This window comes from Anaerococcus provencensis (assembly GCF_000312365.2).
Classification (GTDB): domain Bacteria; phylum Bacillota; class Clostridia; order Tissierellales; family Peptoniphilaceae; genus Anaerococcus; species Anaerococcus provencensis.
Genome location: NZ_HG003690.1, coordinates 44,966 through 160,308 on the forward strand (window position 1 = coordinate 44,966; position 115,343 = coordinate 160,308).

109 protein-coding genes, 5 pseudogenes and 1 other annotated feature (1 of these 115 cut by a window edge) are annotated in these 115,343 nt (G+C 32.0%); of the genes and pseudogenes, 100 read left to right on the plus strand and 14 right to left on the minus strand.

Going from position 1 to position 115,343, the window contains the following annotated elements; genetic code table 11:
* Positions 1–295 precede the first annotated feature (295 nt).
* The 4 genes from BN38_RS08995 to BN38_RS09010 all read left to right on the plus strand — a co-directional run bounded on the left by BN38_RS08995 (position 296) and on the right by BN38_RS09010 (position 2,146).
* Positions 296–499 carry a helix-turn-helix transcriptional regulator gene (locus tag BN38_RS08995; RefSeq protein ID WP_044567095.1) on the plus strand — a complete coding sequence of 68 codons (204 nt, stop codon included), beginning with the start codon at positions 296–298 and terminating at the stop codon, positions 497–499.
* Positions 500–508: 9 nt separating this feature from the next.
* The gene (locus BN38_RS09000; protein ID WP_044567097.1) at positions 509–925 is read left to right on the plus strand and encodes a hypothetical protein; all 417 of its coding nucleotides are present in this window, start codon (positions 509–511) and stop codon (positions 923–925) included.
* A 95-nt stretch (positions 926–1,020) separates the two neighbouring features.
* A complete protein-coding gene (locus BN38_RS09005; protein ID WP_044567099.1) occupies positions 1,021–1,785 on the plus strand; it encodes an AIM24 family protein in 765 nt (254 codons plus the stop codon).
* Positions 1,786–1,885: 100 nt separating this feature from the next.
* The gene (locus tag BN38_RS09010; RefSeq protein ID WP_044567100.1) at positions 1,886–2,146 is read left to right on the plus strand and encodes a glutaredoxin family protein; all 261 of its coding nucleotides are present in this window, start codon (positions 1,886–1,888) and stop codon (positions 2,144–2,146) included.
* A gap of 323 nt (positions 2,147–2,469) precedes the next feature.
* Here the strand turns inward: BN38_RS09010 and BN38_RS09015 are convergent, their stop codons facing one another.
* Complete coding sequence (locus BN38_RS09015; protein WP_044567102.1) at positions 2,470–2,751, minus strand: YkvA family protein; 282 nt, start codon at positions 2,749–2,751, stop codon at positions 2,470–2,472.
* A 140-nt stretch (positions 2,752–2,891) separates the two neighbouring features.
* On the opposite strand from BN38_RS09015, the gene BN38_RS09020 reads away from it, so the two are divergent.
* From BN38_RS09020 to BN38_RS09055, 9 genes and pseudogenes are all read left to right on the plus strand, one after another.
* On the plus strand, positions 2,892–3,890 hold the full coding sequence (locus BN38_RS09020; RefSeq protein ID WP_044567104.1) for a DUF4236 domain-containing protein: 999 nt from the start codon (positions 2,892–2,894) through the stop codon (positions 3,888–3,890).
* 3 nt (positions 3,891–3,893) lie between these two features.
* Complete coding sequence (locus BN38_RS09025) at positions 3,894–4,694, plus strand: class I SAM-dependent methyltransferase (RefSeq protein WP_044567106.1); 801 nt, start codon at positions 3,894–3,896, stop codon at positions 4,692–4,694.
* A 229-nt stretch (positions 4,695–4,923) separates the two neighbouring features.
* On the plus strand, positions 4,924–5,619 hold the full coding sequence (locus tag BN38_RS09030; RefSeq protein WP_044567109.1) for an N-acetylmannosamine-6-phosphate 2-epimerase: 696 nt from the start codon (positions 4,924–4,926) through the stop codon (positions 5,617–5,619).
* Positions 5,620–5,645: 26 nt separating this feature from the next.
* A complete protein-coding gene (locus tag BN38_RS09035) occupies positions 5,646–6,569 on the plus strand; it encodes a dihydrodipicolinate synthase family protein (protein ID WP_044567111.1) in 924 nt (307 codons plus the stop codon).
* A 14-nt stretch (positions 6,570–6,583) separates the two neighbouring features.
* Entirely contained in the window at positions 6,584–8,098 is a 1,515-nt protein-coding gene (locus BN38_RS09040) for a sodium:solute symporter (protein WP_044567113.1), read from the plus strand.
* A 9-nt stretch (positions 8,099–8,107) separates the two neighbouring features.
* A complete protein-coding gene (locus BN38_RS09045) occupies positions 8,108–8,551 on the plus strand; it encodes a YhcH/YjgK/YiaL family protein (protein WP_044567115.1) in 444 nt (147 codons plus the stop codon).
* 52 nt (positions 8,552–8,603) lie between these two features.
* Positions 8,604–9,482: an ROK family protein gene (locus BN38_RS09050; protein ID WP_044567117.1), complete on the plus strand. Its 879-nt coding sequence runs from the start codon at positions 8,604–8,606 to the stop codon at positions 9,480–9,482.
* Between the two features lie 44 nt (positions 9,483–9,526).
* Positions 9,527–9,709 (plus strand): annotated as a pseudogene (locus BN38_RS11535) (MurR/RpiR family transcriptional regulator); the annotation flags it as partial.
* A 48-nt stretch (positions 9,710–9,757) separates the two neighbouring features.
* A complete protein-coding gene (locus BN38_RS09055; protein ID WP_230197770.1) occupies positions 9,758–10,327 on the plus strand; it encodes a MurR/RpiR family transcriptional regulator in 570 nt (189 codons plus the stop codon).
* Positions 10,328–10,364: 37 nt separating this feature from the next.
* Here BN38_RS09055 and panB read toward each other — a convergent pair whose 3' ends face one another.
* Together panB and BN38_RS09065 are read right to left on the minus strand one after the other, a co-directional pair.
* Positions 10,365–11,192 carry a 3-methyl-2-oxobutanoate hydroxymethyltransferase gene (gene panB, locus BN38_RS09060; protein ID WP_044567122.1) on the minus strand — a complete coding sequence of 276 codons (828 nt, stop codon included), beginning with the start codon at positions 11,190–11,192 and terminating at the stop codon, positions 10,365–10,367.
* A complete protein-coding gene (locus BN38_RS09065; RefSeq protein WP_044567124.1) occupies positions 11,189–12,100 on the minus strand; it encodes a ketopantoate reductase family protein in 912 nt (303 codons plus the stop codon). The genes panB and BN38_RS09065 overlap by 4 nt, the downstream gene beginning before the upstream one ends.
* A 649-nt stretch (positions 12,101–12,749) precedes the next feature.
* Here BN38_RS09065 and BN38_RS11440 point away from each other — a divergent pair.
* The 38 genes and pseudogenes from BN38_RS11440 to BN38_RS09250 all read left to right on the plus strand — a co-directional run bounded on the left by BN38_RS11440 (position 12,750) and on the right by BN38_RS09250 (position 56,188).
* A complete protein-coding gene (locus BN38_RS11440) occupies positions 12,750–13,328 on the plus strand; it encodes a cation diffusion facilitator family transporter (RefSeq protein WP_230197771.1) in 579 nt (192 codons plus the stop codon).
* On the plus strand, positions 13,329–13,901 hold the full coding sequence (locus tag BN38_RS11445) for a cation diffusion facilitator family transporter (protein ID WP_230197772.1): 573 nt from the start codon (positions 13,329–13,331) through the stop codon (positions 13,899–13,901). It begins immediately after the preceding gene.
* 31 nt (positions 13,902–13,932) lie between these two features.
* Entirely contained in the window at positions 13,933–14,928 is a 996-nt protein-coding gene (locus BN38_RS09075) for an NADH:flavin oxidoreductase (RefSeq protein ID WP_044567126.1), read from the plus strand.
* Positions 14,929–15,247: 319 nt separating this feature from the next.
* The gene (locus tag BN38_RS09080) at positions 15,248–16,513 is read left to right on the plus strand and encodes an ATP-binding protein (RefSeq protein ID WP_044567128.1); all 1,266 of its coding nucleotides are present in this window, start codon (positions 15,248–15,250) and stop codon (positions 16,511–16,513) included.
* A gap of 656 nt (positions 16,514–17,169) precedes the next feature.
* Entirely contained in the window at positions 17,170–17,352 is a 183-nt protein-coding gene (locus BN38_RS11450; protein ID WP_230197773.1) for a hypothetical protein, read from the plus strand.
* A gap of 108 nt (positions 17,353–17,460) precedes the next feature.
* Positions 17,461–19,059, plus strand: coding sequence for a hypothetical protein (locus BN38_RS09090; protein ID WP_044567130.1), 1,599 nt, complete (start codon positions 17,461–17,463; stop codon positions 19,057–19,059).
* A gap of 44 nt (positions 19,060–19,103) precedes the next feature.
* The gene (locus tag BN38_RS09095) at positions 19,104–19,889 is read left to right on the plus strand and encodes a type I restriction-modification system subunit M N-terminal domain-containing protein (RefSeq protein WP_049944489.1); all 786 of its coding nucleotides are present in this window, start codon (positions 19,104–19,106) and stop codon (positions 19,887–19,889) included.
* Between the two features lie 159 nt (positions 19,890–20,048).
* Positions 20,049–20,822, plus strand: coding sequence for a replication initiator protein A (locus BN38_RS09100; protein ID WP_044567132.1), 774 nt, complete (start codon positions 20,049–20,051; stop codon positions 20,820–20,822).
* Positions 20,819–21,646 carry an ATP-binding protein gene (locus tag BN38_RS09105; RefSeq protein WP_044567134.1) on the plus strand — a complete coding sequence of 276 codons (828 nt, stop codon included), beginning with the start codon at positions 20,819–20,821 and terminating at the stop codon, positions 21,644–21,646. The genes BN38_RS09100 and BN38_RS09105 overlap by 4 nt, the downstream gene beginning before the upstream one ends.
* Positions 21,639–22,124, plus strand: a complete 486-nt coding sequence (locus tag BN38_RS09110) for a PcfB family protein (RefSeq protein ID WP_044567137.1) — start codon at positions 21,639–21,641, stop codon at positions 22,122–22,124. Before BN38_RS09105 ends, BN38_RS09110 begins: the two co-directional genes overlap by 8 nt.
* On the plus strand, positions 22,121–22,855 hold the full coding sequence (locus BN38_RS09115; RefSeq protein WP_044567139.1) for a BRO family protein: 735 nt from the start codon (positions 22,121–22,123) through the stop codon (positions 22,853–22,855). The genes BN38_RS09110 and BN38_RS09115 overlap by 4 nt, the downstream gene beginning before the upstream one ends.
* Entirely contained in the window at positions 22,848–24,644 is a 1,797-nt protein-coding gene (locus BN38_RS09120) for a VirD4-like conjugal transfer protein, CD1115 family (protein ID WP_044567141.1), read from the plus strand. Before BN38_RS09115 ends, BN38_RS09120 begins: the two co-directional genes overlap by 8 nt.
* An 18-nt stretch (positions 24,645–24,662) precedes the next feature.
* Entirely contained in the window at positions 24,663–24,938 is a 276-nt protein-coding gene (locus tag BN38_RS09125) for a hypothetical protein (RefSeq protein WP_044567143.1), read from the plus strand.
* Between the two features lie 190 nt (positions 24,939–25,128).
* Entirely contained in the window at positions 25,129–25,440 is a 312-nt protein-coding gene (locus BN38_RS09130; protein WP_044567145.1) for a single-stranded DNA-binding protein, read from the plus strand.
* 1 nt (position 25,441) lies between these two features.
* Positions 25,442–25,657: a Maff2 family mobile element protein gene (locus tag BN38_RS09135; protein WP_044567147.1), complete on the plus strand. Its 216-nt coding sequence runs from the start codon at positions 25,442–25,444 to the stop codon at positions 25,655–25,657.
* A gap of 10 nt (positions 25,658–25,667) precedes the next feature.
* The gene (locus BN38_RS09140) at positions 25,668–26,531 is read left to right on the plus strand and encodes a VirB6/TrbL-like conjugal transfer protein, CD1112 family (protein ID WP_019138740.1); all 864 of its coding nucleotides are present in this window, start codon (positions 25,668–25,670) and stop codon (positions 26,529–26,531) included.
* 9 nt (positions 26,532–26,540) lie between these two features.
* On the plus strand, positions 26,541–26,831 hold the full coding sequence (locus tag BN38_RS09145; protein ID WP_044567157.1) for a hypothetical protein: 291 nt from the start codon (positions 26,541–26,543) through the stop codon (positions 26,829–26,831).
* A 1-nt stretch (position 26,832) separates the two neighbouring features.
* Positions 26,833–27,243, plus strand: a complete 411-nt coding sequence (locus BN38_RS09150) for a PrgI family protein (protein ID WP_044567160.1) — start codon at positions 26,833–26,835, stop codon at positions 27,241–27,243.
* Positions 27,134–29,557: a VirB4-like conjugal transfer ATPase, CD1110 family gene (locus BN38_RS09155; protein ID WP_084593783.1), complete on the plus strand. Its 2,424-nt coding sequence runs from the start codon at positions 27,134–27,136 to the stop codon at positions 29,555–29,557. The genes BN38_RS09150 and BN38_RS09155 overlap by 110 nt, the downstream gene beginning before the upstream one ends.
* A gap of 7 nt (positions 29,558–29,564) precedes the next feature.
* Positions 29,565–32,144 (plus strand): CD1108 family mobile element protein, encoded by a 2,580-nt coding sequence (locus BN38_RS09160; RefSeq protein WP_019117163.1) that lies wholly within the window; start codon positions 29,565–29,567, stop codon positions 32,142–32,144.
* A gap of 14 nt (positions 32,145–32,158) precedes the next feature.
* Complete coding sequence (locus BN38_RS09165) at positions 32,159–32,398, plus strand: hypothetical protein (RefSeq protein WP_001080402.1); 240 nt, start codon at positions 32,159–32,161, stop codon at positions 32,396–32,398.
* Positions 32,385–34,736 (plus strand): leucine-rich repeat protein, encoded by a 2,352-nt coding sequence (locus tag BN38_RS09170; RefSeq protein ID WP_044567164.1) that lies wholly within the window; start codon positions 32,385–32,387, stop codon positions 34,734–34,736. The genes BN38_RS09165 and BN38_RS09170 overlap by 14 nt, the downstream gene beginning before the upstream one ends.
* Before the next feature lie 14 nt (positions 34,737–34,750).
* Positions 34,751–35,614, plus strand: coding sequence for a CD1107 family mobile element protein (locus BN38_RS09175; RefSeq protein WP_044567166.1), 864 nt, complete (start codon positions 34,751–34,753; stop codon positions 35,612–35,614).
* 73 nt (positions 35,615–35,687) lie between these two features.
* The gene (locus BN38_RS09180) at positions 35,688–36,299 is read left to right on the plus strand and encodes a DUF6088 family protein (protein WP_044567168.1); all 612 of its coding nucleotides are present in this window, start codon (positions 35,688–35,690) and stop codon (positions 36,297–36,299) included.
* Positions 36,292–37,275: a nucleotidyl transferase AbiEii/AbiGii toxin family protein gene (locus BN38_RS09185; RefSeq protein ID WP_044567170.1), complete on the plus strand. Its 984-nt coding sequence runs from the start codon at positions 36,292–36,294 to the stop codon at positions 37,273–37,275. Before BN38_RS09180 ends, BN38_RS09185 begins: the two co-directional genes overlap by 8 nt.
* A 92-nt stretch (positions 37,276–37,367) precedes the next feature.
* The gene (locus tag BN38_RS09190; RefSeq protein ID WP_044567173.1) at positions 37,368–39,089 is read left to right on the plus strand and encodes a DNA topoisomerase 3; all 1,722 of its coding nucleotides are present in this window, start codon (positions 37,368–37,370) and stop codon (positions 39,087–39,089) included.
* On the plus strand, positions 39,082–40,032 hold the full coding sequence (locus tag BN38_RS09195; protein WP_044567175.1) for a DNA cytosine methyltransferase: 951 nt from the start codon (positions 39,082–39,084) through the stop codon (positions 40,030–40,032). Before BN38_RS09190 ends, BN38_RS09195 begins: the two co-directional genes overlap by 8 nt.
* A 1,807-nt stretch (positions 40,033–41,839) precedes the next feature.
* Positions 41,840–46,309 (plus strand): annotated as a pseudogene (locus tag BN38_RS09200) (helicase-related protein); the annotation flags it as partial.
* A gap of 576 nt (positions 46,310–46,885) precedes the next feature.
* The gene (gene ltrA / locus BN38_RS09205; protein ID WP_002839235.1) at positions 46,886–48,556 is read left to right on the plus strand and encodes a group II intron reverse transcriptase/maturase; all 1,671 of its coding nucleotides are present in this window, start codon (positions 46,886–46,888) and stop codon (positions 48,554–48,556) included.
* Positions 48,557–48,644: 88 nt separating this feature from the next.
* Positions 48,645–50,018 (plus strand): annotated as a pseudogene (locus BN38_RS09210) (DNA helicase); the annotation flags it as partial.
* A gap of 43 nt (positions 50,019–50,061) precedes the next feature.
* Positions 50,062–50,721, plus strand: a complete 660-nt coding sequence (locus BN38_RS09215) for a hypothetical protein (RefSeq protein ID WP_016648534.1) — start codon at positions 50,062–50,064, stop codon at positions 50,719–50,721.
* A gap of 321 nt (positions 50,722–51,042) precedes the next feature.
* On the plus strand, positions 51,043–51,255 hold the full coding sequence (locus BN38_RS09220) for a helix-turn-helix domain-containing protein (protein ID WP_004838415.1): 213 nt from the start codon (positions 51,043–51,045) through the stop codon (positions 51,253–51,255).
* Between the two features lie 20 nt (positions 51,256–51,275).
* Positions 51,276–51,974: a response regulator transcription factor gene (locus tag BN38_RS09225; RefSeq protein ID WP_004835594.1), complete on the plus strand. Its 699-nt coding sequence runs from the start codon at positions 51,276–51,278 to the stop codon at positions 51,972–51,974.
* Between the two features lie 3 nt (positions 51,975–51,977).
* Positions 51,978–52,886 carry a sensor histidine kinase gene (locus BN38_RS09230; protein ID WP_004835597.1) on the plus strand — a complete coding sequence of 303 codons (909 nt, stop codon included), beginning with the start codon at positions 51,978–51,980 and terminating at the stop codon, positions 52,884–52,886.
* Positions 52,887–53,005: 119 nt separating this feature from the next.
* Entirely contained in the window at positions 53,006–53,773 is a 768-nt protein-coding gene (locus tag BN38_RS09235; RefSeq protein ID WP_004835628.1) for an ABC transporter permease, read from the plus strand.
* A 14-nt stretch (positions 53,774–53,787) separates the two neighbouring features.
* Positions 53,788–54,711: an ABC transporter ATP-binding protein gene (locus BN38_RS09240; protein ID WP_016648533.1), complete on the plus strand. Its 924-nt coding sequence runs from the start codon at positions 53,788–53,790 to the stop codon at positions 54,709–54,711.
* Positions 54,704–55,435 carry an ABC transporter permease gene (locus BN38_RS09245; RefSeq protein ID WP_044567192.1) on the plus strand — a complete coding sequence of 244 codons (732 nt, stop codon included), beginning with the start codon at positions 54,704–54,706 and terminating at the stop codon, positions 55,433–55,435. The genes BN38_RS09240 and BN38_RS09245 overlap by 8 nt, the downstream gene beginning before the upstream one ends.
* Complete coding sequence (locus BN38_RS09250) at positions 55,436–56,188, plus strand: ABC transporter permease (RefSeq protein ID WP_016648532.1); 753 nt, start codon at positions 55,436–55,438, stop codon at positions 56,186–56,188.
* A gap of 44 nt (positions 56,189–56,232) precedes the next feature.
* Here BN38_RS09250 and BN38_RS09255 read toward each other — a convergent pair.
* Positions 56,233–57,036: pseudogene (locus tag BN38_RS09255) on the minus strand (relaxase/mobilization nuclease domain-containing protein); the annotation flags it as partial.
* Between the two features lie 26 nt (positions 57,037–57,062).
* Here BN38_RS09255 and BN38_RS09260 point away from each other — a divergent pair.
* Positions 57,063–57,719, plus strand: a complete 657-nt coding sequence (locus BN38_RS09260; RefSeq protein WP_044567195.1) for a hypothetical protein — start codon at positions 57,063–57,065, stop codon at positions 57,717–57,719.
* Between the two features lie 116 nt (positions 57,720–57,835).
* On the opposite strand, the gene BN38_RS09265 is transcribed toward BN38_RS09260, so the two are convergent.
* Positions 57,836–58,828, minus strand: a complete 993-nt coding sequence (locus BN38_RS09265; protein ID WP_044567196.1) for a helix-turn-helix domain-containing protein — start codon at positions 58,826–58,828, stop codon at positions 57,836–57,838.
* Positions 58,829–58,980: 152 nt separating this feature from the next.
* Here BN38_RS09265 and BN38_RS09270 point away from each other — a divergent pair, with 152 nt between their 5' ends.
* Genes BN38_RS09270 through BN38_RS11550 form a run of 8 tightly spaced genes read left to right on the plus strand, consistent with a single transcriptional unit; the run spans position 58,981 to position 66,488 of the window.
* Entirely contained in the window at positions 58,981–60,735 is a 1,755-nt protein-coding gene (locus BN38_RS09270) for an ABC transporter ATP-binding protein (protein ID WP_044567198.1), read from the plus strand.
* A complete protein-coding gene (locus BN38_RS09275; protein ID WP_217269817.1) occupies positions 60,719–62,437 on the plus strand; it encodes an ABC transporter ATP-binding protein in 1,719 nt (572 codons plus the stop codon). The genes BN38_RS09270 and BN38_RS09275 overlap by 17 nt, the downstream gene beginning before the upstream one ends.
* An 11-nt stretch (positions 62,438–62,448) precedes the next feature.
* The gene (locus BN38_RS09280; RefSeq protein ID WP_044567202.1) at positions 62,449–63,792 is read left to right on the plus strand and encodes an MATE family efflux transporter; all 1,344 of its coding nucleotides are present in this window, start codon (positions 62,449–62,451) and stop codon (positions 63,790–63,792) included.
* A gap of 53 nt (positions 63,793–63,845) precedes the next feature.
* The gene (locus BN38_RS09285) at positions 63,846–64,433 is read left to right on the plus strand and encodes an MptD family putative ECF transporter S component (RefSeq protein ID WP_044567207.1); all 588 of its coding nucleotides are present in this window, start codon (positions 63,846–63,848) and stop codon (positions 64,431–64,433) included.
* Position 64,434: 1 nt separating this feature from the next.
* On the plus strand, positions 64,435–65,091 hold the full coding sequence (locus BN38_RS09290) for an energy-coupling factor transporter transmembrane component T (RefSeq protein WP_044567210.1): 657 nt from the start codon (positions 64,435–64,437) through the stop codon (positions 65,089–65,091).
* Between the two features lie 10 nt (positions 65,092–65,101).
* The gene (locus BN38_RS11540; RefSeq protein ID WP_044567212.1) at positions 65,102–65,494 is read left to right on the plus strand and encodes an ATP-binding cassette domain-containing protein; all 393 of its coding nucleotides are present in this window, start codon (positions 65,102–65,104) and stop codon (positions 65,492–65,494) included.
* A gap of 2 nt (positions 65,495–65,496) precedes the next feature.
* Positions 65,497–66,117: an ATP-binding cassette domain-containing protein gene (locus tag BN38_RS11545; RefSeq protein WP_268257898.1), complete on the plus strand. Its 621-nt coding sequence runs from the start codon at positions 65,497–65,499 to the stop codon at positions 66,115–66,117.
* 8 nt (positions 66,118–66,125) lie between these two features.
* On the plus strand, positions 66,126–66,488 hold the full coding sequence (locus BN38_RS11550) for an ATP-binding cassette domain-containing protein (RefSeq protein ID WP_268257899.1): 363 nt from the start codon (positions 66,126–66,128) through the stop codon (positions 66,486–66,488).
* Between the two features lie 55 nt (positions 66,489–66,543).
* Here BN38_RS11550 and BN38_RS09310 read toward each other — a convergent pair whose 3' ends face one another.
* Entirely contained in the window at positions 66,544–67,875 is a 1,332-nt protein-coding gene (locus BN38_RS09310; protein WP_044567221.1) for a relaxase/mobilization nuclease domain-containing protein, read from the minus strand.
* 1 nt (position 67,876) lies between these two features.
* Complete coding sequence (locus BN38_RS09315; RefSeq protein ID WP_044567223.1) at positions 67,877–68,233, minus strand: plasmid mobilization protein; 357 nt, start codon at positions 68,231–68,233, stop codon at positions 67,877–67,879.
* A 354-nt stretch (positions 68,234–68,587) separates the two neighbouring features.
* Here BN38_RS09315 and BN38_RS09320 point away from each other — a divergent pair, with 354 nt between their 5' ends.
* The 8 genes and pseudogenes from BN38_RS09320 to BN38_RS11035 form a co-directional block, all read left to right on the plus strand.
* Entirely contained in the window at positions 68,588–69,559 is a 972-nt protein-coding gene (locus BN38_RS09320; protein ID WP_044567226.1) for a helix-turn-helix domain-containing protein, read from the plus strand.
* A gap of 141 nt (positions 69,560–69,700) precedes the next feature.
* Positions 69,701–70,303, plus strand: coding sequence for an MptD family putative ECF transporter S component (locus tag BN38_RS09325; protein WP_001060382.1), 603 nt, complete (start codon positions 69,701–69,703; stop codon positions 70,301–70,303).
* A 17-nt stretch (positions 70,304–70,320) separates the two neighbouring features.
* Positions 70,321–70,995 (plus strand): energy-coupling factor transporter transmembrane component T family protein, encoded by a 675-nt coding sequence (locus BN38_RS09330; protein ID WP_000687642.1) that lies wholly within the window; start codon positions 70,321–70,323, stop codon positions 70,993–70,995.
* Complete coding sequence (locus BN38_RS09335) at positions 70,983–72,491, plus strand: ABC transporter ATP-binding protein (RefSeq protein WP_044567229.1); 1,509 nt, start codon at positions 70,983–70,985, stop codon at positions 72,489–72,491. Before BN38_RS09330 ends, BN38_RS09335 begins: the two co-directional genes overlap by 13 nt.
* Before the next feature lie 15 nt (positions 72,492–72,506).
* Positions 72,507–74,219, plus strand: coding sequence for an ABC transporter ATP-binding protein (locus BN38_RS09340; protein ID WP_007891092.1), 1,713 nt, complete (start codon positions 72,507–72,509; stop codon positions 74,217–74,219).
* Positions 74,220–75,965 (plus strand): ABC transporter ATP-binding protein, encoded by a 1,746-nt coding sequence (locus BN38_RS09345; protein ID WP_044567243.1) that lies wholly within the window; start codon positions 74,220–74,222, stop codon positions 75,963–75,965.
* A 21-nt stretch (positions 75,966–75,986) separates the two neighbouring features.
* Positions 75,987–77,351 (plus strand): MATE family efflux transporter, encoded by a 1,365-nt coding sequence (locus BN38_RS09350; RefSeq protein WP_034546266.1) that lies wholly within the window; start codon positions 75,987–75,989, stop codon positions 77,349–77,351.
* Positions 77,352–77,485: 134 nt separating this feature from the next.
* Positions 77,486–77,609 (plus strand): annotated as a pseudogene (locus tag BN38_RS11035) (sigma-70 family RNA polymerase sigma factor); the annotation flags it as partial.
* Between the two features lie 130 nt (positions 77,610–77,739).
* Here BN38_RS11035 and BN38_RS09355 read toward each other — a convergent pair.
* The 4 genes from BN38_RS09355 to BN38_RS09370 are packed head-to-tail and all read right to left on the minus strand — an operon-like array spanning position 77,740 to position 80,264.
* Positions 77,740–78,822, minus strand: a complete 1,083-nt coding sequence (locus BN38_RS09355) for a virulence RhuM family protein (protein WP_044567247.1) — start codon at positions 78,820–78,822, stop codon at positions 77,740–77,742.
* On the minus strand, positions 78,815–79,297 hold the full coding sequence (locus BN38_RS09360; protein ID WP_044567249.1) for a hypothetical protein: 483 nt from the start codon (positions 79,295–79,297) through the stop codon (positions 78,815–78,817). The genes BN38_RS09355 and BN38_RS09360 overlap by 8 nt, the downstream gene beginning before the upstream one ends.
* A gap of 8 nt (positions 79,298–79,305) precedes the next feature.
* Positions 79,306–79,854 (minus strand): ImmA/IrrE family metallo-endopeptidase, encoded by a 549-nt coding sequence (locus tag BN38_RS09365; protein ID WP_044567251.1) that lies wholly within the window; start codon positions 79,852–79,854, stop codon positions 79,306–79,308.
* Positions 79,855–79,862: 8 nt separating this feature from the next.
* Complete coding sequence (locus BN38_RS09370; RefSeq protein ID WP_000852880.1) at positions 79,863–80,264, minus strand: helix-turn-helix domain-containing protein; 402 nt, start codon at positions 80,262–80,264, stop codon at positions 79,863–79,865.
* Between the two features lie 188 nt (positions 80,265–80,452).
* On the opposite strand from BN38_RS09370, the gene BN38_RS09375 reads away from it, so the two are divergent.
* The 19 genes from BN38_RS09375 (at position 80,453) to arsB (ending at position 100,183) form a co-directional block, all read left to right on the plus strand.
* The gene (locus BN38_RS09375; RefSeq protein WP_326544538.1) at positions 80,453–80,974 is read left to right on the plus strand and encodes a hypothetical protein; all 522 of its coding nucleotides are present in this window, start codon (positions 80,453–80,455) and stop codon (positions 80,972–80,974) included.
* 269 nt (positions 80,975–81,243) lie between these two features.
* On the plus strand, positions 81,244–81,654 hold the full coding sequence (locus BN38_RS09380; protein ID WP_044567254.1) for an RNA polymerase sigma factor: 411 nt from the start codon (positions 81,244–81,246) through the stop codon (positions 81,652–81,654).
* Between the two features lie 477 nt (positions 81,655–82,131).
* Positions 82,132–82,353, plus strand: a complete 222-nt coding sequence (locus BN38_RS11185) for a hypothetical protein (RefSeq protein ID WP_000924586.1) — start codon at positions 82,132–82,134, stop codon at positions 82,351–82,353.
* Positions 82,354–82,453: 100 nt separating this feature from the next.
* Entirely contained in the window at positions 82,454–84,124 is a 1,671-nt protein-coding gene (locus tag BN38_RS09390) for a recombinase family protein (protein ID WP_044567256.1), read from the plus strand.
* Positions 84,124–85,794, plus strand: coding sequence for a recombinase family protein (locus BN38_RS09395; protein WP_044567258.1), 1,671 nt, complete (start codon positions 84,124–84,126; stop codon positions 85,792–85,794). The genes BN38_RS09390 and BN38_RS09395 overlap by 1 nt, the downstream gene beginning before the upstream one ends.
* Positions 85,787–87,280, plus strand: coding sequence for a recombinase family protein (locus BN38_RS09400; RefSeq protein ID WP_044567260.1), 1,494 nt, complete (start codon positions 85,787–85,789; stop codon positions 87,278–87,280). Before BN38_RS09395 ends, BN38_RS09400 begins: the two co-directional genes overlap by 8 nt.
* An 88-nt stretch (positions 87,281–87,368) precedes the next feature.
* Positions 87,369–88,274, plus strand: a complete 906-nt coding sequence (locus tag BN38_RS09405) for an N-6 DNA methylase (RefSeq protein ID WP_084593785.1) — start codon at positions 87,369–87,371, stop codon at positions 88,272–88,274.
* Complete coding sequence (locus BN38_RS11040; RefSeq protein WP_044567264.1) at positions 88,271–89,497, plus strand: restriction endonuclease subunit S; 1,227 nt, start codon at positions 88,271–88,273, stop codon at positions 89,495–89,497. The genes BN38_RS09405 and BN38_RS11040 overlap by 4 nt, the downstream gene beginning before the upstream one ends.
* 8 nt (positions 89,498–89,505) lie before the next feature.
* Complete coding sequence (locus BN38_RS09415; RefSeq protein ID WP_044567266.1) at positions 89,506–92,535, plus strand: type I restriction endonuclease subunit R; 3,030 nt, start codon at positions 89,506–89,508, stop codon at positions 92,533–92,535.
* Positions 92,536–92,591: 56 nt separating this feature from the next.
* On the plus strand, positions 92,592–93,614 hold the full coding sequence (locus BN38_RS09420; protein WP_044567269.1) for a hypothetical protein: 1,023 nt from the start codon (positions 92,592–92,594) through the stop codon (positions 93,612–93,614).
* Between the two features lie 147 nt (positions 93,615–93,761).
* Positions 93,762–93,905 (plus strand): type I restriction enzyme endonuclease domain-containing protein, encoded by a 144-nt coding sequence (locus tag BN38_RS10980; protein ID WP_084593786.1) that lies wholly within the window; start codon positions 93,762–93,764, stop codon positions 93,903–93,905.
* An 85-nt stretch (positions 93,906–93,990) separates the two neighbouring features.
* Positions 93,991–95,046 (plus strand): hypothetical protein, encoded by a 1,056-nt coding sequence (locus tag BN38_RS09425; protein WP_044567273.1) that lies wholly within the window; start codon positions 93,991–93,993, stop codon positions 95,044–95,046.
* A gap of 78 nt (positions 95,047–95,124) precedes the next feature.
* Complete coding sequence (locus BN38_RS09430) at positions 95,125–95,613, plus strand: hypothetical protein (protein WP_044567275.1); 489 nt, start codon at positions 95,125–95,127, stop codon at positions 95,611–95,613.
* Positions 95,614–95,636: 23 nt separating this feature from the next.
* Complete coding sequence (locus tag BN38_RS09435) at positions 95,637–96,068, plus strand: hypothetical protein (protein ID WP_044567278.1); 432 nt, start codon at positions 95,637–95,639, stop codon at positions 96,066–96,068.
* 110 nt (positions 96,069–96,178) lie between these two features.
* Positions 96,179–96,481 (plus strand): ArsR/SmtB family transcription factor, encoded by a 303-nt coding sequence (locus tag BN38_RS09440; protein WP_044567280.1) that lies wholly within the window; start codon positions 96,179–96,181, stop codon positions 96,479–96,481.
* Between the two features lie 101 nt (positions 96,482–96,582).
* The gene (arsD, locus tag BN38_RS09445; RefSeq protein WP_044567282.1) at positions 96,583–96,951 is read left to right on the plus strand and encodes an arsenite efflux transporter metallochaperone ArsD; all 369 of its coding nucleotides are present in this window, start codon (positions 96,583–96,585) and stop codon (positions 96,949–96,951) included.
* 29 nt (positions 96,952–96,980) lie between these two features.
* Entirely contained in the window at positions 96,981–98,723 is a 1,743-nt protein-coding gene (gene arsA, locus BN38_RS09450) for an arsenical pump-driving ATPase (protein WP_044567284.1), read from the plus strand.
* A gap of 6 nt (positions 98,724–98,729) precedes the next feature.
* Positions 98,730–99,146: an arsenate reductase ArsC gene (locus BN38_RS09455; protein ID WP_044567287.1), complete on the plus strand. Its 417-nt coding sequence runs from the start codon at positions 98,730–98,732 to the stop codon at positions 99,144–99,146.
* Positions 99,143–100,183: an ACR3 family arsenite efflux transporter gene (gene arsB / locus BN38_RS09460; RefSeq protein ID WP_044567289.1), complete on the plus strand. Its 1,041-nt coding sequence runs from the start codon at positions 99,143–99,145 to the stop codon at positions 100,181–100,183. Before BN38_RS09455 ends, arsB begins: the two co-directional genes overlap by 4 nt.
* Positions 100,184–100,702: 519 nt before the next feature.
* On the opposite strand, the gene BN38_RS09465 is transcribed toward arsB, so the two are convergent.
* Positions 100,703–101,851, minus strand: a complete 1,149-nt coding sequence (locus BN38_RS09465; RefSeq protein WP_044567291.1) for a cobalamin-independent methionine synthase II family protein — start codon at positions 101,849–101,851, stop codon at positions 100,703–100,705.
* Between the two features lie 69 nt (positions 101,852–101,920).
* Positions 101,921–102,155: a binding site (T-box leader), on the minus strand.
* Positions 102,156–102,291: 136 nt separating this feature from the next.
* On the opposite strand from BN38_RS09465, the gene BN38_RS09470 reads away from it, so the two are divergent.
* Entirely contained in the window at positions 102,292–102,648 is a 357-nt protein-coding gene (locus BN38_RS09470; RefSeq protein ID WP_044567293.1) for an arsenic metallochaperone ArsD family protein, read from the plus strand.
* A 146-nt stretch (positions 102,649–102,794) separates the two neighbouring features.
* On the plus strand, positions 102,795–104,279 hold the full coding sequence (locus BN38_RS09475) for an IS1182 family transposase (RefSeq protein ID WP_094777103.1): 1,485 nt from the start codon (positions 102,795–102,797) through the stop codon (positions 104,277–104,279).
* On the opposite strand, the gene BN38_RS09480 is transcribed toward BN38_RS09475, so the two are convergent.
* Positions 104,276–104,524: an SDR family oxidoreductase gene (locus BN38_RS09480; RefSeq protein ID WP_326544539.1), complete on the minus strand. Its 249-nt coding sequence runs from the start codon at positions 104,522–104,524 to the stop codon at positions 104,276–104,278. The two genes, BN38_RS09475 and BN38_RS09480, sit on opposite strands and share 4 nt — an antisense overlap.
* 17 nt (positions 104,525–104,541) lie before the next feature.
* Entirely contained in the window at positions 104,542–105,555 is a 1,014-nt protein-coding gene (locus tag BN38_RS09485) for a LacI family DNA-binding transcriptional regulator (RefSeq protein ID WP_268257897.1), read from the minus strand.
* A 152-nt stretch (positions 105,556–105,707) separates the two neighbouring features.
* Here BN38_RS09485 and BN38_RS09490 point away from each other — a divergent pair, with 152 nt between their 5' ends.
* The 11 genes from BN38_RS09490 to BN38_RS09540 all read left to right on the plus strand — a co-directional run.
* Complete coding sequence (locus BN38_RS09490) at positions 105,708–106,361, plus strand: ribulose-phosphate 3-epimerase (RefSeq protein ID WP_044567299.1); 654 nt, start codon at positions 105,708–105,710, stop codon at positions 106,359–106,361.
* 4 nt (positions 106,362–106,365) lie between these two features.
* Positions 106,366–106,824 carry a ribose 5-phosphate isomerase B gene (gene rpiB / locus BN38_RS09495; protein WP_044567301.1) on the plus strand — a complete coding sequence of 153 codons (459 nt, stop codon included), beginning with the start codon at positions 106,366–106,368 and terminating at the stop codon, positions 106,822–106,824.
* Positions 106,808–108,187 (plus strand): PTS transporter subunit EIIC, encoded by a 1,380-nt coding sequence (locus BN38_RS09500; protein ID WP_044567303.1) that lies wholly within the window; start codon positions 106,808–106,810, stop codon positions 108,185–108,187. Before rpiB ends, BN38_RS09500 begins: the two co-directional genes overlap by 17 nt.
* Positions 108,188–108,937: 750 nt before the next feature.
* Entirely contained in the window at positions 108,938–110,065 is a 1,128-nt protein-coding gene (locus tag BN38_RS09505) for a THUMP domain-containing class I SAM-dependent RNA methyltransferase (protein WP_044567305.1), read from the plus strand.
* Between the two features lie 12 nt (positions 110,066–110,077).
* Positions 110,078–111,493, plus strand: coding sequence for a L,D-transpeptidase family protein (locus BN38_RS09510; RefSeq protein WP_326544536.1), 1,416 nt, complete (start codon positions 110,078–110,080; stop codon positions 111,491–111,493).
* Positions 111,494–111,501: 8 nt separating this feature from the next.
* Complete coding sequence (locus tag BN38_RS09515) at positions 111,502–112,323, plus strand: energy-coupling factor transporter ATPase (protein ID WP_044567309.1); 822 nt, start codon at positions 111,502–111,504, stop codon at positions 112,321–112,323.
* Positions 112,320–113,177, plus strand: a complete 858-nt coding sequence (locus BN38_RS09520; protein WP_044567310.1) for an energy-coupling factor transporter ATPase — start codon at positions 112,320–112,322, stop codon at positions 113,175–113,177. The genes BN38_RS09515 and BN38_RS09520 overlap by 4 nt, the downstream gene beginning before the upstream one ends.
* Entirely contained in the window at positions 113,170–113,964 is a 795-nt protein-coding gene (locus BN38_RS09525) for an energy-coupling factor transporter transmembrane component T family protein (RefSeq protein WP_044567311.1), read from the plus strand. The genes BN38_RS09520 and BN38_RS09525 overlap by 8 nt, the downstream gene beginning before the upstream one ends.
* A complete protein-coding gene (truA, locus tag BN38_RS09530; RefSeq protein WP_044567312.1) occupies positions 113,961–114,698 on the plus strand; it encodes a tRNA pseudouridine(38-40) synthase TruA in 738 nt (245 codons plus the stop codon). The genes BN38_RS09525 and truA overlap by 4 nt, the downstream gene beginning before the upstream one ends.
* Positions 114,691–115,101, plus strand: coding sequence for a hypothetical protein (locus tag BN38_RS09535; RefSeq protein WP_044567313.1), 411 nt, complete (start codon positions 114,691–114,693; stop codon positions 115,099–115,101). The genes truA and BN38_RS09535 overlap by 8 nt, the downstream gene beginning before the upstream one ends.
* Positions 115,091–115,343, plus strand: the 5' end (the start) of a protein-coding gene (locus BN38_RS09540; protein WP_049944491.1) for a DUF4097 family beta strand repeat-containing protein. Its footprint extends 932 nt past the window's final position; 253 of the gene's 1,185 nt are visible here — the first part of the coding sequence; its start codon is at positions 115,091–115,093; its stop codon lies off the right edge, out of view. Before BN38_RS09535 ends, BN38_RS09540 begins: the two co-directional genes overlap by 11 nt.

Consider the following 115,343-nt stretch of genomic DNA (forward strand, 5'->3'; position numbering starts at 1 on the left):
ATGGCAAAACAGTCAGTAGGATTTGGAGACCACTATCAAGCGGTTGCCAAAACCACAGGACTACATCATATAAACAAAGAAATCCTCGCAAAGCGAGGACTTCAAAGTTGTTTGGATTATTATTTGAATTAAACCGCTGTATGCCGAACGGCACGTACAGTGGTGTGAGAGGGGCTACATGTTAGCTCCTACTCGATTGTGGAAAAAATTTTTGACATTTAAAAACAACTTTGGTACTATAAATGTAACATATTTAGTACTATAAATGTAACATTTTCTATGAAAGGATAAGCACGTGGAAGTTCAAATAGAAAATAGAATTGCAGAATTTAGAAAGGAAAAAGGCCTATCTCAGCATAAGCTAGCAATAGCTGTTGGTCTAAAGAGGAGATCGATCATGGCCTATGAAAACAACACCATAAGCCCAACACTTGAAACAGCCTACAAAATCTGCAAGGTCTTGGACAAGGATATCAAAGAAGTATTTATTTTTAAATAGGAGAAGATAATGGGACTATTATTTAACGATACAAATGAAATAAAAACAAAGGTTAAAGAAAACTTTGGCGATAATAAAAATTTCCTAGTAGCAATGAAATATAATGATACAAAAACAGGACTAGGAAAACTTGTAATTAGTAATCTGCTATATACAATGGATTCGGCAAGAACATTTATCCTATACTTCAGCCCAAAAGGCATATATGAAAAAGAAATAAGCAATTCAAGTAAGGGAAATTTTACTCTCTTGTCAGCAAATGAAATAGAAGACTTTGAAATAGAAGAAAAATCTAACAAAACAATTATAAACTTACTACACTTAGGTAAAAAGATAAGCTATGAAATTCCTTATAAGGGCAAGATTTTCATGGATAACGAGAAAAATTTACAAATCTTAAAGGCAAATAATTGGAATATGATTTAACATTCAAAATTTAAAATAATATTATCATTAATAGATAGATTTAATATGTTTAATAATAATTTGATATAATAAATTCAAAAGTATAAGGAGAACTTATGTATAAGATTGAAAATTTTCTAAACAATGATGATATTGACGTAACTTACCAGATGGGTGCCTTTAGAGTTGCTGAGTACAAGAGAGACCTATCAGTTACCAAAGAAACTGCCCAAAGAGAATACTTTGCCTCACAAATGGGTGTTAGATTAAAACAACTAGTATGTGACCTAAAACAAAGCCCAGTTACTGTACAAGCGGGTGCTATGCAATGGATGATAGGAAATGTAAATGCTAGTTCTGGCATCAAAGGAGTTGGTGATTTTATAGGCAAAAGTTTAAGAAGTACAGTTACCAAGGAAACTGCTGTAAAACCAGAATACCATGGAACAGGCATGATAGTCCTAGAACCTACTTATAAATATATAATTCTTATAGATGTTGGAGCTTGGAATGGATCAATCGTCCTAGAAGATGGATATTATTTGGCCAGTGAAGCAAGTCTCCAACATAAAATAGCAACAAGAAGTTCATTTTCATCTGCTGTTGCCGGTGGAGAAGGACTATTCAACCTAAGCCTTAGGGGAAATGGCGTAGTTGCCCTTGAGTCACCAGTAGCTAGGAATGAATTAATCGAAATCGACCTAGTTGATGATGAACTAAAAATAGATGGGTCATTTGCCATAGCTTGGTCGGGATCATTGAAATTTACAGTAGAGCGCTCAACAAGTTCGCTAGTGGGATCGGCAGTAAGTGGAGAAGGCTTGGTGAATGTATACAGAGGAACAGGCAAAGTTTTGATGGCACCTGTTGACTTTAATTAAAAATATTTTTTAAAAAAGTGTTTAGGAAATCATTTGCTGGGTATAATATAAATAAGAAAAATATATTTTTCATAAACTGATGGAATAGGAGGACAGTCCAATGAAAAGTGAAGACTCACAGTTTGAGCTATATTTTAAGCCAGATTGTCCATATTGCTTGAAGGTGTTAAATTTCTTTAGAGAAAATGACATTGAAAAATTCCCATCATATAACATAGAAGATGCGACTTGCGGAGATGAAAATAAGAAAAAGTTAGAAGAAGTCGGAGGAAAGGTCCAGGTACCATGTCTTGTTATAGATGGTAAGGCAATGTATGAATCTGACGATATAATTGAATACGCAAAAGAAAATCTTCTTTAAGATAAAATATGTAGTAAATGATTGCTATTAAGCCTCGGTTGAAACTTAGAGAATAAAAGAAAGTGGATAAGTCCAATGTACACACTTCAGTTTTGATATGGCGATATGAGTAATTAAAGAAATTTGCTTTGAAGAATACAACTAAACCCAAGCTTTTAAGATTATTATAAAAACAGGAGTCAACAATACCAGTTGATGCTAGGATAAATCGCAAAGTAAGAAAATAGTCAAGACGACTTATCTAGCCCTTGTTTGGAGAATGATTTTAATAGATGCTTGGGTTTTTTAGTGCAATAAAAAAATCCAGGCATAGCCTGGAAATTTTAATCCATTTCTTGATAATTAATATCTTCTATTTCATCCTTTTTTTCATCCATAACAGTATCTGGGATCATTTTTCCTGCAATTGTAAACAAAATAGCCATTACAATTGCGTCGTCAAACCATCCTAAGAATGGAACAACGTCAGCTACCAAATCTGCTGGCATTACTGCGTAAAGTATTGCTGCTAGTACGGCGATTTTTGCGCTGGCAGGTGTGTTTTTGTTAAATAGAGCTTTCATAAAAGCAGGAATGGATGTTCTGATTGTATTTAATTTATTCATAAAAACCCCTTTCTTAAAATGAGTTTAAATAATATTAACTTGTAAGATTATTATACTTGAATATTTTAAAAGTCAAGTTAATTATATTTAATGTTTATAAAAAATCTTTTCTTTGGTATAATATTACAAAGGAGAATAGTATGGGATTTAGATATAGAAAAAGTATAAATCTAGGCAAGGGCTTTAGAGTAAACATGAGCAAATCTGGGCCAGGATTTTCCTGGGGCGGCAAGGGCTTTAGGCTTACAAGAACTGCCAAGGGCAACATACGTGGAACTGCCTACATACCAGGCACGGGCGTTTCCTACCAAAAGGAATTCAAAAACCCTTTTAATAATACCAAGGCCCAAAAGGCCACAACTAGCAAGAAAAGAGAGGATGTAAGCAATAATTCCAAGAATTTTACTAATGATATAGGCAATATCAAATCAGGAGATATGGGAGAGCTAGTAGCAGCCAAAAATCAAAACAAGACCAATAAAATTATTGCTGGAATATTGGTTCTCGCAGGAATAGGACTTGCAATAATAAACCCACTATTTTTGATCATATCAGCCCTAGGACTAGTCTTTGGCCTATATAGCAAAAATAATGATACCATAAAAATAGACTACGACTTCACCGATGAAGCAGCCAAAGAACTAAGCCAAACCAACAAACTCCTAGAAGGAATTATGGAATCAGATGAGGTCTGGCTAGTCACAGAAGCAGAAGAACTAAGCGATGAAACGGGCGCAGATATGAAAATCCTATCTCGCATGCCAATAAGCTACTACAAGGGCAACGAAGAGATAGAAACAAATGCAGAGACCTTTACCCTAGACGCAACATCTAGCAAATTTATATTTTTGCCAGATTCTATAGTAATAAAAGAGGGAAACAAGGTAAATGCCTTAAACTTCAAAGACATAGACATCAACCTAGGCAAAATGACCTTCCTAGAAGACCAGACTCCAGCAAAAGATGGCACAGTACTTGGCAAAACCTATGAGCATACCAACAAAGACGGCAGCCCAGATAGGAGATATAAAGAAAATAGAGAAGTTTATCTAGTAGAATACGGATTCTTGTCCCTATATAACTCAACTGGCTTAGATACTCTGATAGTATTTTCTGATACGGTTTTGGATGGGGAGTAAGAAATGGACATAAATGATATTTTGAAAATCACAGATGATCTTAAAAGAAATGACGAACTATATAAAATATTTGATGAAGAAAAAAGACTAGAAAGTAAAGCTGGATCAGTAGAAAAAATAACAACAATTAATGAAATTGATAAACTTATAAACAGCAAAACAAAAGTCCTAGATATTGGGGCAGCAACAGGTGTATATAGTCTTTATCTAGCAGAAAAAGTAGATGAAGTCGTATCATATGAGCCATCTAGTGCTAATTTTTCAAAATTAGATGAGAAGATTTCTCAAGGAAATATTAAAAATATCAAAGCTTACAAAAAGTCATCCATGGATATGGGTGATCTACCTAGCAATTACTTTGACTTAGTATTACTTTTTGGTCCAATGTATCACCTGTCAAATGAAGAAGATAGGCAATTTACCCTAAAGCAGGCCAAAAGAGTATGTAAGAAGGGTGGTCATATCTTAATAGCATTTATAAATCACGATATGATTCCAATGACAGAAACTAAGTACAATCCAAATTTCATGTCAACAGATCTTTTTGACCAAGGAAAATTGAGGGTTAAAAACACTCCATTCATATATTTCACTCTAGATGAATGCACAAAAATGCTAGAAAAAGAAAACTTAAAAATAAAAGAGAGGATAGCAAGCGACGGATTTTCTGAAATTTTAGCAGATAAAATTAATCAAATGTCAGAAGAAAGTTTCTCCACATACTTAGCTTGGCACCAAAGCCACTCAAAAAATGAAAATCTATTATCAGCAAGCAACCACTTTTTGTTTGTGTGTGAAAATTAATAGAATAAAGCTGGTGAGCAGTTCATCCTGTATTATCAGCTTTTTTGTTTGCAAAAATAATGGTCATATCATTTTCCTGTTTTCCTGAATTCACTTTCACCAAAAACTTAAGGAAAACGGGAAAATGTTATCTTTTTTTGCTTGTTACTGAAAGTAATTTCTGAATGTAGCAAGTAAATTGAAATTATATTCAAGACGGTATATAATTTCCTTAAATGAGGAGGAAGGAATGAGTGATAGTAAAAAAATTGAATCTTTGAAGGGTAAGCTCATTGTTTCTTGCCAAGCCTTGGCTGATGAACCTTTGCATTCTTCATTTATTATGGGAAGGATGGCAAGGGCTGCCAAAGTAGGTGGGGCAAGTGGCATCAGAGCGAATACTAGCGAAGATATTAGAGAAATCCAAAAAGAAGTGGATCTTCCAATTATAGGCATAGTTAAAAGAGACTATGACGATTCGAAAGTATACATAACACCAACTATGGCTGAAGTTGAGGAACTTATACCAACTAATGTAGATATAATAGCCCTTGATGCTACAGGAGACCTTAGACCAAATGGACTTATCCTTGATGATTTTTATAAGGAAATCAGAGATAAATATCCTGACCAATTGTTGATGGCCGATTGTTCTACTGTCGAAGAAGCCATCCACGCAGATGAACTTGGCTTTGATTTTGTTGGCACAACCTTGGTTGGATACACAGACCAATCTAGGGAAGATAAGATCGAGGCAGATGACTTTGCTATACTTAAGAAGATTATCAAAAATGTAGGTGCAAGGGTCATTGCCGAGGGCAATATCAATACGCCAGAAAAGGCAAAGAGGGTTATAGACCTAGGTGCTTATAGTGTAGTTGTTGGTTCAATAATAACTAGACCACAAGTTATTACAAAGAATTTCGTTGATAAATTAGCAGAATAATTAATATTTTTAAAGGAAAGGACATTATGAGAAATTTAGATAAATACAAGGGAGTTATTCCAGCATTTTATGCTTGTTATGATGATGAGGGCAACATTAGTCCAGAAAGAGTGAGAAATCTTACAAAATATTTTATAGAAAAAGGCGTTAAGGGTCTTTATGTCAATGGTTCTTCTGGAGAATGTATCTACCAAAGTGTTGAGGATAAGAAAATCGTTTTAGAAAATGTCATGGAAGAAGCAAAAGGCAAATTAACAGTTATTGCCCACGTAGCTTGCAACAACACAAAAGATTCTATGGAACTTGCAGCTCATGCAGAAAGCCTTGGAGTAGATGCCATAGCTGCTATACCACCTATATATTTTAGACTACCAGAATATGCTATAGCAGAATATTGGAACGACATATCATTAGCTGCTCCAAATACAGACTTTGTAATCTACAACATCCCACAACTAGCAGGTGTTGCACTTACACCAAGCCTATTTGCAGAAATGAGAAAAAATCCTAGAGTAATAGGCGTTAAAAACTCATCTATGCCAGTTCAAGACATACAAATGTTCAAGCAAGATGCTGGCGAAGATTACATCATCTTCAACGGTCCAGATGAACAATTTATCTCAGGCCGTCTAATCGGTGCTGAAGGAGCAATCGGTGGAACATATGGTGCTATGCCAGACTTATTCTTAAAGATGAACGAACACCTAGTAAATGGCAACTTAGAAGAAGCTAGAAAGATGCAATATGACATCAATGCTATCATCTACAAGATGGTATCAGGCCATGGCAATATGTATGCAGTTATAAAAGCTATACTTAAAGAAAATGAAGGCCTAGAACTTGGCTCTGTAAGAAAACCTTTAGCAGGACTTATAGATTCTGATCAAGCTATAGTAAAAGAAGCAGCTGCCATGATCGATAAGGCTCGTGAAAAATACATCACAAACTAAATCAGGAGAAACTTATGCAAGGATTTACAAATATTGATTTAGCAATACTAATAGTCTACTTAGCGGCTGTTCTATTTGCTGGTCTTCACTTCTCAAAAAAAGAGATGAAGGGCAAGGAATATTTTAAGGGAGATGGATCCATACCTTGGTGGGTAACATCAGTATCCATCTTTGCAACCCTACTTAGTCCTATATCTTTCTTATCCCTTCCAGGAAACTCATATGCAGGCACTTGGCTTATGTGGTTTGCCCAATTGGGTATGATCATAGCTATTCCATTTACAATCAAGTTCTTCTTGCCTATCTATAGCAGACTTGATATTGATACAGCCTACCACTATCTTGAACTAAGATTTAAGAGCAAGGGCCTAAGAGTTCTTGGAGCTATAATGTTTATCATCTATCAAGTAGGACGTATGTCTATCATCATGTATCTACCATGTATGGTACTTTCTAAGCTTATGGGCATTAGCGTAGATCTATTGATAATTATTATGGGAGTTATTGCTATCATATATTCCTACACAGGTGGACTAAAATCAGTACTATGGACTGACTTTATCCAAGGATCTGTCCTATTAATTGGTGTAACTTTCGGATTAATATACCTAATTTCTCATATAGATGGGGGACTTGGTGCAATAAACTTAGAACTGTTCACCAACCACAAATTTTTAGCCGTAGATCAACCAATGTTCGACCCAAATATATTTAGAGATAGTGTATTTTTATTAATAGTTGGTGCAGGATTAAATACAATTGGTTCATATGTATCAAGTCAAGATATTGTACAAAGATTTACAACGACAACTGATACTAAGAAACTTAACAAAATGATGAAAACTAATGGACTCCTTTCCATATTTATATCAACAGTATTTTACCTAATAGGTACTGGATTATTTGTTTTCTATAATGTCCAAGGCAACCCTTTGCCACCAGCAGCTCAACAAGACCAAATATTTGCATCTTGGATAGCTTTTGAACTACCTGTAGGTGTTACTGGATTATTACTTGCAGCCATATACGCAGCCAGCCAATCAACCCTATCAACTGGCCTAAACTCAGTAGCATCAAGCTGGACCCTAGATATTCAATCAAGATTAAACAAAAAAGAGCTATCATTTGAGCAACAAACCAAAATCGGTCAAAGAGTATCATTAATAGTTGGTATATTTGCTATAATCGTATCAATAATACTAGCTCACGGTTCCATCAAGTCAGCCTATGAATGGTTCAACGGCTTCATGGGTCTAGTACTAGGCATATTAGTAGGTATATTCATACTAGGAGCATTTACAAAAGTAGCAAATAAGTTCGGAGCAAGCCTAGCCTTTGTTGTATCATCTTTACTAATGGTATACATCAAATACTTTGTAGATCCAGCAAAAGTATCATTTTGGTCATATTCCATTATTTCAATAGTAGTTTCCCTAGTGGTTGGAGTAATTGGGTCTATAATCTACAACAAAGTTAAGGGAGTAGAAGACCTAGCACCAGCTGGCACAACAATTTATAAGGCAAAATAGGAGAAAAATATGATATTTGGAAATATAGCAAACTTAGAAAGCTACCTATCAGATGAGATCATAGCTGCCATTGACTACTACAAGGCAAATGACCTATTAGCCTATAATCCAGGCAGCCATCCAATCGATGGAGACAAGCTTTTTGTAAATATAGCAGAATATGAGACGACAAGTCCAGAAAATAGGTTCTGGGAAGCCCACAAGGACTACCTAGACTTGCACATAATCTTAAAAGGAAGAGAAAGAATCGACCTAAACTTCCTAGAAAATATGAAGCCAGGAGCTTATGTAAAGGAAGACGACTTCTTGCCTATAGAAGGAGAAAGCAAGACTTCCCTTATCCTAGAAGAGGGTGATTTTCTCATATGCTATCCAGACGATGGACATATGACAGGCCTTAAAGCTTGCGGGCCAGAGAAGATTAAAAAGGCCATATTTAAAATAAAAATTTGACAGGGGCAGATTTATCTGCCTTTTTGTCGATTATAAAAACAAGGAGAGAGACTTGAAAAAATATATCAGCATTGACATAGGTGGGACCTACATAAAATACGGGCTAATAGATGATGAGGGCAATATTATCGAAAAACACGAGACGGCAACCCAGGCCCAAAAAGGTGGAGAAGAAATCCTAAAAAAGGTCCTAAATATCATTAAAGATTATATGAAAGCCCAGCAAATCGAAGCAGTAGCCATATCCACAGCTGGCATGGTCGATAGGGAAAATGGGTCCATTCGCTATGCCTCAAAGCTCATACCTGACTACACAGGCATCAACTTCAAAAAACCAATTAAGGAAAAATTTGGCCTTAACTCTTCAGTAGAAAACGACGTCAACTGTGCAGGCCTTGCCGAATACATATCAGGAGCAGGCAAGGATAGCAAGATTGCTCTTATCCTAACCATAGGAACTGGCATAGGAGGTTGTGCCGTAATAAATGGTGAGGTATACCAAGGAGTATCAGGCTCTGCCCTAGAAGTAGGTTATATGAAAATAAATAATGGCACATTCCAGTCCCTAGGCTCAGCAAAAAGCCTAGTAGAAAAAGTGGCAAGAGAAAAAAACGAGAGTGTAGAAGATTGGGATGGTAAAAAGATCTTTGACCTAGCCAAGAAATCTGACCCCATATGTACAAAGGCCATAGATGAAATGTGCCAAGCCCTAGCCATAGGCATAGCCAATATCTCCTATGTACTAAACCCAGATACAGTAATACTAGGAGGGGGCATTATGGCCCAAGAAGACTACCTATATGACATAATAGATGGCAAACTTAGAGAAAACTTAGCAGAGCCAATCTATGAGCAAATCAGCCTCAAATTTGCTAAACACAGAAACTCAGCAGGTATGCTGGGGGCTTTCTATAATTACAAAAACAAGTAAGGAGGCCAGCCATAGACTACCGCAGAAAATCAGTTATTGAAAATATAGAATCAAACTATGAAAACTTCACACCAGTAGAAAAAAACATTGCTGATTTTTTCATTCACAATAATAAAAAGGGAGACTTTGCAGCCAAAAAATTAGCAGAAAAACTATTTGTATCCGAAGCCTCTCTATCAAGATTTGCCCAAAAATGTGGATTTAGAGGCTATAGGGAATTTATCTACGAGTATAAGCAAAATTTTGTAGTAAAACAAGAAGTTATCACCCAAAATGTGAGCAAAGTACTGACAACCTACCAAGAACTATTGAACAAAACATATTCGCTAATAGACGAAAATCAAATCAAAAGAGTCATAGACTATTTTAATAGTAGCAATAAGGTCTTCGTATGTGGTAAGGGATCATCAGGTCTTGCAGCAAGCGAGATGAAAATGAGGTTTATGAGGATAGGAGTAAACATAGACTCCATCACAGACACAGATCAGATGAAGATGCGAGCTGTCTTTCACACAGCAAATAGTCTAATCATAGGTCTTAGCATAAGTGGGGAAACAGAAGAAGTCCTATACTTTTTAAAAGAAGCTCACAAGAAAAAGGCCAAAACTGTTCTAATCAGCTCACAAAATAGGACTGAACTAAAAGACTACTGCGACGAAATAGTCCTAGTCCCATCACTCAAACACCTAAACTACGGCAATGTAATCAGTCCCCAATTCCCCCTATCAGTAATGGTAGACCTTCTCTACTCCTTTTTCGTAGACGAAGATAAAAACATCAAAGAAAAAATGCACGGGGATACTCTAGAAGCACTAAATGTAGGCTACAAAAGAGAAAACAAATAGGGGCTGTAAGCACAACCCCTTGTTTTTCTAAAATTTATTATAAATCGCTTAAGTCCACATCCCTATTAAAAGAATATTCTTCACTTGGGAATTGGCCGCTAACAGACTCATCGTGGTAAGCATTGAGGCCCTTTAACATCGCTTCTCTAACATTGGCAAATATCTTTACAAATTTTGGTTTAAAATCTGGATACATACCAAGCATATCTTGTAAAACTATAACTTGGCAATCCACATCTTTTCCAGCGCCAATTCCTAATATTGGCACAGAAACACTTTCAGCAATCTTCTTGCCAACAACACTTGGAACACATTCCAAAACTATAGAAAAACAACCAGCTTCTTCCAAGGCCTTGGCATCATCAATAAGTTTTTTGGCAGAATCCCTGGTAGTTCCCTGAACCTTAAAACCACCAAGCATGGTTGAAGATTGAGGAGTAAGACCAATATGGCCCATGACAGGAACACCTGCATTAATTATCGCCTTGATAGTATCAACGTATTCCACTCCACCTTCAAGTTTTACACAATCACAGCCAGTTTCCTTAAAAATCCTCACAGCATTTTCAACAGCCTTTTCCTTGGAAATTTCATATGAACCAAAAGGCATATCAACAGTAATAAAAGTATTTTTTGCTCCCCTAACAACAGCACTTCCATGGTGGATCATATCATCAACAGTAACAGGAACTGTAGAATCATAACCAAGCATAGTCATGCCCAAAGAGTCCCCAACCAAAATAATTTCCACATCACTCTCATCAACTATAGATGCCATAGTATAATCGTAGGCAGTAACATAAGCAAACTTTCTCTTCTCTTCCTTGTATTTTTTAAAGTCCAGTATAGACATTTTCTTTTTCATATATTTCCCTCCTTAGCCTTAATCAACAATGTTATAGCTTCGTTATAAGGACAAGTCATACCCTTTGACATAGCCTTATCGACAATGACCTTGTTGATTTTATCAATCTCGCTCTCGTTCTTCTTCAAGAGATCAGCCCTCATTGAAGAAGTATTTTTCCCGGTTTTCTTTGCGGTTTCAATAACCCTATCAAAAATTTCTTCCTTATCAAAATCATATCCATACAAGTTGAAAATATGGCAAGCCTCACTAACCAGAAGCTTAGACATCTCTCTGGCATAAGAATTTTTGTATATACAAGAATTTTCCTTATCAGCAAGAGCTGTAATAGCGTTAATGCCAATATTTATGAACAACTTTTCAATCATCAATTTTTCAATATTTTGACTAATTTCAAGGTCAAAACCAGAATCGATGAGGACTTTTTTTACAATATTTAGACTGTCTTTGTTAAAATCATTCTCACCCAAGAAACTTTTCCCACTACCAGCATGAAAAACTTTCCCATAAGAAAGAATAGTTGAACCATGGGTAGTAGAGCCAATCACAACATGACTTTTATCTTGAAACATTTCCAAATCCTTGTCATTACCATAACCATTTTGTAGGCTTACAAGAATAGTATCATCAGAAATCAGATGAGAAATATTTTCTAAAGCCTCCATATTTTTGATGGATTTTACAAAAGAAAAAATAATATCGGGCTTAGGCAAATTTTCATCATACATATATGCAGGAATATTATAAAAATGACTAGAATTGTCATTTTCAATAAGCTCTATGCCGTCTTTATTAATCTTATCGATCTTTTCTATCTTGTGATCAATAAGAAAAACTTCGTAAATTTTTGACAAATAGCAAGCAAACAAAGATCCCATAGCACCTGCACCAAGTATAGCAATTTTCAAAATTACCTCCAAAATTTATCGAAAAAATCCGACAAAATAAATTGAGATAGCACTTAACACCATACAATCTAGTATTATCTTTAAAATTATTAAACAATTTGATGCCTTCTATAATAAAAAGTAAAGCTCAAATCAATCTTTATCCAAATATCATCTCCTAACAAAAAAAGCACGCCATAATTGTCTATAATTTAACAAAAAACAAAAATAGCATGCTTAATAAACACTGTATTTTGAGTCTCATTAAATATATAAGCTCAATTTTTTCAAATAAAAATGGTGTAAGAGTATAGTTTTGCATTCAAATACTATCTCTTATCTAATTATAACAAGAATTTAATATTTTACAAAAGTAAAGTGCCTTTCATAGGGAATAAACCTTCATAAAAGCAGAAAATATCCATATTAGCTATAGTTTAAGATTTATATTAAGAAACATTTTTTAAAGATAAGAGAATATTTATCAATTGCTGGAGGATATCTATCCAAAAATGCTAGCTGTGACATAGTTAAATTTATTTAGAATTATTAATTTTGTAATCACTTGATTTATGACAAGTAAAAAGCGCACATGTTTATTATTAGAGCAAAACAGTATAGTATTTATAAACAAAAATGATAATTATACAGGAAGTAGAAAGTTAATAAATTGAAAAGATTTGAAGATTTTAAGAAACTAGATCAACTAGAAAAAGAACGAGAAAATAAAATTATAAAAACTAGCATATTTGGCATCATTGGCAATGCAGTCCTTGCAATATTTAAAATATTTATAGGAATGAAATCAAATTCCATAGCTATACTAGTAGATGCAATCAATAACTTATCAGATGCAGGAAGCTCTGTTATAACCATTGTCGGAACCAAACTTGCCGGCAAAGAAGCTAGCAACAAGCACCCTTTTGGCTATGGTAGGATAGAATACCTATCTGCTATGGTGATATCAGTCATCATCCTATACGTAGGTATAACATCCCTAGTAGAAGCAGTAAAGAAAATATTTAACCCCATAGAGCCATCATATAGCCTTTTGAGTATTATAATAGTTATCCTATCTGTTATAGTAAAACTAGTTATAGCCCACTATTTCCTAAAGGTAGGCGATGAGGTCAAGTCCGACTCTCTCATAAACTCAGGTGAAGATTCCAAACTTGACTCTATAGTATCATTGTCAATTCTCCTAGCCGCAGGCATTTTTGTAATGTTTAATATTTCCCTAGAAGCCTAATTGGGAGCTATCATATCTATTATCATTATAAAATCTGCCGTAGATATGCTAAGCAAAACTATATCACAACTTTTAGGAGAGAAAATCGACCCAGAATTTGCCCAAGAAGTAATCAAAACAGTAGAAAACTTCCCAGGGGTAGAGGGAGCAAGCGCTCTTGTCCTTAACAATTACGGGCCAAACGACTGGAATGGGTCTATCGATATAGGAGTGCCAGAGACCTACACAGCGGAAGAACTTGATGAGATCATTAGAGATATTCAGCTAGAAGTCTACTACAAGCATCAAATAATGCTCACAGCAGTAGGAGTATATCCTATCAACGCCATAAATCGCCACATTACAAGCATCAAAGACCAAATCAAAGAAATAATCTTCTCCCACCAATACATCAACGGCATCCATGGCCTATATGTTGATGAGAAAGATAAGGAAATCAGATTTGATGTCATAATAAGCCTAGATGCAGCAGACAGGCTAAAAGTCTTAGAAGAACTTGTAAGCGATGTGAAAAATCACTTCCCAAACTACAACATAGAAGTCTTCCCGAATGTGGACTACACTGACAGGTAAAATTTATATAAAGGTGAAAGTAGAGGTATATATGCAAATATTTGAAGAGATAAAAGCTAAAAATATAGATTTTAAAAATAGGATTATCATGCCACCAATGGCTACAGCTAAAGCAGATGAAAATGGTCATATCTCAAAAGAAATACTCGATTACTACGAAGAAAAAACATCCCATGGATTATTTTCACTAGTGATAGTCGAACACAACTTCATAGCTCCCCTTGGCAGGGCAAGCGGGAGGCAAGTATCCATATCAGACGATTCATCTATAGAGGGACTAAAAAAACTTGCCAAAGTCATCAAAGACAATGGTTCAAAAGCAGTCGTGCAAATTAACCATGCAGGTAGCGCTGCTAGAGAAAAAATAATAGGTCAAAGGCCAGTTGGTCCATCAGAGATCAAAAACCCTTCCCAAAAAGATACAGAACTACCAAGAGAGCTTACAATAGATGAGATTAAACAAATAGAGGATAAATTTGCTGATGCAGCACTTAGGGTCAAAAAAGCAGGCTTTGATGGCGTAGAAATCCACTCAGCCCACGGATACCTACTAAACCAATTCCTATCCCCACTTACTAACAAAAGAGAAGACGAATATGGTGGGGACATCGAGGGAAGAATCAAAATCCACCTAGAAATCATCAAAAAAGTCAGAGAAAAAGTAGGAGAAGATTATCCAATATTTCTAAGACTAGGAGCAGGAGATGGTAAAGAAGCTGGCCTATCACAAAAAGATGCAGTCTACGCAGCAAAAGCTTTTGAAAAAGCAGGAGTAGATGCCCTTGACATATCAGGAGGCATGTGCCTATATTTCACCGATTATGACTACCCAGGATTCTTCGACTACCTATCAAAGCCTATCTACGAAGAAGTCAATATTCCAGTAATTCTCACAGGCGGGGTCAAAAAAGGAAAAGATATCGAAGAAATACTTCAAAGAGATGTATGTGACCTAGTTGGAGTAGGAAGAGCAGTATTTAAAGACTCTAACTGGATGGAAAATGAAGTGAAGCCACTTATAAAGTGATGCTATATAAAAAATCTTTATAAACTAAGGCTCTAAGGAGGAAGCAGAAAACTGCTTCTTTTTTTCACGAATATTTCACGTGAAACACCTTTACCACAAGTTTAATAAGAATAAATCTGTGAGATTAAATTATTCTAACAAATCTATTTGTGAGAATATATTATTTAAAAAGGGCTAGTTATAGAGCTTTATCTTATAAAGAAAATATTTGAACTAGATAAATCCGTGAGAATAATTATTCTAACACCTATTCGCACGGAATATGTGAGAATATTTCCTAATCTAACGCAGGTGTTATATAATATAGAAGAGGTGAGATATGAAAGAAACATCTAAGCTAGAGCTAAAAGAGAGAGTGACCAATTCATTTTTAAAAACTGTTAGTGCATTTTCCAATTACTATGGAGGTCAGATTATTTTTGGAGTTTCTGATAATGGAAAAATTTTAGGCCTTGATAATCCAGTAGATCAAAAATTAAATATTGAAAACAAGATAAACGATTCTATAAACCCAAATCCAGACTATAGCTTATCTATTGATCAAGATAACAATACAGTAGTCCTAACTATCAATCCTGGCAAGTACAGACCTTATTATTATGAATCTAAGGCATATGCTAGAAATGATACAGCTACTGTTGAAATGGATAAGAGAGAGCTTCAATCCATGATATTAGAAAGTTCTAATATTAGTTATGACTCCCTTGAAAGTAACAATAAAGAACTAAAGTTTGACTATCTAGAAGATTATCTAATAAGACAACTTGGTATAAGCAAGCTTAATCTAGATATACTAAAAACTCTGGAGCTTTATAGTCAGGACTACCAATACTATACGATAGCTGGAGAGCTTTTTTCTGATAATAATTTGATATCTGGCATAGATATAGCTAGATTTGGCGAAAGCATAAATATAATATTAGAAAGAAAAAAAGCAAATAATGACAGTATCTTAAAGCAACTTGAAGATAGCATGAATATTTATAGAAGTAATTATAAATATGAGAAGATAGAGGGAACGATCAGAAATAAATATGAAATGATTCCCGAAACTGCTCTAAGAGAAGCTATAGCCAATGCCCTTGTCCACAGACAATGGGATATAGATGCTAATATAAGAATATCTATGTATGGGGATAGGATTGAAATTGTATCACCAGGAGGCTTGCCAAGAGGTATAAGCCAAGAAGAATATCTAAACGGAGATTTATCAGTAATCAGAAATCCTATAATAGCTAATCTATTCTATAGATTAGACATTATAGAAAAGTTTGGAACAGGTATTAGAAGAATTAAGGAATCATACCAAGATTCATTTGTTAAGCCGGAATTTAAATTTACAGAAAATACTATAAAAGTAATTTTACCAGTGATTAAAAATATTGAATTAAGCAAAGACCAATCTTTGGTACTAGATTTAATAACGCACGGTATTAATAGTAGTAAGGAAATATCTGAGAGAAGTAAATTTAGTAGAACAAAAGTATTAGGAATTATAGAAGATCTCATTGACTTAAACATAATAGAAAAAACTGGGGGAGGCAGAAGCACTCGCTATGTTCCCTTGTTAACACATTTAAGATAAGAATATTAAAGTATACGTCTTCTTCCTATAAAATAAGTTCTTCTATATTATTAATAAGTCAACTCGATTGTAAGAAGAATAGCTATATCTAAAGATTCAAATAAAATAGAAAATCAAATAAAAAAATTATTAAAAAATAAATAATATAAGAACTTGAGCTTAGTGAAATGCCTATCTCTTTGATTGAGAGTTTAATATTTTATAACGCACACCTCATTAATTAATAGGCTGCCATATAAGATAGGAGGTAAAAGTACTCGAAGATAATTATTGTCCTACTATTCCATAGGTTGACAAATATCTAAAAAGGTGGGATTCTCTTGAGAGCTATGTTATGCAAGAAAAAGCCCTAGACAAACTATTCCTTGAAACATATCCATACAATATCGATATTAGTGAAATCCTTGTTAAAGCTTCTACATTGAATGATTTTTTATAGCACAAATATTTACTCAATATTTCAAGTAACTAAACACATTCATAACCTAAACATTGATAAAAAATTATACGATAAAGATACTACTATAGTTGATGAGATTGCGTTAGTAAATATGTATGGAAAATACAAAAACTTCTTTTCCTTGGCTACTAAGCACTGTAGTCATCACAATCTAGTAAATAATCCTATATATGATATATATGTTGAAAAGGTGTTAATGGAACTTAATAAGAGAGATGGGTTCTCTGAATCTAAAAGGAAAGATTTAAAAGACTTTCAAAAATTTAAATGCATAGTTATTGATTTCAGAGAACATTATAAATTAGAAGAATTTAACTTAAAAGATATTGACAGATATATATGTCAACTAGGGAAAGAGTTTTATACAAGAAAATACTAATATCTCTACGAGAATGCAAGTTTTATTTTTATGAAATAAAACTATTGAATATTTAAAAATAATAAAAAATAAGATTAACCAGATATAAAAATATACAAAGGATGATATATGCCAAAAAATACAACAATTTACGACTTATTAATTTCGTGCCCTGGAGATGTTTTAGAGTATGTTAGTGTAATAGAAGAGTGTGTAGAAAACTTTAATAAATCTATCGGCAACTTAAATAATATTAGATTAGAGACTAAGCATTGGTCTAAGGATAGCTATCCTCAGTCTGGAGGCAAAGCTCAGGAACTGCTAAACAATCAATTTGTAAGGAATTGCGATGCGGCCATTGCAATTTTTTGGACTAGGTTTGGTACGCCGACAGAAAAATATGGTTCTGGTACTGAAGAGGAAATAGAAGAGATGTTATCAATGGATAAGCAAGTTTTCATGTATTTTTTGGAAGCTCCAATTATCCCTTCTGAACATAATCCAGATCAATATCAAAAAGTTCAAAATTTTAAAGAAAAATATCAGAATATAGGATTATATACATTAGTAAATGATAAGGATGATTTTCATAAACAACTTACAAACCATTTATCATTATATTTCTTACAACTAATCACAAAAAAAGATACAACAGATGATAAAATGAGACCCATTTTAACAATAAGGGATTTAGATGCATCATCAGAAGATAAGGTTTCACTTGTCAAGACTAATTTACTAAAATCAAGATTTATTAAAAGAAAAAAAGACAAGATTATAGAAAATATTAATACATTAAATGATAATGTTTTACCTGTAACAAAGGATGAAAAATTAAATGTACAAGAAGGTGATATTGAAGAAAGAAATATTACCTATAAGTTTCATAGTTCCCAAAAAACTGAAAATGTTATCGATAATGTTTCTATTTTTGGTAGTGAATATGTAAAAGTTAATGATAATTGGAAAAATACTGTAAATTCATTTGCTTATAATAACGATATTAAATTACATGAAGATTTTTGGAATATAGGAAACTTAAAGATACGTAATTCTACCTATCAATCTATTTTTTCAAGTAATGGTTCATCACTTGTGGGAACTGATGAGGAAAAGAACTATTACTTTTCATTACGAGATCTATACAGGTCAATAGAAGGTTATAATCAATATGTTGATTATTTAGGATACATTGATAATGTAGACTTTTTAAAACTAAGGGTTTCTAATTTAGGAACTAAGTATGATGAAGATATTGATGTTAAATTATTGATACCAAAAGGATGTTTGCTAAAACATGATGAACTACCTTATCCAGGCATTGATATTATTGATGAAGTATTAAGTAATGGTTTTATTAACTACGCTTTCTCTTTTAAAGATAGTGATAGTTATAACAAATATGAATTTACTAAACCAAATTCCCCAAGTTTTAATAATATGAATAGATCTTTATCGTTATCTTTTTTAGAAAAGAGTAGGGATGAGCAATATGAAGATAATAAAGAAGATTATAGAGATTCGTTGGATACAATATTTCAGTATAAGATAGTAGAGAAATCAGATTCCGACGTGTTAATGTTCAATATAGACTATTTAAAGCATAATACATCAATAGCTTTTCCTTCAGCTCTTATGTTTAAAGATGTTCCTGAGTTAATTGAATATGAAATAAATTCAAAAAATATACCAGAAGTTATTAAAGGAAAACTAATCCTAAAAAATTGATACAATTGACTTTTAAAAAATTTATATACAAAAGGAGTGTGTATATGGAAACTAGTGTTAATCTTTACCAAAAATTATGGGCGGCTTCTGATGATTTGCGTTCTCAGATGGATGCCAATGAGTATAAGAACTACCTTTTAGGTATCATTTTTTATAAGTACTTATCAGACAAGATGCTAGATGAGGTTGGCAAATTACTTGAAGTTGAAAGCTCTGATCTAGTGGAGATTCAGGAAATCTATGCAGAAGAGATGCAGGGGGATGATGCTGACCTTATTACTGAGGAGCTAAGGAACAAATTTTCCTTTATCATAGGGCCAGACCATACCTTTACTCATTTTATAAAACAAATCGAGGAGGGGACTTTTCAGCTAGATGACTTGGGACAGGCTTTCAATGAAATCGAACGTTCTGATGAAGACTATATAGGACTTTTCGAGGATATTGACCTCTATTCCAACAAGCTAGGTAAGGCTCCACAAGAGAAAAACAAACGCATATCAAATGTTATGAAGCAATTTGCAGAAGTCAACTTCGCCAACTATTCTGGCGATGTCCTTGGTGATGTTTACGAATATATGCTAGCAAATTTCGCCTCAGAATCGGGAAAAAAGGCAGGGGAATTCTACACTCCACAGCCAGTATCTAGGCTTATGGCAATGATAGCTATGGATGGCAATGAGGACAAACAAGGCCTTACAGTATATGACCCAACTCTTGGGTTTCGTGTCATAATAGTGATAGAGGCAAATAGTTATGTAAATATAAGGAGTTCAAGACTTCTACCAAAGTTTAAAACTCAAAAAATAAATAGTTGGTGTGCTGCTTAGAGTATCCATTTTAACAATGGGTATTGTAAATAGCATACCAATAAAACTAAGGATTCTTTAAAGAGTCTTATTTTGTTATGAAAATTTAATATGCAAATCTCAGACGATAGAAAGTAATAATTCTGTCGTCTTTTTTTATTTCAAAGAAAGGAGGTAAGGATGAATTTTGATTATTTTTATAATAGGCAATCTGAGATGTATAACTTCATTAGGTTACCTATGGTATTAATGGAAGATGAAATTTTTGAGAGCATTTCTATTGAAGCTAAAGTTTTGTATTCATATATGCTTAATCGAATGGGTCTTTCATATAAAAATGGCTGGATAGATGAAGATGGAAAAGTCTTTATTTATTACACAATTGAAAGCATAAAAGATCAATTTAATTGTGCAAGTGAAAAAGCAAATAAATTAATAGCTGAACTTGATATTAAATCAGGGATAGGACTGATTGAAAAGAAAAGACAAGGACTTGGAAAGCCTAATAGAATTTATGTTAAAGACTTTATGAGCATATTTAATAATATGGAATTAAAAAATCAAGAAGTTCGAAAAACAAAATTCCAGAAGTTCGATAATCGAAATTCAAGAGATTCGAATATCGAAAGTCAAGATTTTCGAAAATCGGAAGGTAACTATAACAATATTAGTAATAATGAGTTAAGAAAGAATGATTTTAGTAAGGGACAAAAGCCTTATGGAATATATAAAAATATATTTTTGACTGATGAAGAATATAAGGACTTAACAAATGAGTTAGGAAGTAGAATTAATGAATACATTGATAGGTTGTCGTCATATATGAAAGCAAATAACAGAGCGTATCAAGATCATAAGGCAACGATAATCAATTGGTATCTTAATGATCAGGCAAAAAACGTTAATGACAAGTCAACAAGAAAAATGAATTACGATATAGGAGAGAGTTTATGAAGAACTTAAAAGATTTTGTATTAAGAGAAAATGATATTGAAAGAAATGGACATATTTATTGCAAGGTATGTGGTAAAAGAGTCGATGGAGAATTACTTGACCTTGGATTTACAAAGTTTATTCCCAGAATTAAATGTGAATGTGAAATAAAAAGAGATAAGGAAAATGAAGAAAGAGAAAGACTGATGAAAATATCTTCATTGAAAAGAGATTGCTTCTCATCGCATATCCAGCACCAATATACTTTTGAGAGATTCTTAAATGAAAAAGGTCAAGCTTACAAGGTTGCTTACAATTACGCCAAAAATTTTGAACAAATGAAGGAAGACAATGTTGGACTTTTATTTTATGGAGATGTTGGCAGTGGAAAGACTTATCTTGCTTGTTCTATTGCAAATGAATTAATTGAAAGAGAACAAGTTAAAGTTAAGATTATGAATTTATCTCAAGTTATAAACCAAATACAAAAATCAGCATTTAAACTAGATTCAAATGAAATAATAAGTAACCTCTCTAATATTCCCTTGTTAATTTTAGATGACCTTGGAATTGAAAGGGATACATCTTATGCAAGAGAACAAGTATATAACATTATAAACTCAAGATACTTAAAGGGTAGGCCTACAATTTTTACTACAAACTTATCATTGGAAATTATTCAAAATCCTAATATTGACCTTGAGTATCAGAGGATATATTCAAGAATACTTGAAATGACAATACCAGTTAAAGTTACGGGAGAAGATTTTAGAAGAAAAATCCATCAAGAGAAGTTAAGAAAATACAAAGAGTTACTTTTATATGGAGGTGGAATAGATGATTAATGAAGAAGTATCTAGGTCGAGTCTTAATCTTGAAGTAAGACTTGCAAAAGCAACAAGTAAAGCAATTCTTGATGCCTTAAAGAAAGTACACAAGCAAATAGAAGAACAAGGAGGCTTGAAAAATGTAATAAAAAACAATGGAGAAGAAGTAAAGCTAAAAGATATGGTTAAAAAGGGACAGTTAGAAGAAATTAATCTAAAGGATCCTGAGTTAAAAGAATTAAAGAAAATTTTAAATAAACACGGAGTGAAGTTTTCTGTTATGAAAGATAAGGAAACTGGAAACCACTCTGTGTTTTTTCAATCCAAGGATATAAAAGTAATGGAACACGCCTTTAAAAAAGCAGTTAGAGCTTCTGAAAGAAAGTCAGATAGAAAAGATTCAATAACGAAGACAATAAATAAGTTTAAAGATATGGCTAAGGATACCATTAGTAAAGATAAAGTTAAAAATAAACATAAGGAGCAAAGCTTATGATAAGTAATTTAAAAACATTTGAAAATAAGAATTTTGGGAAACTCACTGTTATAGAAAAAGACGGTGAGTTTTTCTTTATAGCAAATGAAGTAGCAACTATGTTAGGATATGTTAATCCAAGAAAAGCTGTTTATGACCATGTAGATGAAGAAGATAAGGGTGTAACGAAATGGAACACCCCTGGAGGAATACAGAATATTTCAATAATTAATGAGTCAGGATTGTATTCACTTATCCTCTCATCAAAACTGCCAAAAGCAAAAATATTCAAAGCTTGGGTAACTAGAGAAGTCTTACCAAGTATTAGAAAAAACGGAGGATATATAGTAGGGCAAGAAAAGAAAACTAACGAAGAGCTACTTGCAGATGCAATTCTAGTAGCCAATAGAATTATTGCCGAAAGAGAAGAAGAGATTGAAGAATTAAGACCAAAGGCAGATTATTATGACAAATTAGTAGATTATAATCTACTTACAAACTTTAGAAATACTGCCAAGGAGTTAGGAATACCACAAAATCAATTTATAAGTTTTTTAATGGATAAGGGATTAATTTATAGAGATAAGAAAAAGAAACTCTTACCTTATGCAGATAAGAACAAGGGATATTTTGAAGTAAAAGAATGGGTTGATCCACTAGGTACACTTGTAGGCATACAAACATTTATAACACCAAAAGGAAGACACTACCTACTAATTTTATTAGATAGCGAAGGTTTCTACGATGAATAAGGTATTAGAAGCCATTCTTTCTGATATTAAAAACTTAATTAAAATAGACAACCCAAAGAAATTTATATTATCAAACATTCCCTATTTATCCTTTTTCTACATTGGAAATATTTTTTCTAAGCACATCAATTCTTATGTAGGAGGAGATATTATTGACAGAATAATGGTGGGAATTTCTGATATAGGAACTTTATCTTATATACCAAGTATTAATCCGAGGGACTTGTTAGTAGGTATTTCAGCTGCTGCTCTTGTTAAGTTAATTGTTTATAGCAAAGGTAAAAACAAAAAGAAATATAGGCAAGGTAAAGAATACGGATCTGCAAGATGGGGAGAAAGCAAGGATATTGCTCCATACATTGACCCTAAGTTTGAAAACAATGTTCTTATAACTAATACCGAAAGGCTAACAATGAACTCAAGACCTAAGAATCCTAAATATGCGAGAAATAAAAATGTATTAGTAATAGGTGGTTCTGGATCTGGTAAAACAAGATTTTATGTAAAGCCAAATTTAATGCAAATGCATTCTTCTTATGTAGTAACAGACCCTAAAGGTACACTTGTGTTAGAGTGCGGAAAAATGCTTTATGAAAATGGATATGACATAAAGATTTTAAATACAATAAACTTTAAAAAATCTATGAAATACAATCCCTTTGCTTATCTTCGATCAGAAAAAGATATTTTAAAACTTGTGCAAACAATTATTGCTAACACCAAGGGAGATGGAGAAAAGGCAGGAGAAGATTTCTGGGTAAAGGCTGAGAAATTATATTACACTGCCCTTATCGGTTATATCTATTATGAAGCACCAGAAGAAGAAAAGAACTTTAAGACGCTTTTGGATATGATTGATGCAAGTGAAGTTAGAGAAGATGACGAAACCTATATGAACCCAATTGATAGGCTCTTTGAAGCTCTTGAAAAGAAAGACCCAAGTCATTTTGCAGTTAAACAATATAAGAAATATAAACTGGCAGCAGGGAAAACTGCAAAGTCAATTTTAATATCTTGTGGAGCAAGACTTGCACCTTTTGATATAAGAGAGCTTAGAGAACTAATGAGCGAAGATGAATTAGAACTCGATAAAATTGGAGATAGAAAAACTGCCTTGTTTGTAATAATATCAGATACTGATGATACCTTTAACTTTGTAGTATCAATAATGTATTCACAATTATTTAATCTACTATGTGATAAGGCTGATGATGTGTATGGCGGAAGACTTCCTGTTCATGTTAGGTGTTTGCTTGATGAGTTTGCAAATATTGGCTTAATTCCTAAATTTGAAAAACTGATTGCAACAATTCGTTCAAGAGAAATATCAGCAAGTATCATTCTGCAAGCACAATCTCAATTAAAGGCAATCTATAAAGATCATGCAGATACAATAGTTGGTAACTGTGACTCAACACTCTTTCTAGGAGGAAAAGAAAAAACAACAGTAAAAGAACTATCAGAAACCCTAGGAAAAGAAACCATAGACTTATATAACACATCAGAAACAAGATCCAACCAGAAATCTTTTGGTCTAAATTATCAAAAAACTGGCAAGGAACTTATGAGCCAAGATGAAATAACTGTAATGGATGGTGGGAAGTGTATTTATCAGTTAAGAGGAGTAAGACCTTTCTTGTCTGATAAGTTTGATATTACAAAACATAAGAATTACAAGTTGTTGGAAGATTACGATAAGAAAAACTTGTTTGATGTGGAAGAGTATTTAACAAATAGAAATAAGGTAAAGTTAAAATCAAGTTATAGAATAAATAGGTTAAACATTTGAGTTTATGGAGTAAGCGAAATGTGTGAAAATAGAAAATCATCTTTAATTATATTAAATATAAACGGTGAGCAGTTTATTTTGGAAAGTGATACAGAACTCACTATGGATAAGAAAAATTATATTGGAGCAATATGCGAGACAATGTACGATGAAAGTAATGAATGGTATGATGATATATACGATATGTCCCCATATGATATTGCTAAGCTATTTGAAAAAACAGTAAAAGAAGAAGTAGGAATAACTGTTACATTTAAAGCGATAGACCTTGAAGTATCGATTTTAGAAGATTAGAAATAAGGTATTAATAGGCGATAGAAATTAAAAACTCTATCGTCTTTTTTTATACTCAAAATTAGGAGGTTAAGATGGTAAGGATAAGAAGTCCCACTTAAAACAATTTAATATATAAGAAATTTAGCGATTGAAATATAAGTTCAGTCGCTTTTTTAATTGAAATTTTTAGATTAAGGAGAAGAAATTAATGGATAGAGAAATGATAAATATTAATGCAAATTTAGTTAAGGAAGCTGATTTTTCAGAATTTGAAAAAGATGGAGAAAGTGTTCAAGTAGCAAATTTTGCTCTTGTGAAAAAATATGGAAAGGGCAAAGAATATACAAATTGCTCAGTATATGGAGAAAAGGTAGAAATTGCAAAAGAATTTGAAAAAGGAGATCTAATCCATGTCTTTGGATATTTCAAAGAAAACAAAAAAGGAGATAAGGTCTACAAGAATTTTATAGTTAAATCACTAAACAAAATAGAAAATAAGAAAGAAAACGAGGAGGAATAATATGGAATTTTTTACAGCTGGAGTTGGAGTTTTAAAGACACTTGTAACTGCAATTGGTGCAGGTTTAGGAGCATGGGGAGTTATTAACTTAATGGAAGGTTATGGTAATGATAACCCTGGTGCTAAATCTCAAGGTATTAAGCAGCTTATGGCTGGTGGAGGAATTGTACTAATTGGTATTAAATTAATTCCACTACTTGCAAATACTTTAAATTAGGAGAAAGTCTATGTTTGGTATCTTTGACAAGCTAACTGAATTTTTTAAGGATATGCTACTCGGAGGTATCAAAGCAAATCTTGAGTCCATGTTCTTAGATATAAATGACAAGGTAGGAGTTATTGCGACTGATGTTGGTAAAACACCAATGGGTTGGAATGGAGAAGTATATAACTTCATAAAAAACATTAATGATAATGTGATTGTTCCAATAGCAGGTCTTATCATAACAGCAGTTTTATGTATTGAACTCATAAATATGGTTATGCAAAAGAATAATATGCACGATACAGATACTTTTGAGTTTTTCAAATACATTATAAAGATGTTTATAGCAGTCTACCTTGCAAGCCATGCCTTTGAGTTTTCAATGGCAGTCTTTGATGTGGCACAAAATCTTGTAAACAAAGCGGCAGGGGTAATCACTACTTCTGCCACTGTTTCAGGAGATCAAATAGTTGCAATGGTTGATACATTGAAAGAAAAAGATGTTGGTGCATTAATAATGATATTAGTTGAAACAAGCCTTGTAAGGATTGCAATTCAATGTATATCTTTAACTATTACCTTAATAGTATATGGGCGTATGTTTGAAATATATGTCTACTCATCAGTATCATCCATACCATTTGCGACAATGGGAAATAAAGAATGGGGTCAGATTGGAACAAATTATATCAAGGGACTTTTTGCCTTGGGACTACAAGGTTTGTTTTTGATGATATGTTTAGGTATCTACACCGTTTTAATAAGAACGGTACAGGTTACAGATATCCACGCAAGCTTGTTTAGTATATTAGGATATGCTCTATTACTTGGACTTATGATGTTTAAGAGTGGAACAGTTGCAAAAAGTATTATGAATACGCACTAGGAGGAATAAATGTTAAAAAAGAAAAATTGTGCTTTATTGGGACTTGGTATTTTATTGGGAGGAACTTATGAAATCTTAAAAGAGAAAAAAAGAAATGAAGAGATTAGAAACTTAAAGAAAAGAATAAACAGACTCGGAAGATGTCATAATGAATTTGTTATGTATCAAGGAGAATACAATGACAGAAATGAAGAAAAACAAGAAGAATTAGAAGAAAGAATTAGCTACCTGGAAGAGGAAACAACATCTAATTATGACTATATACTTGAACTTTCTAAAGAAGAAGTAGAGGGAGATTAAAATGGCATATGTACCAATACCAAAAGATTTGGACAAGATTAAAACAAAGGTTGCCTTTAACTTAACTAAAAGGCAACTAATAGGTTTTTCTGTGGCAGGACTAATTGGCATACCAACCTATCTATTTATGAAGAAATATCTACCTAATGATGTTTCAATTATTGCAATGCTAATAGTAACCCTGCCAATCTTTTTTATAACCTTATATGAAAAAGATACCTTAACTTTTGAAAAATATTTTAAATTTTTCTATCTTCATAAGTTTTATCAACCAACTAAGAGAATAAGAAAGGAGGCATACATTGAAGCAAAGAAAAAAGCAAATCAGCGACTTAAATCTAAGGGAAAAACAATTAAAAAAAGACCGAAAGGAAGTAAGAAGGCTAAAAACAAAGAAAGATCCAACAAATAGTCTTCTAAGTGTACTTTTAAAGAAAGAGAAAAAGAGATTTACTGTTGAAGATACAATTCCCTATATAAGAATGTTACCAGAGGGCATTTGCCAGTTAGATGAAAAAAATTATTCAAGGACAATTTCATTTCAAGATATAAATTACCAGTTGGCATTGGAAGAAGATAGAGATTTAATCTTTAACCAATTTGCCAACTTTTTAAATTCTTTTGATCCAAGTGTCCACATTGAACTTTCGTATGTAAATCAATTAGGAAGAAATAAAGACCTACAAGATGCAATTAAAATTGCTGATAAGGGAGACTTCTATGACGATGTAAGAAAAGAGTTTAGGGAGATGTTAAAGCTTCAACTTGCAAAGGGCAATAACGGACTTAAAAAGATGAAGTATATAACCTTTACAACAGAAGCCGATAACCTAGAGCAAGCAAGAGCAAAGTTAAATAGACTTGAAGTAGATATTTTATCTAACTTTAAATCTATGGGAGTAAGAGCAGAAAGCCTTGATGGTGAAGAAAGGCTAAGACTTGTTCACGATATGTTAAATCCAGACAAAAACTTTTATTTTTCATATAAAGATTTGAAGAAGAAAGAGTCTACAAAGTCACATATAACTCCCAATATCTTTAATTTTGCACCAGCAAATAATTTTAAATTTGGTAAATATATTGGAGCAGTAAGCCATTTTCAAATACTTGCAAGTGAGTTATCAGACAGAATGTTATCTGAGTTTTTAGATATTGATGACAATATTTATGTAGCTTTTCATATAGATGTAGTTGAACAAGCAGAAGCCATTAAACTCATTAAGAGAAAAAATACAGACCTGGATAGAATGAAAATTGAAGAACAAAAGAAAGCAGTTCGAGCAGGATATGATATGGATATTATTCCATCAGATATAAATACTTTTGGTGCGGATGTTAAGTCCATGTTATCTGACTTACAAAATAGAGATGAAAGGCTCTTTGTAGTTACCATAGTAATGATGAATTTTGCTAGGACTAATCAAAAATTAGAAAATACTATTGCTCAAATCTCATCAATTGCTAACAGACATAATTGTCAGGTGAAAAGATTATCTCATCAGCAAGAGCAAGGACTTGTTTCTGTCTTACCTCTAGGAGTTAACCAAGTCGAGATAAAAAGATTTTTAACTTCATCATCAACGGCAGTATTTATGCCTTTTACAACAGAAGAGCTATTTATTGATTCAGCAAATTCTTTGTACTATGGCTTAAATGCCCTTAGCCAAAACTTAATTATGGCAGATAGGAAGAAACTCAAGAACCCTAACGGATTAATATTAGGAACACCAGGTTCTGGTAAATCTTTCTCGGCAAAGAGAGAGATGGCAAATGCAATTCTTGTAACAGACGATGATGTAATTATTTGTGATCCTGAAGGCGAGTATTCAAACCTTGTAAAACAATTTAATGGAGAAGTTATTAAAGTTTCAGCAAAATCAAAGGACTACCTTAATCCACTAGATATTAATATGAACTATGGAGATGGGGACGCACCTTTAAAGGATAAGGCAAACTTCATAATGTCTATGCTTGAACTTGTAGTAGGAGGATCTGGTCTTACTGCTGCAGAAAAATCTGTTATAGATAGGTGCTTACCAAAGATATACCAAAAATATTTTGAAGACCCAAAACCAGAAAATATGCCAATATTAGGAGATTTATACGATATGCTCCTATCTCAAGAAGAGGGAGTCGGTAGAAAACTAGCAACAGAAATGGAAATTTATGTTAAGGGAAGTCTTAATGTATTTAATAATAGGTCAAATGTTGACTTAAATAGACAACTACTCTGTTTTGATATAAAAGAGCTAGGAACACAACTTAAAAAAATAGGTATGCTTGTAATTCAAGACCAGGTTTGGAACAAGGTTTCCCTAAATAGAGGAAGCAAGTCTACTAGATACTATATAGATGAGTTCCACCTTTTATTAAAAGACCCACAAACTGCTTCATATTCAGTAGAAATCTGGAAAAGATTTAGAAAATGGGGTGGTATTCCAACAGGTATAACACAAAACGTAAAAGACCTTTTAACAAGTCAGGAAATTGAAAATATCTTTGATAATACAGACTTTGTTCTAATGTTAAATCAAGCATCTGGAGATAGGGATATTCTTGCTAAGAAATTAAAAATATCGCCTTATCAGTTAAACTATATAACTAATTCAAATGCAGGTGAGGGACTCTTATTCTTTGGAAATACTATTGTTCCATTTATAGATAAATTCCCTAAAGACACCATGCTATATAAGCTAATGACAACAAAACCAGAAGAAGCTAAGTAGGTGTGATATGGATAAAAAACTAAAAAAAGATTTTCAAAAGAAAATTATACGAAATAGGGACGCTCCTGAAAAGAATATGGATAGTAAACTTGTTCATTCAGATGATTATACCAATAAGATTATTAAGAATAAGGATAGGTTCGGAGATAAAATTTCAGAAAAAGAATCTAAACTTATTCATGAGAATGTATTAGCTAAAGATCAAAAACAAGATAAACTAAAAGATTTTCAGAAGTCTAAAAACAAGGAAAGAATTAGAAAAGAATTTTTAGATAATAAGGATAAGGTTGAAGAAACAAAACAAACTAATCTTGAAATAAGGACAGATGAAAGCTTTAAACTTGATGAAGAGTTAGATGTAGACTTCAAAAAGGTAAATTTTGAAAGTGAAAATAGTAGAAATATTAATTCTAATAAATTAACAACAGATGATATTTCAGCTAACGCTCAACCAATAAGCAATAAGAAGGCATCAAGTAAAAGAAAAGTTCTTAAAAATTATGAGGATAAACTTATCCATAGTAAGGATAAATTCCAAGACAAAATCAACGAGAAAGAGTCTAAGCGAATCCAGACAAGTGAAGATAAACCTATCGAAGCAGAGAAAAGCAAGAGAATATATAGAAAAGATAAGCTTGTTAAAGATGAAGTGAGCAAGAACGACAGTAATGCTAATATCGATAAAAAGCGAAAACAGAAACTTTATCAAGAAAAGAAGTTTAGAGATAAGGAGAAAATTTCTAAAGAAAAAGATAAAGAAAATAAGCTAAACGAAGTTGATACAGATAAAACTTTTGATAATCCTGAGTTTAAAGACAATAATCAAGAATTTATAAAAGATGAAAAAGAAACAAGCCTTAAACCTTCAGAACAAAAGAAAGTTAATAAAAAGAAGACTTACTACAAGAGAAAAAATTATGAAAGTGATAAATTTACTCGAAAGAAAATCGATGACTTAAAAAATGAATCTAAGAAAGTTACACCGAAAGATTCTAAGAAGGCACAAGATGTTAAAGACTTTATATCAGATAAAAAGATTGGAGAGCTTGAAAAGTCTAAAAGCAAGCTAAAGGATAATATTTTAAAGAATAAAACTAAAGGAAGTCTATCTTCTGGGGTTTTATTATCTGGAGCTAAGTCATCAGAGTTAGTGAGAGATTATTTAAGTTCAGGATCTGATAATACTGGTGTAGAATCTGGAGAAAAGGCCGCTAATGTAAGCTCTAAACTTCAGCATGGAATAAGGAAGTATAAGTTAGACAAAAAGAAAAAGTCATTAAAAAAGCTATCTACACTTGATAAGAAAATAAGAAATAGAAAAAGCAAGTTGGAGTTTAAAAGTGGCTTGGAAGATTTAAAAAAGTCAGACTCCTATATAAAGAAAAATAGATTTAAGAAGTTTTACCAAAGAAAACAAATGAAAAGCATGATAGCTAAAAAGCACGAAACAAGACTGGTAGATAGAGTTAAAAAAGCTATTTTAAGTTTAGGTAAGGCTTCTAAAGAGCTAATCGTAAGAAAAAGTAAGATGGTTCTATTTCTAGTAATAGGACTAGGTCTTATGCTATCAATCATGATTGGTGGTGGAAGTGTTGGTATGAGTGGATTAAGTAACTCTGTTAACTCAGTAATGACAACAACATACCTATCACAAGATACAGTTCTAAGTGAAGTTAATCAAGAATTTTCATCAATGGAGTATGACCTACAATCACAAATCGAAAGTGTAAAAACAAGTCATCCTGGATATGACGAATATATTATAAATAAAGATGGAGAAATTGGTCATAATACCCATGAACTTTTATCCTATATAACTTCAAGATGTGGTGAAGTAAAATCAGCATCTGAAGTAAAAGGAATTTTAAAAGAGCTTTTCGATAAAATGTATAAGCTTGATTTTAAGGAAGAAATCGAAATTAGAACAAGAACAGTAGAAAGAACTAGATATGATAGTCGTGGTAATCCCTATACTAGCTATGAAAAAGAAGAGTACGAATATAAAAAGTTAATTGTAACTTTAAAGAAAAGAGAAATGGATGAAGTTGTTAGGGAAATATTTAAAGATTATCCAGACAATGTAGTTCATTATGAAGCTCTTCTTGAAGCTAAGGGAAATATGGGAGATGTTTTTGGATCAGGTAATGGGGACTTAGGAGAAATAGTAGATAATCCAAACTTTGGAAATCCTGGTCTTGCTTTTGATTCAGCTACTGCCAAAGCCTTATTTAATGAAGCAGAAAAACATATAGGCAAAAGATATGTGTTTGGAGCAAGTGGACCATCTAACTTTGACTGCTCAGGTTTTGTATGTTGGTCATTTACAAAGTCTGGTGTAAAGAGAATGCCAAGAACAACTGCATGGAGAATATACAAAGACTATTGTAACCCAGTCAGTCCAAGTGAAGCTCAACCTGGAGATATTATATTTTTCCATTCAACATATAACAGTGGAACACCAATATCTCACGTAGGAATATACGCAGGTAATGGAATGATGATTCACGCAGGAGATCCAATTCAATACACATCAATAAATTCAAAATATTGGAAATCACACTTTTATGGTTTTGGAAGACCTAGATAGAAGGGAGATATTATGTGAACAGGAAGCTTATAAGTATTAGAAACAAAAAGAAAAAAATAGAAGAGAAATTGAAAGATTTAAATGCAAAATACAAGGAAATTTGCGATGAAGAAATACAGGTTGAAAATGAAGAAATAATTGTAACTCTTAGGAGGAACAATATTAGCTTGGAAGAATTAATGGAGAAAATCAATGATAGAAAAAGAGAAGAGAAATTAAAAGAAAAGGAGAACATTCATAATGAAGAAATTTAATACGAACAGACTAAGAGCCTTTTTTATGGCTCTTTTATTAGTTTTAACATCAACTGTGCATACAAGTGCATTTGCAAAGTCTGATGTTACTTGGACGGAAGATGATTTTATGTATTCCTCTGAGGGAAATATAATCGCTTTTAGTGATAAGGGCTTAGAAAAGAAAGAAAAGACAAATATTCTAGTATTTCCTGAAGGAACGAAGTCTATAAATGGAAATTATTCTTTAAGTCATTCAAACGATGAACTTAGATATAAAAGAGAATTTGGGCGTGGCAAACATTGGGATAAAGTAATTATTCCTGATTCTGTTAAGCATTTAGGTTATGCTGCCTTTTACGAAGCAAGTATAGATGAAGTAAAACTATCAAATAGTCTAACTTATCTTGGTGGTTTAGCATTTTTCAATTGTGGACTTAGAGAAGTAACTTTACCTAATACTTTGGTAAATATTGAACATAATGCTTTTGAAAGAAATAACCTTCAAGAAATAACTATACCGAAGTCTGTGAAGACAATTGAACAGTATGCTTTTTCAAGAAATAAACTGCACACTGTAAAAGTTTTAGGCAATCCAAACATTAACAGTAAGGGAGTATTCCATAATCAAGAAGTTGAGTATAGACCAAAACAAAATCCATTTTACGAAAATCATTTTGGTTTCAACGGAAATCAAGGATTCAAATCTATTCCTAATGGATTAAAGTTTGAAAATGGAGAGTTTGTCTTTGATAAGAACGTAGATAGTGTAGAACTTGAATTTGATTATAACAATGATTTGTATCAAGGAAAGATGACTATATACAATCCAAATAAATATTCCATTGATACTCAAACAGATTTAACAGGGCAAGATATTGATGAAAAGGACAATAAGATTGATGATTTAACTAAAAATATTAAGGACTTGGAAAATCAGATCAAAGACTTAAATGATAAGAAACAAGAAGACCAAACAAAGATAGATGAATTAAAGGAAAAGTTAGAATCTTGCAAAGATAATGGAGAAAAACTAAAACAAGAAAAAACTAAGCTAGAAGAAGAAATTATAGATAAAGACAATAAGATTGCTCAATTGAATAAAGAAATTGAGAATCTTAAAAACTCTAATAATGATGAACTAATCGCAGAAATTACTCAGCTTAAAGATGAATTAAAAAGATTACAAGATGAAAATGCAAAACTAAAAGAAGATTATTCATCTACAAAATGGGAGTTAGAAGCTGAGAAAGAAAAGGCTGATAAAAACGAAAATAAAATCAAAGAAATGCAAGAAAAGCTCGAGTCTTTAGAAGAGGAACTTGCAAAGAAGACTAAAGAAATTGAGGATAAAGATAATAAAATTAAGGGTTTGGAAAAAGCTCTTGATGAAAAAGATAATAAGATAAAAGAATTAGAGAATAAAAAGAAAGAAACAGAAAAGACTAAGTCAGAATGCTTTAAGAAAATTGAAGAGCTTCAAAAGGCTATTGATAGTTTAAAAGAATCTTCTGAAAATATGAAAAAAGATTTAGAAGAGAAGATTAAAGGGTTAGAAGAAAAACAAAAAGCTTCTGAAGAAGAAATTAAAAAGCTAAAAGAAGAATTAGATAAGAAAATTGAAGAAGCAAAGAAGTTAATCGAGGAAGCAAATAAAAAAGCGAAAGAAGAACTTGAAAAACAATCTAAAGATGAAAAAGATAAAAATCTAAACCAAGACTTATCTAAGAAATTAGATGAACTTCTAAAACTCCAAAAAGAAAACAAAGAAAAGAAAGAAGATAAGAAATCTCAAGATAAGAAGTGGGATGAACTTTTGAAAGCTGATGACAAGAATATCCTAAATCAATTTGATCTTAACAAGATGAAAAAGCAAGAGGAACAACAAGGCAAAAAACAAGATAAAGATGAAAAAGAATTTGCAGTTTTTCAAGTAGACAAAAACTTTTATAACATTATCAATAAAGATGGTAAGACAACAGTCTATATGGATGTAAAAACTTATGTAGATCAAGGAAGAACTATGATTCCAGTAAGATATATCGCTTATACTCTAGGTTTTAATGTTGAGTATGACAATTCTACTCGTGAAGCTATTTTCTCAAATAAAGAGAATAATATCCTAGCTAAAAAGACATTAAGACTAAATATTGATACTGGTGTTATGAAAGATTCAGATGGAAAGGTCTACAATTCAGATGTTAAGCCAGTGATTATAAATGGAAGAATTCATGCTTCAATTTCAAATATTGCTAAAGCTTTTGGAGCAAGTCATGGAGATATTAAAGATGGCAAAAACCAAACAATAGAATGGGACAATGCTAGAAAAGCAGTCTATGTATTTAAAAATGTAAAATAAGAAAGGATAGAAAAATGAATAAGAGTATTAAACGAGGAGTAGCCATAGCGTTACTCCTTTTTACATTTACAGTACCAAAAGCTACATTTGCGATGACAAATGAAGGGCAAATAGAAAGTCAAAATGAATCAATCTATGAACCACAAAAAGAAGAATTTGAAAAAATGTTGAAAGATGATGTTTTTACACCATCAAAAGAAGAAATTCCTTATCAAGATGTTCCAAGAATACCAGGAAATACAAGTGAAGCAAACAAGCCTTCAAATAATCCTCCAAAGAAAACCCCACTTGTAAAAGGTGGTAATACAAAGGCAGTAAATAATCTTGCGACACAAGAAAATAAGGCAAGAGGTTCAGTAATTGAAAATGTAGATAGGAATGGAAAAGATATAACACCAAGTGGAGATACAGAAAAAGATAAAGAAAATCCAGTAGATGTGAGACAATTTTTAACATTTCAAACTAAAAGTGGAAAAACTATGCACCTAATAGTGGATCACTCATCAAATCAAGATAATGTAAGGCTATTGACAGAAGTAGGAGAGAAAGACCTACTTAATATGATTGAATCAGAAGACAAAAATACTATAAAGGTTGAAGAGCCTAAGAAAGAAGAAGTAAAAAAAGAAGAACCTAAGACTGTTCCAGTAAAAGAAGAAAAGAAAAGTGGAATAGGTTCATTTCTAATTATTGCACTTGTAATTGGAGGAGTTATAGGAGCAGGATACTATTTTAAGGTAGTCAAAGCTAAGGAAGATAAAATGTTGGAAGACTTTGAAGAAGATGATAAGGATTATATTAGTGAGTCGGAAGATGAATCTGACAATGATGAAAGTCATGAAGAATCACTAGATGATGATGGCGATGAACTATTATAAGAATATTAAATTTAAGTACAATTGAACTTTTGTCCCAGATATGATATGATATTTGGGACAAAGGAGGATTGTAATGAGTTCATATATAGAAAAAATATCAGATAAAATAAATGATTTTGACTCACATAAAGTATTTTTTGCTAATGACTTTTTAGATATTGCTTCTTATGAAACTTCTAGAAAGACATTGAATAGGATGGTAAATGAAGATAAAATTAAGCGTGTCATTGATGGCTTTTATTACAATCCAAGATATAGTGAATTAATTGGAGAGTACGAAGCAGTATCAATTCACGAATTAGCACTTGCCATAGCAAGAAAATACAATTGGAATATTGCACCATATAATAGCACAGCCTTAAACTTATTAGGACTTTCAACACAAGTTCCAACTCACTATAAATATATATCTAGTGGAAGATATAAAGAATATAAAATTGGGGATACAGTTTTAGAATTTAAAAAAGTAAATCCAGGAGAAATTGCCAATATGTCTTTGAAGACAGCGACAGTTATTCAAGCAATTAAGTCTTTGGGAAAAGAAAATATAACTAATGAAGTTATAAAAAAGATAAGAGAAAATTTAAGTGAAAAAGAAAGAACAGACTTAATGAACGAATCAAAATCAGTGCCAGCATGGATATATGAAGTAATAAGGGAAATTTGTGAGGGCAAAAATGAGTAAGTTTTATATAGAAAACAAAGAAGATTTAAGAATTTTAATAGTAAATACAGCAAGAAAGAAAAATATATCTGAAGCAGTCATTGAAAAAGACTATTGGGTTACTTTTATCTTAGACTATCTATTCAATGAAAATAAATGGAAAGATTATTTTACCTTTAAAGGTGGCACATCACTTTCAAAGTGTTTTGGACTTATAGAAAGATTTTCTGAAGATATAGATCTAATCTTAGATTGGCGAGTATTAGGATATGAAGAAAAAGAACCATGGTTAGAAAGGTCAAATACCAAACAAGATAAATTTAACAAAGAAGTTAATGAAAAGACAGAAGTATTTTTAAGAGATGAATTTTTAAAAGTTTTAGAACAAGATTTAAAGGATTTTGATTTTGAATTTTCTATAGATAGTATAGATTCACAAACAATTCTATGTAAATATCCTAAAATTTTTGAATCTAATTATTTAACACAAAATATAAGGCTTGAAATAGGAAGCATTGCAGCATGGACACCTGCAATTGATGTTGAAGTTTTGCCGATAATTGGCGAAGCATATTCAAATGTATTCCAAGAAAAAACTAATATAAGAACAGTATCAGCAGAGAGAACATTTTGGGAAAAGGCAACTATTTTACACCACGAAGCAAATAGACCAGAATCTTCTCCTATGCCACACAGATACGCAAGACACTTTTATGACTTATATAAAATAGCAAATTCAGATTTTAAAAACAAAGCTTTAGAGGATAAAGATTTATTAAAAAAAGTGACTGAATTTAAGATGAAATTCTACCCTAGAAAGTGGGCAAGGTATGAAGATGCATTAAATGGTAGATTGAAGTTAGTTCCAAGAGAGTTTCGATTTTCTGAAATAGAAAAAGATTATAAAGCTATGTCAGAAATGATATATGGAGAATATCCAAACTTTGAAGAGATTATAAAAGTTCTTCAAGAACTAGAAAAAGAAATTAATAAGTAAATCGAATTCTCCCAAAAATAATATAATATTCGGGAGAAAAACTTTGAGCGAGAGAGAAATCTTTCGCTCTTTTTTTATTTATGGAGGTATTAATGAAGTTAGTAATAGCAGAAAAGCCAAGTGTAGCAGTTACAATTGCAAAAGTAATTGGAGCAAGAACAAGAAAAAATGGATATTATGAGGGGAATGGATACATTGTTTCTTGGTGTGTCGGTCATTTAATTCAAATGGCAAGTCCAGATAAGATAGACGAAAAATGGAAGAAATGGACAATAGAAAATCTTCCTATAATTCCAGAAGAATATATTTATGAAGTATCTAAAAGCACTAAAAAACAATATGGAATTTTAAAGAAAATTTTAAATGATAAGAACATCGATACAGTAATAAATGCTTGTGATGCTGGAAGAGAGGGAGAACTTATTTTTAGGCTTGTATATAATCAAGCTAAATGTAAGAAGAAGATTAAAAGACTTTGGATATCTTCAATGGAAAACAAAGCTATTGAAGATGGCTTTAGAAATCTTAAAGATGGAGAAAACTTTGAAGACTTATATAAATCAGCAAGTGCAAGAGCTACCTCTGATTGGCTGGTGGGAATGAATTTAAGTAGGCTTTATTCTTGCATTTACAAGGAAACATATTCTGTTGGTAGAGTACAAACACCAACCCTATATTTAATAGCTAAAAGGGATAGTGAAATAAACCTATTTAAGAAGCAAAAATATTATACGGTAGACCTATCTTATGGAGGATTGAAACTTGTATCAGATAGGATTGATAGAATTGAAGTGGCAGAGCAACTATTAAATCTACTAGAAGATGAAATAGTTATTACAGATGTAGAAGATAAAGAAATAAGCACAAAACCAGATAAGCCTTATGATCTCACTACCTTACAAAGAGAAGCAAATAAGTATTTTGGATATTCAGCAAATGACACTTTAAATCTGGCACAAGGTTTGTATGAAAAGAAGCTAATCACATATCCAAGAACAGATAGTAGGTATTTAACCGATGATATGGTTAATACTATAAAAGAATTATTAGAAGGACTTGAAGAAGGTTTTAAAATCAATGAATCAAACTTTAAGTCTATTTTTAATTCATCTAAGGTTACAGACCACTATGCAATTATTCCTACTATATCAGGTATCGGAAAAGCCAAAGATTTATCTGATAAAGAAAGTAAAATCTATAATCTAATTAAGGGTAAATTACTTGCTTCATGCTCGGATAACTTAAAGGAATCTAGCAGAAAAATCAGATATGAATATGACAAGTTTAACTTTAATGCAAGTGGCAAGACTGTAATTGATGAAGGTTATACCAAGTATCTAAAGAGCTATGGAAAGGAAAGACAAGAAAATGAATTACCAGATATAAAGACTGGAGATAAAATTAAGCTAACTTCTAAAAATATATCTGAGAAATTCACAAAAGCTCCAGGTCATTATAATGAAGATACACTTTTAAAGGCTATGGAGAGTGCAGGGGTAGAATCCTTGGATAAAGATGTAGAAGTGGAGAGAAAAGGCTTAGGAACACCAGCTACAAGAGCAGGAATTATCGAAAATCTTATCTATAAAGATCTCATAAGAAGAGATAAGAAAAATCTACTTGTAACAGAGAAAGGCAATAGGCTTGTATCGATTGTTGAGGATAAGTTTAAATCAGCAGAAACAACATCTGAATGGGAAATGAAACTTGCAAAGATTAGCTCTGGTGAAGTAGACAAAGAAGACTTTTTAAGAGAAATTGAAGATAGTATAAGGGAGCTTGTAGATAGGTACAAGAATAATCTAAATGAATAAGGTAAAAATATTAGAGCTTTTCGGTGGCATAGGTGCTATTAGAAAGGCTTTTATTAATTTAAAGATACCTTATGAAGTTGTTGATTATGTAGAAATAGACAAGGCTTGTGTTAAATCATATAACGCACTTTATGGAGAAGAATATAAAGCAAAATCAGTAGTAGGATATAAAGCTCCTAATGAAAAGATAGACTTAGTTATGCATGGAAGTCCTTGCCAAGACTTTTCAAGAATAGGAAAAAAGCAGGGAGGAGTAAAAAACTCAGGAACTAGATCAAGCTTACTATTTGAAACAATTAGAATAATTAAAGAAATGAAAAATAAACCTAAATGGATAATTTGGGAAAATGTAAAGGGAGTCCTTGATAGAAATATGAGGGACTCCTTTTTTATTTATCTAAAAGAGCTGGAAAGCCTTGGATATGAAAGCAAATATGAAATCTTAAATGCAATGGACTTTGGGATACCTCAAAAAAGAGAAAGGATATTTGTTGTTTCATATCTTGGAGCAAATAACTTTTCTTTTAATAAATTGGAGAGGAAAGAAACAAGACCACTAAGTGAATTTTTAGAAAAGAATGTAAATGAACTTTACACAATGACCCAACCTTATATGCTGAAATTTTTAAATAAAGGTATAGATAACAGTTTTAGAGGGCGACTAAAAGTGATTAAAGATTTTTCTTATACTATTTCTACAAAACAGATGAGAGTACCTAATTCTGGAATAATAGATATTGGAAATGGTCAGTATAGGTATTTAACAGAAAGAGAATGTTTAAGACTAATGGGTTTTGATGACAGTGATATTAACAAACTAGAAGAAGCACATCCAAGAAGAAAAAATTGCACTTCAAGTAAACTATATAAGCAGGCCGGCAATTCTATTGTGGTCGATATTTTAATGGCTATTATAAAAGAAATTCATAGAATGGAGGTATAAAATGCAAGTAAATGATTTTAAGAATATACAAGAAGCTATAAAATATGAAGTGTTACAAGATGAAAAAGAATATTTAAAACTCTTAAAGGTTGTAGGTAACAATCAAAAATATGATTTTTCTAGCCAACTAAGTATATATAACAAAGAACCTGAAGCTAGAGCTTGTGCGACTTTTGAAATGTGGAAAAAATATTTTGGCAGAGTTGTTATGAGAGGTCAAAAGGGCATTCCAATTTTAGTTGGAAGTGATATAAACAAAAAAGTTTCATATATTTTTGATATTAGTCAGACCACATCAATGGATAGGAATATTAATGAGGTTAGCTTATGGCAATTTGACCACGAAAACCATAACGAGGCTTTAAAAGAAATAATAAATAATTCTTCATTTGAAGCTAGTGATTCACTCAATGAAAATATATTTTCTTTGAGTCGAATTTATGGAGATGAATATATTAACTTGGCTCTTGCTGATTTAAGGATAGATATAGAGGATAGACTTAGTTTTGAAAAGTTTATGAGGGACTCAATATCCTATGCGGTAGCTAATAGGTTTAATACAGCCTACCCTATGGATATGGAAAATTTAAAAAATAATTTTTCTAGGATTAATACAATTTCTTTAGAGCAGATAGGTCTTGTAATATCAAGGGTTAGTGAAGATATTATAGATAGAACAATAGAAAAATCTAAGGAAATGGATCGAGCTAGGCTGCTGACAGAAAGGGCTGGTGGCGACTATAATAGAGATATAGAAAATATAAATGAAGATAGAGGAGGTCAAGATGATTTATATAGACGAGATGATAGGTCAAGAAGTAGAGATGGACGAGTTTTCACAGATGGAAGCGACAGAGGAAATAGCGATGAAGATCGAAGAGAAAACCTTGGACATGATGGAGAAGGATCTGGAATTTATGGAGAGATATCCGAATCCGACATACGCAGTTCTAAGACTGTCTTACCTAGTAGGGAGCGAGGACATGGAGAACTGGAAGAAACTTCAGGAAATGTACGAGGAGAAAACACTTTTGAACCATCTGAAAGAAATTCAGAATCAGGCAGTGGACTTTATCAAGAGAGAGAAAGTCAAGATGATGAAAGCACAAGGATTGACAGAGAAGATGATGAGAGAGAATCCAGAGGAATATCAAGGACAGATGAACAACTTGATGGCAACAGTGAAGAAAATGGCAATCAAGGAATACGTAGAAGCTTAGAAAATGAAATAAGCCAAGAAAAGGAAGCTGATGAAGCTTCTTTTTTTGATAGCAAAACCACTGAAAACAGAAAAGATTACTGGATTGTAGAATTTAATGAAAACCACGAATTAGTTCCCGATTATAGTGCGCAGATAGTAACCAAAGAATTAATAAATGTCCTAAGACAAAAGGATATTGATGTTAAATACCATAATCAAACTCTTGGAGAAAATGAATTTAGAGAAATGACTGATGATTATATCGGATATTTCAAATTCTATTTTGACCACTATGTAGATGGCGAAGTTGTCGAGCATTATAGGATTGACCTTGGTGATGGTGAAGAAGTAAATGAGCGTGAATTTTCATATTTAGAAGACCAAGTTGCACTAAGTGAGGAAAAATCTTTTCAAGAAGAAGTTAAGGAAAAGATAGAACCTAAATTTAAGATAGGCGATCAGGTTAGATATAAAGATAAGGACTTTACCATTACAGATTTTGATGAACTAAGTGGAGGACTTAAAACTGTCACTATCAGAGATAATATGGAATATATGGGAGGTATGATTAGGGGTTCGGAAGTAATTCCATATAGAAACGATTCATACCTTGAAGAAATCTTTGAAAATCTAAGTCAAACATCAGAAAAACTAGCAGTAAAGGTTGGTAAGGAATTTATTTTAGAAGATGAGAATACCTTTCATGGAATTAACTTAATTGAAACAGAAACTAAAGTAGAAGTTAATGAGGAAGAATATCCTTTATATAAGGGTGAAACATTTGAAGAAAGTAGAAAGATTGATGACCTTTTAGATAGTGGAAATTATGAGATATACAAATTATCTGAGCATGAAAAACAAATTGAAAGACAAGTAGAACAAGAAAGCTTTATAGATAACTACAATCCAGAAATTGACCAAATGATGGATAGATACAATGTGCCTAGGGAAGCAGCCGAAAACTTATTGAGGGGAAAAGAAGATTTAAAGAATCTAGGCTATGAACCTAATAAGGAAAGACTAAGTTTTGCTAGAAATTATGACTTAAAAAATCATATCTACTCAGAATACCTAACACCATCAGAAAAGCTAGATAAAAATATCAAAGCTATTAAAATGCTCAAAAGACTTGAAAATGAAAATAGGAGTCCAAAAGAATATGAACAAGCTTATCTTGCTGATTATTTAGGTTGGGGTGGTCTTGCCGATGTCTTTGATGAAGAAAAGGGAGGTCAATGGCTTGAAGCAAGGAATATTTTAAAGGAGAATCTAACAAATGAAGAGTATTTGAATGCTAAAGAGTCTACTTTAACATCGTTTTATACACCTAGAGAGGTAATGGATGGAATATATAAAACTCTAACGGATATGGGATTTAAGACTGGGAATATCCTTGAACCATCTGCAGGAGTCGGAAATTTCATTGGTAATATGCCAAATGAAATGAAAGCGTCTAAAATCTATGGAGTAGAAAAAGATAGCCTAAGCGGAAGAATAGCCAGAGAACTTTATCCTGAAGCTAATATTCAAATTAAAGGTTTTGAAGAAACAAACTTCTCAAACAATTTCTTTGATTTAGTAATTGGAAATGTTCCCTTTGGAGATTTTAAAGTTAACGATCGTGAATATAACAGAAATAACTTTCTGATTCACGATTATTTTTTTGCAAAGTCAATAGATAAGGTAAGAAATGGAGGAATTATCGCCTTCATAACTTCATCTGGAACTATGGATAAAAAAGATGAATCTGTTAGAAAATATATTAATGCAAGATGTGAATTTTTAGGAGCTATGAGGCTACCTAATACAACATTTAAAGGACTTGCTGGTACAGAAGTTACTTCAGATATTATTTTCTTAAAGAAGAGAGATTCAGTTATAGAAAGAGATGATGATTGGATACACCTATCAACTGATAAAAAGGGTTTGACCTATAATAAATACTTTGTAGATAATCCTCAGATGGTATTAGGGGATATGAAAGAAGTATCTGGCAGATTTGGCAATACTATTACTTGTGATGAAAAAGAAGATGAAAAGTTAAAAGACTTAATGGATATTGCAAGTAAGGAAATATCTTCAAATTCAAAATATGAAGAGGTCGAACTATTGGAAGATGAAGAATTAAGTCTTCCAGCAACAGATGATGTTAAGAATTTTTCTTACACTATTATTGATGAAGAGGTCTACCTAAGAGAAAACTCAGTCTTAATCAAGCAGAATATATCAGATAAAAATAAAGAAAAGATAAAAGATTATCTTGATGTAATGAATGCTTTAAAAGATGTAATAGAAAAACAAAAGGACGATTTTTCTGAAGAAGAAATAAAAGAGTCACAAGCAAAGTTAAATGAAGTCTATGATAACTTTTCAAAGAAACATGGCTTTATTAACTCCTTATCAAATACTAGAGCTTTAAAGGAAGACTCAAACTTTCCTTTGGTTTCATCAATAGAAATACTTGATGATGAGGATAATTTCAAAGCTAAGAGTGATATATTCTCAAAAAGAACAATAACAAAGGCAAAAGTAGTAGACCATGTAGATACTTCCCTTGAAGCTTTAGTCTTATCAGTTTCACAAAAAGGATATGTAGATTTTGAATATATGGAATCTATCACTAATAAAGATAGGAATACTTTAATTGGTGAACTTGAGGGCGAAATATTTTTAGATATTAAGGATACAGACCTAATAAATAACAAAATGCCCTTTGAAAACTTTAATAATGACGATCCATTTCATTTTTCATATGTATCAGCTGATGAGTATTTAAGTGGCAATATTAGAGAAAAGATTGGTTATCTCAATTCATATATAGGAGAAATTGAAAATGTAATAGATTTAGCACCTTCTGAAAAGAAAGACACATTATTAAACGAGTTAGGCAAACTCAAATATCAGAGAGAAAAATTACAAGAAGTTATGCCTGAAGAACTCACTGCTTCTGATATAAATGTAAGGTTAGGAGCAACTTGGATACCTCAAAAAGATATAGAAGACTTTACTTTTAATCTTTTAAAAACACCTGGCTATGATAGGTGGAATATAAATGTTAGGTTTTCGCCACACACGAGTGAATGGAACATTGAAGGTAAAAGTGTTGACTCAACTAATGACCTTGCTAACATGACTTATGGTACAAGTAGAGTAAATGCCTATAAGCTAATTGAAAATGCCCTTAATCTAAAAGATACAAAGGTATTTGACCAAGTAATAAATGATGATGGTTCTAAGACTTCTGTATTAAACAAAAAAGAAACTATGCTTGCAAGTCAAAAGCAAGAACTGATTAAAGAAGAATTTAAGAATTGGATATTTGAAGATCCTGATAGAAGATATAGGCTAGAGAAGATTTATAATGAAAAATTCAATTCAATTAGAAATAGAGAATTTGATGGTTCTAACTTAACTTTTGATGGAATGAATACTGAAATCAGACTACGAGAACATCAAAAAAATGCCATAGCAAGGACTCTTTATGGTGGAAATACACTACTTGCCCATGTAGTAGGAGCAGGAAAAACTTTTGAAATGGTAGCTTCTGCTATGGAATCTAAAAAGTTGGGACTTGCAAGTAAGTCATTATTTGTAGTTCCTAACCATCTAACCACTCAAATTGGTAGAGAGTTTATGCAATTATATCCGTCAGCAAATATTATGGTGGCCGATAAAAAAGACTTCCAACCTAAAAATAGGAAAAGATTTATTGGTAGGATTGCAACTGGAGAATATGACGCAGTCATTATAGGACACTCTCAATTTGAAAAGATACCAATGTCCAAAGAATACCAGGTAAGGCATATACAAGACCAAATAGATGATATAGTTTCCTTTATTGATGAGAACAAAAGAAATAGAGGAGAAAATTTCACAGTTAAACAACTAGAAAAGACAAAGAAGAAGCTTTTGGTAAGACTGGAAAAACTAAATGATGATTTTAAAAAAGATGATGTAATAACCTTTGAAGAGCTAGGAGTAGATAAGTTATTTATAGACGAAGCTCATAATTACAAAAACTTATTCTTGCATACCAAGATGAGAAATGTTGCGGGTATCGGTCAGAGTGAAGCCTTTAAGTCTTCAGATATGTATATGAAATGTAGGTATATGGACGAAATGACAGATGGAAAGGGTGTTGTATTTGCTACTGGTACACCAATATCAAATTCGATGACAGAGCTTTATACAATGCAAAGATACCTTCAGTATGACGATTTAAAGGCAAGAGGATTAGAACATTTTGACGCTTGGGCTTCTACTTTTGCAGAGACAGAAAACACCTTTGAATTATCTCCTGAAGGTACTGGATATAGGCAAAAGACAAGATTTTCAAAGTTTTATAACTTGCCAGAGTTAATGTCTATGTTTAAAGAAGTAGCAGATATAAAGACTTCAGATATGTTAAATTTGCCAGTGCCAGAAGCAAATTTTGAAGTTATTAAAACAAAACCTACTGAGGAACAAAAAGAAATATTAGAAGCTATTTCAGAAAGAGCTGACGCAGTTAGAAATAACCAAGTCGAGCCAACAGAAGATAATATGTTAAAGATTACAAATGATGGTAAAAAACTTGCCCTTGACCAAAGATTAATAAATCCACTACTTCCCGATGATCCTAATTCAAAGGTAAATGTATGTGTAAAAAATATCTTTTCGATCTGGGATAAGACAAAAGAAAATTCATCGACACAATTAGTGTTTTCAGATATGTCTACACCAAAAGGAGATGGAGAATTTAATATCTATGATGATATTAGAAATAAGCTAGTGAATATGGGAATACCTAAAGAAGAAATAGCCTTTATCCACGAAGCAGATACAGACAAACAAAAAGATGAATTGTTCTCTAAGGTAAGAAGAGGAGAAGTAAGAGTCTTATTAGGTTCTACTCAAAAAATGGGAGCAGGTACAAATGTACAAAATAAACTAATAGCCTTACACGATTTAGACGTCCCATGGAGACCGTCTGACCTAGAGCAAAGAAGTGGTAGAATTGTTCGTCAAGGTAATGAAAATGATAAAGTCAATATCTTTAGATATGTAACAGAAAATACCTTTGATTCTTATTTGTGGGTGCGACATGAAGTCGCTTAATTTAACTGTTTGGCATGATGACCAAACCAACTATTCCGTTAGTTGAGCCGAGTATCGACTGCACTTAAGTGTGGTAAGCCGATATTAAAGTAGCCCTACTTGAGGTAAAACCGTGAGGAAATACCGAAACTGCCAGCAACAAAGTGGTTAGGGAGCGAGGCTTGATAATATGGCTAACATATGTGAACTACTGATAAATGTCGTTAAGGCGAACAGGCTAAAGTTGCTGATAAGCCTGAACCAAAATGGTGTGTAGTCGGATAATCCTTTCCACAGTGGGATTACACGGACAAAAAGACTACCGGCAGAGAGGTAGAGCCTAAGTTATCAATGTTAATTAAGTGAAACATGGTAAGCCTGTACTATTGCCAAAAGGCAAGGCAAATCGTAAGAAATGCTGATAATGGTGCAGGTAAAGGAGAATGGAAAAAGCGAATGCCATCTTGTAATGAGATGGATAGGGGTTCAAAATTTGCCCTAACTTGAAAGAGTGCAGACTTCCATTTGGTTTTTAATCACAAGAGAACTTGTAGAATTTTTGAAAGGAGAAAGCAAATGAACAGTAAAATGTGTGCTACTACTAACAGAGCTAAAAACTGGGAAAGTATAGACTTTTCTCTAGCAGAAAGCTATGTTAAAAAACTACAAATGCGTATTGTGAAAGCGTGGAAAATGAGTAAATATGGAAAGGTAAAATCTTTACAGCATTTACTCACAACTTCATTTTATGCAAAAGCCTTGGCTATTAAGAGGGTAACTGAAAACCAAGGCAAGAAAACAAGTGGTGTAGATGGCGAATTATGGCTAACACCACAGGCAAAGTATAAGGCGATAGAAAAGTTAAATTTAAGAGGATATAAACCTAAACCTCTTAAAAGAGTGTATATACCAAAGAAAAATGGTAAGAAAAGACCCCTCAGCATTCCCACAATGACAGATAGGGCAATGCAAACACTATATAAATTTGCACTTGAACCCATAGCAGAAACTACTGCTGACCCTAATTCTTATGGATTTAGGGCAAAAAGATGTACACAAGACGCTATCGAGCAGTGCTTTACATCACTTAATAAAAAGAAATCTGCAAAATGGGTACTTGAGGGAGATATAAAAGGTTGTTTTGATAATATAAGTCATGAATGGATATTAAATAATATCCCAATGAACAAGAAATTATTAAAACTCTGGCTTGAGTGTGGATATATAGAAAAACAAAAACTATTTCCAACAGAAACAGGAAGTCCACAAGGCTCGCCAATATCACCTATTATTTCCAATATGGTATTAGATGGTTTAGAAAAAGCAATCAAAGAGAAATACCATAGAAGAACAGTAAATAAGAAAACATATTTCCCAAAGGTTAACTTTGTTAGATATGCGGATGATTTCATCGTTACAGGAGAAAGTGCAGAATTGCTTGAAAATGGTGTAAAGCCAATCATTGTAAAATTCTTGGCTGAAAGAGGTCTAGAATTATCAGAGGAAAAGACACTCATAACACACATAAATGACGGTTTTGATTTTCTTGGAGTTAATATTAGGATGTATAAAGATAAGTTGCTTACAAAACCATCTGATAAGAACCTCAAGGCTATTGTCGATAAAATCAGACGAATCATAAAAGATAATCCGTCAATGAAACAAGAAATTTTGATTAGAAAATTAAATCCAATCATTATAGGTTGGGTAAACTATCAGAAATATAATGTTTCATCTAAAGCCTTTGAAAAACTTGATTATGAAATATATAAAAGCTTGTGGACCTGGTGCGTTCGTAGACACCCAAAGAAAGGTAGAAAATGGATAGCTAAGAAATACTTCAATACCATTGGAAACAGAACCTGGACTTTCAGTGTAGCAACTGGCGACAGAATGGAAAATGGCGAGAAATACTATCTTCGTCTTAAATATGCTACAGACACTGATATTAAAAGATTTACCAAAATACAAGCTGAAGCAAATCCATTTGATGAAAATTGGCAAATATACTTTGAAGAAAGAGAAGAGTTAAAAATACGAAACGAACTTAAAGGACGTACAGTTATAAATAAACTGTATAAAACGCAAAATGGAATATGCCCTGTTTGTGGAGAGAAAATAACTATGGATACAGACTTTAGAGTACATCAAACAATTCAAAATAAAATTACCCTTAAAACTTTAGTACACCCTTGGTGTCATAAAAAATTGCATATAAATGATGAAGAAAACACGCTGGCTCTTTAATTAGGGCTTATAAAAACTTGAGCCGTGTGAGGGGAAACTCTCATGCACGGTTCTTAGAGGGGAAAGGGATAGTAATATCCCCGACCTACTCGACCAGACGATAGAGAATAAGCAAAAATTCATTTCTCAAATTATGACTTCAAAAACTCCAGTAAGAGTTGCAGAAGATGTTGATGAAGCAAGTCTATCTTATTCAGAAATTAAGGCTTTAGCCACTGGCAATCCTCTAATTAAAGAAAAAATGGATTTAGATAACGAAGTTACAAAGCTAAAAATGCTGGAAGCAAACTATAAATCTAATAAATATAAGCTTGAAGATAAGGTAAATAAATTTTATCCTCAAAGTATTTTAAAAACTGAAATGGAAATACAAGCAGTTAAAGAAGATATTGCAAGTGTTGAGAAATTAGGAGAAGGAGATAGTAAATTTACATCAATGAGTCTTGGTGGAAATAAAATTTTAGATAAGAAAGAAGCTGGAGAGAAGCTATTAGAAGAAATAAAAAAAGTAAAGATAAATGATAGTAAGGTCATTGGTAAATATAGAAATTTAGACTTACAAGTTTCATATAACTTTATGACTAATACTCATACATTTAAACTCCTAGGAAAAGCAGAATACTTTGGAGAGTTTTCAAACTCTACTGATGGTAATATAACAAGGCTTGATAATGCTATTGAAAAAATGCCTTCAAGACTTGAAAGATTGAATCAAAACCTTGAAAACTATAAGGAATCTTTAGAAAATGCCAAAGTAGAATTAATCAAACCATTTGAAAAAGCAGATGAGTTAAGGGAAAAGACACTAAGACTAGCTGAAATTAATAAACTTTTAGATATGGGAGAAGTAGAAGAATTAGAAAACCAATCACCATTATTAGAAGATTTAAAGAGGGCAATAGTTGATTATTCCAACTATGAGTTTTCAGAATCTAATAGCTATGAAGACTTTGACAAACTATACCCTGATTTAAGTCATATAGGACTTGCCTATACAGAAACACCTGATGGTAAGCATTCTATTCAATATGAAGTAAATTTGGAAGAAAAAACATGGACTCAGTATGTAGATAATGTAGCTATTAGAACAGAATCTTTTGTAGAAGAAGATATATCTAACTCACAAGCTATTAAAGATATGACCGAAGCTATAAAGATGTCTAGTTTTGATGATCTGGTATCAGTAGATGAAGAAGATTTAAAACAAGCACTGGGCTTAGAAATAGATGATGACGGAAACTTCTATGATCCACTTGCAAAAGATCATGATAATGACGGAATACCAGATAGGTATGACAATGATTTTAAAGATAGTGATTACTTTGAATCAACTTATGATGTAGAGGATAATCTTCACGCAAGAGAAGAGAAACCATCAATATTGGGTCAAATATCAAAATTCAAATCAGAAGAAGAAAAAGATAAAAATCAAGAAAAAAACGAAAAAGGACAAGAAAGGTAAAGGAGGGCGAAAGGCTCTCCTTATTCATTACAAGGAGGAAACTATGGAATACAAAGATATTAGAGAAAACTTAGAAGAAATGATGAATGATAATTACAAGGACTTTATAAAAGCACTTGTGAGTATAGAAAAAGGTGTTAATGATGAAAAGGCACTTGAAGAAGTCTATGTTTTATTTATGATCAAAGACACAACAGGTCTATTAAATGATGACTTTGACTATATGATTGATGATATGAAAGAACAAGGTAAGATTGTTGAAAATGTCAGTGATATTGAAGAAAAAGATGATCTTATAAATCTCGTGGGTAATATAGCTGGTAAAGTAGAAAACTTGGAAAGAGAGAATGCCAATGGAGAAAAGTTTAAAGTAAGTAATTTCTCAATTGTTTCAAAAGATGACGATGGAAATAAAGTTTATACCAATTGTTCAGCCTATGGAGATAAGACAAAAGATTTAGAGAACCTGAAACAAGGAGATTTTGTTAAAATCTTCGGTCAAGTAAAAACAAGCATTGATAACAACGGAAAGGAACATAAAAATGTCCGTATTTTGTCTTCTAAGCTTTTAAAAGCAAAAGAACAAATGAAAGGACAAGAAAAAAAGAAAGAGTCTGTGCTTGGAGAAATCAAAAAATATCAGACTGAAGATAAGGGAAAGCCTAAAGAAAAGAAAGAAATATCAAAAGAAGCTGAAAGATAAACTTATGGTCGGTGTGGTCTTAGTACTGCACCGACTCTTTTTTGTTTGGAGGAAAAAAGAGGAGAGAACACTATCTCTCCATATCCTTGCCCATATAAATTCCTAGTTTTTTCGTATCCTGTAAAGATCGTCCATTGTTTTTTTGAGGAAGAATACTCTCGCATAAGGGTATTCTTTTTTGTTCAGTTTATTAAGTCTGTATAAAGACAAAATGTAAAAAATGGTTGTAAACAATCTTTTAAAAATCAAATAAAAATTGAATATAATCAATAAAAGTGATATAATTACTCCGAAAATCGTTATAAAGAAAAGAGGATTAGTATGGCATTGAATTATAAACCATTATGGATACTATTGGCGAAGAAAAGTTTGAAGAAAACAGATGTAATAGTTATGGCAGGGATTACCACTAATGTTATGGCACAGATGGGAAAAAATAAGCCTATAACACTTAAAAACTTAGAAAAAATATGTAAGTCTTTAGATTGTACACCGAATGATGTATTTTCCTTTGATGATAATTATATTGAATAAGAAGTATGGAGTTATGAGATATGAGAGAGATAATAATTATAGATGATGATATTGCATTATGTAATTTAATTAAAAAGTGTTTAAGTACTGATGGATATTCTGTTGATATTGCCAATAATGGATTAGACGGATATAAGAAAATACGAAATGCAAATAATTTGTGTCTGATTTTATTAGATATTATGCTTCCTGATTTTGATGGGTTTCAAGTTCTGGAGATGATAAGGGAAGAATGCACTATTCCGGTTTTAATGCTGACTGCGAAGTCTGATGATGATTCAAAAATTTATGGACTTAAACAAGGTGCTGATGACTATTTGACAAAGCCATTTAATATAAATGAACTTAAGGCAAGAGTTGAAGCTATGGTTCGTAGATATATAGATTTCAATCAGAAAAGCACAGACCAGTCTGATATACTCACAATAGATGGTATGCAAATAGATAAGGAAAATAGAATTGTAAAAATAAGTGATAATAACATAGAATTAACAAATAAAGAATTTGATTTATTGTATTTTCTTGCGTCTAATAAAGGGAGGATTTTTACAAAAAAACAAATATATACGAATGTTTGGGAAGAAGATTATCTTTTTGATGATAGTAATATCATGTCTTTTATCAGTAAGCTTCGAAAAAAAATAGAGCCTAACCCTGAAGAACCAACTTATATTTTGACAGTTAGGGGCGTGGGTTATCGTTTTAGTAAGGGGGTATGATATATGGATGTAAAAATCATCATAATCTTATTATTGATATTTGTAATTTTTTGTTTGTTAAAAAAAATTACCAACATAAAAAAAGAAATAAACAGTATTCAGGAAGTACTCGTTGATATAAAAAATGGTGATTACAATCGCAGAATTTTAATTAAGAAAAATGAAACTACAGAAAAGATCTGTCATGATATAAATGAGATAACTCTACAAAGTCAGAACAAGCTAATAGAACAAAAGCAGTCAGAACAGGCGTATAAATCACTTATGACAAGTTTGTCTCATGATGTGAAAACTCCTTTAGCATCTATGGTCGGGTATTTGGAAGCAGTGCAAGAGGGAATTGTTACGGGAGATGAGAAGGAAGATTATATAAAAATTTCTTTAAGTAAGGCACATTACTTGAAGGATTTTGTAGAAAAACTCTTTGATTGGGTAAAGTTGGATTCAGGAGAATGGAAGTTTTCTTTTGTAGATAAAGACCTGAATGAATTAACAAGAAATGTGATAAGCGACTGGATTCCTATTTTTGAAGAAAAACATATAAGTTATGAAATTGAAATTCCGGAACAGGAATTCTATATAAAGATAGATGAAAATGCCTATTTTAGGAGCTTAAACAATATTATAAACAATATTATTATTCACAGTAATTGTGATAGAGTACACTTGAAATTAGAAGAATCGGATACAAAAGCTACTTTGATGATTTTAGATAATGGAAATGGTATAAGTGAAAAGGACTTACCATATATATTTGATAGGATGTATCAGGCAGATAGTTCAAGATTAACAAAAGGATCGGGACTTGGCTTATCAATTGCTAAAGAATTGTTAAGAGTGAATAATGCCAAAATAAGGGTAAGTAGTATACCTAACATAAAAACTGTCTTTACTGTGGAGTTTGCAATGTAAGTAGCTGATTTAGAAAGCCCCTTTTGGGGCTTTTTTTATTGAAACAAGATAAAAACAAGGGTGTCGCAAGATTATGGCAAGGTTAATCATTTATAATATTTATTGTAAGGAGGTGCGATATGTTCTTGATAAAAGCTGAAATAAAAAAATGGAAGAGAAGTAAAATTTTGATAGGTATTATTATACTAACTGTTATCTTGAATTTGTTTGCAATTGAAAGAGCATTTTCAATTTCAAGAGAAAGTCCTATCATGGATAGTTTTGGAGACTTATATTGTTTAGCGTTTAAGAATATAACTTTTGTGTTCTTGCCAATCGTAATTGGAATGATTTCTACAATGTTATTTTTTGACGAAAGGAAGAATGACACTTTAAAGAATGTACTAATAACTTCGGTTAGTAGATTTGAAGTATTTTTTGCGAAATTTATTTTGATAGAATTACTGACTATATTTTTGATGGTATTAACATATATGTCATCAGTTTTGGGTGCAGTATTAAGTGCCGGATTCGTAGATTTTAATTTAATTACATTAAAAGAGGCAGCAATATTATATATGCTTGCAGCTTTATTAATTCCGATTGCAATGCTTCCGGTAATTTATATTGCTACTTTTTCTAAGAGTTATGTTTTACCTATTTCTATGTGCTTGCTTTATTTAGGAATTGGGATATTTGGAGCTTCGATATTAGTTCATATACATCCGCTTGCAAGTTTATTAGGGGTTTATCAAAATGTATCATCGGCTGCCAAAGAAATGGTAGAAAACAGTATAGGTGGATATTCATTAAATGTATCGCAGTTTAGTTGTTTGTTACATATTTTAACAATTGGAACACTATTTTTTGTGTTCTCTATAAAATCTATGAAAAGACAAAATTATTAAGGAGAAAAAAGAAAATGAAAAACTATATTATTGAAACAAAGAATTTAACAAAAGTGTATGGAGAACAAAAGGCTGTAAATTCGGTAAATTTACACATTGAAAAAGGTTCTATATACGGGCTATTAGGACGAAATGGAGCAGGAAAGACCACTATTATGAAGATGATACTGGGACTTACTGATATTACGAATGGTGAAGTAAGTGTTTTTAACCAAAATATAAAAGGTAATGAGAAAAAGATTTATCCAAGAATTGGTGCGATTATTGAAACACCCGGATTTTATCCTAATCTTACAGGGACGGAGAATTTGGAAATATTTGCACTGCTTAGAGGAACGGCTTTCCCTGATGCGGTAAAAAATGCTTTAGAAGTAGTTGGCTTACCACATAAAGATAAGAAACTATTCGGAAATTACTCTTTAGGAATGAAGCAGAGACTTGGGATTGCTAATGCAATTTTACATGATCCAGAGGTTTTAATTTTAGATGAACCGACAAATGGCTTAGATCCCATTGGAATAGCGGAAGTTAGAAATTTTATAAAAGATTTAAGTATAAAAAAAGGAAAGACAATTTTAATCTCCAGTCATATTTTATCTGAAATAACACTTCTCGCTGATACAGTTGGCATTATAGATAAAGGGGTTCTTTTAGAAGAAAGCAGCATGGAAGAATTAAATAAAAAAAATAGAAAGTATATTATGTTGGAAGTGTCTGATGTATCAAAGACGACTATTGTGTTGGAAAAAGAGTTCGGAATAACCAACTATTCTGTTGAAGATAATAATCATGTAAAGATATATAGTCACGGATTAGATATGGCAAAAATTAATAAGTCATTAGTTATGAATGGAATATCGGTGGCTTCATCACAAACCTGTAATGATTCTTTGGAAGATTACTTCAAGAAGATAACCGGAGGAGAGGGAATTGCTTAATTTAGTTAAAGTAGAGTTTCTTAAATTGAAAAGGAAAAAGATTGTTTGGATGATGTTTCTGGCAACACTCTTAATGCCATTGCTTGCCACTATATACTTTGGGAATATAGACCTTTCAGACAATGCAATGAAATATTTCAAATGGACAATCTTTAGTTATAATTTATGGCTGATTTTACCAATTATATTAGGAATATTTTCCACAATGATTGTGTCTATGGATTATGAAAATGACACTTTTAAAGCATTATGGATTGTTCCGATACAAAAGACGAAGCTTTTAATTAGCAAATTTATAATTGTGTTTTTATATACTTTAGTCTTTATGGGTTTATCAATTCTCTTTACACTTCTTTTTGGAAGAATTATTCATCATATAGAGATGGATCACTTTTTGTTGATTTTTCTCATTAGAAAGTGTTTTGAGATTAGTGGACTTTTATCAGTTTCCATGCTGCCTATTTTATCTATCGCATTTTTAACAAAAAAATACATTTTACCGATTTGCATTACGATTGTTTATGCCTTTTCGGGATTTGTAATTTTAATGGTTAATATGTATATACACCCATTATCAAGCTCTACAGCAATTGTTTTGAGGGATGTCCCGGGAATAATATTAAATCAGGATATAAATATATTTTATTCTCTTCTTTGTATAGGGATATGGGTCGTCGGATTTACAATAGTTACAAAATTATTATTGAAAAGGAGAGGATGGTAAATGAAGACACTTTTATTAGCTGAATATAAAAAACTTCACAGATCAAAATTGATATTTTTGCTTGTATTTGCACTCATAATGACTTTGGGAGTTGTTTTTCTTCAAGGACAATTTACATTTAGTGGGGAAAAGTATATAGACACATTTGGATGGTATATTTTACAGGTGCATTCTTTGACCACATATTTTGTCTTGCCAAGTTTGATAGCATTGTTTGGAGGATATATTATTTGTCGTGAGGAACAAGAAGATGTACTGAAATCATTAAGGCTAATACCGATAGACGAGAGTAATATGATTACTGCAAAAATGATAATTACTCTATTAGGTAGTATTTTTGTTTATTTAATACTATTTACGGCATCCTTAATTATAGAAGCGGTATTGCATTTACACGCAGTAAATATGAGTGAAGTAGTTCACTATTTTGTTGTATATGTATTAACTGGAATAAGCGTTTTTATGGTAATATCTCCAATTATTGCACTTATTGGACTTGTTAAAAGGAGCTACTGGATAGCTCTGATTATCGCTGAGATATACTCTTTTGTGGGAATATTTTTTGCCTCAAAGGAAATTTTAAGAGCCATTTATCCAATATCATCTGTGTTTATTTTGTCAGGAGCGTATGAAACATCCATGTTGGAATTTGCGATTAGTGTACTTGTAAATTTTGGTTGTTGCTTTATTTCATATAAAATATTAAAGGGCATGAAAGTTGGCAAAAAGAAAAGAATTAGCAAAAGAAAATAGTTGGAAAAATAAGTTGAAAGTAATTTTAAAGAGAGGAGAGGACACTATCTCTCCATCTCCTTATCCATATAAATTCCGTAATTTTTTCGTATCTTATAAAACTCATCCATAGTGGATTTTGAGGAAGAATACTCTTGCATAAGGGTGTTCTTTTTTTCTTGTAATTTATCGAGGTTTGATAGTATTTCTTTTGTGTTTGGCAGTTTTTTATAGTTTTCTAAAATTTCTTTAGCAGCTATTTTGTAGACGGAAAGTTCGCTATAATATTCTTCTGCAAATTGTTTGTCCTCAGGATTTTTCTTGTGGTATTTATATATTTCACGATACTTATTTATAGTATTTATATTTTCCATATCTTGGGATAAACTCTTCATTTCAGTTTCAATTTTCTTTATTTTATCTAACAAGTCTTGTCTATCATCAGCAGATTTTTTGATCAGGTCATCGAGTTGGGTAATTGATTTAATGCCTTGTTCTCTTAATTTAATTATTGAATCAGACATTGTTTTGATATTGTGTTTTCTTGCCCAAACTTCATAGCCTTTACAAGATTGTGCTTTTTCATTTGTAGATATATCAATAACATTTCCTACACGTTTTTTAATAGGATTAGTTTTATTTTTAATTGCTAAATCTATTCTTTCTTTGATTTTTTCTTCAGTATAATCTTCTCCGATAGTCTTTGCCCTTGTAAATCTTTGCTTATCTTTATGACGAAAAGCAATATGTTTACCAAACTTAATTTCATAATCAAGAGATTTCATATTTTCTAAAAACTCTTCCCAAGATTTAGACTTATTAATCATTCTATCTATATCAAATTGCAGTTTAGACTTCCAAGAATTTCCTCCTTATTTAGTACAAGGAGGAAATTATGGAATACAAAGATATTAGAGAAAACTTAGAAGAAATGATGAATGATAATTACAAGGACTTTATAAAAGCACTTGTGAGCATAGAAAAAGGTGTTAATGATGAAAAAGCACTTGAAGAAGTATACGTTTTATTTATGATCAAAGACACAACAGGTCTATTAAATGATGACTTTGACTATATGATTGATGATATGAAAGAACAAGGTAAGATTGTTGAAAATACCAATGAACTTGAAGAAAAAGATGATCTTATAAATCTCGTGGGTAATATAGCTGGTAAAGTAGAAAACTTGGAAAGAGAGAATGCCAATGGAGAAAAGTTTAAAGTAAGTAACTTTTCAATTGTTTCAAAAGATGATGATGGGAATAAAGTATATACCAATTGTTCAGCCTATGGAGATAAGACAAAAGATTTGGAAAACTTAAAACAAGGAGATTTTGTTAAAATCTTCGGACAAGTAAAAACAAGCATTGATAAAAATGGGAAAGAACACAAGAATGTTCGTATTTTCTCTTCTAAGCTCTTAAAAGCAAAAGAGCAAGTAAAGAGTCAATACAAGGATAAAAAGTCAATATTAGGGCAAATAAAAAGCTTTAAGACAGATGACAAAGCTAAGTCAAATAAGAAAGACCATAGCAAAGGTACAGAGAGATAAATATCGGCAGTCTTCGGACTGCCTTTATTTTTTGCTCATTTTTTAATCTAATTTATTTAGGTCATATATGCATATCCACTTAAACTCATACAAAAATATTGCTTGTAAAAAAATACTTAATCACAATAATCGCATTTTAACTTGTGATCCTTGCAAACTAAATTACGGACTTCACTAGGAAGTTTTCCCTTGTATCTTTTGTAATAAATGGAAAATTTGCTATGGGATGTGTATCCTACAGATTCGGCAATTTCTTTTATAGGAAGTTTGGTATTTAAGAGAAGAGTTTCAGCTACATTCATTCTTTTTCTTTGGGTGTATTCTGTAATGCTTTGACCATATTTTTCTTTGAACAAATTTTTTAATTTTGTTCCGCTCATTTTAGATATTTTTTCAAGAGTTTCCTGATTTACATTCATGGCGAAATGATCATCTAAAAATCTGGCTACATCTTCAAGTGCTTTATTATCATCAGATTCAATTTTATATTTTTTTCTATTTAAGTAGGTATCGATTACTATACTTATCCACTCATTTGCTTTGGCTTTAAAGAAAAAATCAGCGGCAGGAGCGTCCATCTTACAATTTAATATTTCCATTGCCACTTTTTCCAATGACTTTGTAAGTATTATTTGATTTGTTTGAAGTAAAGCCCTATAAAAGGATTCAAGATCGATATTAATGGATGACAGGTGCTTTTCTAAAAGTTCTCTTTTAAATCCAACAGAAACAGTGAGATAGTAACTATTCTCGTGTAATAAAAATAGAAAGTCATCTTCTATATTGTCAAAATCAAGAGTATATAAGGAGTTTGGCGTCAAAGTTTGATAAGGGTTAAATTTTTCACCGTTTGCACTTACAATATAGCTAGAGCATATCGAAACATAGTTTTCCATACTATAAGTACTATTTTGAATAACTTCTTCTTTGATATAAAAATCGTGGATATCAATAATAAATTCATTTCCTTCATAAAACCAATATAGGCCTTCTGCATTAATTGAATCATCTTTACTCCAACAAAATGTATGCCCTGCACTTGAATATTTCTTATTATTTTTACATTCATCTACGTTCATATATTCTTTTACAAAATCATAATATGTCATAACACACTATCCCTTTTAGACAATATTCCAATTAGCTTTATTAATTCAAAACTATTGTATTAGTAATTATAACTGATGTATAATAAAAACGCAATGATAATTATTATCTCCTAGGCAAATTTGAATCTAATAGGAATATTAAGGAGGGGAATATGAAAATTTATAAAAGGCTTTTTTCCTATGTGCCTGAAGAAAAACATAATGGATATATAGCAGTTTTTTTATCAGCACTATCTGCATTTTTAATGGTGTACGGATATTCGTTACTGTATAAACTTTTAAGAAGTTCCATTTTTGAAGGGGATTTATTAGTAGCTAGGACTTTGTCCATTCAAGCTGTCTTATATTTGACGATAGGGGCATTAGTTTACTTTTTGTCGGGCTTTTTTTCTCATAAACTTGGATTTCGCTTAGAAACTAATTTAAGAAAAAAAGGTATAGATGGACTTACAGGAGCAAGTTTTCGCTTTTATGATTTAAACCCATCTGGAATTATAAGAAAAACTATTGATGACAATGCAGCTAAAACTCATACGGCAGTAGCACATATGATACCAGATAACTCTCAAGCTTTTTTAATTCCAGTATTATCTTTAATACTTGCCTTTTCTATTAGTAGCAGAGTGGGATTAGTTATTCTTATACTAACAATAGTAGGGGCTCTTATTTTAAAGAACATGATGGGTGGAGGAGAGTTCATGGAATACTACCAAAAATCCTTAGAAATTTTAAGTGGTGAAACAGTTGAATATGTCAGAGGAATGCAAGTTGTTAAAATATTCGGAGCTACTGTAGAGTCTTTTAAAACTCTTTATAGGGCGATTAAGGATTATTCTAAGTATGCTCTTGATTACTCAATTAGTTCTAAAAAACCTTATGTACTATATCAATGGATATTTTTTGGAATTATTACAATTTTGTCTATCCCTTTAGTTTTTACCATAAATAAAGTTAATAATGCTAATTTGCTTATTGTTGAACTATTCATGATTTTGTTTTTAAGTGGAGTAATGATGGTTTCATTTATGAAAATTATGTGGGCTAGTATGAACATCTTTAATGCTAGGTATGCGGTAGATACTTTGGAAGATTTATATAAAAAGATGAATGAAGATAAATTGTCTTATGGAGAGAATATTAATTTCAAAAACTATAATATAGAGTTTGATAATGTAACATTCGGTTACAATGGAAATAAAGTATTAGAAAATTTATCTTTTAAATTAGAAGAAGGAAAAAAATATGCTTTGGTGGGTCATTCAGGATCAGGTAAATCGACTATTGTAAAGCTATTATCTGGTTTTTACAAAGTAGATAGTGGCAGTATAAAGATTGGAGAGAGACCCTTAGAATCTTATAGTAAGGATACTCTAATAAACACAATTTCTTTTGTTTTTCAGGATAGCAAACTTTTTAAGACATCTATTTACGAAAATGTTGCTCTTGCTAATAGAAAGGCAAGTAGAGAAGAAGTTATGAAGGCTATGGAACTTGCAGGTTGTAATGTTATTTTAAATAAGTTTCCTGAAAGGGAGAATACCATGATCGGCTCAAAAGGAGTCTATTTATCAGGAGGAGAAAAACAGAGAATTGCTATTGCGAGAGCCATGCTCAAGAAATCTAAAATTGTAATTATGGATGAAGCGAGTGCTTCTATTGATCCAGACAATGAGTATGAGCTTCAAAAGGCCTTTAAAAACCTTATGAAAGATAAAACAGTTATTATGATTGCCCATAGGATGAGTAGTATTCGTTCTGTTGATGAAATTTTAGTTTTAGAGAATGGAGAAATAATTGAAAGAGGCAGTGATCAAGAACTTATTTCAAAAAGTGGAAAATATAAGGAATTATTAGAGCTTTATGACAGTGCAAATCAATGGAGGGTTAAAGATGAGGAAATTTTATAAAAAACGATTTTGTCTGACTGATAAAGGGGCTAAAGATCTCACTAAATCTACTATATCGAGTTTCTTGGTTTACTGTATTAATATGGTTCCTGCCTTTATTTTAATGATGTTAACAGATGAGCTTCTTTTGAAAAATGTTAAAAGCCCTTATTTATATTTTGGAGTTTCTGTTGTTACATTAGTAATAATGTATGTTTTGTTAGCCAAAGAATATGATGATCTTTATACTACAACTTATGAAGAGAGTGCTAATTTAAGAATAGATATTGCTGAAACTCTATCAAAACTTCCCCTATCCTACTTTTCAAAACATAATTTATCAGATATATCTCAAACGATTATGGCAGATGTGGAAAAAGTAGAACACGCTATGAGTCATTCAATTCCTAAAGTAGGAGGAATGGTTTTATTTTTCCCACTAATTGGAATTATGTTAATGATAGGTAATTTTAAGATGGGGCTAGCAGTAATGATCCCAACTATTTTAAGTTTTATACTAATACCTATTGCTAAAAAGTCGCAGGTAAAAGGAAACAAGAAATATCACAAGGTACTTAGAGAAAACTCAGAAAAATTCCAAGAAACCATTGAACTTCAACAAGAAATAAATAGTTTTAACTTATCCGATGAAGTGAGGTCTTCGTTATATATGCAGATGGATGAAAGTGAAAAAATACATCTTAAAGTTGAACAAGGCTCTCTTTTTGTAATGGGTTTGTCCTCTGCTCTTGGCTTTGTAAGTATTGCAGTAGTTAGTTTTGTTGGGATTAGCCTTATTCTATCTGGGGAGATTGACATTTTATATCTCTTAGGTTATTTAATGGCTGCCATAAAGATAAAAGATATTTTCGATTTATCAAAAGAAGGATTATTAGAAGTGTTCTCTATAGATCCAAGTGTTGAAAGGATTAGGGAGATTAAGGAAACAAAAATTCAAGAGGGTAAAGATGTAGAACTGAATATGTTTGATATAGTCTTTAAAAATGTAGCTTTTTCTTATGATGATAATCAGGTTTTAAAGGACATTAGCTTTACTGCGAAACAGGGAGAGGTAACGGCTCTAGTTGGAGCTTCTGGCTCTGGAAAGACAAGTATATTAAGATTAATATCAAGATTATATGATTATGATAAAGGTCAAATTTTAATAGATGGAAAGGATATAAAAAACATTTCCACAGATTCTTTATTTAAGAAAATATCTATTGTTTTTCAAGATGTTACTTTATTTAACTCATCTATATTAGAAAATATTCGTATAGGTAAAAAAGATGCCAGCGATGAAGAAGTTGTAAAGGCAGCTACCCTTGCAAATTGTATGGATTTTATTAATAAACTTCCTAATGGGTTAGATACAGTTATAGGAGAAAATGGGTCAGAGCTTTCTGGTGGTGAAAGACAAAGACTTTCTATAGCTAGAGCCTTTCTGAAGGACGCACCAATACTTATATTAGATGAAATATCAGCAAGTTTAGATGTGGACAATGAAAAGAAAATCCAAGAAAGTTTGAATAAATTAATAAAGGATAAAACCGTTATTATTATATCCCATAGATTAAAATCTATTGAAAATGTAGACAAAATTATAGTCATAGAAAATGGATATGTGGAAAGTCAAGGCAATCATAAAGAACTGATAGAAGAATCAAAATTGTATAACAATTTATTAGAAAAAACAAAACTAGCAGAAGAATTTATTTATTGAGGGGATTAAAAATGAAACAAAACATCAAAGAACAGTTGTTAACCAAGAAGCCATTGTCTTTAATGTTTCAATTATCTATACCAGCAGTAATTGGGATGGTAGTTATAGGCCTATATCCACTTATGGATGGAATATTTGCTGGACAAATAATTGGCGAGAATGCTATGGCGGCTTGCTCAATAGCTATGCCACTTACATTTTTTAATAATGGGATTGCAACGCTTATAGGGATAGGTTCGGCATCCATTTTATCAAGAGCCATGGGAAAGGGTGATAATGATACTATAAACAAACTTATGGGAAATCTTATCTATTGGGTTATCTTTTTTTCAACGATTATAACAATAGGAGGAATACTTCTAGGACCATATTTCTTAGATTTAATTGGAGCAACAGGAGAAATAAAGGCATTAGGCATAAGGTATTTAAGAATAATATTTCTAGGCTCAATTTTTGTGAACTTTGCTCAGTCAGCCAATATGGTTATGCGTGGTGAAGGGCTTATGAAAAGAGCAATGAGTATCATGGGGCTTGGTGCCTTTATCAACATAGCTCTTGATCCAATACTAATGAAATTAATGGGTGATTATGCCATTGAGGGAGCAGCTATAGCCACTGTAACAGCACAAATAATTCAAGCTGTCATTACTCTTTATTATTTTAAGAATAAAAGTGAAAATGTAAAAATAGGGAAAATAAAAAAAGAAAAAGATATATCAACTGAAATGTTTGGAGTAGGTTTCTCAGCCATGATAATGCAAGTTTTTCTTATGATTCAACAAACATTACTTTATAAACAAGCTTTTAAATATGGTGGAGATCCAAATGCAATATTAATGTCAGCAACTTTGAGATTTTATGGGTTTTCATTTATACCAATTTGGGGAATGAGTCAGGGGTTACAGCCGATTATTGGCACAAACTTTGGAGCAAAACAATACAATAGAGTAAAGGAAACTATGAAGATATTTTCTATAGGAGGAACAGTACTTGCAGCAATTTTTTGGTTACCAGCACAAGTATTTTCAAAACAGTTACTTGGTTTATTTAAAGTAAGTCAGGATATAATTTCGAGCGGAGTTAATAACTTCAGAATATTCTATTCAGTATTTATTCTTTATGGAATTATGATTATGACAATAACTTTTTTCCAAGCGATAGGGGATGGGAAAAAAGCTGGAATGATTGTAATGCTAAGACAGTTAATACTACTTGTTCCAGCCTTACTTATATTACCAAGAGTATTTGGAGCAGGGGCTGTTTGGTGGGCAGAACCAGTTGTAGATTTTACTATGATAATGGTAGGTTTAGCAATGCAAGCAAAGGCTCTTTCAAATATGAATGTAAATGATTGAAAATAAAGAGAAAAACAAAAATGACAGGAGAATTTATTTATTAGGAGGTTAAAATGGATAATAAAAAACTAAAGGGAAAAGATGTTATTACAATAGGAATATTTACTGCAATATATTTTGCAATCAATTTTGGGTTTATGCTTTTAGGAGGTCTCCATCCATTAATGTGGATACTTATGCCTGGCTTTATAGCATTGGTTGGATCTATACCATATATGATTATGGTTCAAAAAGTAAAAAAAACAGGAGCAGTCATAATAATGGGAGCTATTGTTGCTATAATATACTATTTAACTGGTCAATTTAGTTTAATAATAATTGCATCATTAGCAATTGCCAGTATTTTGGCAGAAGTGATAAGATACCTATCAAAGTATGATAGCTATAAATGGAATTCACTTTCCTATGCTTTCTTTTCATTAGGTATGATAGGTTCTCCAGCACAAGTATGGATTCTAAAAGATGAATTCATATCAAAAATGCTTGAAATGGGGATGCCAGTAGATTATGTTAATATATTAAAGACTTTTATTAACACACCGATGTTAATTGTATTAATTGTAACACCGTTTGTTTTTGGACTATTATCTTGTGGAATTTTAAAATCATTTTTATATAAAAATTTTGAGGCAAGAAATTGAAATGTCCAAGCGATTAAAATTAGATCCTAGAACATCAATAATATTGCTTTTATTAGTAAATATATTTCTATTTAAAAGTAGACCTGTAACGAGTGAATTAATTTTAATGAGCTATTTGTTGATTATTTTGACAGTTTGCGGAAATTTTAAATCGGGATTAAAAGTATATTTAACTTTTATTACTTTTTTAATAATAAATTATTTTGTTTTTCCCTATTCACCTAAGTGGATTGTAACGACATTTATTGTACCTGTTTCTTATGCAAGGAAGATTTTTCCTTGCATAATGGCAGGAACATTGTTATACAAAACGGTGACCGTAAGAGGAATTGCAGGAGTTTTTAGAAAATTTAAATTCTCAGAAAATTTTATTTTAGCATTTATGATAACTTATAGATATTTTCCCACATTAAGACAAGATATACATTGTGTTAGAGAATCAATGAAGATTAGGGGAATTAGTATGATTAAAAACATGGATATATTTGTTGTACCTATAATAAATTCTGCAATTGATATGTCTGAAGAGTTATCTAAGGCAGCTGTAACACGAGGAGTCGAGAATCCAGGTAGAAAAACAACTATAATTGATTTTAAATTCACTGTTTATGATGTATTAGTTATTTTATTTGTTGTTTTAATTATGGTTATATTTTAGGTGAGTTAGAATGGGTTATGTAAATATAAATGATGTATCTTGTACCTCTAAAACGGGATATAAAATATTAAAAGGGATCAACTTAAATGTTGAAAAAGGCGAATGTATACTTCTTATGGGGCTAAGTGGTTCAGGCAAAACGTCATTGACTAAATTAATAAATGGAATTATACCACATTTTGAAGAAGAAACTGACTTTGTTGGAGAAGTTTTAATAGAGGGAGAATCTACTAGAAATATATCACAATATAAAATTTCAGAAAAAGTTGGTTCGATATTTCAAAATCCAAAATCTCAATTTTTTAATTCTGATGTCGAGGGAGAAATTGTATTTGGTCTTGAAAATATGGGAACTGATCCAGAGTTAATAAAAAAGAGCTTAAAAAAACTATTAATAATTTAAATATAGATAGATTATTAGGGAAAAATGTCTTCTCATTGTCGAGTGGGGAAAAACAAATTTTAGCTTTTGCATCTATTTTTGCATTAAACACAGATATTGTCGTATTGGATGAGCCATCTTCAAATCTTGATATGGATACAATTGAAACGATAAAAAATAATATTGAAATATTTAAAAAAGAAGGCAAGACAATTATAGTTGCAGAACATCGATTATATTATTTAAAAGACATAATTGATAAAGCATATTATATAGATGAAGGCATAATTAAGGATTGTTTTACACAAGAAGAGGTAAAATTATTTAACTCAAAAAAAGAAAATAATCTCAAAATTAGAACTTTATCCACTCCTAAGTTGGAAGTTCTTAAAAAAGAATTTAATAAAAATGATGAGTATTTATGTGAAGATTTATCGTATACAATAAATGGAAATCTCATATTTAAAGATATTAATATTTCTTTAAATAGAGGAGAAGTCTTAGGAATAATAGGGAAAAATGGTATAGGAAAAACTAGTCTGTTAAAGTGCATTTCAGGGCTTATAAAGAAAAATATAGGAAATGTTTTTTTTGAGAATAAACTTTTAAATAATAAAGATAGATTAAAAAAACATACCTTGTAACACAAGACATTAATTCACAATTATTCACTCGAAGCGTAAAAGAAGAATGTGAATTAAATTTACCTGAGGATAGATTAAATCAAGTAGATATAGTTCTAAATAGGCTTGGATTAGATAAATATAAAGATAAGCATCCGATGTCGCTTTCAGGAGGACAAAAACAAAGGTTAACAATTGCTTTAGCTCTACTTTCAGATAAAGAAATCATAATATTGGATGAGCCTACAAGTGGCTTAGATTTCAAAAATATGATAATTGTGTCAGAAGCTATAAAAGAATTAGCCAAAAAATCTAATAAAGTTGTAATTGTTGTTTCGCATGATTATGAGTTTCTAAATACGGTAGCGGATGGAATATATGAAATGGCTTGAAAATAAGAAATAGAAGATTGGTAAAAAATTTTGCACAGTCTCGGAAAGGAAGTAGTTACCTCTCCACTTCCTTTCCATAATAATTTTCATAATTTTTCCTATACTGAACAAGATCAGAAAACTGTTCTTTATTCAAAGAATACTCTTGCATAAGGGTGTTCTTTTTTTCTTGCAATTCATCAAGTTTGGTTAATATTTCTTTTGTATTTGGAAGCTTTTTATATTTTTCTAAAATTTCTTTAGCAGCTATTTTATAGACCGAAAGTTCACTATAGTATTCTTCTGCAAATTGTTTATCGTCAGGATTTTTCTTGTGGTATTTATATATTTCACGATACTTATTTATAGTATTTATATTTTCCATATCTTGGGATAAACTCTTCATCTCAGTTTCAATTTTCTTTATTTTATCTAACAAGTCTTGTCTATCATCAGCAGATTTTTTAATCAAATCATCGAGTTGTGTGATTGAATTAATTCCTTGCTCTCTTAATTTAATTATTGAATCAGCCATAGTTTTGATATTGTGTTTTCTTGCCCAGATTTCGTAACCTTTAGAGGATTGTGCTTTTTTATTAGTAGATATATCAATAACATTTCCTACACGCTTTTTAATAGGATTAGCTTTGTTTTTAATAGCTAAATCTATTCTTTCTTTTATATTTTCTTCGGTATAATCTTCTCCGATAGTCTTAGATCTTGTAAATCTTTGCTTATCTTTATGACGAAAAGCAATGTGTTTACCATACTTAATTTCATAATCAAGAGATTTCATATTTTCTAAAAACTCTTCCCAAGATTTAGACTTATTAATCATTCTATCTATATCAAATTGCAGTTTAGACTTCCAGGAATTTCCTTTCTTACTTTGGTCAAATTCATACCAAGATTTACCAGCAGTTTTATATTTTCTTTTGTAAGCTTCATAATATTCATCAATGACTGAAAGCTTATTTTCTTTACATAACTCATCACTTTGATATCTGATTTTATGGTAAGTTTTTTTGTTGGATTGGTAGCATTTACCAGTCTTGTAGTTAACATTATTAAAAATAATATGGTTATGGATATGCCCTCTATCTATATGAGTTGCAAGAACAAATTCATAATCTTCTTTTAAAATTTTCTTACATAATTCCATTCCAATTTCGTGAGCTTTTATAGGATCAACCTCTCCTGGTAGAAAAGATTGGATTAAATGTCTAGCTAAAACTGTACCTTTAGTATCATTGTCTTCTCGTGTTTTTATAAATTGAATATGAGCAGTAGATGGATGACATTTAAATGAAGATACCAAGATTTTTTCATCAGTTTTTTCACTCCTAGTAATGTAATCTATTGCCAAATTTAGAGTTGATTTTATAGGATGTATTTTTGTAATTGCCATACTAATCACCAGAACTTTCTTTTGATTTGTTAAGAAGTAGGGAATGGATCTGCCATATTTCTTTTGATAATTTTTCTATCTCTTTATTCATTGATTCAATTTCATTTTTGTAAATAACACCAGTTGTATTAGTAGCTTTTGCAATCTGGTTTATATTATTTGTTGCATTTGAAAGTAGCCATTGTAAGTTTCTAAATGGTTCTAAATCTACAACATAAATTTCTTTTTCTAATACACATTTCCTAAGAAAGTGGGACATGGTTTTGCAATTTGCAAGTTTCATTTTCTTTTCAAAAACTTCTTTTTCTTCATCTGTTAAATATATTTTTAGTTGATTATTTCTCTTTCTATTATCCATAGTATATCTCCTTATCATAAATTATTGGGGTCTTAGGGTTCTCCCTAACAAGGTAAAATTGATAAAAAAAAGAAGCAGTCCATAAAGGTTCTGCTTCATCAATTTTTCGTAAGTGGGTACTCACTTACTGTGCTTGCTATTAAAGTTATAAGCGTTAAGCTTGCTATTAAAGTTATAAGCGTTAAGCTTGTTATTTAATTACTACCATTATACCATAAAATTGAAATGTTTGTATCTAATAGAAAAGCTTAAAATATAGATGTACGGTTAATATGCTATAGTGTATTTTTAGTATAAAAACTAATTTTTGGGTATAATTTAATTGATTATTATGATGCATTAGGAGGTAGAGTTTTGGAATTAAATCATGAAGATATTATAGAAAATGTCCTTGAAGGATATATGTTTTCTGAAAAAAAGGTTACTGATGAATGTAAAATTTATACAATTGAAAATTCTACTGGCTGTGGCGAAATGCGCTGCTACAATTTATTTGAAGGTATTCAATTATCTTATAATATCCTAAATATGGAGACAGCATATCAAAAAATAAATCCTAAAAGCGGGGTTTTAGAAATAGATCATTGTTTAGAGGGATGTTATGAGTTTAAACTTGAAAATAATGAGCGCGCTCTGATAGGTAAAGGCGATCTAAGTGTAATCGAAATAGGTAAAGTTCCTTTTGAAGATTCATGCATACCAACAAAAAAATATGTGGGACTTTCAATATTTATTGATATTGAAAAGGCACAAAAATCTATTGATAAATACTTTCCGTACGCAAAAATTGATTTGTTAGAAATAAAAGACCGTTTATGTAAAAATGGTGCAGCTTTAATTATTCATTCACGTCATGAGATAGACCATGTTATTAGTGAACTTTATAGAGTAGATTCTAGAATAAGACTTTCTTATTCAATTATAAAAACAATAGAGTTGTTATTATTTTTAAATTTAGTTGAAAGTTCAGATACATTTAAGTTAACATCTTTTTCAGAACCAGTATATAAAGCAACTGTAGAATCATATAAGACGATTCTAAATAATCCTTTTGAAAGATATTCTATTTCTGATTTATCAAAAAAATATGCTATTTCAGAATCCAGTTTGAAGAGATGTTTCATATACATAACTGGAAGCTCAATAGGTAATTTTATTAGGGAAAATTGTTTAGAAGCCGCTGCTAAATTATTAATTCATAAACCCTTAATGTCAATAGGAGAGATTTCTGATTTGTCAGGATATTTGAATCCTAGTAAATTTTCTGAGTCATTCAAAAAACATTTTGGGCAAACTCCTCAAGAATATAGAAAAAAATCCATCTGACCTTTTTAGAGCAAATAAAGAGCTGTCAGGTTATAAAGAAAATATCCATCTTACTTTATAATAAAGTTGAGATGGATATTTTTTTGTAAATATTCTCTATACACATTCTATGTACATTTTATTAATTAACGGAGGTGTTTTATGAACAATAAAAAAATGACTACAAAAGATGTAGTAACAGTAGCTATTATGATTGCTTTATTTTATGCAATATCTATTGTTATTGGAATGAGTATGGTTGCTGTTCCGGTTGTATATATTTATGGTACTGCTGGAATTGAAATGTTTATAGGAGCTATTTTCTACTTAGTAGCAGCTAACAGACTTAATAAACACGGGCTATTATTTATATGGATATTAATTTATGGTCTTATCACAGCAGCTATGGGTTATGTGTTTATGCTTCCATATTTTATTGGACTTGCTATTTTGTGCGAAATAGTAATGATAGGCAAAGACACTTATATAAATCCAATAAGAAATATGATTGGCTGGAGTGTTTATGGTGCTGGTATGTTCATGGGAATAGGAGTTCCATGTTGGATAGCTTGGGAATCTTATCAAAAGCAAGCTTTAGAGAGTGGGTTTGCAGATAAGACATTAACATTGCAATATAATTTGGTATCTTCACCAAAACTACTATTATTAGGTGTAACAATAACCGTTATATTATCTGCTTTAGGTGTTTTGTTTGCACAAAAAATTCTTAAAAAGCACTTTAAAAAGGCGGGTATTTTAGAGTAAATGGAGATATATGGGAAATGAAAATAGAAAAAATAAGTGGAATAACTTGTCTTTTTTTAACTATTATTTCCTGTATGGTGTCAATATTTACAAAAAGTTACTATATGCATGCTCTGTTTGTAGGATGGCTTTGTATGCTTTTAGCATATTTTGGTTTTATCAAACAGAGCATAATTTATTTTATGATATATAGTTTTACTACATTTTGGTTATTAAAAATGATACCTAGTGGTGTAGTTATAATTTCACCAATGCTTTTGGGAATGTTGTATAAATTCATAGTTCCAATCATGGCAGGATTTTTAACTTTTAAGATACCATCAGGAAAATTAATTTCAATATTTCACAAATTAATGTTGCCACGAAATTTTGTACTTATATTAACGGTAATTATTCGATTTGTACCAACAATTGCTGGGGAATTTAGAACAATAAAAGAAGCTATGAAAGTAAGGGGATTTACAGGTAACTTTTTTCATATTTTATCAAATCCTTTGAGGACTCTTGAATATGCTATAGTTCCTTTAATTTTTCGTTCTATAAAAGTAGGAGATGAATTATCAGCAGCAGCGATTGTTAGAGGAATTGAAAACCCAATAAAAAGGGATTCATATTATAGTAACAAGTTGTGTAAATTAGACATAATTATAATAACTGCAAGCTTTGTTTTATTTATATTATGTCTTATATGAGAGGTGCATCATTGAATAATAAACTGGAAATTAGGAAATTATCTTTTTCATATAATAGCAATAAAGATGAACAGTTGAAAGATATAAATTTAGACATTAAAGATGGTGAATGTTGTGTAATTATAGGGGAGTCGGGATGTGGCAAGTCTACTTTGACAAGGGCTATAAATGGATTAATTCCAAATTTTTACGAAGGAAATTTAGATGGAGAAGTATTTATTGATGGCAAATCTATCAGAAATTTAAAATCATGGGAGATAGCAAAGTTAGTCGGTAATGTATTTCAAGATCCTAGAAGCCAATTTTTTGCCAATGAAGTTAATGGAGAAATTGCATTTGGACCGGAAAATTTGGGATATAAGCGTGATGAAATAATAAGAAGAGTAAATGAATCAAGTGAGAAAATGAATATTGATAAATTGTTAAATAATAGGATATACAATTTATCCTATGGAATTAGGCAAAAAGTAGCAATTTGTTCAGCGAGAGCTATCGAACCATCTATATATGTATTTGATGAACCATCTGCAAATCTTGATTTGAAATCAATATATAAATTTTCAAAACTTATAATGGACTTAAAAAACGAAGGGAAAACTATAGTAATTGTTGAGCATAGGTTATTTTATTTAAAAGGAATAGCTGATAGGTATTTATTGATACAAAATGGATCTTTAACAAATAGTTATAAAGCAGAAGAATTTGAAAAAATTAGTTCAAAAGACTTAAATGCATTGGGCTTACGCTCAATTAATCTTGATGATATTGTTGTAGATGAGCACAAAGTTAAAGAAAAAGAAATTAGTAGTGACAATTCTTTTGATTTTGAGGTGAAAAATATTAGTAAAAAATATAAAAATAATTTTGTACTAAAAGATGTGTCACTTAAATTTGATAGCAATGAGACTATTGCTTTAGTAGGAATAAATGGAACAGGTAAAAGTACACTCGGTAAAATTTATTCTGGGATTCAAAATCAGACTGATGGAGAAATAAAGATAAATGGACTCAAAGCTAATAAAAAGATGAGGTTAAGCAAAGTGTGGTATATTCCTCAAGATTTAGACTCTCAATTATTTGGGGAAGATTTGATGGATGAATTATTAACTGGGTTAAAAAATAGAGAAGATTATATCACGAAAGCAGAGGAACTTTTAAAAAAAGTTGGCTTATTTGATATAAGAGAGAAGCATCCAGCAACTTTATCAGGTGGTCAAAAACAGAGGTTGGTTCTATGCGTAGCTATGTTAAGAGAAATTCCTTTTATTATATTGGATGAGCCGACATCAGGGCTTGATTTCAGGAGTATGGATAAGGTGGGGAGATTAATCAAAGAGGAACAAAAAAAAGGAACAAAATTTTTGATAATTTCTCATGATATTGAATTTATAGCAAAGACGTGTGATAGACTTGTAAAACTAGAGAATGGGATAATAACAGAAGATTTTTATATTGATAATATAGGACAGCTGTTAAGAGCTATGGAGGCTAAATAATTTAGGAGGTGCGTAATGGAAGTTTTAAAAAAGCATATAGGACAAATTTTATCATCAGTTATTATTGCAGTAATTGGTGTTTTTTGTAGTGTTGTACCATATTTTGCTTTAGCTAAGATTACTCAAAATATAGCAATTAGTAATACAGATTTAGAATTCTATATAAGACCAATTTTGCTTATTTTAGGTGGGTTAATAGGAAGTGTTATTTTCCATGAGATTTCAACTTTAATTTCTCACAATTTAGCATTTCGCATAATAGAGGATGAGAGGAAGAAACTTGTAAGAAAAATTAATAGATTATCAATGGGAGAGATTGAAAAACGATCTAGTGGAGAATGGACTCAGTTTATGGTAGAAACTTTGAATAAAATTGAGCAACCGATAGCTCATGTTATTCCTGAAGTAATAGCTAATCTTATCATTCCAATCGCTTTAGTAGTTATTATTTTTATAATGGATTGGAGGATTGGAATTGCAAATCTTATTACATTACCACTAGGGGTGTTATTTTCAATTCTAATGATGGGTGGATATGAAGAAAAATCACGAAATTATCAAGAAGCCGCAAAAAACATGAATACAACAGCTGTTGAATATATTAGAGGTATTCAAGTTATAAAGGCATTCAATAAATCTGCATCATCATATGGAAAATTTGTAGATGCTGTAAATAGTAATAGAGACAGTATGCTAAATTGGTATTTAAGTGTTTGTTTCTATATGACAGCAGCAATGGAAGTTTTACCATCAACTTTATTATTTGTTTTACCAACTTCTTTATACTTGTATATGAATGGAAGTATTGAAGTAGGCAATCTAATAATGTGTGTTTTATTATCTTATGCCTGCTACAAACCTTTGATTAAAGCTATGAGTCATATGGATACTATGGCGAATGTAAGAGTTGTAATAGATGAAATAAAAAATGTTATGGAGTTACCAGAGTTAGAACGAGGTAATGGAGAGGAAAAAATAAGATCATACGATATTAATTTTGAAAATGTATGTTTTGCCTATAATGATAAGAAAAAAGTTTTTGATAACTTATCCTTTAGTGCAAAAGAAAATAAACTTACAGCTATTGTTGGTTATTCTGGCGGTGGAAAATCCACTATTGCTAAGCTAATTGCGGGATATTGGAATATTAATAAAGGAAAAATATCCGTAGGAAATGTAAATCTTAAAGATGTTTCTCTTGAAAAGAACATGGAACTTGTAACCTATGTATCACAAGAAAATTATCTATTTAGAAAAAGTATTATAGATAATATGAGAATGGCAAATCAAAATGCTAGTATTGAAGAGATAAAAGACGCTTGTAAAAAAGCTTCTTGTCATGACTTTATTATGAGTCTTCCTAATGGATATGAAACCATAATTGGAGAATCTGGGAGCAACTTGTCTGGAGGAGAGAGACAAAGACTTACAATAGCAAGAGCTTTGCTTAAAGATAGCCCAATAGTTTTATTAGACGAAGCTACAGCATATTCTGATCCAGATAATGAAGCTGAAATTCAAAAATCTATAGATGCATTAGTTGAAAATAAAACGGTTATTATGATTGCTCATAGGCTTTCTACAATAATAGGAGCCGATAAGATCATAGTATTAAACAATGGGGAAATTGAAGCAGAAGGAACTCATAAAGAACTTCTTGGAAAAAGTGAAACATATGCAAAAATGTGGAAATCACACATAAGTTTATCAAACGATAGGGGTGAGTAAATGAAAGAATTAATTCACAAGTTATATTGGGTCGCTGGAAAAGAATCTTCCAAAATTAGCAAGATGTTTTTCTTTGAAGTATTAAAAAGTATATTTGAAGGAATATCCCTTGGAGCTACAATGTTGCTTTTACTTAAAATATTTCAAAATATATTTGAAGGAAGAAATATTACACAAGAAGACATCTATGTCGTATTTGCAATAGCTCTACTAAGTGTAGTAGGGAAAATATTATCTAGTTATATGGCTGATAGAAATAAATACATCGCAACTTACAATATGGGAGCAGAAAATAGGCTATATATAGGTGATCAGCTAAAAAAAGTGAATATGGGATATTTTAGCAGTAATCGCCTTGGAAACATTTCAGGCGGATTAACCACAGTTATAGGTGAACTTGAAACCGTAGGAGTTAATATAATAGAAACTTTATTTGTGGGAGTAATTCAAACTATAATAATGGCGATATTTATGATTCCGTTTGATATAGTTACAGGTTCTATAATTTTAGGAACTTTATTCTTAGGAATGTTATGCAATGTTATCTTTCAAAAGAAATCAGATGAGTTGACTAAAAAATTACAAGCGTTAAAAATAAATCTAAACGCATCTACTTTAGAGTATGTCAAAGGTATTAGCGTCATTAAGTCGTTTGGAAAAAGTGGTGAAATGACCAAAGAATTGGACAGAGAGATTTATAAAAATAGAAGAGGCTTTATAAATGTTGAAAAAACTGTAGCACCTGCTGCTTTGATATTTCTAATTATATTTAAATTAGGGATTTGTCTTATTATATTTTCAGCTATTTATAGATTTTGTATAGGAGAAATTGATCACTATAAAGCTGTAATGCTTGTAGTGTCTAGTTTTATTGTTTTTTCTGGTTTTGAAATGGCTGGAAGTATGCAAAACGTTAGAGGAATAGCTATACAAAACTTGGATTCAATTGCTAAACTTAGGAATCTACCAACAATTTCAGAAGGCACAAGAACAAGCTTTGAAAAAGGAGATATAAATCTAAAGGACGTTGACTTCTCATATGACGAACAAAACTTATTTAACTGTTTAAATTTAGATATTCCAAAAGGTAAGACTACAGCAATTGTAGGTGGTTCTGGAAGTGGAAAAACAACACTTTGTAATTTGATAGCTAGATTTTGGGATGTAGATTCTGGAGAAATATTGATTGATGATAATAACATAAAAGATTTTAGGTATGACAATCTGTTATCTAATTTCACTTTTGTTTTTCAAGACGTCTATTTATTTGATGACACTATAAAAAACAACATTAAGTTCGGAAATCCAGAAGCTAGTGATGAGGAAGTTATTAATGTTGCTAAGCAAGCACAGTGTCATGAATTTATTATGAAGTTGTCAGATGGTTATGACACAGTTTTACAAGAGGGTGGTTCAAATTTATCTGGAGGAGAGCGTCAGAGAATATCTATAGCAAGAGCTATGCTAAAACCAAGCAGAATTGTTATTCTTGACGAAGCTACTTCAAGTGTAGATCCAGAAAATGAACAACAACTTATAACTGCTTTAAACAATTTGTTAAAAGATAAAACTGTAATTGTGATTGCACATAAACTTGAAACTATTAAAAATGCTGATCAAATTGTTGTTATGGATAAAGGAAATATTGAAAGTATTGGTAAACATAAAGAGCTTATGGAAAAATCACACATATACAAGAGTTTTATTGAGAAAAGAGAAAAAGCTACTGGTTGGAAAATTGAATAAAATTTAATAGAGGATGATTTTATGAAACAAGATATGAAAGAACAATTATTAACAAAAAGACCCATAGATTTACTTTTTCAATTATCTGTCCCTGCTGTAATAGGAATGATAGTAATAGGTCTTTATCCACTAATGGATGGAATTTTTGCAGGAAATATTATAGGACAAACTGCAATGACAGCTTGTGGTGTAGCTATGCCACTTACCTTTTTTAATAGTGGAGTATCTACACTCATAGGTGTAGGTTCAGCATCAGTTTTATCAAGAGCTATAGGAAAGGGTGACCAAAAAACAGTTGATAAAATTATGGGGAATTTAATCTTTTGGGTTATTCTATTCTCATCAATTATTACAATAGGCGGAATTTTACTTGCACCACATTTTTTAGATATGGTTGGAGCAAGTGGAGAAATTAAAGAATATGGTATCAGATATTTACGAGTAATTTTCATTGGTTCTTTATTTGTAAACTTTACTCAATCAGCAAACATGGTTATGCGTGGAGAAGGATTAATGAAAAAAGCAATGCTCATTATGGGGCTAGGGGCTTTTTTAAACATAATTCTTGATCCCATTCTAATGAAATTAATGGGAAAATACGCAATAGAAGGGGCTGCACTTGCAACTATTACAGCACAATTTGTTCAAGCGATAATAACACTCCATTACTTCAAATATAAAAGTAAAGCAGTAAAAATAAATAAAATCAAACCTGATCAGGAAATAAAAAAAGAAATGTTTGGCGTAGGGTCATCTGCTATGATGATGCAAATTTTATTTATGATTCAACAAACAATGCTATATAAAATGTCATTTAAATATGGCGGAGATACAAATGCTATCTTGATGGCAGCAACACTTAGAATATATGCCTTTTCATTCATTCCACTTTGGGGAATGAGTCAAGGTTTACAACCTGTAGTTGGTACAAATTTTGGAGCGAAAAAATACGACAGAGTAAAAGAAGCTATGAAAGTATTTTCTATCGGAGGATTAGTTCTTGCATCAATATTTTGGATACCAGCATTAGCATTTTCAAAGAATATTCTGTCTTTATTTGGAGTAGAAGAAAGTATTATAACTCAGGGAATAGGAAACTTTAGACTATTTTATTCTATCTTTATCCTATATGGAGTAATGGTAATGACTATAACATTCTTCCAATCAATAGGAAACGCTAAAAAAGCCGGCATAATAGTAATGCTAAGACAGTTATTTTTATTCGTACCTGCCATGATTATTTTACCAATGATATTTGGAGTTAAAGCAGTATGGTTTGCAGAACCCCTTGTAGATTTAATTATGATAATAGCTGGTGTAGTAATGATGTTTGGGGAATTAAATAGGATGGATAAAATTAGTTTGAAAAATTCAAGTAATGAATAATAAGTAGGTTTATTTAAAAGAATGGAGGGAAATATGCAAATAAATATAATTAAAGTAAATTTACCTTTTTTCTTTGGTTTACGCTGTTTACAAGTTAGATAACTCAGTTAAAAAATTAAATACAATTACTATTAGAAAAAGAACACGAAAAGTATTTAGAGCAGGTGAACAAGAAAAACCACTTGCTCTTTTTTTTCATCATTAGATCATGACGGGAATTTTGAAGATAATTTAGAAGATAAAAATGTTGATGTAGAATAAGTTGTAGCCACACAAATGAAGATTAAGAATAAAAAATGTATCAACCCTTACCCTTTAATCAGGATTTAGGTTGATACACAAAATTATTTACATTTCCGCCCCTTACAAGCGTTAAGCGTATATTAAGTTATTCTTCTAATTTTTTAGTATCATCTTCTAATTCCAAGAATTTATCAAAATCACTTTTGTAGAGTCTATCTTGTATAATTCTATATTTTTCAAACTCACTCTCTGCGTGCTTTTTAGCAAGAGCTGCAGAGACTTTTCCTGCATCGTTTAGAATTTCTTTATCCCATAATTGTAAAAATCCATTTAATCTTTTTTCCCAATCTTCCATAGTCATAGGGATATGTCTTTCTGCTTGTAGTTCTGCCATGTCCAAATATGATGAAACAATTCTTTGCATTTGATTTAATTCTTCTTCGTTTAGATAATTTTTTGCAACGACTACATCATATTTATGAATTTTTGAATCTGGAGAGCCTTCCCAAGTAGTAAGTCCCATATTTTTAGTTTTGTGATTGGCTCTATCTACAATTAATTCGGCTGCAGTTTTTCCATGAATTGCATAGTGTAATTTATTTTGAATAGCTGCAAAAAACCTTTTTGTTGCTTTTGCAGATGGGTCATAGTCTAAAGATGTAGCATAAATATCTGTGATTTTTTGATAGAATCTTCTCTCAGATAATCTAATTTCACGAATTTTTACAAGTAATTTTTCGAAATAATCCTTGGTAAGTTTTGTACCAGAATTCTTGAGCCTTTCATCATCCATTGCCCACCCTTTAATTGTAAAATCTTTTACAATTTGGTTTGCCCATTTTCTAAATTGGACGGCACGTTCGTTATTTACTTTAAACCCTACTGCAATAATTGCTTGTAGGTTATAGTGTTTTGTTTCCCTTGAAACATTTCTAGAACCTTCTTTTTGAACTATTAGGAAATTCCTAATAGTTGCTTCTTCTTGTAACTCACTATCAGCATAGATTTTTTTTAGATGTTCATTTATTGTGGCGACACTAACATCATAAAGAGCTGCCATCATCTTTTGAGTAAGCCAAATATTTTCATCTTCATATCTAATTTCGATAGCTTCTTGATCATCACCATTTGCTGCAATAAAAGTCAAGTATTCAGCAGCAGATGACCTAATTTGAAGTTCTTTTTTTTCTTGATTTTCGTCTTTATTTTTATCCATTTCTTTACTCATAAGTCCCTCCAAGTATAAATTTCATTCTACCTTTAAACACTGGAATACTAATTAAGAATACAATTACATAATGTATAAAGGAATTTATCATCATACTTTTTGTTATTGGTAATTGATGATAAGTTTGACCGATTATTTTAAAAGCGGCTAGGGTGTTTGTTATAAAATCAAGTGCCAACCATAAGGCAACTGCTGATCCTATGAAAGCAATTATATAGTTTAAAAGTTTACTGATTTTTGGTAGCTTTTGATTTATTAAAATTAGCAATATTCCATAAATTATTACTACTGTAATTGAAATGGGAATAGCTAATTTGTTATCTAGTTTATCTTTTATGGATATATAAAATCCTAAACCTACAACTATAAAATCAATCAAAAATGCTGAGATTTTTACAGAGTAGGTAGTGATGAGATAGTAGAAAACTATTCCAGAAAGGATTAATAAAAAATATCCTGCAATAAAAATTCCCATAGAGTCTCCTAATAATAATCATCATGTTCAGGGCGATAGTTTTTAAGAAAATCTCCCTGAGGTATATTAACATTAATTGGTTTATTAAACTTGCCCATTTTTGCTAACTCAGAAATTTTTAGATTTAGTAAATTTATATCTACACCTAATTTTCCAGCAATTTCATAATCACAAACTTGATCATTGATATTATCTAGGACATCTTCATCACTTATTAATAAGTGAGCCGCAAAAATATTAGCTTCAGTTTCAAATTTGTTTGTTGGGTTTAATACTGTTTGGTCATGAAAAGCTCCACCTCTCATACAATAATCTCTGTGTAGTTGATCGTGACCTAATTCATGTGCTAATATCGTTTTTCTATTAAAATTTGTGTTGCTACTGATAAAAATAAATCTGTTCCTTTGAATATAATGGTACATTCCTAAAAGTATTTCTGTTTTAGGTAGATATACCAGGTTAATATTCAAAGCTTCTATTAATTCGATAGGATCTCGTGTCTTATATTTTTTTATAAGTCGATTAACCTTATCATATATATAGCGATTCATGCTCATAAAATCACCTAATCTTTTTTCTTACGACCGTATTTCTTGTTTTCTCTTTTAGCCTCCCAATAAGCACGAGTAATAGCTTCAAAAGCAGCATCTTTATCTTCGTCAGAAATTTCTCCACCTGCAAATAAAGAGCTTAGACCTTCTGTTAATGCTCTAGCTTTTTCTAATTCTCTTTTGCCACCCATGTTATAAACTCTATTTAAAAACTCATCACTTTCTTCTAGAAGATAATTGTAATCACAGTCCATAACTTCAGCTATTTTTTTGTAAACCTCGACATCTCTTGGGTATCTTTCTCCGTCTTCATAATGTACAAGAGTTCTTGTACTTATTCCTATCATCTTTGCAAAATCTGCTTGACTTAACTTTTCTTTTTCACGAAAATCCTTTAATCTATCCGCAAAAGCCATAACTTTAACCTCCTGAACTAATGTGCATTTATAACTTTTAATACGAACAATAGTGCTTGAATTATTTTTCAATTTGAGATATAATACAAACTGAACTTATATTCATATTATAGCACAAACATTCAAGTTTGTAAATAAGTTGTATTGGGGTGATTAGATTGAGAATAAGTAAAACTTTAAAGAATATAATGAACATGTATGTAGATAGCAACTTGAAATTTGAAGAAATTAGTTCGGCTGCAAAACTTATTTTAAGTTTATATAGACAAGTTACCTGGGCAGTAGATAGCAGGGCAAATTTTATGATGTTTGAGAGTAAAGAAAACTATGGATCAACTTCAGAATCTGCTTACTTGTATCTTTCTACATTTGCTCCAGAAAGAGTTGAAGAAAAGTTTAATAATATAGTTTCCAATGTAATGGATAGTAAGCTTATGCTTTTAATAATTTATGATGCCTGTGTTAGGCTAAAAGTTTATCCAGAATATGGAGAAATCTATCATAAGATTATTTATAACTACTACATTTCTGAAAAAAAGATTACTGATGAAGCTTGTATGAGAAGTGTGTCTTTAGAGAGAACTGTTTATTATCAAAGAAAGAAGGAAGCAATTGCATTGGTTGGTGTAATAATTTGGGGATATACTTTACCGACTGCTATTAGCCAACTTAAAGACGGTCGCAGCATTGAAGAAATAATGAACATCTAAGAAATTAATTTATGACGAACTTATTGCGTACTATTTCCGAATGAAAAAAGTACCATATACGAATTTTATGTGTACTTAAGTGCATATATAATATCCATGATAGGTGATTTGCACCTGAATTTAATATTGGCATTTATTGACTGAAAGAATTTATTTTCTTTCGGTCTTTTTTTATGCCCAGGAGAATATATGCAAAGAATTAGAAGCCCTCCTTGTGTGAATTTCATTTTCAAACAAAAGAAATTCAAGCGGGCAAGGAGGAAAAATTAATGGACAAAGAATATTATTTATTTGTAGAAGGAAAAAAAGTAGTTGTTAGCAAGGAAGTATATCTTGCTTACCATAGTGAATTGAATAAAGAGAAATATCAAATGAGAAGAGACAGGTTAAATAACTGTTTCTTTTTTTGTTCCTATGATCATGATGGAAATTTCGAAGAAAATTTAGAAGATCTGGAATTTGATGTTGAAAAAATTATCGAAACAAAGGAAATGATTGAAGAAGTAAGAAGAGCTATTTCTAAACTCAACCCTGTTGAAAGGGATTTGATAGAAAGTCTTTTTTATAAAGAAGAAACAATTAGAGAAGTAGCCGCTAAACTGAATATTTCTAATCCAGCCGTTATTAAAAGGCGTAATAAAGTCTTAGAAAAACTAAAGGAAATGTTAGAAGACTTTTAGATGACAGTTACCAAGAGGGTCTAATTTTCACTGTTACTTATGCAGTGGGAATTGGACCTTTTCATTTAACCAAATTTATTTTTGAAAATTGGTTAGCAAGAAAGACTTCTTTTCACTGTTAAGTATAAGAGGGTAATTTTAAACAATTTTGTTTCATCAAGATAATTATTTTCTGATGGTCAAATTTAAAAAAAGATTAATAACTCTCGATAAATTTTGAACCTTAACAATTGAATAGACCAAGACAAGACATTAATCATTTTTGGAGCGTAATAACCTATCCGCCAAGATCTTTCTGCTGAATAATTCGGCAAAATAAGTACTGCTAAGCTAAAAGCAAGGGAAGAAGAAAGGGAGCGATAAGTAAGAGTTTGAATATAGGGAGGGATACCCTATTCGCTATGAAGAAAATGAGGATAATGATACTTCTAAGGTTGAAGCCGGCTCATCCTGAACAGAGGCGGAGGTGAGATTCCTATGTTGCTAATCCAAGGCACTTGTCAATGTCAAAAAACTTTAATTTTATATTGTGAGGTAAAACCTATGAATACAAAAGAAAAGAAGAAATGTAAACCTAAAGAGCAAATATCAAAAGAAGATTATTCTAAAAAAATTACTTACACTCAAAGTGATAAAGAGTCCCTCGACTTACTAGATATTGTTGAGCTTTATTTATGTAGAGCTTGTATAAGACTATAAGCTGGGGTGCTGACTTAAAAACTTGGGTGCGGTAAAATATAAGTGGTAGAAGAACTCCTTAATGACTATTTGCCCAAATACAAATTAAGGAGGTTTTGTGATGGAAAAATTTGCTTGTATGTATCTTCGTTTATCGAGAGAGGATGGAGATAGCACAGAAAGTAATTCTATTTCAAATCAAAGACAGATTATCAAATCATATGCAAGGGACAATGATTTTAAAATTGTTGCTGAATATGTAGACGATGGCTTTTCAGGATCTAATTTTGACAGACCAAAATTTAAGAAGATGATTCAAGATCTTGAAGAGAAGAAGTTCAAAATAATTATTGTGAAGGACTTATCCCGTTTCGGGAGAGATTATATCGAATCAGGTAAATATCTACAGAAGATATTTCCAGAAAAAGGTATTCGATTTATTTCCGTAAACGATAACTATGACAGTGAAAATGCAGATGTAAGCGATACACACCTAATTCTACCGATAAGAAACTTTATTAATGATTCTTATTGTAGGGATATTTCTATGAAAGTTAAATCTTCAAAAGAGATCAAAAGAAAGAATGGTGAATTTATTGGTGCATTTGCTCCTTTTGGTTATAAGAAGGACAGCAAAAACAAACATAAGTTAGTCGTTGATACAGAAGTTTCACACATAATTGAAAGAATCTTCAATATGAAGATAGACGGCTACTCATCTAAGGCTATTGCAGATTTTTTAAATAGCATAGGTTGTGTAACACCATCTAAGCATAAAGAAAATTCTGGCGATAATCATACTACTGGTTTTATTGTTAAAGTCTCTAAATGGGACGCAAAAATGGTCAATAGGATTATTACAAACAAGGTCTATATAGGAGTGCTTGAACAAGGGAAAACTAGAAAACTAAATTACAAGTCTAAGAGAGAAGTAGAAGTAAATGAAGAAGATTGGATTGTAATAAACGACTCTCATAAGCCTATTATTTCAAAAAGCATTTATGCTTTGGCTAATAAGATGATGCTCCGAGATGTAAAACAATCAGCAGATATACCACATATTTTATCAGGAATGCTTTATTGCAAAGATTGTGGATCTTCAATGGTTAGAAGAAAGGTTAAGTCCAAGAATGGATATAATATTTTTTATATTTGTTCTCACTATAATAACAAAGGAGATTGCACAAGACATAGTATAAAAGAAGACTATCTACTTGATATGACTCTTTTTGCACTTAAAGATTATTTAAAAAAATACAATGAATTACTAAGTCAAGTTAATAAGTTAGATGTATCAAAAGTTACATTTAATATTGACTTTGAAAGCTTAAACTCAGAAAAGAGAAAGTATGAAAGACTTAGACAATCTTTATATATGGACTTAGAAGATGAACTTATAACTTCTGAAGAGTTTGAAAGGTTCAGAAAAAATTATCTTATTAAAATCAGGGAAATAGAGAAACAAATTGCTACAAAGAAAAATATACTTGCCAACTTGCAAGAAAAGATGAAAAAAAAGGACAGTTTGGTTTCCGAAATTGTTCCCACTGATTTAAGCAGTCTAAATAGACTAACAATTGTATCTTTTATAGATAGAATTGAAATCGGAGAAAATAATGAGATTAATTTTGTCTTTAATAATTTGGAAACAGTTAACTTACTGAAGACTCTTATAAAAGAAGAAAGTGAAAGTAAGTCCGAAGTAAAGAAGAATTTGATTTCAATAAATAAGGTCTTTGGAAATGCTCTTGAAAATAAGACTCCAATGCAATTAGCTGGAGGTGTTTTATAATGGCAAGAACTTCCAAAAGATATATTGAAAAGAAAATTGAAAAGACAGAAAGAAAAGTCTTTAAGGCCGGAATTTATACAAGGCTATCCAACGAAAGAACAGAAGATTGGAGAGAAAAATCTTATTCAATAGAAACTCAAATTCTATCTTGTAAAGAATATGCATTAAAAGAAAATATAGATGTTTTAGAAGTTTACACTGACTATGAATATAGTGGGACAAACTTTGAAAGACCATCATTTCAGAATATGATGCAAGATATTAGAGATAGAAGAATCAATTGTATTATTATCAGAGATTTATCAAGACTTGGAAGAGAATATCTCGAAATGGGAAGATTGATTGATAAAGTTTTTCCATTTTTAGGTGTTAGATTTATTTCGGTTAATGATAAATTAGACACAGTCAAAGAAACAGATTCAAAGAAATCTTTTGAGGTTACTCTTAAAAATATTATCAACGATATGTATGCTAAGGATATTTCAGTTAAGATAAAGACCTCAAAACACAATAGAGCAAGAAACGGATATTTTATTGGTTCTGTTCCACCTTATGGCTACAAGATTAAAAAATCTAAAGAAGGTCAAAAACTTGTAATTGATGAAAATGTTAGATTTATTGTGGAAGAGATGTTTGATTTGACTCTTCAAGGCAAAAGCCAATATGAAGTAGCAAAGCATTTTAATGAAAAAGGCTATGCTCCTGGAATGATTTACTATAAAACTGGGAGAGTTTACAGAGAAAATGATGATCCTGAATGGAATAAAGGGACAATTTCTAAAATGCTTACAAACCCAGCTTATACGGGGACTTTAGTACAAGGAGTTAAGCAACAAAATCTTGCAAAAGGAATTAAACAACATTTTGTAGACGAAAGTCAGTATATAATTTGTGAGAATGCACATGAAGCAATCATTTCTAAGGAAGTTCATGAAAGAATATTACAAGAAAGACAAGAAAGAAAGAAAAATCATGTTTTCAGTTCGCCAATGCACAATTTTGAAAATAGGGACTATGAGAACAGATTTAAAGGGCTTGTAATCAACAATAATACTGGCAAAGAACTTAATAGAAGAACTCGTATCTATGGTAAAAATAAAGATAGACTTTACTATTCATTTCAAAATGAGAGATTTAGTGGAAGTATAAAACCCGAAAAATCAGTATTCATTATGGAAAGGGATTTGGATCAGGCTATTAGTGATAAAGTTTCTGAGTTTATTATGAAGACAACTAGCAAGACGAAATTTGTTAATCAAATTAAAGCTAGATTTAATAAAGCAATAGATACTTTTAAGAAAGACATTGAAAATCTTAAAAGAAAAAATCTAAATGAAGAAAATATCATTCAAAGAGCCTATGAAGAATATAGTCTAGGTAAGATTGATAGAGACGAGTATCTATTAAAAAGAGAGATTGCTCAAAGTCATATGTCTACATTTGATAACGAGATTTCAGCAATTGAAGTTAATATATCAAAGCTTAAAAAAGAAAGATTAAAATCAACAAAATGGATAAATGATTTATATGCTTCAAAGAATTTGGAAAAGCTACCTGGCGATTTAATCCATAGCTTAATCGAAAAAATAATAGTTTATGATAAACATGAATTTGAAATAGTCTTTAAATTCAATATAGATAATTTGGTAGGAGGAACAGACGATGAGTAAGGTTGCTCTTTATATTAGATTATCCGTTGAAGATATGATAAAGACTGATGAGAGTGAAAGTATCATAAACCAAAGAGCATATCTAAACGATTATCTCGACAAGAATGAAGAATTTAAGAACTTCACAAGAGAAGAATATGTTGATGATGGATATTCTGGAACAAATGAAAATAGACCAGCCTTTCAAAGAATGCTGGAAGATGTAAAGAAAAATAATATCCAGACGATAATTGTAAAAGACTTGTCCAGATTTATGAGAGATTATATAACACTTGGAGATTATCTTGAAAATATATTTCCATTCCTTGGAGTAAGATTCATTGCCATAAATGATGGCTATGATAGTAACAAAGAAAAGGGGAATGGAACAGATTTAGATATTCAATTCAAGGGACTATTATATGATTTCTACACAAAAGATATTTCTGAAAAGGTAAAGTCATCTATGACTACACTTAAAAAACAAGGAAAGTTTTTAGCTTGGAGTCCACCATTGGGATATATGAAAGATCCTAACGATAGACACAAAATCATAGTTGATGAAGAAACAGCTTGGATAGTAAAGAAGATTTTTAAACTTGCACTTGATGGTATATCTTCAAGAAATATAGCTAAGATATTAAATGAGGAAAAAATTCCAACACCATCAAAAAGAAAGAGCGAATTAACAAATCTTGATTTTGAATATTCAATAATTAGAACTGCGAAAAAGCCTAGACCAACTTGGACTAATGGTAATGTAATAGATGTATTAGCAAATGAAAATTATACTGGAACTTACACTTTCAATATGCAAGATAAGTCAGTATTAAATCCATCTTCTTTTAAGTTCAAACCAAAAGAGGAATGGGGAAGAGTTGAGAATAATCATGAAGCTATTATATCTAAAGAAGACTTTGAAAAAGTTCAAAAGATTAAAGAGAAGAATCTGTTTATGAAAGGTAAAAATACCGATTATGAATGGAGAAAGAAATCACCATTACAAGGTTTTGCAAAATGTCCAACTTGTAATCACATTCTAGGATGTACTCAATCTAAACACAAAAGACCTGATGGAAGCCTTAGAGTACACACATATTTTACTTGTAGGATATGTAAGTGTAATAATGTAAAACACAAGAACTCAAGAGCAGGAAGCCTTGAAGAGCAAGTATTTGAAGCAATAAAGGTAAAATATGGTTTAGAAGATCCAATCAAGGATGAAAAAGTAAAAGTTAAACCAATGGAAAAATCTATCGAAGATCTTGAAGCTAAAAAAATGCAGAATTTTGAGAAGTATAAATCAGGCAAGATGAATAGACAAAAATTCATTGACTCTAAAAATTTGATAGATGAAGAAATACAAGCAATAAAAGAAAAAATACTAAAAGCAAAAGAAGAAAAAGAAGTAATAGACAACACTAAACTTACCAGAGAATTGATGGAGAAATATATAGACTCAGTCTTCTGTGAAGGAAACGAAGTGTTGAACATAATATGGAAGTAGCAAAGGGAGTGATCAATCACTCTCTTTTAAATTACATAACTATAACCTCTTTTTTGTCATAAGCTTGACATGAGAGGGATCTGGGTCTCTGCTTTTGAATGTCAAAAATTTCTCCAACCAACCGGGTCGAATCAGATATTTTGGTCAGGAGCTTAACAACTCCACCTACAACCTATCACGTATGAATATGATCCTCCATGAAGTGCCACTAGAGTATCAGACCCTAAATCAAGGCAATACCCTATCAGATGACTGGCCAGTGGATGAGCCTACCAACTTTGATGCAGTTCTCATGAACCCACCATATTCTGCCAAATGGGATGCTTCCAAGGGATTTTTGGATGATCCTCGCTTTGCAGAATACGGTGTTCTCCCACCAAAATCAAAGGCAGACTATGCCTTTCTTCTCCATGGCTTTTACCATTTGAAAAACACAGGAACCATGGCAATCCTCCTCCCACACGGAGTATTATTTAGGTCTGGTGCAGAGGAAAAAATTAGGAAAATTATGCTAGAAAATGGATCGATAGATGCAGTCATAGGCCTTGCTCCAAATCTATTCTATTCCACAGGAATACCAGTAAGTCTGATAATACTAAAGAAAGACAAGACCGACAGGAGTGTTTATTTCATAGATGCAAGCGAAGAGTTTGTCAAAAAAGGCAACAAAAATGAACTGACAGAAGACAATATCCAAAAGATATTTAAGGCCTTAAGGTCCAGGGAAGACATAGACAAATTCGCCCACCTGGCCAAATTTGATGAGATAGAAGAAAATGGATTCAACTTAAATATCCCAAGATATGTGGATACCTTCGAAGAAGAAGAGCCAATAGACTTAGCAGAAGTATCAAAAGATATTAAGGCTATCAATGAAGAATCCGACAAGCTTAAGGCAGAAATCCTTGCCGATATGAAAGACCTTGTAGCAAATACTGATGAGGCCAAGGCTGAGCTTGAAGGATTTATGGAAATCCTTGGTGGTGACCTATGAGAAAGGTGCCAGAGCTAAGGTTTGCTGGTTTTGATGGGGAGTGGGACATGGGAACTCTAAGTGATTTGGGGAGTGTATCAATGAATAGGAGAATATATAAAGAAGAGACTTCCGAAATCGGAGATGTTCCGTTTTATAAGATTGGTACATTTGGAGCTAGAGCTGATAGTTATATAAGCAGAGATTTATTCGAAGAGTACAAATCTAAGTACCCTTATCCTAAAGTAGGCGATCTTCTTATTTCTGCATCTGGAAGTATTGGAAAAGTGATTGAGTATAAAGGTGAAGATGCTTATTACCAAGATAGTAATATAGTCTGGTTAGATATAAATGAAAAAGTAAAAAATAGTTTTTTAAAGCAGTTTTATGAAACGGTAAATTGGAATGAACTTGAGGGCTCGACTATAAAAAGGCTTTATAATAAAGATTTACTTAGAAAAAAAATATCCTATCCAAAATTAAGTGAACAAGAAAAAATCGGAGAATTATTTAGAAAGATTGATGGCATAATCGAAATTCAAGAAGGCAAAGTTGCAAAGATGGAAGATTTCAAAAAATCCATGCTCCAGAAAATGTTCCCTAAAAAGGGCGAGCTTGTCCCTGAGTTTAGGTTTGATGGATTCGATGGGGAGTGGAGAAAATTGAAACTAAGCCATATTGGTGAAATAGAATCATCAGGAGTAGACAAAGTAATATATGAAGATCAGGAGATTGTCAGTCTACTTAATTATATGGATGTATATAATAATAAGGCTCCTAACATTGGCAATAAATATACCTTTATGAAGACATCCGCAAGTCCAAAAGAGATTTTAAATAAGAATATAAAAAAGGGTGATATTTTCTTCACACCTACATCAGAAACATCAGAAGATATAGGTCATTCAATGGTTATTTCTAATGATTTAGAAAGATTTGTCTACTCATATCACATATTTAGGTTTAGACCGGAATCATATGTTCTTGATATTAATTTTTCTAACTATTTTGCTAATATTGAACCAGTGAGAAAACAATTAAAGATAAAAGCACAAGGAGCACAACGTTATACTTTAAAACTTGATGATTTTAGAGAATTAATTGTTAAAATTCCATCACTAGAAGAACAAGCAAAAATAGGACAATTCTTCAAAAACCTTGACGCCCAAATCGATACAGAAAAGAAATTACTAGACTCATACAAGGATATGAAAAAGTCCCTACTCCAAAAGATGTTTGTATAGGAGATACTATGGTAGAGATAAAATTTGATGATGAATTAAAATTAGAAAAAGACCTCATTAATCAGCTCGTGACTGACAAGGGCCAGTGGACCTACGAGCCATCTATCAAGACTCATGAGGATCTTTGGAATAACTTTAGGAGGATCCTTGAGACTAACAACAAGTCTGTCCTTGCTGAGAATCCTTTGACTGATTCAGAGTTTCGACAAATCCAAAATGCCATCACTTTTTCTTCATTTTATGAGGCGGGCAAGTTCCTAGTTGGGGAAAATGGCATAGCCAAAGTCTCTGTCCAAAGGGAAGATGCCAGCCTTGGTACTGTCAGACTTGTAGTTTTCAAACGTGAGGACGTAGCTGGTGGTTCTTCTGTTTACCAGGTCATCAACCAATTTGTCGCACCAAAAACTATGGGTCTTGACCAGAACGCTCGTTTTGATGTGACCCTACTCATTAATGGATTGCCTCTAATCCAAATAGAGCTAAAAAAGAAATCTATCTCCCACATGGATGCCTTCAATCAAATCAAAAATTATATAGCCACTGATAAGTACAGGGGTCTATTTTCCTGCTTACAATGCTTTGTCATTTCCAATGGCTCGACCACTCGCTACATAGCTGCCAATACTGATACTAAGCTTAACAAAAAGTTTTTGACCAGGTGGAATGATAGGGATAATAATCCCGTGGATGACCTGTCTGGATTTGCCAAGGAAGTCTTATCTATTCCCCAAGCTCACCAGCTAATTAGCCACTACAGTGTTTTGGATAATGAGGGGGAAAATATTATAATTCTTCGCCCTTACCAAATCCATGCCATCAAAGCCTTGAAAGAAGCTGCAAGCAAGCACGAATCAGGCTACGTATGGCATACAACTGGATCTGGTAAGACTCTGACTTCCTACAAGGCTAGCCGCAATCTCTATCAGATTCCAAGGATTGAGAAGACAATATTTATAGTGGATAGGGTGGACTTGGACCAGCAAACCACAAGTTCATTTTTGGCCTATGCCGCTAATGATACGGTTGATATAGAATCTACTGACAATGTCAAAAATCTAAAAAACCACCTCCTATCAGATGATAGGTCAGTAGTTGTGACAACTGTCCAAAAACTCAATTATTTGATAAATAACAAGGGAAAATGGCTAAAGGAAAGCCAAGTTGCAAAGCTTAGAAAGTTAGAGATTGCCTTTGTAATAGACGAATGCCACAGAGCCATATCTCCAGCCCAGCAAAATATTTTGAAGAAATTTTTCATAAATTCCTTGTGGTATGGCTTCACAGGTACGCCGATTTTTGCAGAAAACAAAAAAGCTGCTGTGGGAGATTTGCCACAAACTACAGAGGAGCAATTTGGCAAAAGGCTCCACGAATATACAGTCAAAGAAGCCATAGGCGATGGGGCAGTTCTGGGCTTCCAAGTAGATAATTTGGATATGATAGGCGAGGGTGTCTATGATATTGTGGCAAATGTTAAGCCAGATATGGATGTTTACAAATATGAGAGATCAGAACTTGAAGCCTATATACCAGATGAAGTTTATGGAGAGGATAAGTATAAGCTTGCTGTTATAAATAAAATCATAAATGGTATGCCAAGAAAATTTGCCCTAGATAGGGGCAGAGGCAAGACCTACGGTGCCATACTTACAACATCATCTATCAAGGATGCCCAAGAGTATTATAGGCTCTTTAGACAAGTTATTGAGGGTGAGTCAGAGGTAAAAGTTTCCGATAGGGTTAAGTCAATGGTGGCCGATTTCCCAAAGGTTGCTATGACCTATTCTATTGTAGAAAATGATGAAAAAACCATAGAAAATAACGAGGCTATGAAAGAAGCCATGGCTTACTATAATGATGAATATGGGATGAGTTTCTCCTTAGAAACCATAGGCTCCTACAACCGCAACCTAAATGAGAGGCTTGCAAGAAAAAAAGATAAGTACAAGTCTAGGACTGAGCAGGTGGATATAGTTATAGTGGTCGATAGGCTTCTAACAGGATTTGACTCTCCAAGTATGTCTCTACTATTGATAGACAGGGCTCCTATGACTCCTCAAGGACTTATCCAAGCATTTTCCAGGACTAATAGACTCTACGATGATCGCAAGGCCTATGGGCAGATCATAACTTTTAGATCACCAAAAGCCTTTGAAGAAGCAATCGAAAATGCCTTCAAACTCTATTCAAATGGTGGAGAAAACTATGTGACTGCACCAGATTATAACGAATCAAAAGAGAGATTTACCAAGGCGGTTGAAGAACTTTTATCTTATGAGATAGTAGATAGTCCAGAGATTGAGAATAGCTATGAGGAATTGGTGAAGTTTGTTTCAGCCTTCCAAAAATTCGACAAGGCCAATGCTGCAGTCATGGTCTACAGTGAATATGATGAAGATGAAGAATATTATAAAAATCTTATAGATAGCGATACATTAGAAAAATATTTTGATCAATATAATTATGTAAAGGCATTATTGCCAAAATCAGATGAAGTGGACATTAGCTTGCCAGTGGATCTCTACTATGAACCAATATCAGTCCACCAAGGGACCATAGACTATAACTACCTAGTAAGTCTCATGCAAGAAAGGGCCAAAAATAGGTCTGACTATGATGCAAAACAAGATAGTGAAATCGAAAAAACTATAGAAGATCTAGGCAAAACCAACCCAGAAAAAGCAGAAGTCTACAGAGAAATTTACCAAGAAATGACAAAAGACCCAGACAAATTTGTAGATCAAAATATCGAAGAGTTGGCAAGAATCAAAATAAATCAAATCATAGAAGAAAAAATAAACAAATTTGTTGACAAATACAAGGTAGTAAAAGACGACTTAATCTTCTACACCAGCAACTACAAAGACAAACAAGAAAATAGCAAGACACTAGGGGAAGATGACCTAATAAAAAACGCAGACAAAGACGCTTACAACGAGGCAAATGGGGAAAAGATTAGCTTGCTGAGATACAGGAAGTTAATAAGAACTGTCGCGGCTGACTTTGTAGAAGGGGAAGTGCTGGGGTATTTGGAGTAGGGGATACAATGGAATAACTTTAAGTGTTAAACATTATAAAATATGTGAGGTAATAATTGAGTAAAAAAGATGTTATGGATATTGGTAACATTCAATTAAATAATGACATAGATACACGACAAAAAATATTTAAATTTTATAATAGCTACGAAACATGTAAAGCTATAAAAAAGTGTATGTTAGATGGCTATACTGATAAATGTGATGGAAAAATAATAAAAGCACATTCTATATCAAAGAAAAATGGATTGAGCAGAATATCTGCACGGAATAAAAATGGTGTTGAGGTTGTAGGACAATTTAAAAAGGGAAATACTACTACTTTGAATCCTTATGAACAAAATTATATAGAGCAATATGTTCCGATAGAATCAGCATCAACATTTAATGGATTATGTAAAAAACATGATAATGATTTATTTAAATTGATTGATGAATCAGAAAATATTGTGATTAACGATAAAACCGTGTATGAGTATGTATTAAGGTGCTCGATATACTATTGGTATGAAAGGATGTCTAATAGGATATGTGCCGATAAAAGAAGAAAGAAATTTAATCATAGGATATTTGATAAATTATATTTTAATATTATGAATTCTGAAAATGCTTTAGAGAGAGATGTAAAGTACCTTATATCTAATATAAATAACGTAAGAAATAAAATATACTATAAAGCATATGAAATAAATGGGAACTTAAATATTGCAGGTAATTTTTTTGAATATGATGGGACTACTGTTATGTATACTATTTTAATTCCAAATATTTATAAAAGTTATGTTTTAATGGCCTGTATTAGAGACAATAATTTTTTTGAAGTAGACAAAAATTTTAGATTTTTTAATTCAAAAGATACAGAAGAGTTTCAATTAGCTTTATCTGAGTTATTATTGCAATCGACAACCATTAAACATTATTATTTTAACCATGACAAATGGGTTAATATAGGTAAAGAAAAGCAAGAGTCTATTCTTAATTGGATATATCTTGATGATATAGATAAATCTATTGATATGAATAATAGAAATAGAATAATGAATATGCCAAATTTTGTAAAATTTATGATAGATTCATGATGTATTATTGTTAGAGAATAATGAATTGGACAATAATGAGAATTAGCTTACTCCCCAAAAAAACCAGAATATTCAGTGCAGATCAATAACTAATAAAATTCACCCAAAAGCTAACAATACTATATAAGAAGAAATGCTCTAGACTGGATGATGAGAGAATCCGGCAGAGCAAACATGCAAAGAACCATCAAAAGACTACTAGCAAAATACGATTATCCAAAAGAAGCTCGTAGCAAGATAATCAACTTGCTAGTGGAGCAGGCTGAGTATTTTGATGGGATGGTGGTGTGAGTTAAAATGGTTTTTTATTGTTATAGCGAATTAAAATATAAAGTTTTATCTAAATAATTTAGATTTTAGAAAAGTGGAGATAGATTTGTATATAGATTTAATATTCATGTCTAAGGATAAAGAGAATGTAGTACAAGTGGATGATATTATTTCATTAATTGAAAATAAATTTGATTATTCCAATAATATAATTAATTTAGAAGACAATGAAATAGAATGTGTTGTTAAAAATTCTAATTACAATAAAAGCGTATCTGTTTATTTGTCTATTGATGGGTATAGAGAAAGTGAAGCGAGAATTTTAAATAATTGTCTTAATATTCTAAAAAAAGGTGATCATAGAAAAAGATATCATCTAACAGTTGCTTATGATGAATCATCTAAATATATGGCAGAAAAAATATTTCCGCTCCTATCAAAATATGAGAGATTACTTAGATACATTTTATATCTAAAATTTATAAGATCACTAGGCAATAATTGGATGGAAGAAATTATAAAGAATAACGAAAAAATTAAAGATAAATCAAGTAAAATTGAAAGTGTTTTAGAAGATTTTAACCTTGAAGATTACGAATATCTATTATTTGAAAAAGTATATAGTGAAGATCCAACTGAAACTTTGAAAAAAATAACAGAAGATATAAATAGTGAAGATTTTAATATATCGGAATGGAGAAAAAATCTCGATTCAAAAAAACCTCTTTCAAATTGGGAAAGATATTTTAATGGAAATAATTTAGATTGTATTAGTAATAATCATAATTCCATAAGAAAGTTTAGAAATAGAGTTATGCATAATAAGAATATTGATTATAAAGCTTTTATAAAATATCAAAAAATTATTAGTGAAGCTAATGAACAATTGAGTGCTACTGCAAATTATATTAAGTCAGGAAGAATTAGTACAGTAGACATTTCTAGATTGGAAAAATCATTTGTTGATTTAATTGAAAGATCTTATAAAACAGAAGAAATGTTTGAAAATTTAAATAAGGTATATATAAATTCTTTAGCTTTTAAAGTTGAAAATGTGGGAAAAACTCTGCTTAAAGCTAGTGAATCATATTTAAATCCAATTAATAAAGTGATTGATAGATATGAGAATTTAAATGATTGCAACAATAACCCAGATAAATAGAGATAGTGTCATCTTTAATAACGGTAATAATTACAAAAATTAAATAGAAAAAGTAAAAGTAAATGAAGGATGTGTAATATGGAACAACTCTTACCTTTAGGTATAAAATTAACAGAAGCGGCTATTAGGAATAGTGCTACAAAGGTTTATGACAAAGTTCAAGTTGCAAAATTAAAGGAAAATAAAGAAGAAACAATAAGTATTCTTGAAGAACAAATTAACCTCCTGATTAATGATAAGAATGAAATTGAAGGGATTGCTAGGCAATATCAAGAAATGTATGAGAAAACTTCTGTAAGTGAAGATGATATAGCATACATAAAAAAATCATTTGATCAGATGTTATCTATATTAGGAATTGAAGATAACGAGGAACAGAATGAAGCGCTTGATACTTTAAAAAATCTTATAAGTAAGGAGACTATGAAAACATTGCAATTATTGGGATATAATTTTAAAGAGGGTATAGGTATACCACTAACAGAACTAACATCTTCTAAAATAAGGTCATACATTCCTGAAAATAATTCGCCTAAAAATAACAGTAAACGAAATAGAAACAAATAAATAATAATTTTATAGGGAGAATTATGTACGAAGACTATACCAAACAAGCTCTACCAGATAAAGAATATAGAGAATTAATAGGCACAGCTATATGCGTATTTAGTTCCAATAACGCTTTTATAATTGAAAATATAATTAGAACAGATCCAGAACAAGATTGGTACAGATTGATTGATTATACATCAGGACAATTAAAACCTACTGTAGAAAAAATTCTTTCAGAAAAAATAGGGAATGATGATATTTTTAATCTATTCTCGGATCTTATTAACAGGAGAAACAGGATAGTTCACAGCTATCAAATAACTGCAGAAGATGGTTCTCAAATATTAGCAACTAAGGAGAAAGCTTCTGATGGAAATAAACAATTTAGAATAACAGAAAAATATATAAAAGATTTCATAGATTTAAATGATAAACTTAGTTCAATGCTACATAATTACAGAAGATACTAAAAGGTGAGAATTAAATTTCTCACCTTTTTCTATTCACTAATCACATCTATTGACACCACCTGATCCCCCGGTAAAATAACATATAGAAAGATTTCTATATGAGGTGGATTATGGCAGTTGATTATGAAAATATAGCTAAGAAGCTTAAGGTAATATCTGATCCTAAGAGGCTTAGGATTATTGATATGCTTTCTTGTGATGAGCTTTGTGCTTGTGAGATACTTGAAAAATTTGATATTACTCAGCCTACCTTATCTCATGATATGAGAAAGCTTGAAGAAGTTGGTCTTGTGACTAGCAGGAGAGAGGGTAAGAATACCTATTACTCTTTAGATAAGGCTAGTTTGGATGAGATTGAGGATGGTTTAAGCTTTATATTTCATATCCAAGATGATTGTATTTGTAAGGAGTAAATCCAAAGCAAATATTTTTTATCTAACATATAGAAGTATTTAAATATGTCTATATGTGATTTACCAATTATAGGATGATTTTAATTTTAAGGAGGATTTTTATGAAGAAGATGTATATATATGAAGGCCCTATGTGTTGCTCAACAGGTGTTTGTGGACCAAGTCCTGATGATGAATTGATGAGAGTGTCTACTATGGTCTTTAAGCTTACAAGAAGTGGAGCTAGCATTGAGAGATACAACCTAACCAACAATCCTAAGGAGTTTGTAGATAACAAAACTGTTAATAAACTATTGGATGAAAAGGGTGAAGATGTTCTACCAATTGTAATTGTGGATGATGAAGTTGTTATGACAGGCAAGTATCCTAGCAATGAAGAGTTTTATGAAATGTTATTTTTATCTGATGATGCCTTAGAAGAAACAAATAATGATGGTGGTTGTGGCTGTTCTGACAGTGGATGCTGCTAATAGCAATAAGAAAAAGGAAGTGACTTAAAGTGAAAGAATTTGATATCAAGGAAATTGATTTAACCAAATACTTATTTTTTACAGGAAAGGGAGGAGTAGGCAAGACTTCTACTGCCTGTGCTAGTGCTATAAGTCTAGCCGATATGGGAAATGAAGTCCTATTAATAAGTACCGACCCTGCATCAAACCTTCAGGATGTCTTTGAGACTGACCTTGATAACAAGGGTGTAAGGATAGAAGGTGTGGATGGGCTTACTGTTGCCAACTTAGACCCTATAGAAGCAGCCAATGAGTACAAGGAAAGTGTGGTTGGTCCCTACAGAGGAAAGTTACCTGATAGTGTAATAGAAAATATGGAAGAGCAATTATCCGGATCTTGTACTGTTGAGATAGCTGCCTTCAATGAATTTTCTAAGTTTATAACTGCTCCAGACCTTAAAGATAAATATGATTATATAATATTTGATACTGCGCCAACTGGCCATACCTTAAGGATGCTCCAACTTCCTTCTGCTTGGACGAGCTTTATCAGCGAAAGTACTCACGGAGCTTCATGCCTAGGTCAATTATCAGGTCTAGAAGAAGAGAAAGAAACATATAAGTATGCTGTGGAAACCTTAGCTGATGGGAGTCTTACAAGCTTAGTATTGGTTGCAAGACCTGAGGAAACTCCTCTTCTTGAAGCAAATAGAGCATCTCATGAACTTTCAGAACTAGGTATTAACAACCAAATCCTTATCATAAATGGACTATTAAATACTTATGATGATGAAGTTTCTAAAGCTTTTTATAAAAAACAAAAAGAATCCCTAGATGCGATGCCAGATGGTATTAAGGGTCTTGAAACATACTTTATCCCACTTAGGGGATACAACTTAAATAGTATAGAAAATTTAAGGTCCTTGTTAGTTGAGGATAAAGACTATACTAGTGATGAAGATCTTAGCATAGATGAAACCCCTAGCCTAAAAGATATCATAGATGACTTATACAAAAATGAGAAAAAAGTTATCTTCACCATGGGAAAAGGTGGTGTAGGAAAGACCACATTAGCATCTGCTATTGCCAAGGGGCTTGCAGATAAGGGACAAAAGGTCCACCTAACTACAACTGACCCAGCTAACCATTTGACTGGAATGATTGAAGAAGATGACTTATTAACTATAAGCCATATAGATGAAGAGGAAGAGCTTAGAAGATACCAAGAAGAAGTTTTAGAAAATGCTAAAAAAACCATGTCTGATGATGATTTGGAATATATAAAAGAAGACTTAAGGTCACCATGTACTCAAGAGATTGCTGTATTTAGAGCCTTTGCAGATGTGGTGGATAAGGCTGATAGTGAAGTTGTTGTGATAGATACAGCTCCAACAGGACATACGCTATTGCTTCTAGATTCGACAGAATCCTACAACCAAGAGATAGAAAAAAACCAAGGTAATGTTCCAGAGTCAGCAAAAAAACTTCTACCTAGACTAAAAAATAGTGATGAAACCGAGGTGCTAATAGTAACATTAGCTGAACCTACTCCTTTCTATGAGTCCATAAGACTTGAAGAAGACCTAAAAAGAGCGGGAATATATAGCAAGTGGTGGATTATAAATTCATCTATATATAAGACTGGATCCACTAACAAAACCCTAGAAGCTAAGGCTAAAAGTGAGTTAGAATGGATAAACAAGGTTGATAAACGTACAAATGGAAACTTCACAATAATCCCGTGGTCTAGTGATCAGATTAAGGGTTCTAATTTAGATAAATTAATTAAGTAGGTATATATGACAGAAAAAACAAAAGTTGCCTTTATATGCGTTCACAATTCTTGCAGGTCTCAGATAGCTGAGGCCCTTGGCAAGAAATTTGCAGGAGAAAAAATAGATTTTTACTCTGCTGGAACTGAGCTAGTAGATCAGATAAACCAAGATGCAGTCAGACTTATGAAAGAAATACACGGAATAGATATGGAAGCTGACCAATATTCCAAGCTCATAGATGACCTACCAGAGGTAGACTATGTCATCTCTATGGGTTGCAATGTGGTATGCCCATTCCTTCCATTTAAACACAAAAAGTATGATTGGGGTATAGAAGACCCTACCGGCAAGTCTGATGAAGACTTTATCAAAGTAATAGATGAAATTGAAGGAAAATTAAAGGCCTTAATCCGAGAGATAGATGAGGAGGTAGCTAGATGAAAAAACAAGAAGATATAAGCTTTTTTGAAAGAAATCTTACATTTTGGGTCTTGATATGCATGGTTATAGGTGTTTTAATTGGACGCTTCATACCTGCTATTCCAGAGGCTTTGGGAGAATTAGAGATTTACAATGTATCCATACCAACAACCATACTTTTATGGATCATGATCTATCCGATGATGCTAAAGATTGACTTTAACAGTATAAAAAATATTAAAAACAATCCTAAGGGTTTATTTATAACATGGATTGCCAACTGGATTATCAAACCCTTTACTATGTATCTAATAGCTAGATTATTTTTCTTTGGAATTTACAAAAATATCATTAACGAAAATCTAGCATCCGAATACTTAGCAGGAGCAGTATTATTGGGCGCAGCTCCATGTACAGCCATGGTTTTTGTATGGAGTAAGCTAACAAGAGGGGATAGTGCCTATACCCTAGTTCAAGTGGCTAGTAATGACTTGATTATATTAATTGCCTACATACCAATAGTAAGCTTTTTACTAAAGAGGGGCAATATCAATATACCTTGGGGGACCCTACTTTTATCAATCGTATTATTTATAGTAGTTCCTCTTATCCTAAGTATGATTACTAGAAACTATGTGATAAAAAATAAGGGTGAAGATTACTTAAATAATGAATTTATACCATCATTTGATAAGTATACTATGGTTGGTCTATTGCTAACCTTGATAATTATATTCTCATTCCAAGGGATGAAGATTATCGACCAACCTCTAAATATTGCTCTTATAGCAGTACCACTTATTCTTCAAACCTTCCTGATATTTGCTATAACATTTGGTATGGCATATCTTGCAAAATTGCCTTATTCTATAGCTGCTCCATGTGGCATGATAGGAGCATCTAACTTCTTCGAATTAGCTGTAGCTGTTGCTATTTCACTATTTGGCCTATCATCAGGTGCAACCCTTGCAACAGTGGTAGGAGTTTTGGTAGAGGTACCAGTAATGCTACTATTAGTAAGAATTGCTAACTCAATGGAATATAAATTTAATAGATAAGAAAAACCCATCCACGAGCCTATGAAAGAAAAGGTTAGCAGATGGGTTTTTTAGTAAGTGATTATCACCAGTATAAGCTTCAATAAATATAGAGGAGGTTCTTATACTGGCTATCTTTATATAAGGAGGGTAACTGGCTGGTCTTTATATACGAAAATCATCTACTTATTAGCTCGTGTGATATAAGCGTTTTATCAAATTTAGGATGGATATGATAGTTGGCCATCTCATCTTGGCCATATTTGTTAAGAGGAGTGTAGTAATTAAGTTTGTTAGTGTAACAGCATTGTTTTAACTATCATGTAATTTTATATGAGCCTGTCATATAAAAGTTTTGCAAATGTTCATCCATCATTTATTAAAAATAAATTTTAGTAGAATGTATTTAGGAGAATTTCACTTTTTGCTAATAGGTATTTTATCCGTCATATTCGCTTTATGATTTCCTATTTTCCTGTCTTATGCCAGCCAGTTTATTATATGTTTATTTTATCTTTGAAAAAGGTCTAAACTCTTTTATTATTCGCCCCAAAACTCTTCCGCAATTCTCTGCCCTTGGTCAATCTTTGCCCATTGTTCATCAACGGTCAGCTCGTTTCCTTCATCACATGATGCAAATCCGCATTGGTGGGAGAGGTATAGTCTGTCTTTGTCGATAATTTCGCTTGCTTTTTCTAATAGGTCTAGGACTCTTTCTTTGTCATCTAGGGTATTTGTTTTACTTGATAAAAGTCCTAGTACTACTTCAACATCTCGGTTTTTGAAGGCTTGAAGTGCCTTTATAGATCCGGCTCTTTCGTCATCCCATTCTAGGTAAAATCTGTCGTAGCTTTGTTTTTCTAAGAATAGGTGGGCTATGGATTCGTATGTTCCGTCATTTGCTGATCTTGATTGGTAGTTGCCGCGGCAGTTGTGGGTGTAAACTTTTAGTCCCAATTCGTGGCCATAGTCTATAACTTCGTTGTTGATGTCTATGAATTTAAGTGCTATTTCTTCAGATGGTGTTTCCGCTCCTCCTGATATTGGTGCGTTTTTATTTTCTTCTGAGAATATTTCCCATAGGCAGTCATCAAATTGGATGATTTCGCCTCCTGCTTTTTTGAATTCTTTTAGGAAGTCTTTGTAAGACTCTATTAAATCTTTTTCAAATTCTTCTTCCTTGCCTTCGTAGTAGCCGCCTTTTAGCCCACCAAATAGGGCTTCTCCACCATATGTTTGGGATGGTGAAGGGATGCATTGCTTGATTTGGGCATCTCCCGCTTCTTCTTTTAGTCTTTTGAAGTGGTCAATGAATGGGTGGTTTTTGCCGTTTATCTTGTCTACGAACTTGATACCTATATCTTTTCTTGTTTCATAGATCCCTTCATTGCCCTTGTCTCTAAATAGATAGCCTGTGTCAGCTATATATCTTTCTGCTCCGTGTAGTCCCCATATAAAGTCCAGGTGCCAAAGAGATTTGGAGTGTTCCCCATCGCTGATTTGTACTAGATTGTGGTCTTTTTGGGATTTAACTACATCTGCCACTGACTGATCTTCAACCTTTTTGTATCCTTCTAGGTCATCGTAAAATGGATAGGTGATATCATCACGTTTTCTTATTTCATCCTTGTATTTTAATAGTTCTTCCTCTCTTAGTAACGATCCTACTGTTAAAAATCTTTTGCTCATGATTAGCTCCTTTATTATTTATTTTAGAAATAAAACGCTTATGGCAAAAATCAAAAAGACCCCGTCCTTAAAAAGGACGAGGTCACTCGTGTTACCACCTTAATTTCATATCAATTTCACAATTAATAACTCATCAGGTACAAATTTATACCCTATCGCTGTAACGTGCGCACACGGATTGTCTTAAATATTCGGACAAACAACTCAGAGGCCATTTTCAGTTTTCTGCTACTTGACTATTTCCACCAACCATAGTCTCTCTGTGAAGTTTTCAAAAACCTACTTTTCTCATCAACGTTTTTATTTCTTGTTATGATTATAGACTGGATTTTTATCTTTGTCAAATGTAAAGATTGATATTTTTTATCAAACGCCTAGTGAACTTGGATTTTAAAAGGTATTATAATTAATAATGATAATTAATCTCGATGGAGGATTTTATGAGAATTTTGTATATATATGAGGGGCCTATTAATGGGCTTGATAAGGATGAAATAGATAGGGTTTCTGGTCTAGTTGATCATTTTACTAAGATTGGTGCGGATATTAGACTATATAATTTAGAAGAAAATACTGATAAATTTGATGATAACAAGATTGTAAAAAGATTCTTGGATGATGGTGGGGAAGAAGTGCTTCCTATTGTTATGGTAAATAATGAGGTGGTTATCACTCGCAGATATCCTAGTGAAAGTGAATTTTACGAGCTATTATTCCCAGATTCAGACCTTGATGGCATTGATGATTTTGGCGATGAAGCTTGTGGATGTGGTAGCGGAGGTACTTGCAGCTGCTAGAATTAAAATAGAGTCTAACTATTATAGTTAGACTCAGACTGTCGACAAAGTAGGTAATAAAGTACAATCTTATCTACTTTTTTTGTCTTCAAATGGCTTAATATCAATATATTAGGGTATGAATATACTAAAGAAAGAGGTGTATTATGCTCAATAAAAATGATAAGGATAAACAAAAGCAAGTACAGCTAGTAGCTCTAGAGGATTTAGTACCAGAAAATCATCTACTTAGAAAAATAGATAAATACATAGACTTTGACTTCATATACGACCTAGTAGAGGGAAAATACTGTCTTGATAACGGCAGACCAAGCATAGATCCAGTAGTATTAATGAAATTAGCATTCATACAATATCTTTTTGGCATTAGAAGTATGCGTCAGACAATAAAGGAAGTAGAAGTAAATCTAGCCTACAGGTGGTTCTTAGGCTTAGACTTCTATGATAAAGTACCTCACTTCTCAAGCTTTAGTAAAAACTACCAAAGACGATACAAAGATACAGACATATTTGAGCAAATATTTAATGAAATACTATTTCAAGCAATGAGCTATGGCTTAGTCGATACAAAAATTCAATTTGTAGATGCAACTCATGTCAAAGCCCATGCAAATAGACATAAGACAATCAAAAAAGAAGTCAACAAACAAACAAAAAAATATCAACACCAACTAAACAAAGAAATAGACGAAGATAGGCAAGCTCATGAAAAGAAAGCATTAAAATCAAGAAGCAAAGAATGTAGAACAAGCCAACAAGTTCAAAGCACAAGTGACCCAGAAAGCGGGCTCTTTCATAAAGGTGAGCATAAAGAAGTATTTGCATACACAGTCCAAACATCCTGTGACAAAAATGGTTGGGTCTTAGCCTATGAACCGTTCGCAGGCAACCTGCACGACAGCATCACATTTGATAAATTCTTCAAAGAAAAACTAAAGAACTTACACCCAGAAAAATTAGTATTAGATGCTGGATACAAAACACCCTGCATAGCAAAACAACTACTAGAAAATTCAATAGTACCTGTTTTCCCTTACACAAGACCTAAAGGAAGAAGTAAGAAACAAGAAGGAATGTTTTACCCTAAAAATTACACCTATGATGAAGCTAATGATTGCTACATATGTCCAGAGAATAAAATAATCCTTTATTCAACAACCGATAGAAACGGATATAGGATATACAAAAGCAAAGCAAGCTTATGTAAAAATTGTCCAAGCTTAAGCAAGTGTAACAAAAATAAAAAGAATCAAAAAACCATAATCAGACATATATGGCAAGACTACATTGACATAACAGAAGAATACAGAAAAACACCAACAGGTAAAGCAGAATACAAACAAAGAAAAGAAACCGTAGAACGATGCTTTGGTAGTGCAAAAGAAAATCATGGATTTAGATATACAAATATGAAAGGGCTAGCAAAAATGAGAATGAAAAGCGCCCTAACTTTTACGTGCATGAATATGAAAAAATTAGCAAGCATACTGTGGAAAATGGACTCCAAGAGGGTCTTTTTTAATGCAATAAAAGCAGTAATAAAGAAAAATAAAGACAAACTCCAAATTAAACTTGGGTTTGTCTTCAGTCTGAGTCTAACTATTATAGTTAGACTCTATTTTTTTCCTTAAATTGCTATCCAACCGCCGTCAACTGTTAGTAATTGGCCAGTTGTGTATGAGGAGTGGTGGCTTGCGAACATTAGTAGGGCTGTGTCTAGTTCGCCTGGCTTGCCAGTTCTGCCCATTGGGTCGCTCATTGCTATAAATTGGTTGAAAGCTTCATCTTCAAGCAAGTCTTGGGTCATCTCAGATGCAAAATATCCTAGACCTATTGCATTTACAGTAATTAAGTCATTGTGCTTCCTTGAACTAATATTAGGATTAGCTTAAATTATTTTAACTTTTTAGTTGATTGTCTCATTACTAAATCTACTGGTACAATCACAGATAATCCTGGAGGATTTGTATCTTCAATAAGTGAAATGAGATATTTGACAGCATATTTTGCAATTAAATCAATATCTTGTTTAACAGAAGACAATGTTGGAAATAAATAAGAATTTATAGAATTATCATCAAATCCTATTAACTGAATTTCATCTGGAATACATATATTCTCATTATTAAGAATTTGTAGAATATTAATAGCTACATTATCATTTATAGCAAAGATACTGTCAATATTTTTAAGTTTCAATAGATTTCTAATTCCTCCATCTGTAGAATTTTGATCTAATTTAAATTCTGTTATTTGTTCGACAATTATATTTGAATCATTAATAGCTGCATAAAACCCTTCTATTCTTTTTTTTGAATAAGCAGAATCATTACTATGGTAGATTATAGCAGGATATTTTGAACCTCGTTTTATAAGTTCGTTGGTAGCTAAGTAAGCACCTTTAAAATGGTCCGATCCTATAAAAATAGTATTCGATTTATTACTTGGTTCTCTATCTATACAAATATAGGGTATGTCTGGATTATTAAAAACGAAATTTGAATCACCAGAAATAGCGATAATACCATCAACACCCTTACTTTGAAGCACTTTAAGATACGACTGTTCTTTTTTATTATTTCTATCAGTATTACATATAATAGTGGCATATCCTAAATTAAATATAATTTGCTCTATTTTCTGAACAACAGAATAAAAAAAATAATTACTAATATCAGGTACGATGATACCAATTGTATAAGTTTTATTTTCTCTCAATGACTTTGCAATAGAATTTATTTCGTAACCGGTTTCGTCTATAATTTTTAATACTTTTTCTCGAGTTTCTTCAGAAAACCTACCATTATTATTTATAACTCTTGATACGGTTGCTACAGAAACATTCGCCATTTCTGCTACATCTTTTATAGTTAATTTTTTACTCATACATATTTTCCTTATTGACATATAGATTTATTAGGTATATAATTTTATCAATGATAAGCAAACCTTATCATATCGAGTAAAGGATTACTCAATATTATTATATCTTTTAATTTTTTATTTTTCAATTTTAATGTCGCGCTGAGTAAAGGATTACTCAAATAAAGGAGGGATATATGCAGGAAAAACTTTTATTTCCATCGATGATGTGCGCTGATTTTAGAAATCTTGAAAAAGAAGTTAAGAATCTAGAAGAAGCAGGTGTAGATAGTTTTCATATTGACATAATGGATGGTTCATTTGTTCCAAACTTCGGAATGGGTATGCAAGATCTTAAAGTCATAAGCAACATAACTGAAAAGTCTATAGATGTTCACTTAATGATAGATAACCCAGGTAGGTATATAGATTTATTTGTTGAAGCTGGGGCTAATATAATCTATGTACATCCAGAATCAGATAATCAGTTAGGCAGAACTATTAATAAGATTAGTGATTCAGGCAAAAAGGTTGGTTTAGCTATTAATCCAGCTACATCAATAGAAACTATTAAACCTGTGATTAGTTTACTAGATTATGTAATGGTAATGACTGTAAACCCAGGTTTTGCAGGTCAAAGCTACGAAGATTATGTTGATCTTAAAATAAAAGATTTAGTAAACCTAAAATCAGAAAACTCATTTAAGGTAATTGTTGATGGAGCTATATCACCTGAAAAAGTAAAATATCTGTCAAATATTGGAGTTGATGGTTTTGTTTTGGGAACCTCATCATTATTTGGAAAAGATAGAAGCTATAGTGATATATTAAGTGAATTAAGAGGGTTATAAAAATATGAAAATTGCAATTGGTTGCGACCATGTTGGCTATGAACTAAAATCTACTATTGTTGAATATTTGGAAGATTTAGGACATGAGGTTGAAGATTTTGGTACAAATACTAACGAAAGAACTGATTATCCAATATATGGTCAAAAAGTAGCGCAAGCTGTAAGTTCTGGGAAAAATGATTGTGGAATTTTAATTTGTGGAACAGGTGTGGGGATTTCGATTAGTGCAAATAAAGTAAAAGGAATCAGAGCTGTGGTATGTAGTGAACCTTATTCAGCAAAGCTTTCAAAAGAGCACAACAATACAAATATTTTAGCATTCGGATCTAGGGTAGTTGGTTCTGAATTAGCAAAAATGATAGTTAAAGAATGGTTGGATGCTGAGTTTGAGGGTGGTAGACATCTCAACAGAATTAATCTAATTCAAAAAATGGAGGAGAACGAAGATGAGGGAATTAGCTAAATTTATTGTTGATAATGTAGGTGGCGCAGATAATATACTTTCTGTATCTCATTGTGCGACCAGACTAAGATTTAATTTAAAGGATAGGTCTTTAGTTAATAATGATTTAATTAAAAATCACGATGGTGTAGTTTCAACATTAGATAAAGGTGGACAATATCAAATTGTTATAGGTTCTCATGTAGCCGATTTATATGAAGAAATTGATCAAGTTCTAAATTCTAATAAAACCGTATATGTTAAAGACAACGTTAAAGAAGTAAATAAGAAAGACAAAAGTTTCAACTTCTTTACATTCGTATCAGGAATTTTTGCACCGATTTTACCGGCTTTTGCTGGTGCGGGTGTTTTAAGGGGGATAACTCTATTACTAATACAGTTTGGATTATTAAACCCTGATTCAGGTACAGCTCAAATATTAGAGATAACAGCTATGTCTGTTTTTTATTTTCTACCTGTTCTGTTAGCGTATACTACTTCTAAATATTTGAAATCTAATCCTATACTTGCTATGGTTATAGGTGCAGCTCTAATAAATCCGCAAATAACATCTATGATGGGAAATATTGGGAATGGTGCTAGAACTGAATTTTTTGGGATGCCAGTTATCTTGATGAACTACTCATCAACTGTATTACCAGTGGTTACCGCTGTAGTGGTTTTTTCATATTTAGAAAGATTTTTAAGAAGAGTTATACCAGAAGGTGGTCATCTAGTTTTTGTTTCATTATTAAGCTTCTTAATAATGATTCCTTTAACATTGATTACAATTGGTCCGATAACTGTAAATATAAGTAATGGACTAGCAGGCTTTATAAATTCTCTAATTGAGAAAAATGCTTTATTGACAGGAGCTTTTGTAGGTGGTGGATGGAATGCATTAGTTTCGGTTGGTCTTCACTGGGCTGTTAATCCTATAATGATTCAAAACGTTGCAACACTAGGTTATGATTATATTGTACCATTTACTTTTGCTACAAACTTCGCAATGATGGGTTCAGCAATAGGTGTTTGGTTGAAAGCAAAAAATCCAAAATTTAAAAAGTATGCACTGACAACTGCATTGACAATTGCGTTCTCCGGTATTACTGAGCCAGCTATATATGGTGTAGCTATACCATTAAAGAAACCCTTTATATCAGCATTAATAGGTGGAGCTGTAGGCGGGGCATATATTGGATTTAATCATGTTAAATCTTATGCGTTTACTTATGGTGGTCTAACTACATTGCCATCATTCTCAGGAGGAGATTCTGGCAATATGATACATGCAATAATCGGTCTGGGAATATGTGTTGTAGTATCTGCAGTACTAACTTATATATTAGGATTTGAAGAACCAAAACAAGCTATAGAAGAATAGATATTATATAAAAAATCTATTGCTTTTTATGCAAGCGTTAAATAGCACTATTAAGTTGGCATTATAAAAAACCAGATGTGAATAAAAGTCACGTCTGGTTTTTAGGTATTACGGGCATGTTCTAATGCTGGGGTGAAAATCCCTGTAGAGCGTAGTTACCGGCGAATCTAATAGCGACCCCGAAGTTTTAGATGGCAACATCTAGGAGAGAAGAACGGGTAGCGAAATCGTGGCTTGACGAACAGGAACAGAATACAAGGCGTAACAGGTGGGCAAGCTAGCCTAAGATAGCAAAGACCCAAAAGGTAACCGTAAACCCAAGGCGTAAATTCTGCAAGTAAACGATGAAAGTATTAGGGCTTATCCCGTGAGGTCTCACTAGCGAAGCAGTAGTAACAACGAATAGTGAGAAGTCAGCAGAATCCATAGTAGCGAAGAAGTTTCTGTAATGGAAATGGAGCGAAGGGAGGAACAATATTTATTGTAATATTTGAAAAGGATGCACTATGACTTGATGGAATACAAGAAATGACGTATTCATTTCTCAAGGTTTGGATAGAAAAAGAATAAAGTTAAATAGTTGCATCAGAAATAAATAATATAATACAAGAAAATATTGAACCGCCGTATGCCGAACGGCACGTACGGGTGGTGTGAAAGGGGCTAGATCTTAGCCCTATTCGATTGAAATTAAATAAAAGAAGGCTCTATTTTGGGTGAAATATTTGAAATAGCTGTTATAATAATACTATGATTAAATTTATGATTACAACTAGCTTTGGCCTAGAATCCTTGGTTAAATGGCAACTTAAAGATATGGGCTATGAAAATTTTAAGCTTAGTGATGGACAAATCATCTTGGATGCTAATCTAGATGATGTAGGAAAACTTAATATTAATCTTAGAGAAGCTGACAGGGTCTATCTTATCCTTAAGACATTTGAGGCAAAAGATTTTGATCAACTTTTTGAAGGGATAAAAGCCATAAACTGGTCTGATTTTCTAGACAAAGACTCCAATTTTATTGTCAGTGCTAGGACTTATAAGTCAAAACTATTCTCTGTAAGGACAATCCAATCTATAAGCGAGAAGGCTATAGTTGAATCAATGAAGACTAAGTATAAGATTAGTCACTTTAGCAAATCTTCTCATAGAGTTCAAATAGAAGTTTCTATAAATAAAAATATAGCAAGTATTTTGATTGATACTTCTGGAGAAGGTCTTCACAAACGTGGATATAGAGAAGATTCTGTAAAGGCTCCACTTAGGGAAAATCTGGCAGCAGGATTAGTAGACTTATCTTTCTACAAGCCAGATAGGTTTTTGTTTGATGGATTTTGTGGATCTGGAACAATACTAATCGAAGCTGCAAGAAGAGCTCGTAACATAGCGCCAGGCATTGATAGGTCCTTTGACTTTGAAAACTTTATTTTTATAGATAAGGATTGTTATAAGATGGCCAAAAAAGAAGCTCTAGATGCTATTGATTACGATGTAAAACTAAATATCCTCGGTTCAGACATATCTGGCAGGGCAATAAGCCTTGCTAAAAATAATGCCATAAATGCTGGTGTGGGGGAGGATATTTCCTTTATTACAAGAGATATAAAATCTGTGGCCCTAAAGGATGACTATGGGATTTTGATATCAAACCCTCCTTATGGTAAGAGACTTTCTGATTTTGACACAGACGATCTTTATAAGAAGATAAATGATAAGTTTAAGAATATAGATACTTGGTCCTTGTATTTTATAACAAGTGACGAAAATTTTGATAAAAGCTTTAGCAAAAAGCTTTCTAAGAAGAGAAAATTATATAATGGTGGCCAAAAAGTTGATTTTTACCAATATTTTGGCAAGAAACCAGCAAATAAATAAGCAGAGGAAATCTTGACTGAGAATAAGAAAAATGATGGCAAAAAAATAGGCCTATCAATACTTTTATTTATAGTAGCTATATATTTGATTGTAACAGTTATATTTTCATTTATAGCTCTACCAGGGACATACTTAAACGGTAGGGATATTTCTTATGCATCAAAAAAAGAAGCTTTGGCTTCTAGTCCCAAGAATTTTAACCTTGAAATCACAGGTAGAGACGATAGAAATCTTACTATCAAACCAGAAGATATAGATTATAAGGTAGAATTACCTAGCCAAGCAAAAATTGATCAAAATCCCTTTGTTTGGCCAGTATCACTAATAACAGGCAGGAAAGAATACTATGATTTTGAATATAGGGTCTTTTATGATGAGGACAAGCTTGATAAAATCATAGACGATTCAAAGCTAATGAATGGCATCACAGAGCCAGAAGATGCAAAGATTGCTATAGAAAATAATGAATTTGTTGTTAAAAAAGAAGTCGAAGGTAACAAAGTTGACAAGGCTAAGCTAAAAAAAGAAATTATTGATAGTATAAATACCAAAAATAACAAGATAGCCTTGGACGATAGTTTTTATATAGGACCAAAAGTAAGGTCAGATTCAAAAGAATTGCAAGATATAGTTGCCGATTCTAAAAAAATTAATGATATGTCTATCAAATTTAATTTTAATGGTTTTGACTACAAACTTGAAGGTGCTAGCCTTATAGATTTGATGGACTTCACAGATAAGGGTTATGAACTAAATTACGACAAGGTCTTAGCCTATGTAAGTGATATGGCAGAGGCTACTAATACCTATGGTAAAAGTCGTAATTTCAACGCTACTGGAATAGGACCAATAGTTGTTGGCCCTGGAGTGTATGGTTTTAAACTGGATGTAGATGCTACTATTGATAAGATATATGAACTTGTCAATCAAAGACAAAGTGGAGATATAGAGCCGGTATATAGCAACCAAGCCTTTACTCGTACTGATAGTGGAGAAGATATAGGCGATACTTATGTTGAGGTCGACCTATCTCGCCAAAGAATGTGGTTTTACAAAAATGGTGAGCTAATCGTAGAATCTGATATTGTCACAGGTATTCCTCAAGATGGCTGGGCAAGCAATGTCGGCGTAGGTGCTATCCAATCAAAGGTAAGAGATACGACTCTTAAAGGGCAAAATTTCGATAAGATAACTGAGTATAATACCAAAGTTAAGTATTGGATGCCAACAGGTTGGGACGGGGAAGGATTCCACGATGCACCTTGGAGGGGAGCCTTTGGTGGACAAATCTACCTATCAAATGGATCTCATGGTTGCTATAACCTACCACCATCTGTGGCTCAGACACTTTTTGACAATGTCGATCCTCTAACACCAGTTGTAGTTTATGAATCAAGCACCAACTATTCACCAGCTATGACTTATTAGGAAATATAATGATAAAAATTGAAAATTTAACCTACATCTATCCATCAAATGATGAAAATGAGGGGCACAAGGCCATCGATGGACTAAATATTGACATCAATAAGGGTGACTTTGTTGCAATCCTAGGTCACAATGGTTCGGGCAAATCAACCCTTGGCAAACTCATAAATGCCCAGATACTTCCGACAATTGGGGATATTTGGATAGATGATTTAAATGCAAAAGATGAAAATAAAATATGGGATGTGAGAAAAAAATGTTCTATGGTTTTTCAAAATCCCGACAACCAAATGGTAGCTACAACTGTCGAAGAAGAAGTAGCCTTTGGTGTAGAAAACTTGCAAATACCAAATCCAGAGCTTAGGGAAAGGGTAGATTCGGCTATATCTCTAGTAAGGATGGATGATTATAAGAAGAGAAATCCTTCAACCCTTTCTGGTGGGCAAAAGCAAAGAGTTTCTATAGCTGGGGTTATAGCTATGATGAGCGACTATATAATCTTTGATGAACCAACAGCTATGCTAGATCCAAAGGGTAGGAAAGATGTTATAAACTTAGTTCTTGAGCTTAATAAGGACTATGGCAAAACAATCATATACATCACCCATTATATGGAAGAGGCTATCAAGGCAGATAAGATAATTGTCCTAGATAAGGGCAAGAAGGCCCTTGAGGGTTCGGCATTAGAAGTATTTTCCCAAGTTGAGAAAATGAAAAAACTAGGCCTAGCTGTTCCACAAGTTACAGAAGTTGCCTATAAATTACAGGAGAAAGGGGTGGATTTTGATAATCTACCTCTTAGTATTGAAGAATTTTTGGAGAGCATATGAATATTGAACTAAAGAATGTGGATTACATTTATAATGAGGGAGTAGTTGGAGAAGTATATGCTCTTAAAGATATTAATTTAAAGATTAAAAGCCACGAAATAATTGGCCTAATCGGACAAACTGGATCAGGGAAATCAACCTTGGTTCAGCTTTTAAATGGCCTTTTATTACCAAGCCATGGTGATGTTATTGTAGATGGTATAAACACCAAGGATAAGGATAAGAGGCGAGATGTACGTTTTAAGGTGGGTCTTGTTTTCCAATATCCAGAACACCAGCTATTTGAAGAATCAATAGCAAAGGACATAGCTTTTGGCCCTAAAAATATGAAATTATCTGATGATGAGATTGATAGGCGAGTAAAAGCCTCCATGGAAAAGGTAGGACTTGACTATGAAACTTACAAGGATGTCTCACCTTTTGAAATATCAGGTGGCCAACAAAGAAGGGTTGCTGTAGCAGGAATCATCTCTATGAACCCAAAGGTTCTAGTCCTAGATGAGCTTACCGCAGGCCTTGACCCAAAGGGACGCGAAGAAATTTTTAGAGAAATAATAAATATTTACAATAATGACCCAGAACTCACCATTGTTTTGGTTAGCCATTCTATGGAAGATGTGGCAGAATATGTGGACAGGGTTGTTGTTTTGAATAAGGGAGAGATGTTTAGCGATGCCTCAACATATGATACCTTTACCAAGGCCGACCTTGAGAGCATAGGTTTAGACATACCACAAATTGCGAAATTTATGAGAGCCTACAAGGCAAAGGGTGAAGATGTCAGAGATGATATCTACACTATAGATGCAGCAGTTGCAGAACTTTCTAGACACTTAGGAGTAAGCCATGAATAAAATAAGTATAGGTCAATATTTGCCCTTTGATACCTTCATTCACAGGCTAGATCCAAGAGTGAAAATAGTAGGAGTTTTTCTATTTATAATCACCATATTTTTTGTAGATGATTTTATAACTTTCATACCCTTTGTAGTATTGCTAATTGCTATGCTAAAGGTTGCGAAAATTCCAATCAAAAGTGTCATTAGGTCTCTAAAACCCTTGTTATTTATCATGATTATTACTGGAATCATTAATTTATTTACAACGCCAGGTAGGGTTATTGCAAATATTGGACCTTTGAATATCACTTATGAGGGCATATACAGAACTGCCTTTACACTACTTAGACTAATATTGATAATCTTATCAACATCTGTGCTAACATATACCACAAGCCCGATGGAATTAACCTATGGTCTAGAAAAACTGTTCTCACCATTGAAACGCTTTGGTTTTCCAGCAGGAGAACTTGCAATGATGATTAGTATTTCTCTAAGATTCATTCCAACTTTATTTGATGAGGCCCAAAAAATTCGTTTGGCTCAGATGGCTAGGGGAGCAGATTTTGAGTCAGGCAACATTGTAAATAGGGCTGTTGCTATGATTCCACTACTTGTGCCACTATTTATCAATTCTTTTAAAAGGTCTGATGAACTTGCCACAGCTATGGAAGCTCGTATGTATAGGATTGGCGAAGAGCGTACAAAATTAAATGAAATATATATGGATAGGACAGACTATACGACACTTTTCCTATTTGTAGGATTTTGTATCATAATAATCGTCAAACACTTTATATGATAAAAAACATAAGACTAAAAATTGCCTATGATGGTAGTGATTTTCATGGATATCAATCGCAAAATGATCATAGGAATGTGGAAGATGAAGTAAAGAAGGCCATCCACAAGGTCACTGGTGAAAATAATAGGATAATTGCTGCAGGAAGAACTGATGCAGGCGTTCATGCCAAAAGTCAATATGTCAATTTTCTTACAGCAAGTCCTATAAATCCTAGTGCTTTCAACTTTCACCTAGACCCATATTTGCCAGATGATATCTTGGCTCTAGAGGCAGAGGAAGTTGACCTAGGCTTTCATGCTAGGTTTTCAGCTATTAATAAGACTTATAAATATGTGATCTACACAGGAAAGGTCATGCATCCTGTTTATAGAAAGTATATGGAGCATATAACTTATCCTCTTGATATATCAAAGATGGCAGAAGGACTTTCTATCCTAAAGGGTGAGCACGATTTTAAAGCCTTTATGAGGGCTGATAAAAATCTAGATATCAACACCACAAGGACAATTGACGATTGCTATCTAAGAGAAGATAAAAATAAGATAGAAATATATTTTACAGCCAATAGCTTTTTGCACAACCAAGTGAGAATCATGTGTGGAAGCCTTGTAGAGCTTGGCCGAAATAAGCTTTCAATTGACGATTTAAAAGCTTATTTTGACAATGGTAAGAAAGCAAACCCAACCTTGAATCCTCAAGGATTATATTTATGGAGGATAAATTATGACTGATACAAAAAATAACAAAAGTGAACTTAAGGCCTTATCTTTAATTCTATTTGTTATAGTTGGATTTTCTTTCATTACTAAAGGTAGGCTTATAATTTTTGCAGGCCTTGCAAGTCTTATTTTATTGATTGTGGGGGCATATATAAGGGAAAATAATTTGAAAATATCAAAGGCTATTTACTACCTAGTAATTTCATTTTATAACATAGCCAGTATCTTTTCCCTAATAGAATATTATAAGGGCCAAGTATCTCTAACAAAGATTGAAAAATATATATTTAAGCCCTTTATAATTAATGATAAAATAGACATAAGATACATAGGCTGGATACTAGTTTTGACAACTTTCCTATTTATCCTTGAAAATATGAAGAAGAATCCTAACGAGGGAAACAATGACAGATAATATAAACGAAGAAAATAAATATCAAGAAGACGAACTTGAAGAAGAAGTTGACGAAGTTGAAGTTAAGACGAAAAAGCCAAGAAAGGCACGAAAAAAACATATGACTAGGAAAACAAAGAGAAATATTCTAATTGTTGGCCTAGTCGCTATAGTAGCCTTACTAGCTCTCTACTACTTTAATAATCACCAAGCAGCCAAAAATAAGGATCTTCAAACAAGTGAAGTTATTGACGAGAATTCTT

What these genes read in the sequence shown, in the direction of transcription:
- BN38_RS09000 (WP_044567097.1), top strand. Translation starts at nt 509, where the DNA reads ATGGGACTATTATTTAACGATACAAATGAAATAAAAACAAAGGTTAAA.
- BN38_RS09005 (WP_044567099.1), top strand. Translation starts at nt 1,021, where the DNA reads ATGTATAAGATTGAAAATTTTCTAAACAATGATGATATTGACGTAACT.
- BN38_RS09010 (WP_044567100.1), top strand. Translation starts at nt 1,886, where the DNA reads ATGAAAAGTGAAGACTCACAGTTTGAGCTATATTTTAAGCCAGATTGT.
- BN38_RS09015 (WP_044567102.1), bottom strand. Translation starts at nt 2,751, where the DNA reads ATGAATAAATTAAATACAATCAGAACATCCATTCCTGCTTTTATGAAA.
- BN38_RS09020 (WP_044567104.1), top strand. Translation starts at nt 2,892, where the DNA reads ATGGGATTTAGATATAGAAAAAGTATAAATCTAGGCAAGGGCTTTAGA.
- BN38_RS09025 (WP_044567106.1), top strand. Translation starts at nt 3,894, where the DNA reads ATGGACATAAATGATATTTTGAAAATCACAGATGATCTTAAAAGAAAT.
- BN38_RS09030 (WP_044567109.1), top strand. Translation starts at nt 4,924, where the DNA reads ATGAGTGATAGTAAAAAAATTGAATCTTTGAAGGGTAAGCTCATTGTT.
- BN38_RS09035 (WP_044567111.1), top strand. Translation starts at nt 5,646, where the DNA reads ATGAGAAATTTAGATAAATACAAGGGAGTTATTCCAGCATTTTATGCT.
- BN38_RS09040 (WP_044567113.1), top strand. Translation starts at nt 6,584, where the DNA reads ATGCAAGGATTTACAAATATTGATTTAGCAATACTAATAGTCTACTTA.
- BN38_RS09045 (WP_044567115.1), top strand. Translation starts at nt 8,108, where the DNA reads ATGATATTTGGAAATATAGCAAACTTAGAAAGCTACCTATCAGATGAG.
- panB (WP_044567122.1), bottom strand. Translation starts at nt 11,192, where the DNA reads ATGAAAAAGAAAATGTCTATACTGGACTTTAAAAAATACAAGGAAGAG.
- BN38_RS09075 (WP_044567126.1), top strand. Translation starts at nt 13,933, where the DNA reads ATGCAAATATTTGAAGAGATAAAAGCTAAAAATATAGATTTTAAAAAT.
- BN38_RS09080 (WP_044567128.1), top strand. Translation starts at nt 15,248, where the DNA reads ATGAAAGAAACATCTAAGCTAGAGCTAAAAGAGAGAGTGACCAATTCA.
- BN38_RS11450 (WP_230197773.1), top strand. Translation starts at nt 17,170, where the DNA reads ATGGAACTTAATAAGAGAGATGGGTTCTCTGAATCTAAAAGGAAAGAT.
- BN38_RS09090 (WP_044567130.1), top strand. Translation starts at nt 17,461, where the DNA reads ATGCCAAAAAATACAACAATTTACGACTTATTAATTTCGTGCCCTGGA.
- BN38_RS09095 (WP_049944489.1), top strand. Translation starts at nt 19,104, where the DNA reads ATGGAAACTAGTGTTAATCTTTACCAAAAATTATGGGCGGCTTCTGAT.
- BN38_RS09100 (WP_044567132.1), top strand. Translation starts at nt 20,049, where the DNA reads ATGAATTTTGATTATTTTTATAATAGGCAATCTGAGATGTATAACTTC.
- BN38_RS09105 (WP_044567134.1), top strand. Translation starts at nt 20,819, where the DNA reads ATGAAGAACTTAAAAGATTTTGTATTAAGAGAAAATGATATTGAAAGA.
- BN38_RS09110 (WP_044567137.1), top strand. Translation starts at nt 21,639, where the DNA reads ATGATTAATGAAGAAGTATCTAGGTCGAGTCTTAATCTTGAAGTAAGA.
- BN38_RS09115 (WP_044567139.1), top strand. Translation starts at nt 22,121, where the DNA reads ATGATAAGTAATTTAAAAACATTTGAAAATAAGAATTTTGGGAAACTC.
- BN38_RS09120 (WP_044567141.1), top strand. Translation starts at nt 22,848, where the DNA reads ATGAATAAGGTATTAGAAGCCATTCTTTCTGATATTAAAAACTTAATT.
- BN38_RS09125 (WP_044567143.1), top strand. Translation starts at nt 24,663, where the DNA reads ATGTGTGAAAATAGAAAATCATCTTTAATTATATTAAATATAAACGGT.
- BN38_RS09130 (WP_044567145.1), top strand. Translation starts at nt 25,129, where the DNA reads ATGGATAGAGAAATGATAAATATTAATGCAAATTTAGTTAAGGAAGCT.
- BN38_RS09135 (WP_044567147.1), top strand. Translation starts at nt 25,442, where the DNA reads ATGGAATTTTTTACAGCTGGAGTTGGAGTTTTAAAGACACTTGTAACT.
- BN38_RS09140 (WP_019138740.1), top strand. Translation starts at nt 25,668, where the DNA reads ATGTTTGGTATCTTTGACAAGCTAACTGAATTTTTTAAGGATATGCTA.
- BN38_RS09145 (WP_044567157.1), top strand. Translation starts at nt 26,541, where the DNA reads ATGTTAAAAAAGAAAAATTGTGCTTTATTGGGACTTGGTATTTTATTG.
- BN38_RS09150 (WP_044567160.1), top strand. Translation starts at nt 26,833, where the DNA reads ATGGCATATGTACCAATACCAAAAGATTTGGACAAGATTAAAACAAAG.
- BN38_RS09160 (WP_019117163.1), top strand. Translation starts at nt 29,565, where the DNA reads ATGGATAAAAAACTAAAAAAAGATTTTCAAAAGAAAATTATACGAAAT.
- BN38_RS09170 (WP_044567164.1), top strand. Translation starts at nt 32,385, where the DNA reads ATGAAGAAATTTAATACGAACAGACTAAGAGCCTTTTTTATGGCTCTT.
- BN38_RS09175 (WP_044567166.1), top strand. Translation starts at nt 34,751, where the DNA reads ATGAATAAGAGTATTAAACGAGGAGTAGCCATAGCGTTACTCCTTTTT.
- BN38_RS09180 (WP_044567168.1), top strand. Translation starts at nt 35,688, where the DNA reads ATGAGTTCATATATAGAAAAAATATCAGATAAAATAAATGATTTTGAC.
- BN38_RS09185 (WP_044567170.1), top strand. Translation starts at nt 36,292, where the DNA reads ATGAGTAAGTTTTATATAGAAAACAAAGAAGATTTAAGAATTTTAATA.
- BN38_RS09190 (WP_044567173.1), top strand. Translation starts at nt 37,368, where the DNA reads ATGAAGTTAGTAATAGCAGAAAAGCCAAGTGTAGCAGTTACAATTGCA.
- BN38_RS09195 (WP_044567175.1), top strand. Translation starts at nt 39,082, where the DNA reads ATGAATAAGGTAAAAATATTAGAGCTTTTCGGTGGCATAGGTGCTATT.
- ltrA (WP_002839235.1), top strand. Translation starts at nt 46,886, where the DNA reads ATGAACAGTAAAATGTGTGCTACTACTAACAGAGCTAAAAACTGGGAA.
- BN38_RS09215 (WP_016648534.1), top strand. Translation starts at nt 50,062, where the DNA reads ATGGAATACAAAGATATTAGAGAAAACTTAGAAGAAATGATGAATGAT.
- BN38_RS09220 (WP_004838415.1), top strand. Translation starts at nt 51,043, where the DNA reads ATGGCATTGAATTATAAACCATTATGGATACTATTGGCGAAGAAAAGT.
- BN38_RS09225 (WP_004835594.1), top strand. Translation starts at nt 51,276, where the DNA reads ATGAGAGAGATAATAATTATAGATGATGATATTGCATTATGTAATTTA.
- BN38_RS09230 (WP_004835597.1), top strand. Translation starts at nt 51,978, where the DNA reads ATGGATGTAAAAATCATCATAATCTTATTATTGATATTTGTAATTTTT.
- BN38_RS09235 (WP_004835628.1), top strand. Translation starts at nt 53,006, where the DNA reads ATGTTCTTGATAAAAGCTGAAATAAAAAAATGGAAGAGAAGTAAAATT.
- BN38_RS09240 (WP_016648533.1), top strand. Translation starts at nt 53,788, where the DNA reads ATGAAAAACTATATTATTGAAACAAAGAATTTAACAAAAGTGTATGGA.
- BN38_RS09250 (WP_016648532.1), top strand. Translation starts at nt 55,436, where the DNA reads ATGAAGACACTTTTATTAGCTGAATATAAAAAACTTCACAGATCAAAA.
- BN38_RS09260 (WP_044567195.1), top strand. Translation starts at nt 57,063, where the DNA reads ATGGAATACAAAGATATTAGAGAAAACTTAGAAGAAATGATGAATGAT.
- BN38_RS09265 (WP_044567196.1), bottom strand. Translation starts at nt 58,828, where the DNA reads ATGACATATTATGATTTTGTAAAAGAATATATGAACGTAGATGAATGT.
- BN38_RS09270 (WP_044567198.1), top strand. Translation starts at nt 58,981, where the DNA reads ATGAAAATTTATAAAAGGCTTTTTTCCTATGTGCCTGAAGAAAAACAT.
- BN38_RS09275 (WP_217269817.1), top strand. Translation starts at nt 60,719, where the DNA reads ATGAGGAAATTTTATAAAAAACGATTTTGTCTGACTGATAAAGGGGCT.
- BN38_RS09280 (WP_044567202.1), top strand. Translation starts at nt 62,449, where the DNA reads ATGAAACAAAACATCAAAGAACAGTTGTTAACCAAGAAGCCATTGTCT.
- BN38_RS09285 (WP_044567207.1), top strand. Translation starts at nt 63,846, where the DNA reads ATGGATAATAAAAAACTAAAGGGAAAAGATGTTATTACAATAGGAATA.
- BN38_RS09290 (WP_044567210.1), top strand. Translation starts at nt 64,435, where the DNA reads ATGTCCAAGCGATTAAAATTAGATCCTAGAACATCAATAATATTGCTT.
- BN38_RS11540 (WP_044567212.1), top strand. Translation starts at nt 65,102, where the DNA reads ATGGGTTATGTAAATATAAATGATGTATCTTGTACCTCTAAAACGGGA.
- BN38_RS09310 (WP_044567221.1), bottom strand. Translation starts at nt 67,875, where the DNA reads ATGGCAATTACAAAAATACATCCTATAAAATCAACTCTAAATTTGGCA.
- BN38_RS09315 (WP_044567223.1), bottom strand. Translation starts at nt 68,233, where the DNA reads ATGGATAATAGAAAGAGAAATAATCAACTAAAAATATATTTAACAGAT.
- BN38_RS09325 (WP_001060382.1), top strand. Translation starts at nt 69,701, where the DNA reads ATGAACAATAAAAAAATGACTACAAAAGATGTAGTAACAGTAGCTATT.
- BN38_RS09330 (WP_000687642.1), top strand. Translation starts at nt 70,321, where the DNA reads ATGAAAATAGAAAAAATAAGTGGAATAACTTGTCTTTTTTTAACTATT.
- BN38_RS09335 (WP_044567229.1), top strand. Translation starts at nt 70,983, where the DNA reads ATGTCTTATATGAGAGGTGCATCATTGAATAATAAACTGGAAATTAGG.
- BN38_RS09340 (WP_007891092.1), top strand. Translation starts at nt 72,507, where the DNA reads ATGGAAGTTTTAAAAAAGCATATAGGACAAATTTTATCATCAGTTATT.
- BN38_RS09345 (WP_044567243.1), top strand. Translation starts at nt 74,220, where the DNA reads ATGAAAGAATTAATTCACAAGTTATATTGGGTCGCTGGAAAAGAATCT.
- BN38_RS09350 (WP_034546266.1), top strand. Translation starts at nt 75,987, where the DNA reads ATGAAACAAGATATGAAAGAACAATTATTAACAAAAAGACCCATAGAT.
- BN38_RS09355 (WP_044567247.1), bottom strand. Translation starts at nt 78,822, where the DNA reads ATGAGTAAAGAAATGGATAAAAATAAAGACGAAAATCAAGAAAAAAAA.
- BN38_RS09360 (WP_044567249.1), bottom strand. Translation starts at nt 79,297, where the DNA reads ATGGGAATTTTTATTGCAGGATATTTTTTATTAATCCTTTCTGGAATA.
- BN38_RS09365 (WP_044567251.1), bottom strand. Translation starts at nt 79,854, where the DNA reads ATGAGCATGAATCGCTATATATATGATAAGGTTAATCGACTTATAAAA.
- BN38_RS09370 (WP_000852880.1), bottom strand. Translation starts at nt 80,264, where the DNA reads ATGGCTTTTGCGGATAGATTAAAGGATTTTCGTGAAAAAGAAAAGTTA.
- BN38_RS09375 (WP_326544538.1), top strand. Translation starts at nt 80,453, where the DNA reads ATGAACATGTATGTAGATAGCAACTTGAAATTTGAAGAAATTAGTTCG.
- BN38_RS09380 (WP_044567254.1), top strand. Translation starts at nt 81,244, where the DNA reads ATGGACAAAGAATATTATTTATTTGTAGAAGGAAAAAAAGTAGTTGTT.
- BN38_RS11185 (WP_000924586.1), top strand. Translation starts at nt 82,132, where the DNA reads ATGTTGCTAATCCAAGGCACTTGTCAATGTCAAAAAACTTTAATTTTA.
- BN38_RS09390 (WP_044567256.1), top strand. Translation starts at nt 82,454, where the DNA reads ATGGAAAAATTTGCTTGTATGTATCTTCGTTTATCGAGAGAGGATGGA.
- BN38_RS09395 (WP_044567258.1), top strand. Translation starts at nt 84,124, where the DNA reads ATGGCAAGAACTTCCAAAAGATATATTGAAAAGAAAATTGAAAAGACA.
- BN38_RS09400 (WP_044567260.1), top strand. Translation starts at nt 85,787, where the DNA reads ATGAGTAAGGTTGCTCTTTATATTAGATTATCCGTTGAAGATATGATA.
- BN38_RS11040 (WP_044567264.1), top strand. Translation starts at nt 88,271, where the DNA reads ATGAGAAAGGTGCCAGAGCTAAGGTTTGCTGGTTTTGATGGGGAGTGG.
- BN38_RS09415 (WP_044567266.1), top strand. Translation starts at nt 89,506, where the DNA reads ATGGTAGAGATAAAATTTGATGATGAATTAAAATTAGAAAAAGACCTC.
- BN38_RS10980 (WP_084593786.1), top strand. Translation starts at nt 93,762, where the DNA reads ATGATGAGAGAATCCGGCAGAGCAAACATGCAAAGAACCATCAAAAGA.
- BN38_RS09430 (WP_044567275.1), top strand. Translation starts at nt 95,125, where the DNA reads ATGGAACAACTCTTACCTTTAGGTATAAAATTAACAGAAGCGGCTATT.
- BN38_RS09435 (WP_044567278.1), top strand. Translation starts at nt 95,637, where the DNA reads ATGTACGAAGACTATACCAAACAAGCTCTACCAGATAAAGAATATAGA.
- BN38_RS09440 (WP_044567280.1), top strand. Translation starts at nt 96,179, where the DNA reads ATGGCAGTTGATTATGAAAATATAGCTAAGAAGCTTAAGGTAATATCT.
- arsD (WP_044567282.1), top strand. Translation starts at nt 96,583, where the DNA reads ATGAAGAAGATGTATATATATGAAGGCCCTATGTGTTGCTCAACAGGT.
- BN38_RS09455 (WP_044567287.1), top strand. Translation starts at nt 98,730, where the DNA reads ATGACAGAAAAAACAAAAGTTGCCTTTATATGCGTTCACAATTCTTGC.
- arsB (WP_044567289.1), top strand. Translation starts at nt 99,143, where the DNA reads ATGAAAAAACAAGAAGATATAAGCTTTTTTGAAAGAAATCTTACATTT.
- BN38_RS09465 (WP_044567291.1), bottom strand. Translation starts at nt 101,851, where the DNA reads ATGAGCAAAAGATTTTTAACAGTAGGATCGTTACTAAGAGAGGAAGAA.
- BN38_RS09470 (WP_044567293.1), top strand. Translation starts at nt 102,292, where the DNA reads ATGAGAATTTTGTATATATATGAGGGGCCTATTAATGGGCTTGATAAG.
- BN38_RS09475 (WP_094777103.1), top strand. Translation starts at nt 102,795, where the DNA reads ATGCTCAATAAAAATGATAAGGATAAACAAAAGCAAGTACAGCTAGTA.
- BN38_RS09485 (WP_268257897.1), bottom strand. Translation starts at nt 105,555, where the DNA reads ATGTCAATAAGGAAAATATGTATGAGTAAAAAATTAACTATAAAAGAT.
- BN38_RS09490 (WP_044567299.1), top strand. Translation starts at nt 105,708, where the DNA reads ATGCAGGAAAAACTTTTATTTCCATCGATGATGTGCGCTGATTTTAGA.
- rpiB (WP_044567301.1), top strand. Translation starts at nt 106,366, where the DNA reads ATGAAAATTGCAATTGGTTGCGACCATGTTGGCTATGAACTAAAATCT.
- BN38_RS09500 (WP_044567303.1), top strand. Translation starts at nt 106,808, where the DNA reads ATGAGGGAATTAGCTAAATTTATTGTTGATAATGTAGGTGGCGCAGAT.
- BN38_RS09505 (WP_044567305.1), top strand. Translation starts at nt 108,938, where the DNA reads ATGATTAAATTTATGATTACAACTAGCTTTGGCCTAGAATCCTTGGTT.
- BN38_RS09515 (WP_044567309.1), top strand. Translation starts at nt 111,502, where the DNA reads ATGATAAAAATTGAAAATTTAACCTACATCTATCCATCAAATGATGAA.
- BN38_RS09520 (WP_044567310.1), top strand. Translation starts at nt 112,320, where the DNA reads ATGAATATTGAACTAAAGAATGTGGATTACATTTATAATGAGGGAGTA.
- BN38_RS09525 (WP_044567311.1), top strand. Translation starts at nt 113,170, where the DNA reads ATGAATAAAATAAGTATAGGTCAATATTTGCCCTTTGATACCTTCATT.
- truA (WP_044567312.1), top strand. Translation starts at nt 113,961, where the DNA reads ATGATAAAAAACATAAGACTAAAAATTGCCTATGATGGTAGTGATTTT.
- BN38_RS09535 (WP_044567313.1), top strand. Translation starts at nt 114,691, where the DNA reads ATGACTGATACAAAAAATAACAAAAGTGAACTTAAGGCCTTATCTTTA.